The 115343-nt window shown below is 41.1% G+C and carries 113 protein-coding genes and 2 pseudogenes (2 of these 115 cut by a window edge); 56 read left to right on the forward strand and 59 right to left on the reverse strand.

Translation table 11 applies throughout. The features are described from left to right. The 6 genes from PP182_RS08285 to PP182_RS08310 form a co-directional block, all read left to right on the forward strand. Window positions 1–1167: the final stretch of an SNF2-related protein gene (locus tag PP182_RS08285; RefSeq protein WP_094998889.1), read on the forward strand. Its footprint begins 2061 nt before the window's first position; 1167 of the gene's 3228 nt are visible here — the last part of the coding sequence; its start codon lies beyond the left edge, outside the window; it ends in the stop codon at window positions 1165–1167. 210 nt (window positions 1168–1377) lie between these two features. After that, complete coding sequence (locus PP182_RS08290; protein WP_094998890.1) at window positions 1378–1584, forward strand: helix-turn-helix domain-containing protein; 207 nt, start codon at window positions 1378–1380, stop codon at window positions 1582–1584. A gap of 9 nt (window positions 1585–1593) precedes the next feature. Further along, window positions 1594–1926, forward strand: a complete 333-nt coding sequence (locus PP182_RS08295) for a HipA N-terminal domain-containing protein (protein WP_094998891.1) — start codon at window positions 1594–1596, stop codon at window positions 1924–1926. 8 nt (window positions 1927–1934) lie between these two features. Beyond that, window positions 1935–2909: a type II toxin-antitoxin system HipA family toxin gene (locus tag PP182_RS08300; protein ID WP_272650875.1), complete on the forward strand. Its 975-nt coding sequence runs from the start codon at window positions 1935–1937 to the stop codon at window positions 2907–2909. Window positions 2910–2989: 80 nt separating this feature from the next. After that, the gene (locus tag PP182_RS08305) at window positions 2990–3196 is read left to right on the forward strand and encodes a hypothetical protein (RefSeq protein ID WP_094998893.1); all 207 of its coding nucleotides are present in this window, start codon (window positions 2990–2992) and stop codon (window positions 3194–3196) included. A 1-nt stretch (window position 3197) separates the two neighbouring features. Beyond that, window positions 3198–3506, forward strand: a complete 309-nt coding sequence (locus PP182_RS08310) for a hypothetical protein (protein ID WP_188669480.1) — start codon at window positions 3198–3200, stop codon at window positions 3504–3506. 34 nt (window positions 3507–3540) lie between these two features. On the opposite strand, the gene PP182_RS08315 is transcribed toward PP182_RS08310, so the two are convergent. Genes PP182_RS08315 through PP182_RS08335 form a run of 5 tightly spaced genes read right to left on the reverse strand, consistent with a single transcriptional unit; the run spans window position 3541 to window position 6806 of the window. Continuing rightward, window positions 3541–4320 carry a PRTRC system ThiF family protein gene (locus PP182_RS08315; RefSeq protein WP_094998895.1) on the reverse strand — a complete coding sequence of 260 codons (780 nt, stop codon included), beginning with the start codon at window positions 4318–4320 and terminating at the stop codon, window positions 3541–3543. Then, window positions 4310–5017 carry a hypothetical protein gene (locus tag PP182_RS08320; protein ID WP_094998896.1) on the reverse strand — a complete coding sequence of 236 codons (708 nt, stop codon included), beginning with the start codon at window positions 5015–5017 and terminating at the stop codon, window positions 4310–4312. Before PP182_RS08320 ends, PP182_RS08315 begins: the two co-directional genes overlap by 11 nt. 2 nt (window positions 5018–5019) lie before the next feature. After that, the gene (locus PP182_RS08325; protein WP_094998897.1) at window positions 5020–6063 is read right to left on the reverse strand and encodes a hypothetical protein; all 1044 of its coding nucleotides are present in this window, start codon (window positions 6061–6063) and stop codon (window positions 5020–5022) included. 36 nt (window positions 6064–6099) lie between these two features. Then, window positions 6100–6318: a PRTRC system protein C gene (locus tag PP182_RS08330; RefSeq protein WP_094998898.1), complete on the reverse strand. Its 219-nt coding sequence runs from the start codon at window positions 6316–6318 to the stop codon at window positions 6100–6102. After that, window positions 6318–6806 carry a PRTRC system protein E gene (locus tag PP182_RS08335; RefSeq protein WP_094998899.1) on the reverse strand — a complete coding sequence of 163 codons (489 nt, stop codon included), beginning with the start codon at window positions 6804–6806 and terminating at the stop codon, window positions 6318–6320. Before PP182_RS08335 ends, PP182_RS08330 begins: the two co-directional genes overlap by 1 nt. A gap of 333 nt (window positions 6807–7139) precedes the next feature. Here PP182_RS08335 and PP182_RS08340 point away from each other — a divergent pair, with 333 nt between their 5' ends. From PP182_RS08340 to PP182_RS08355, 4 genes are read left to right on the forward strand one after another with little or no spacing between them, the layout of a single operon-like run. Then, window positions 7140–7853, forward strand: a complete 714-nt coding sequence (locus PP182_RS08340) for a hypothetical protein (RefSeq protein WP_158657212.1) — start codon at window positions 7140–7142, stop codon at window positions 7851–7853. A 39-nt stretch (window positions 7854–7892) separates the two neighbouring features. Next, complete coding sequence (locus PP182_RS08345; RefSeq protein WP_094998901.1) at window positions 7893–8585, forward strand: hypothetical protein; 693 nt, start codon at window positions 7893–7895, stop codon at window positions 8583–8585. A gap of 54 nt (window positions 8586–8639) precedes the next feature. Beyond that, a complete protein-coding gene (locus PP182_RS08350; protein WP_094998902.1) occupies window positions 8640–9497 on the forward strand; it encodes a hypothetical protein in 858 nt (285 codons plus the stop codon). Between the two features lie 6 nt (window positions 9498–9503). After that, window positions 9504–10142, forward strand: coding sequence for a hypothetical protein (locus PP182_RS08355; protein WP_094998903.1), 639 nt, complete (start codon window positions 9504–9506; stop codon window positions 10140–10142). Window positions 10143–10325: 183 nt separating this feature from the next. On the opposite strand, the gene PP182_RS08360 is transcribed toward PP182_RS08355, so the two are convergent. The 5 genes from PP182_RS08360 to PP182_RS08380 are packed head-to-tail and all read right to left on the reverse strand — an operon-like array spanning window position 10326 to window position 17783. Beyond that, window positions 10326–14477, reverse strand: a complete 4152-nt coding sequence (locus tag PP182_RS08360; RefSeq protein WP_272650876.1) for an SNF2-related protein — start codon at window positions 14475–14477, stop codon at window positions 10326–10328. A 36-nt stretch (window positions 14478–14513) separates the two neighbouring features. Beyond that, a complete protein-coding gene (locus tag PP182_RS08365; RefSeq protein ID WP_272650877.1) occupies window positions 14514–15197 on the reverse strand; it encodes an Eco57I restriction-modification methylase domain-containing protein in 684 nt (227 codons plus the stop codon). A 37-nt stretch (window positions 15198–15234) separates the two neighbouring features. Beyond that, on the reverse strand, window positions 15235–15684 hold the full coding sequence (locus PP182_RS08370) for a hypothetical protein (RefSeq protein ID WP_094998905.1): 450 nt from the start codon (window positions 15682–15684) through the stop codon (window positions 15235–15237). A gap of 1 nt (window position 15685) precedes the next feature. Next, complete coding sequence (locus tag PP182_RS08375; RefSeq protein ID WP_094998906.1) at window positions 15686–16957, reverse strand: hypothetical protein; 1272 nt, start codon at window positions 16955–16957, stop codon at window positions 15686–15688. After that, window positions 16947–17783: a M23 family metallopeptidase gene (locus tag PP182_RS08380; RefSeq protein WP_094998907.1), complete on the reverse strand. Its 837-nt coding sequence runs from the start codon at window positions 17781–17783 to the stop codon at window positions 16947–16949. Before PP182_RS08380 ends, PP182_RS08375 begins: the two co-directional genes overlap by 11 nt. A gap of 49 nt (window positions 17784–17832) precedes the next feature. Between PP182_RS08380 and PP182_RS08385 the strand changes: the two genes are divergently transcribed. The 8 genes from PP182_RS08385 to PP182_RS08420 all read left to right on the forward strand — a co-directional run bounded on the left by PP182_RS08385 (window position 17833) and on the right by PP182_RS08420 (window position 25975). Further along, window positions 17833–19059 carry a hypothetical protein gene (locus PP182_RS08385; protein WP_158657214.1) on the forward strand — a complete coding sequence of 409 codons (1227 nt, stop codon included), beginning with the start codon at window positions 17833–17835 and terminating at the stop codon, window positions 19057–19059. A gap of 126 nt (window positions 19060–19185) precedes the next feature. Beyond that, a complete protein-coding gene (locus PP182_RS08390; protein ID WP_094998909.1) occupies window positions 19186–20046 on the forward strand; it encodes a hypothetical protein in 861 nt (286 codons plus the stop codon). A 69-nt stretch (window positions 20047–20115) separates the two neighbouring features. After that, window positions 20116–21681, forward strand: coding sequence for a toprim domain-containing protein (locus PP182_RS08395; RefSeq protein WP_094998910.1), 1566 nt, complete (start codon window positions 20116–20118; stop codon window positions 21679–21681). Continuing rightward, complete coding sequence (locus tag PP182_RS08400) at window positions 21678–21935, forward strand: hypothetical protein (RefSeq protein ID WP_094998911.1); 258 nt, start codon at window positions 21678–21680, stop codon at window positions 21933–21935. Before PP182_RS08395 ends, PP182_RS08400 begins: the two co-directional genes overlap by 4 nt. Window positions 21936–21971: 36 nt before the next feature. Beyond that, window positions 21972–24515 carry a type IV secretory system conjugative DNA transfer family protein gene (locus PP182_RS08405; RefSeq protein WP_094998912.1) on the forward strand — a complete coding sequence of 848 codons (2544 nt, stop codon included), beginning with the start codon at window positions 21972–21974 and terminating at the stop codon, window positions 24513–24515. A gap of 9 nt (window positions 24516–24524) precedes the next feature. Further along, the gene (locus tag PP182_RS08410; protein ID WP_094998913.1) at window positions 24525–24923 is read left to right on the forward strand and encodes a hypothetical protein; all 399 of its coding nucleotides are present in this window, start codon (window positions 24525–24527) and stop codon (window positions 24921–24923) included. Window positions 24924–25058: 135 nt separating this feature from the next. After that, complete coding sequence (locus tag PP182_RS08415; protein WP_094998914.1) at window positions 25059–25568, forward strand: ORF6N domain-containing protein; 510 nt, start codon at window positions 25059–25061, stop codon at window positions 25566–25568. 35 nt (window positions 25569–25603) lie between these two features. Then, on the forward strand, window positions 25604–25975 hold the full coding sequence (locus tag PP182_RS08420; protein ID WP_094998915.1) for a hypothetical protein: 372 nt from the start codon (window positions 25604–25606) through the stop codon (window positions 25973–25975). 14 nt (window positions 25976–25989) lie between these two features. Here PP182_RS08420 and PP182_RS08425 read toward each other — a convergent pair whose 3' ends face one another. Then, the gene (locus PP182_RS08425) at window positions 25990–28284 is read right to left on the reverse strand and encodes a relaxase/mobilization nuclease domain-containing protein (protein ID WP_094998916.1); all 2295 of its coding nucleotides are present in this window, start codon (window positions 28282–28284) and stop codon (window positions 25990–25992) included. Beyond that, window positions 28281–28667, reverse strand: coding sequence for a hypothetical protein (locus tag PP182_RS08430; protein ID WP_094998917.1), 387 nt, complete (start codon window positions 28665–28667; stop codon window positions 28281–28283). Before PP182_RS08430 ends, PP182_RS08425 begins: the two co-directional genes overlap by 4 nt. Window positions 28668–29481: 814 nt before the next feature. On the opposite strand from PP182_RS08430, the gene PP182_RS08435 reads away from it, so the two are divergent. Genes PP182_RS08435 through PP182_RS08495 form a run of 13 tightly spaced genes read left to right on the forward strand, consistent with a single transcriptional unit; the run spans window position 29482 to window position 41911 of the window. Beyond that, the gene (locus PP182_RS08435; protein WP_094998918.1) at window positions 29482–30162 is read left to right on the forward strand and encodes a ParA family protein; all 681 of its coding nucleotides are present in this window, start codon (window positions 29482–29484) and stop codon (window positions 30160–30162) included. A 10-nt stretch (window positions 30163–30172) separates the two neighbouring features. Further along, window positions 30173–30637, forward strand: coding sequence for a hypothetical protein (locus PP182_RS08440; RefSeq protein WP_094998919.1), 465 nt, complete (start codon window positions 30173–30175; stop codon window positions 30635–30637). Between the two features lie 9 nt (window positions 30638–30646). Beyond that, a complete protein-coding gene (locus PP182_RS08445; RefSeq protein ID WP_094998920.1) occupies window positions 30647–30997 on the forward strand; it encodes a hypothetical protein in 351 nt (116 codons plus the stop codon). Continuing rightward, a complete protein-coding gene (locus PP182_RS08450) occupies window positions 30930–31289 on the forward strand; it encodes a hypothetical protein (protein ID WP_147378610.1) in 360 nt (119 codons plus the stop codon). The genes PP182_RS08445 and PP182_RS08450 overlap by 68 nt, the downstream gene beginning before the upstream one ends. A 12-nt stretch (window positions 31290–31301) precedes the next feature. Continuing rightward, window positions 31302–31625: a DUF4133 domain-containing protein gene (locus PP182_RS08455; protein WP_094998922.1), complete on the forward strand. Its 324-nt coding sequence runs from the start codon at window positions 31302–31304 to the stop codon at window positions 31623–31625. Next, complete coding sequence (locus PP182_RS08460; RefSeq protein ID WP_094998923.1) at window positions 31610–34159, forward strand: TraG family conjugative transposon ATPase; 2550 nt, start codon at window positions 31610–31612, stop codon at window positions 34157–34159. Before PP182_RS08455 ends, PP182_RS08460 begins: the two co-directional genes overlap by 16 nt. Beyond that, complete coding sequence (locus tag PP182_RS08465; RefSeq protein WP_147378611.1) at window positions 34156–34773, forward strand: hypothetical protein; 618 nt, start codon at window positions 34156–34158, stop codon at window positions 34771–34773. The genes PP182_RS08460 and PP182_RS08465 overlap by 4 nt, the downstream gene beginning before the upstream one ends. Window positions 34774–34783: 10 nt before the next feature. Then, window positions 34784–35695 (forward strand): hypothetical protein, encoded by a 912-nt coding sequence (locus PP182_RS08470; RefSeq protein WP_094998925.1) that lies wholly within the window; start codon window positions 34784–34786, stop codon window positions 35693–35695. A 46-nt stretch (window positions 35696–35741) separates the two neighbouring features. Continuing rightward, a complete protein-coding gene (locus tag PP182_RS08475; RefSeq protein WP_094998926.1) occupies window positions 35742–36362 on the forward strand; it encodes a hypothetical protein in 621 nt (206 codons plus the stop codon). Beyond that, window positions 36359–37354: a conjugative transposon protein TraM gene (traM, locus tag PP182_RS08480; RefSeq protein ID WP_094998927.1), complete on the forward strand. Its 996-nt coding sequence runs from the start codon at window positions 36359–36361 to the stop codon at window positions 37352–37354. The genes PP182_RS08475 and traM overlap by 4 nt, the downstream gene beginning before the upstream one ends. Window positions 37355–37357: 3 nt before the next feature. Further along, the gene (locus PP182_RS08485) at window positions 37358–38320 is read left to right on the forward strand and encodes a DUF4138 domain-containing protein (RefSeq protein ID WP_094998928.1); all 963 of its coding nucleotides are present in this window, start codon (window positions 37358–37360) and stop codon (window positions 38318–38320) included. Window position 38321: 1 nt separating this feature from the next. Next, window positions 38322–38861: a conjugal transfer protein TraO gene (locus PP182_RS08490; RefSeq protein WP_158657215.1), complete on the forward strand. Its 540-nt coding sequence runs from the start codon at window positions 38322–38324 to the stop codon at window positions 38859–38861. A gap of 11 nt (window positions 38862–38872) precedes the next feature. Next, complete coding sequence (locus PP182_RS08495) at window positions 38873–41911, forward strand: TraQ conjugal transfer family protein (protein ID WP_094998930.1); 3039 nt, start codon at window positions 38873–38875, stop codon at window positions 41909–41911. Between the two features lie 21 nt (window positions 41912–41932). Here PP182_RS08495 and PP182_RS08500 read toward each other — a convergent pair whose 3' ends face one another. The 11 genes and pseudogenes from PP182_RS08500 to PP182_RS08550 all read right to left on the reverse strand — a co-directional run. Continuing rightward, entirely contained in the window at window positions 41933–42418 is a 486-nt protein-coding gene (locus tag PP182_RS08500; RefSeq protein WP_094998931.1) for a lipocalin family protein, read from the reverse strand. 297 nt (window positions 42419–42715) lie between these two features. Continuing rightward, on the reverse strand, window positions 42716–44452 hold the full coding sequence (locus tag PP182_RS08505; protein WP_094998932.1) for an efflux RND transporter periplasmic adaptor subunit: 1737 nt from the start codon (window positions 44450–44452) through the stop codon (window positions 42716–42718). A 6-nt stretch (window positions 44453–44458) separates the two neighbouring features. Next, window positions 44459–44938, reverse strand: a complete 480-nt coding sequence (locus PP182_RS08510; RefSeq protein ID WP_094998933.1) for a DUF305 domain-containing protein — start codon at window positions 44936–44938, stop codon at window positions 44459–44461. A 19-nt stretch (window positions 44939–44957) separates the two neighbouring features. Next, window positions 44958–45665: a PepSY domain-containing protein gene (locus tag PP182_RS08515; RefSeq protein WP_272650878.1), complete on the reverse strand. Its 708-nt coding sequence runs from the start codon at window positions 45663–45665 to the stop codon at window positions 44958–44960. A 5-nt stretch (window positions 45666–45670) separates the two neighbouring features. Next, the gene (locus PP182_RS08520) at window positions 45671–48181 is read right to left on the reverse strand and encodes a heavy metal translocating P-type ATPase (RefSeq protein WP_094998935.1); all 2511 of its coding nucleotides are present in this window, start codon (window positions 48179–48181) and stop codon (window positions 45671–45673) included. Window positions 48182–48255: 74 nt separating this feature from the next. After that, window positions 48256–48711 (reverse strand): heme-binding domain-containing protein, encoded by a 456-nt coding sequence (locus PP182_RS08525; protein WP_094998936.1) that lies wholly within the window; start codon window positions 48709–48711, stop codon window positions 48256–48258. Continuing rightward, window positions 48712–49308 (reverse strand): DUF3347 domain-containing protein, encoded by a 597-nt coding sequence (locus tag PP182_RS08530; RefSeq protein ID WP_094998937.1) that lies wholly within the window; start codon window positions 49306–49308, stop codon window positions 48712–48714. It abuts the gene before it with no gap. 27 nt (window positions 49309–49335) lie between these two features. Further along, entirely contained in the window at window positions 49336–51783 is a 2448-nt protein-coding gene (locus PP182_RS08535) for a multicopper oxidase domain-containing protein (protein ID WP_094998938.1), read from the reverse strand. Window positions 51784–51857: 74 nt separating this feature from the next. Then, window positions 51858–52421, reverse strand: a complete 564-nt coding sequence (locus PP182_RS08540; RefSeq protein WP_094998939.1) for a helix-turn-helix domain-containing protein — start codon at window positions 52419–52421, stop codon at window positions 51858–51860. Between the two features lie 2 nt (window positions 52422–52423). Further along, the gene (locus tag PP182_RS08545; protein WP_094998940.1) at window positions 52424–53722 is read right to left on the reverse strand and encodes a TolC family protein; all 1299 of its coding nucleotides are present in this window, start codon (window positions 53720–53722) and stop codon (window positions 52424–52426) included. Further along, a pseudogene (locus PP182_RS08550) lies at window positions 53719–56478 on the reverse strand (efflux RND transporter permease subunit); the annotation flags it as partial. The pseudogene PP182_RS08550 and the gene PP182_RS08545, both read right to left, overlap by 4 nt. Window positions 56479–56598: 120 nt before the next feature. Here PP182_RS08550 and PP182_RS08555 point away from each other — a divergent pair. The 14 genes from PP182_RS08555 (at window position 56599) to PP182_RS08620 (ending at window position 71857) form a co-directional block, all read left to right on the forward strand. Next, window positions 56599–59493: a Tn3 family transposase gene (locus PP182_RS08555; RefSeq protein ID WP_094998668.1), complete on the forward strand. Its 2895-nt coding sequence runs from the start codon at window positions 56599–56601 to the stop codon at window positions 59491–59493. A gap of 208 nt (window positions 59494–59701) precedes the next feature. Beyond that, window positions 59702–60664 carry a hydrogenase gene (locus PP182_RS08560; RefSeq protein WP_067037452.1) on the forward strand — a complete coding sequence of 321 codons (963 nt, stop codon included), beginning with the start codon at window positions 59702–59704 and terminating at the stop codon, window positions 60662–60664. 21 nt (window positions 60665–60685) lie between these two features. Next, complete coding sequence (locus PP182_RS08565) at window positions 60686–62278, forward strand: nickel-dependent hydrogenase large subunit (protein WP_036382135.1); 1593 nt, start codon at window positions 60686–60688, stop codon at window positions 62276–62278. 79 nt (window positions 62279–62357) lie between these two features. After that, complete coding sequence (locus PP182_RS08570; protein WP_036382137.1) at window positions 62358–62825, forward strand: hydrogenase maturation protease; 468 nt, start codon at window positions 62358–62360, stop codon at window positions 62823–62825. Window positions 62826–62833: 8 nt separating this feature from the next. Then, window positions 62834–63154, forward strand: a complete 321-nt coding sequence (locus tag PP182_RS08575) for a hypothetical protein (protein WP_051947244.1) — start codon at window positions 62834–62836, stop codon at window positions 63152–63154. After that, window positions 63151–63408 carry a hypothetical protein gene (locus PP182_RS08580; RefSeq protein WP_036382140.1) on the forward strand — a complete coding sequence of 86 codons (258 nt, stop codon included), beginning with the start codon at window positions 63151–63153 and terminating at the stop codon, window positions 63406–63408. Before PP182_RS08575 ends, PP182_RS08580 begins: the two co-directional genes overlap by 4 nt. Further along, window positions 63383–64864, forward strand: coding sequence for a hypothetical protein (locus tag PP182_RS08585; RefSeq protein WP_072877979.1), 1482 nt, complete (start codon window positions 63383–63385; stop codon window positions 64862–64864). The genes PP182_RS08580 and PP182_RS08585 overlap by 26 nt, the downstream gene beginning before the upstream one ends. A 7-nt stretch (window positions 64865–64871) precedes the next feature. After that, complete coding sequence (locus PP182_RS08590) at window positions 64872–65219, forward strand: hydrogenase maturation nickel metallochaperone HypA/HybF (protein WP_036382147.1); 348 nt, start codon at window positions 64872–64874, stop codon at window positions 65217–65219. A gap of 31 nt (window positions 65220–65250) precedes the next feature. Beyond that, window positions 65251–65949 (forward strand): hydrogenase nickel incorporation protein HypB, encoded by a 699-nt coding sequence (hypB, locus tag PP182_RS08595; RefSeq protein ID WP_072878679.1) that lies wholly within the window; start codon window positions 65251–65253, stop codon window positions 65947–65949. A gap of 7 nt (window positions 65950–65956) precedes the next feature. Beyond that, window positions 65957–68218, forward strand: a complete 2262-nt coding sequence (hypF, locus tag PP182_RS08600) for a carbamoyltransferase HypF (protein WP_094998669.1) — start codon at window positions 65957–65959, stop codon at window positions 68216–68218. A gap of 3 nt (window positions 68219–68221) precedes the next feature. After that, complete coding sequence (locus PP182_RS08605; protein ID WP_036382153.1) at window positions 68222–68497, forward strand: HypC/HybG/HupF family hydrogenase formation chaperone; 276 nt, start codon at window positions 68222–68224, stop codon at window positions 68495–68497. Between the two features lie 97 nt (window positions 68498–68594). Then, on the forward strand, window positions 68595–69689 hold the full coding sequence (gene hypD / locus PP182_RS08610) for a hydrogenase formation protein HypD (protein ID WP_036382157.1): 1095 nt from the start codon (window positions 68595–68597) through the stop codon (window positions 69687–69689). A 10-nt stretch (window positions 69690–69699) separates the two neighbouring features. Beyond that, window positions 69700–70761, forward strand: a complete 1062-nt coding sequence (hypE, locus tag PP182_RS08615) for a hydrogenase expression/formation protein HypE (protein WP_229702477.1) — start codon at window positions 69700–69702, stop codon at window positions 70759–70761. 1 nt (window position 70762) lies between these two features. Next, window positions 70763–71857, forward strand: a complete 1095-nt coding sequence (locus tag PP182_RS08620; protein WP_036382160.1) for a hypothetical protein — start codon at window positions 70763–70765, stop codon at window positions 71855–71857. On the opposite strand, the gene PP182_RS08625 is transcribed toward PP182_RS08620, so the two are convergent. Then, window positions 71854–72561, reverse strand: a complete 708-nt coding sequence (locus PP182_RS08625; RefSeq protein ID WP_094998670.1) for an urease accessory protein UreH domain-containing protein — start codon at window positions 72559–72561, stop codon at window positions 71854–71856. The genes PP182_RS08620 and PP182_RS08625 overlap by 4 nt on opposite strands. Window positions 72562–72828: 267 nt before the next feature. On the opposite strand from PP182_RS08625, the gene PP182_RS08630 reads away from it, so the two are divergent. Beyond that, window positions 72829–73410 (forward strand): recombinase family protein, encoded by a 582-nt coding sequence (locus tag PP182_RS08630; protein ID WP_094998671.1) that lies wholly within the window; start codon window positions 72829–72831, stop codon window positions 73408–73410. A 14-nt stretch (window positions 73411–73424) separates the two neighbouring features. Then, window positions 73425–74216 (forward strand): AAA family ATPase, encoded by a 792-nt coding sequence (locus PP182_RS08635; protein WP_094998672.1) that lies wholly within the window; start codon window positions 73425–73427, stop codon window positions 74214–74216. Here the strand turns inward: PP182_RS08635 and PP182_RS08640 are convergent. The 32 genes and pseudogenes from PP182_RS08640 to PP182_RS08795 form a co-directional block, all read right to left on the reverse strand. Continuing rightward, the gene (locus tag PP182_RS08640) at window positions 74209–74472 is read right to left on the reverse strand and encodes a hypothetical protein (RefSeq protein WP_158657198.1); all 264 of its coding nucleotides are present in this window, start codon (window positions 74470–74472) and stop codon (window positions 74209–74211) included. The two genes, PP182_RS08635 and PP182_RS08640, sit on opposite strands and share 8 nt — an antisense overlap. Window positions 74473–74800: 328 nt before the next feature. Further along, window positions 74801–75802: pseudogene (locus PP182_RS08645) on the reverse strand (efflux RND transporter permease subunit); the annotation flags it as partial. A 119-nt stretch (window positions 75803–75921) separates the two neighbouring features. After that, on the reverse strand, window positions 75922–76341 hold the full coding sequence (locus tag PP182_RS08650) for an HYC_CC_PP family protein (RefSeq protein ID WP_094998942.1): 420 nt from the start codon (window positions 76339–76341) through the stop codon (window positions 75922–75924). A 77-nt stretch (window positions 76342–76418) separates the two neighbouring features. Then, on the reverse strand, window positions 76419–77531 hold the full coding sequence (locus PP182_RS08655; protein ID WP_094998943.1) for a DUF4238 domain-containing protein: 1113 nt from the start codon (window positions 77529–77531) through the stop codon (window positions 76419–76421). A gap of 30 nt (window positions 77532–77561) precedes the next feature. Beyond that, window positions 77562–79526, reverse strand: coding sequence for a heavy metal translocating P-type ATPase (locus PP182_RS08660; protein ID WP_094998944.1), 1965 nt, complete (start codon window positions 79524–79526; stop codon window positions 77562–77564). A 10-nt stretch (window positions 79527–79536) separates the two neighbouring features. Continuing rightward, complete coding sequence (locus tag PP182_RS21050; RefSeq protein WP_182859066.1) at window positions 79537–79764, reverse strand: cation transporter; 228 nt, start codon at window positions 79762–79764, stop codon at window positions 79537–79539. Between the two features lie 185 nt (window positions 79765–79949). Then, entirely contained in the window at window positions 79950–80792 is an 843-nt protein-coding gene (locus PP182_RS08670; RefSeq protein WP_094998945.1) for a universal stress protein, read from the reverse strand. 275 nt (window positions 80793–81067) lie between these two features. Then, window positions 81068–81244 (reverse strand): hypothetical protein, encoded by a 177-nt coding sequence (locus tag PP182_RS08675; RefSeq protein WP_162987829.1) that lies wholly within the window; start codon window positions 81242–81244, stop codon window positions 81068–81070. A 14-nt stretch (window positions 81245–81258) separates the two neighbouring features. Continuing rightward, entirely contained in the window at window positions 81259–81402 is a 144-nt protein-coding gene (locus PP182_RS08680) for a hypothetical protein (protein WP_165357338.1), read from the reverse strand. Between the two features lie 33 nt (window positions 81403–81435). Beyond that, on the reverse strand, window positions 81436–82434 hold the full coding sequence (locus PP182_RS08685; RefSeq protein ID WP_094998946.1) for a sodium:calcium antiporter: 999 nt from the start codon (window positions 82432–82434) through the stop codon (window positions 81436–81438). Then, a complete protein-coding gene (locus tag PP182_RS08690; protein WP_081894367.1) occupies window positions 82431–83342 on the reverse strand; it encodes a cation diffusion facilitator family transporter in 912 nt (303 codons plus the stop codon). The genes PP182_RS08685 and PP182_RS08690 overlap by 4 nt, the downstream gene beginning before the upstream one ends. A gap of 36 nt (window positions 83343–83378) precedes the next feature. Continuing rightward, window positions 83379–84179: a cation transporter gene (locus PP182_RS08695; protein WP_094998947.1), complete on the reverse strand. Its 801-nt coding sequence runs from the start codon at window positions 84177–84179 to the stop codon at window positions 83379–83381. 47 nt (window positions 84180–84226) lie between these two features. Next, entirely contained in the window at window positions 84227–84436 is a 210-nt protein-coding gene (locus PP182_RS08700; RefSeq protein WP_272650879.1) for a hypothetical protein, read from the reverse strand. 288 nt (window positions 84437–84724) lie between these two features. After that, a complete protein-coding gene (locus tag PP182_RS08705) occupies window positions 84725–85159 on the reverse strand; it encodes a Fur family transcriptional regulator (RefSeq protein ID WP_094998949.1) in 435 nt (144 codons plus the stop codon). A 37-nt stretch (window positions 85160–85196) separates the two neighbouring features. Next, window positions 85197–87185, reverse strand: a complete 1989-nt coding sequence (locus tag PP182_RS08710; protein ID WP_094998950.1) for a heavy metal translocating P-type ATPase — start codon at window positions 87183–87185, stop codon at window positions 85197–85199. A 79-nt stretch (window positions 87186–87264) separates the two neighbouring features. After that, complete coding sequence (locus PP182_RS08715) at window positions 87265–89199, reverse strand: heavy metal translocating P-type ATPase (RefSeq protein WP_094998951.1); 1935 nt, start codon at window positions 89197–89199, stop codon at window positions 87265–87267. Next, window positions 89196–89558, reverse strand: coding sequence for an STAS/SEC14 domain-containing protein (locus PP182_RS08720; RefSeq protein ID WP_094998952.1), 363 nt, complete (start codon window positions 89556–89558; stop codon window positions 89196–89198). Before PP182_RS08720 ends, PP182_RS08715 begins: the two co-directional genes overlap by 4 nt. A 101-nt stretch (window positions 89559–89659) precedes the next feature. Continuing rightward, entirely contained in the window at window positions 89660–90550 is an 891-nt protein-coding gene (locus tag PP182_RS08725; protein WP_094998953.1) for a bestrophin family protein, read from the reverse strand. A gap of 15 nt (window positions 90551–90565) precedes the next feature. Continuing rightward, window positions 90566–91108 (reverse strand): hypothetical protein, encoded by a 543-nt coding sequence (locus PP182_RS08730; protein WP_094998954.1) that lies wholly within the window; start codon window positions 91106–91108, stop codon window positions 90566–90568. Between the two features lie 6 nt (window positions 91109–91114). After that, window positions 91115–91393 carry a zinc-ribbon domain-containing protein gene (locus PP182_RS08735; RefSeq protein WP_094998955.1) on the reverse strand — a complete coding sequence of 93 codons (279 nt, stop codon included), beginning with the start codon at window positions 91391–91393 and terminating at the stop codon, window positions 91115–91117. Between the two features lie 50 nt (window positions 91394–91443). After that, complete coding sequence (locus tag PP182_RS08740; protein WP_094998956.1) at window positions 91444–91803, reverse strand: STAS/SEC14 domain-containing protein; 360 nt, start codon at window positions 91801–91803, stop codon at window positions 91444–91446. Between the two features lie 69 nt (window positions 91804–91872). Further along, on the reverse strand, window positions 91873–92643 hold the full coding sequence (locus PP182_RS08745) for an AlbA family DNA-binding domain-containing protein (RefSeq protein WP_094998957.1): 771 nt from the start codon (window positions 92641–92643) through the stop codon (window positions 91873–91875). A gap of 42 nt (window positions 92644–92685) precedes the next feature. Next, entirely contained in the window at window positions 92686–92904 is a 219-nt protein-coding gene (locus tag PP182_RS08750) for an SHOCT domain-containing protein (RefSeq protein ID WP_036383466.1), read from the reverse strand. A gap of 27 nt (window positions 92905–92931) precedes the next feature. Beyond that, window positions 92932–93303, reverse strand: a complete 372-nt coding sequence (locus PP182_RS08755) for an STAS/SEC14 domain-containing protein (protein WP_094998958.1) — start codon at window positions 93301–93303, stop codon at window positions 92932–92934. 34 nt (window positions 93304–93337) lie between these two features. Next, on the reverse strand, window positions 93338–93760 hold the full coding sequence (locus PP182_RS08760) for a Fur family transcriptional regulator (RefSeq protein WP_094998959.1): 423 nt from the start codon (window positions 93758–93760) through the stop codon (window positions 93338–93340). Window positions 93761–93770: 10 nt separating this feature from the next. Next, window positions 93771–94109: a P-II family nitrogen regulator gene (locus PP182_RS08765; protein ID WP_094998960.1), complete on the reverse strand. Its 339-nt coding sequence runs from the start codon at window positions 94107–94109 to the stop codon at window positions 93771–93773. Window positions 94110–94223: 114 nt separating this feature from the next. After that, a complete protein-coding gene (locus PP182_RS08770) occupies window positions 94224–95465 on the reverse strand; it encodes an efflux RND transporter periplasmic adaptor subunit (protein WP_094998961.1) in 1242 nt (413 codons plus the stop codon). An 18-nt stretch (window positions 95466–95483) separates the two neighbouring features. Next, the gene (locus tag PP182_RS08775; RefSeq protein ID WP_094998962.1) at window positions 95484–99884 is read right to left on the reverse strand and encodes a CusA/CzcA family heavy metal efflux RND transporter; all 4401 of its coding nucleotides are present in this window, start codon (window positions 99882–99884) and stop codon (window positions 95484–95486) included. A 118-nt stretch (window positions 99885–100002) separates the two neighbouring features. Beyond that, window positions 100003–100398: a hypothetical protein gene (locus tag PP182_RS08780; RefSeq protein ID WP_225604828.1), complete on the reverse strand. Its 396-nt coding sequence runs from the start codon at window positions 100396–100398 to the stop codon at window positions 100003–100005. A gap of 204 nt (window positions 100399–100602) precedes the next feature. Next, window positions 100603–100896: a hypothetical protein gene (locus PP182_RS08785; protein ID WP_094998963.1), complete on the reverse strand. Its 294-nt coding sequence runs from the start codon at window positions 100894–100896 to the stop codon at window positions 100603–100605. Window positions 100897–100898: 2 nt separating this feature from the next. Next, on the reverse strand, window positions 100899–101168 hold the full coding sequence (locus tag PP182_RS08790) for a helix-turn-helix domain-containing protein (protein ID WP_094998964.1): 270 nt from the start codon (window positions 101166–101168) through the stop codon (window positions 100899–100901). A gap of 135 nt (window positions 101169–101303) precedes the next feature. Continuing rightward, the gene (locus tag PP182_RS08795; RefSeq protein WP_094998965.1) at window positions 101304–102512 is read right to left on the reverse strand and encodes a site-specific integrase; all 1209 of its coding nucleotides are present in this window, start codon (window positions 102510–102512) and stop codon (window positions 101304–101306) included. A 269-nt stretch (window positions 102513–102781) separates the two neighbouring features. On the opposite strand from PP182_RS08795, the gene PP182_RS08800 reads away from it, so the two are divergent. Both PP182_RS08800 and PP182_RS08805 read left to right on the forward strand, forming a co-directional pair. After that, window positions 102782–104194, forward strand: coding sequence for a tyrosine-type recombinase/integrase (locus tag PP182_RS08800; RefSeq protein WP_272650880.1), 1413 nt, complete (start codon window positions 102782–102784; stop codon window positions 104192–104194). Next, on the forward strand, window positions 104191–104973 hold the full coding sequence (locus tag PP182_RS08805; RefSeq protein ID WP_272650881.1) for a hypothetical protein: 783 nt from the start codon (window positions 104191–104193) through the stop codon (window positions 104971–104973). Before PP182_RS08800 ends, PP182_RS08805 begins: the two co-directional genes overlap by 4 nt. Before the next feature lie 164 nt (window positions 104974–105137). Here the strand turns inward: PP182_RS08805 and PP182_RS21030 are convergent, their stop codons facing one another. Beyond that, complete coding sequence (locus PP182_RS21030) at window positions 105138–105314, reverse strand: DUF6747 family protein (RefSeq protein WP_330097984.1); 177 nt, start codon at window positions 105312–105314, stop codon at window positions 105138–105140. A gap of 838 nt (window positions 105315–106152) precedes the next feature. Next, window positions 106153–106533, reverse strand: coding sequence for a hypothetical protein (locus PP182_RS08810; RefSeq protein ID WP_272650882.1), 381 nt, complete (start codon window positions 106531–106533; stop codon window positions 106153–106155). Between the two features lie 92 nt (window positions 106534–106625). On the opposite strand from PP182_RS08810, the gene xerA reads away from it, so the two are divergent. The 6 genes from xerA to PP182_RS08840 all read left to right on the forward strand — a co-directional run bounded on the left by xerA (window position 106626) and on the right by PP182_RS08840 (window position 113354). Then, window positions 106626–107753, forward strand: a complete 1128-nt coding sequence (gene xerA / locus PP182_RS08815) for a site-specific tyrosine recombinase/integron integrase (protein WP_272650883.1) — start codon at window positions 106626–106628, stop codon at window positions 107751–107753. Window positions 107754–107814: 61 nt separating this feature from the next. After that, window positions 107815–108162, forward strand: a complete 348-nt coding sequence (locus PP182_RS08820) for a hypothetical protein (RefSeq protein ID WP_272650884.1) — start codon at window positions 107815–107817, stop codon at window positions 108160–108162. Window positions 108163–108314: 152 nt separating this feature from the next. Continuing rightward, on the forward strand, window positions 108315–109085 hold the full coding sequence (locus PP182_RS08825; RefSeq protein ID WP_272650885.1) for a DUF695 domain-containing protein: 771 nt from the start codon (window positions 108315–108317) through the stop codon (window positions 109083–109085). Window positions 109086–109321: 236 nt separating this feature from the next. Continuing rightward, a complete protein-coding gene (locus PP182_RS08830; RefSeq protein WP_272650886.1) occupies window positions 109322–110350 on the forward strand; it encodes a nucleoid-associated protein in 1029 nt (342 codons plus the stop codon). Further along, window positions 110350–111873 (forward strand): hypothetical protein, encoded by a 1524-nt coding sequence (locus tag PP182_RS08835; protein ID WP_272650887.1) that lies wholly within the window; start codon window positions 110350–110352, stop codon window positions 111871–111873. Before PP182_RS08830 ends, PP182_RS08835 begins: the two co-directional genes overlap by 1 nt. A gap of 686 nt (window positions 111874–112559) precedes the next feature. Then, window positions 112560–113354: a cation transporter gene (locus PP182_RS08840; RefSeq protein ID WP_034894726.1), complete on the forward strand. Its 795-nt coding sequence runs from the start codon at window positions 112560–112562 to the stop codon at window positions 113352–113354. A gap of 139 nt (window positions 113355–113493) precedes the next feature. Here the strand turns inward: PP182_RS08840 and PP182_RS08845 are convergent, their stop codons facing one another. Beyond that, window positions 113494–114462 carry an IS110 family transposase gene (locus PP182_RS08845; protein WP_272650888.1) on the reverse strand — a complete coding sequence of 323 codons (969 nt, stop codon included), beginning with the start codon at window positions 114460–114462 and terminating at the stop codon, window positions 113494–113496. Between the two features lie 414 nt (window positions 114463–114876). Here PP182_RS08845 and PP182_RS08850 point away from each other — a divergent pair, with 414 nt between their 5' ends. Then, window positions 114877–115343, forward strand: the beginning of a protein-coding gene (locus tag PP182_RS08850) for a DUF262 domain-containing protein (protein WP_272650889.1). It continues 1216 nt past the right edge of the window; 467 of the gene's 1683 nt are visible here — the first part of the coding sequence; the start codon lies at window positions 114877–114879; the stop codon falls past the right edge of the window.

Below are 115343 nucleotides of genomic sequence, written 5' to 3' on the forward strand. Positions count from 1 at the left end.
CCCGAAAAAATCCATTTGGTGAGCGGCAGTAGTGACGCAGCAAGACTGGAGGTTCAGGAAGTCTTTGGAATCGATTCGAAGGTTGAACGGGGACTCGCACTTTGTTCCGATGTGATGGCAGAGGGGGTTAACCTTCAAAGAGCAAAGGCCCTTTTACAGTTGGATTTTCCCAGTGTTATGCGTTTGGCCGAGCAACGTGTCGGAAGATTGCACCGTATGGACAGTCCCCATGACGACATAGAAGTATTTTGGTCAAAAGATTCCGAGTCATTTGCGTTAAAGGCCGATCGCCGTTTGGTACGTACCACGATTCTAACGGAAAAGCTTATAGGTGGCAATCTTGACTTGCCCGATGAACTTTTGGAGGGTGAAGAAGACCTGATTTCTGCAGCAGAATTCATACGTGAGTTCAACCCTTTTGAAAGGGAAGACTCGGATTGGCAAGGTCTTAATGATGCCTTTGATCCTCTTTATAGATTAAAAGAAGGTAATAATGCTATTATCAAAGAGGAAGTTTATGAAGAACTAAAACGTACAAAAGCGTCAATTCAATGTAGGGTAAGCTTTGTGAAATCAAAAGAAGATTGGGCATTTATATGCACTAAGGGGACTGAAAAAAAATCCCCTCTTTGGTTGTTTATAGAAGCCTCTGGTGTTGTACACAACGAATTTTCGGTTATTTGTCAATTACTTCGTGAAAACTTGGATAATGTAACCGATATTGACTGGAGTCCTAAAACATTGGATAATTTCATCTCTATTTTTAGGAGAAATGAGCGCAACGCCATTCCTAATAAAAAACGTCGGGCTTTAGAGGTAGCAGAATTCCTTTTGACGAAACAAATACGGTATGAAAAAGATGATACGATAATTCGGTTGATTAAAGAACTGCAAAAAGCGTTTAGAGCGGGTTACCGCATTGACGAAATGGCCATAGACTATTCTAGATTTGCCGAACTCTGGTTGGAACTTCTGATGCCGATGCTAAAAGAAAAGCAACTAAAAGCTACGAGGCGTGCCCTTATAACGTTGGAAAATCTGAAAACTCCATGGCTAAAACGATACTTTGAGCCTGAGCGATTAAAATCCATCTATGACCATATTCCCTTGACCGAAAAATTGGAAAAACGTATTGCGGCATGTATCGTTGGTATAAAAAATAAATGATTCCCGAATATAGGTTTTTGACTTCGCTGAAATATATCTCATCGGTGCGGTAAAGTATAGGTTCGTTTTCTCTCATTCTCACACTATATTGTGATTTACATGCCTGTCCCCCACTTTAGATATTATTTTTACCTCATTATCTCATTATAATGTGATTTTTGTTGTAAGTATTGAATTTTATAACTATTTTTATACCTAAATCACATTATAGTGTCAAAAAAGAAGATAGGCAAGAGCATTAAAGCACGTAGAAAAGCGCTACGGGTAACCCAACAACAATTGGCCCAACTCGCCGATGTAAGCGTTAATACACTCTATAAAATTGAGCGTGGCCAGGCAAACCCTACCCTTGAAACCTTGGATGGAATTGCGGATGTATTGGGAATGGAGGTATGCTTAAAAGTAAAGAAACTCTAGATTGATTATATGAGGCAGGCCAAAATATTATTTAAGGGAGAAGAAGCGGGCATACTTACCCAGTATGACGATGGAAGCTTTACGTACCGCTACCATGACCAATGGCTTGGCGATTCGGGAAAGCCGGCCATAAGCCTAACGTTGCCCAAAACCGAACAGGAGTACCGTTCGGAACATCTGTTCCCATTTTTTTTTAATATGCTTCCAGAGGGGACAAACAAACAGGTCGTGTGCAGACATATGAAGATAGACCAAGACGATTACTTTGGCCTGTTGCTGACAACGGCACGTTATGATACGATCGGTGCCATAACCGTAAAGAAAATTGAGCAACCGATATGAGTTTACCGATGATAAAATATTGTCCCGGCACTTTGGCAGAGGGGTATGAAACCTACAGCACGACCTGTTTGAGAAGGGTGTTTGATGGAAGAAAGGTAAACCATATATTGCCTTACGATTCCCCGGCCAGCAACGAAGCCACGGATGAACTCTTTGTTGAGAACCGAAAAAGGATTTCGATTTCAGGGGTACAGGAAAAATTTTCCGTCCTTTTGGAGAAAAATAAACTTCGGCTTATTAACGAAGGGGAGCAAGGGACATATATTTTAAAACCAATTCCCGGTGCAGGTAAAAATCCTGACCAGATGCCCGCCAATGAGCATTTGACGATGCAGATCGCACGTCAGGTATTCGATATCGAGACCGCCGAAAATGCGCTCATATTTTTTAAGGATGGAACACCGGCCTACATTACCAAGCGATTTGATGTAAAGAAAGGTGGTGGAAAACTTGCCAAAGAGGATTTTGCTTCCTTGGCGGGAAGGACTCCCCAGACCCATGGGGAGCACTATAAATATTCGGGTAGTTATCTTGAGTTGTTCGAACTTATGAAAAAATACCTGCCCGCCTATCAATTGGAGGCACCGAAACTTTTCCGACTGCTCGTCTTCAATTATCTTTTTTCCAATGGGGATGCCCATTTCAAAAATTTCTCGTTATTGGAAACAGAATTGGGAGATTTCAGGTTAAGTCCTGCCTATGACCTGCTCAATACACGAATGCATATAGAAGATTCCGATTTTGCGTTAGATGACGGCCTGTTACCTAAGAACTTGTCCAAAGGCAAGGTTATGCAACAATTTCTTTCGCTTGCCGAACACGCAAAAATTGGCCAAGGCCAATTGGATGGGGTCTTGGAGAAATTGCTGTCGAATTCTGAAGAGGTCGAAAAACTAATAGACGCTTCCTATCTAAGCGATACGTCCAAAAGAAATTATTTACAATCGTATCAAACAAGGCTTAAAAAACTAAATCGAAAGTAATAGGTATAAATTCCAACGAATACATCTCCTGCTTGAAAAAATATGCATATTGCAACTCTACCACAAATCACATCGACAATATGAAAAACCTGAACAACTTTACGTTCTCTGATGTCAAGGCCATATACGATTTTCTTGAATTGAGAAAAGACATTGTCTCCAAAAACCCCGAACATTTTGAAAAGGGAGAAGTTCACACAATCCTCGCCAAACAAAAAATTGTTTGGCAGCAACTCCATTCTAGAATGAACGAAATAGAAGAATTAAAATCCTATGAAAATGAATGAGATGTACACAATTTATGTCCACTTTCCATGTGCTGAAGATTATATGGATAAGGCCGTGCAACTTGAGATTCAGATGCCCTTTGTGCCTAGAATCGGAGATTGCCTCTTTATTGACCCTCAAGATTATAAACATTTAGAGAGAAAGGTAGAGCAAACCGAAGCCTTGAAAAAAAGATACAAGAGATGGATTTATGGCGGGCAGCGATGTTCTTTTGATGATGCCTCCATTGTTATCGCAGTTGTCTGGAATAACAACGATAGCACTATTCACATTGAATTGGGAGAAAACATAGGTGAGGAAAGGGATTAAATATCCAATGTACAATAGTTCCTTTTTTTAAGTGTCACACCAAAATCGGGTTAACCCTCCCCGATTCCAAATTCACGAATGCCCCATGTTTCTGAATTTGCTTATGGTACAACAACCGAAACAGACAATCGGCTGCATGGGCAACCAAAACATCATTGATAAACAACGATTGCTCGTTCAGCTTGTCGGAATAGGCACATCCCCTACCCTGCAAATTGGGCGTATCATGCGCATCCAAATCGGGGAAAAAGTCGATGATGTTTTTGAGTTTGTCCACCATTTCAAAATCCTCCCGTTCTGTTTTTCGTTCTTCCTCGAACAACGTTCCCAATACGAATTGCCCACTATCCCTACTGTTACCAATGTCCAACCAATAGAACATGCTTTGATATTCCGAACCTTTAAAGGGAAATCCAAGCGATTTTGATAACAGCGTTCTAAATCGGGCATTATCCACACAAGTGATGATGATGTTCGCCCGAATATCCTCGCCATTGGGAATTGCGTCCATAGGAATACCTTCCCATTGCAGACCAAAGGCAATATTTACCTTATTGACGGCATTGACCACTTTATATTCCCCAACATCACTGAGGGCATAGAGTTGTCTGCCTACATTGTTGTTTTCCACCACATCGGAATCATAAGCGATTATGTGCAACCCTGGGTGTCCGATCTGGCGCAAGGCAAAATCCATCCTTGCCAACCGTGCCAGCATCAATGACCCTGTTCCCCCCACCCCAATCAATGCAATGGTAATTGGATGGGTGGGGTTATAGAAATAATTAGGCGCAAAGTGTATTCTAGTCTTCATATAAATCCTTTAAAATCAATTTGTTTTCATTCAATAGCCCATCATCAAAGGACGTTTTCCCAAAATTCCGTTTCATTACATCGACGATATTTCCTTTCGCAATGTGGTTGTGATGGGTTGCCGTAAAGACGGAACGGAAAAATTGCTGTTCCACGAATCCCATGATATCCTCGTAATATTCAAAGCCGTCATAATCCATCGTGGTGTTGCCCATACAAACCTTTCCGTGCCGTCCTACGTTCAATAAGGGTGCGTGATACAATGGCATAGTGTCGGTCAATTTATCCTTTCGATGGAGGGCAAAGACTTTGAGGTTATTTCCTTCGAGTTTGAAAACCAGTTTTGGCAGGGGATAACTTCCCGAAGCGATACCCGTTCGTGTATCGAAATACAGGGTGTGCTGTTTTGGATGGACGTACCATACCAGTTGGAGATTTCCCTTGAAATCGAAATGGATAAGGTTCTTGGGCAACATTCCCTTAAAACGGAACTTTATTAAATCGCCCTCTAAACACCTAAAAAGGTTTCGGGCGGTATCTTTGGTCAACGGCATCCCTGCCGTAAGCTTTGCCCCTACGATGTTGTGATATGAAAAGTAGTGTCCCCTGTTGTAATAATCTTCCTCTTGGGAGTAGCCTATTATGGCGAATTTTGGAAGAAAGTGTTCATCGGGCTGTAAAATAGCAATCTGTTCCATGTTCAAAGTAGTCTTAAAAGTTCGTTGAGATCGGTGAGAAATTCTTCCAACCGATTGAGATTGTAGATCAAACCTTCTTCGAAAGGTTGAATGTTTCCTTTTTCGACCGTAGTAAGTTCATAAGCCGAAATTATGTCGTATTCGTTGGAACATTCGTTGAGCATTTCGATATAGGAACGGCTAAACTCGCTATCGGCATCATCAACAATCAGGAAAGATTCCCAATGCTCGAACATACTTTCATAGGCATCCCGTGTTCCGATACGGAACGGCGCCTGAAAATCAATGGTATCGGCTTTTGATAACAGTTCCTTGATTCGTTTGTGCAGGGACTTGCGAGGACGGTATTTTAGCAAAAGGGATTTCCAATCCTGTGGTTCGTATTCATTGAAAAGCTTTTGGTAGCGACCGAAGAACCTGACCGAATTGCAATTCCCAAAAACACTACCGTTTTTTCTGTGGTAGGCTTCTTCCTCGAAAAGATATTCCCAGAGCCAGTCCACCCTATCCTCGCCCGTATGAAAAAGGTTGATATAGGGTAGGCTTTTGATGAAGGACATCAGTATATCAAAAAGCATGGGGTTTTTCCATCGAAGGGGCATAACGGATTCCAACGGAATACAATAGACCGTGCTACGGTTTCCGATATGGCGTTTCAAGACCAAGCGCAAATCGGAATCTTCCCGTAAAACTTCGATATGGTCTATTTTAGCTCTTTCTTTTAAATGATTGGCGCATCGCAGTATCAGATCGTCCATTCCATCGGATGCCGAAAACCGCCAATCGTCAATCTTTCCCGAAAAGTTTCGGGTCGCATCCACCATTAAACTGGCAAGTGCCTTTGTATCGACCGATGATTCATCCTCTAGTATCGGTTTGGAAAGCAAGGGCAATACGCTTAGGTCAGAAATGGAAAAACCTTTGGTTGCAGGACTTTTGGTCGATGCGTTCCGTACCTGTAATGGGATTGTTGAACCGCCTTGAACAATTGGGCGTGGAACTCTTTGAGTTCTTTTGATAATATGGGTGTCGGTTTGTGGGTGCATCTTTCGTGGTTTAGAAATTCATCAATGTTCATATTTCTATCCCTTTGTTCCTGCCAAGGTCTTGAAGTGGATTTCATGATAGCCATTGACAATCCCCTTGTCCATAATATTGGCGTTGGTCAGTTCGGCATAGATTTGCGAATAGTGTTCCATCACTTGCTGATGGGTCAATTGGCTATCCAGATCATCCAACTCGATGGAGTTGTTGTTGCCGTTTTGGTAGATGTACTTACGTTCTATTGTTGCGATTTCCATTATTGAAAAAGTTTAGGGGATTCGTATGCTTTCATATCCTTGATGACCTTTTGAGCTTCCTTGTGGCTCGCGTCTATCTTCAAAATTTGGTTGGCAAGGTCAGTTGCCTTCTTATGGTCGCTCATGGGATTAAAGTCCTTCTCTTTCAGAAGTTGCTTTAACTCGGTCGCCTTTTTGGAAGTAGATTCTTTTTTCTTCTTGGCCTGTTGTGTCTTTTGTTCGGTTTCCGCCAAGGTTTTCTCGAAAGCCACGGTATTCCTGAAAAGTGCCTTGGTCTGCTCCAAAGGTTTTTGAAGGATTTGAAAAAATTTCTCGTCCACTTCCGTTACGTTTCCACGCAGGGTAAGTGGTTTTAGGGATTGAAGTGCCTTGTCCTTGGCACTCGATTTGGGCAGTAGAGATACGCTTACCACATCCTCATTAAAGGAAATACTGATGCCAAATTGTTCGATTCCCGTTTGCCGTAATGTTGAAAAAAAGTCTGTCATAGTAACGGTATTTATTGTTCTTAAAAAACTATTTTAATTAGAAGCGGGGCTTGGTATAAACCGCATGAATTTGCCCCGCTCCTTCCTTAACTCACCTTCAAGATACGCCCATACCAATGAGAATCCACGGAAAAACAGGCTAAAATCCACCCTTATCTTCTTTCTCCCTATCCACAAAAAAAGCGCCCGATAGGGCGCTATATTCCAATAAAGGATATGAAATAGTTAAACGCAATAGGGTTTATATCTTTAGCATAAGTAAGACTTTTACTAATAAAAAAATAAATGTATTTTGGGCTCGCCTAAATACATAACCAAAAAACATATATACAAATGAAAATAAACCAGATCCTTGCAATTGGATTCATGACGCTAGCATTTGCATGCGGAAAGAGTAAAAAAGAAGTTGAAAAAGAACAAGCCAAAATTGAACTGGAACAAAAAAGATTGGCGGAACAACAGGAATTAGAGAGAATCCATATGGAAAAAATTGAAGTTGGAAAATCCAAACTAAGAATAGACTTGACCAATGAACTAGAAAGGCTTAAAGAATTGCTAGACCAAGAGAATAAAAAAATGGAAGAGATTGGCAGATTTCAGTTAGGTCGTTCAAGCACAACAAAAGAAAAGCAACTCAATGACCAAAGCACTAAAATTAGAAAGCTGAATGATTATATATCAAACTTAGAAAACGAGATTTCTCTAATAAACTTAAGGGAAACCTTTGATTTTCAAAACACCCCGGAAGGAGTAATAAACTATTTGTTCGAGTCAGCGAAGAATCATGATTTCAGTAAATTGAGATATCTGTGTGACCCTTACGGTGAAAATGATGGAGATGTGCGCGGAATTTGTTTAGTGGAAATGCAACCAAAGGAAATGCAGAATAAATTTGCCGAAAGTTTTAAGAATGGAAGAATCATGGGAGAAGCAAAAATTGAGAACGAAACTGCAAAAATTGAAATCGCTTTTGGGCCTGGTTCCGACAAACTTGAAACAGTAGGGCTTGTCAAAAGACTTGATAACTGGTATCTCTCAGGGCTATAAATACTAATTATTTTCGGTTTACTATACCTCAATAAAAATATGCCTGTACGAACAGAAAAAATATTTGGCGATGTCACTCCAAAATCCGTTGAGGAGATACTCTTGAAGGAATTACCTAAAAATTCATGGCTGATTGATGAAAAAATCAAATTCGCTAAGCAACTCAATAACTATATCTCGATTATCGATGACCTAGAAAACGTAAAGGATCTTATTCAGGAACTTGTCGTTATCCGCGAGAAAGAGGTTAAAGCAAATAAAGAGGAAAGGAGACTGATAAAAAGAGCACTTTTTATAACCGCGATTATCAACTATGCTCGATGCTTTAATAGTACTAAAAAGGACGGAAGAAATTCTATTGACATCAAACTCATCAGAAAAGATTTTCCAAAATACAATGATATAGAAGTTGCCGATTTATTACGATTTCATAAGTATATTATGGGTTTAAGAAATACCTTCATTGCACACGCGGATAGGAATATTTATGAAACCGATAGGGCTCATATTGAATTTGAATATGATGGAAAAATCCTGAATTCCACCTTTAGTCATTACTCTATCAAAGTGTTTAGTTTCGATGAAGTCCAACTGAAGAACTTTTTTATTTTAACCAATTTACTCCTCATAAAGGTTGAAGAAAAAAAGCGTGCTTTGGTTGATAAGGTAAAAAACGAGGTCGGTAATCGAAAGTTATTGGAGATTGGTTTGAAACTATCGAAAAAAACCTGAATCTTCCTCTACGTCTAAAATCTGGATTCTCTTTTATTTTGAGTAAAGTAAATCATGAAAGGAATTTGTGCATTATATGGAAATGAGACAGATTTGATGGAAAGCCACATTTTTCCAAAATTTGTCATCAAGCATACCAAGAAAACGGGGTCAAAATTTTTGAGAAAATTGGTTGAACCCAATAAACGGGAACAAGATGGAATTAAACATCATTTGCTAAGTTTTAAAGCAGAGCAAGATTTTGCAGTTCGCGAAAAATGGTTCGCCGAGAAAATTTTTCATCCTTTCTTGGAAGGTACTACAGAACTAGAATACAACGAAAATCTCTACTATTTCTCAATTTCGTTTCTATGGCGAATACTATTGTCCGAATTCAGAACGACGGAAAATATAAAGAAACGATGGTATTTTGAACTACTTCAAGAGGTAGAAGAGGAATGGAAGTTTTATTTGCGGACAGACACTATTCCCGGAAAGTTTCACAACGTAAACCTATTTTTGACGGATAGGATAAAATCACATTCAACAGATTTAAAGGGAGTCGACTTTTACTTCACTAGAGCGTTAGACGGAACAATTGTAAGTGGCCCATCTAAAGAGTATGTAATAGTATATGGAAAGTTCAACCGCTTTGTCTTTTGGAGTGTCATCAAAAGCCCTGGATATCTGGATGAACTTTATGATGTTGAAATTCATCCAAAAGGGGGGAGTATTGAAATCCCCCAGAGGTTAGAATATGAACCGATAACAACTTTTATGACCAATCGAATTAAAAAAATAGCAGAGTTTCCACTTCCAAGCGAAGCTCAACAAGATAGAATTGTAGAAGAAATAATGAAAGATCCTGAAAGTTTCTGGAAATCTGATATTGGACGATCCATGTATAATGATAGGTTCAATCTAGAGAAATAATTTGTGATGATAGAAACCTACTTAAACCTAACTGTAAATCGAAAAACTGATATTGAACTTATTCAAGGATTATTAAGGGAACATGAAATTAAAGCACCCATTGTCATCGTAGAATTCGAGGATAGGTATGAGATTAATTTCACAAGTGAATATGAGCAATGGGAATTGGAATCAGAAATTCTTAAAGCTTTTCCTGAATATGAGTTTACCCAAAGTTTAGGAAAAGGCCGCAAAGAAATACGAATAGAATTTTCAAGACAACAATCAAGTTTATCTTCTGATAATTGGGGCCGACCCTTGGAAAATCCAATAAATGAAACAAAATACTTGGTTAAAAGGTCTCAGCATAAAATTATAAAATTCAGCCCTCAAGTAAAAGTACTTTTAGGTGACACTGATGAATTCTATTACATAAATATTATTGGCGGAGTGGACAAGGTAAACAATAGAACAGGTTATTTAGTGTTGGATGATTTTCGAGAATTTGATAAAGACAAAGAAACGGGTTTTTTAAAAAATGAACTCCACGAAACACCAATGGAGGCTTTTCGGGCCGGAGTGCGACAAATCAACTATTTGGCCGAATCGGATTATGAAGAATACTTGAAAGTCAAAAAACGGAATAAGAGAAAAAAGAAAAAGTAAACCTTACTGTCTACTAAAAGCGCCCGATAGGGCGCAAGCGTTAGGGATAGCAGCGTCATCGACCGCGGTGGCCCCCTTAGGGTTCGTTGCCTTGAAAAGCGACAGCGGAGCTCTTTCAAGGCGTACGAAACCTTGGGGTCCGCAAGGGCGATATAGCGGATAGCCCGGCCAACGCCCAAAAACCTATAAAGAGATGTTTGGCGTATGGGAGACTTTTTGGACGGATTTCGTTCGTGAAGTCGATTCTTCTTCTTTTTCCTCGGGTTCAACATCGTATTTATCTTCCAAGGAAAGATTGATTTCTTCCAACCGTTCTTCCATCTGTACCAACTGTTCCGACTTGTCGAATTCCAGTTCCAACACCTTTCTATTGGCCGCTACCGCCTTGCCGAAATCGTCTTTCAGTTCCGTCTGCGTTTTGAGGGTCTTCGGTATCTTGGCCAAGGCATTGTGCATATATTCAGCGATACTTAGGGGATTGGCCACGATTTTCTGGGAACCATGGACGTAGCTGGCATTCGGGGTCTTGACAAACAACCGATGTTCATCGTTATCGATGACCTTGAGCCTCAGTTCGGCATCCAAGAGGGAGACTATGATATGTTCCCCGACCGTTTTTCGTTTGGATTCTAAAAGATGCTGGAGTTTTTTTCCAATGACCAGCGTTTCTGTCGAACCATCTATTTTTAACGCTTTGAGTAAACTCAAAAAATAGATGCTTTTATCGGCGAGGGATTCCCATAAGGGTAGATCGTTTTGAAGATTGGCGATGTTTTTGTCCGTTTTCATTAGTTCGTTCTCATAGAAATGGATATTGTTCTGCGCCTCCAAACGGTTCTTTTTAAAAATGGAACGTTCGAGTTTCAGTTCGTCCAATTGCTTGCCCAACTCTTCCTTTTCCAGATACAAAGGGTCGTTCTTGGCAACGGCCAACAAGGTTTTGTAATCAATGGAGCCCTCGTCGTTGACCGGCCCCATATCCAATCTGTTGAACTGTATCGTGCCATTGGTCAATTGCTCGATAAAATTCTTTTTGATATTGACATTGTTGAGCATCAGGGCATCCGTACAGTTCTCGACAATGTAAAACGATACCACGACTTTGTTGTCAAAATGTTCCTTGGCACCAAGGTTTCCTTTCCGCACCCCTCTCCCGTTGCGTTGGTCGATATCCGTAGGCCGGTAGGGAATATCCACATGGTGTATCCGTACCAAACGTTGCTGGATATTGGTTCCGGTCCCCAACTTTTCCGTGGAGCCGATGATGACCCGATAGGAACCTTCGTTTACTCTTTTGAAGCATTCCAAGCGTTTTCTATCGGTCTTAAAGTCATGGATGAATACTATTTCTTCTTTGGGAACTCCATATTCTTCGACCAGAATACGCTTTAGCTCGTCATAGATATTGAAATGCTCCTTGGGAACCCCCAAATCAGAAAAAATGGCCTGTGCGCCCTTAAAAGAATTGGTTTCGACATACGTTTTATAGACTTCAGAGGCAATTGTCCGCAATTTGGCCTCCCCGGGGTCGTCCAATTCCTGGTTCAACAATCTCGGATCGATGGAGGCATTTCGCATATGATGGAGCGCGATCAGCGACAAGGCGCTTTTTTGTTCCTCGGTATATTCCTTTCCGCCGTATAACAAGCTACTATCCCCTCTTTGCAGGAACTCCTTTATCCTGTCAAAATACGCCAATTGGGCGGCAGTAGGTTTTAACGTATGGACATCGAGCTGCATTTTTGGCCTGTCGATTTGGTGGGTAGTGCCGTTGACGATAATCGAAATCTCGTTGTAGAGCGAGGACAACAATTTCATTTTCTTGAAGGAACGGAAACGCTCGCGAACCTTATAATCGCCCGAAACGGTAGGTTCAAATTCATAGGATTTGTTGGCGAACACCTGTGCCCATTGGTCAAAGGAGGTAATGTTCATCTCCTGCATGCGATGGGGAATAAGGTATTTGAACAGTACATAGACCTCGGTAATCGAATTGGAAATGGGCGTACCCGATAGAAAAGTGGTCTGAAAGTCCCTTTCTTTTGCCTTTTGAAGGGTTCGAATGGCGACCAGCAGGTTTTTGCTGCGCTGCGAACCCTTGTTGGTATTCAGCCCGGCAACCCTACTGTGCCGTGTGGTGTACATGAGGTTCTTGAACTTATGGGATTCGTCCACCATGATGTGCCCAAAGCCCATTTGGTCAAAATTGATGACCTCGCTCTGTTTCTGTTGCATCTGGAAATACACCTCGTCCAAAGTGGCCTTCAAATTCTCGCGCCTTTGCTGTAGGCCTTTGAGTACTCTTTTGCTGATGGAATACTTATCCTCTTGGATGACGTTCAGGTCGCGTTCCAGGTTCGCCAGTTCCTCGCTGATGATGTCGTGGATGACCTTCGGGGACTGCGGAATGAACTTAAAGGTATCATGGCTCATCAATACCACATCACAATCGGTACTTGCGATCTTGGCAAAAAAAGCATTGCGATTGGCGAGGCCGCTGACCACCTTGTCATGGGCGACCAATAATTTCATGTTCGGAAAGGCATTGAGCAGTTCGTTCCTCAACTGCACTATTGTGGAGCGCAGCCCGATAACCAAGGTTTTCTTCGAAAGGTTGAGTTCCTTTAGTTTATAGGAGGCCAAGGCCATGTCCAAGGTCTTCCCGAAACCCACCTCTTTATTGACCAACAACCCTTGGTTGATGATGATGCCCGCCACGGTATCTTTTTGGCTGGGATATGGGGTAAACTGTTGTAACCCCTCGAATTTGAGATAGCTGCCATCATATTTGGGATGTACCTTGGCGTCGTACATTCTGTAAAAGATTAATTCCAGTTCTTTCCTTAGATCGGGCTTCCCCATGATGTAGTTGTGAAAATCCTTATAAAGGATTTCAAATTTGATGCGGATTTCCTGCATCCTTGCCTTATCCGTTTTCTTGTTCCCCTTTGGCCCTTTCGATATATAGGGAATGGTTGAGTTCAGGGCACCTTCCAAAATATCCGTAAAATAATAGCTCCGGTTCTCGCTCCGTACATAGAACTTTCTGACTTCCTGATATTCGTAGGTCTCGATCTTGACCATATATTTGGATGTACTTTCGTTGTAGGCAATGTGCGCCAAGGTCTGGTAGGTGTCATAGAGAAAGGCCTGGGTAATCTCCAACGGAAACCATGGTTCGTGCAGTTTGATGTCAAGGTCTTCAAAAGGCGTAACGGGCGGCTTTACCCCTTCCAAGGCCAAAAGGGATCTGTCGATGTAATTCTTATCGATATAGGACTGGTATGGGCCAAAATCGTTCCTTCGGTAAAAATTGATTTTTTCGTAGATGGTTCCCGATAAAAAAAGGAATTTTGGAGCCAAAACGACACTGTTCCCTTCCGGGTTCAGAAACAATAATTGCCGTTCCAGGGCATCCTTGATGAGCGATTCCTTGGCTCCCCCGGTCATTCGGGCCAATACGTCCGCATCGATGCCGTTGTATTTGTTCAACGAAAAATAGATGGCATCCTCCAGTGATAGTTTTTCAGGGGTTTTGGCCATCCCGCTCCAAGGATTGACCAAAATATCGGCCTTTAAGAAAGTGCCGTTTTCAGGTCTTTCCAAGGCCAGGAGCATCGGTCCCTGAATATCCAAGGTTACAAAGGGATAGTTCGCCTTGTCGTGCAGTTTCCCGTACTGAAAGTCGAACAGGTCGTATTGATAGTTCAGGCTGTCCAAAGTCTTTTGCCCCATGCTCCTGTCGGTATCCAATAATTCGAGATAGGTGTCGCGCAAGGCCAATATCTTGGAAAGCCTATCGAATTCCTTGGGTTTGACGGTCAACACTTCCAACACTCCGTTTTCAAGGATTTTGGCGATTTTCTGTTCCCTGATGACCAGATTACCGGCCTTTAGTATGCCTTTATACCGCAATTGCGAAATGGGTGCCAAAGGTTCCTTGGGGGTAAATTCGATCGGCCTTTTTTCTATTGTCCGGGTTTTATCGGCAAGTCCAAGATCGCCCAACTTTTGGGTTATGGTATGTTGCAGCCCTTCCAATTGGATCGTGTTCTTTACCGTGTAATCGGTTTGGTCGTACATACCACCTTCCTCCATTTTGCCCAAGACCCGATTTCCATAATTCGAGAAATAGGAACTGAACTGAACGGTGTTTTCGCCCACCACCAGTTCCATGGTATCGGCAAACAGTTCATTGATCTTCTGCTGTTCGGCAGTTGTTTCTATCCCTTGATTGTTCTGAAACACCAAAATATCGGTAACCACGGCCGTATTTTCCTGGGCAAAGGCCGTATCGGGTAGGCGGACACCGCCCAAAAAATTATTGGTTTCCATCAAGTGCTTCCGAATGGTCGCATATTGGGCCTTGTCCTAAAAATTCTTGGTACATATCAAAACGGAAACCCCAGCAGGCTTTAGACAGGACAATCCCTTGTACACAAAATAGGAATGGATGTTCTTGGAAATCCGGGCCTGTAATGGATGGCCACTTAACGCGGTATCGAAAATCTTGCTCGCCCCAAAGGGAATGTTGCCGACCACAAGGTCATACTTCCTACCGGCATCGGTCTGTGCCATATTCTCAAAGGGAACCCCAAAAATCTGGACATTGGTGTTCGGTTTGAAATTGTGTTCCAAAATACGGGTGGTCAGAATTTCCTTTTCGAAAGCGGTGTATCGTGCCGCAGGAAACTGCTTCAATAATTCCCGGATGAAAAGGCCGTTTCCCGCGCTCGGTTCCAAAACGGTCTTTGGTTTAAAATCTTCCAATCCATTCAAGAACGAGCCGATGGACCGTATAATGGGAACAGGTGTAAAATAGGAATTGAGGGAACTTTTTTCCAAGCTTGCCAGAACGGTCGGGGCATATTCCTGCCCGAAATAACGTTCCAACCGTTCCAAAAAAACGGATCGATATTCCTCATTCTTGAGGATGTCGTAAATATTGCCAAAACCAAGGTTGTTAATAAACAGATGCGGATCCGATTCTGGCGCGTGGAGGGCGTCCAGGGTCCTCACCAAATGGTCGAGGTACCTTTTCTTTGAGTATTTCATGAGTGAGTGAGTTAAGGAATTTGATTGGATGCTTATGCTACATAGTCAGACCTTTATTTTTATCTGGATTAATTTGTTTACGGACTTCCCGCAAATCATATTCTGAAAGTGTAAAACCTAAATTTGTTAAAAGGGCATCGTTGAATTTGCGCTTGGCAAACTCGGACCAACCAAGTAATCCATTGTGCTCTATTTCATTTTCATGGTAATATTCTTGGGCAAGATTGATTTTACATTCTTCCACTATACACTTTCTTGAGTATCTGAGCCTTTCACAAATCCACTCGTAATTGAAATACAGTAGGTTTTGGTGCATATCCCGATTTGCCATATAGTTATCCGATACCAAATGGCCCGTTTCTTTTTCGTACATCCTCACACTTCCGTTGTCATCACATTCGCTGTCGCCGATAAAGTAAATGAACGATTTTGTTACCATGGCCATTTTAAAAACGTGTCCGTCGATTTTTTTGTACTTATTTTCCATTTTAGGAAGGTTTCATTTGCACAGTCTGCACAGCTAGATTATTTTTTAGTTTTACCAAGGCAATTGGGAAATTTTTGCTGTGCGAGTAATGCCGATCGATATGCCGCAGTACGGAACCGACAATGGGTCTAAAGTGCATTTCCTCTTGATTTTTCTCGCCTTCCGCAAAACGCCATTCCCCCGTACCGTAATGCTTTTTGAGGAACGCCGTTCTTTCATTGTTTTTTAACACAATGGCATCTTTTTCGACCACAAAATTCTTTTTGATAATGACCTCTTTCGAGAGGTACAATCTTTCTTGGGCCGAAATTTCCTTGGATTGCATGAGTTTTTTATAAGTTTCCCATTGCAATCGTGAATGTCCGTTAACTTCCTCATTGCGCCGAACATAAAGGATGCCTTTGTGGATACCAAGTTGTAGACCGTGCTTTAGATAGGCTATGAGTTCTATCTTGCTGTCCAGAAAGCGTTCCTTGAATTCCTGCATGCCGAAATAGAGGGATTCGGATTTTGGTGCCGTCTCCAGAAAGGACTGAAACACCAAGTAGCGCTCCGTAGCTTCCGTAAGGGTCATGATATTGTATTTTCCTTCTAATTCCGAAAGATGGAACTGTTTGCCTACATATTGTATGGGATCGGATACCACCTGCTCGCTTGGTAGTAAAATCGATTCCTTGAAATAGGGATTGCTTTGGAAGGTCAGTTGGACGGCATCATTATAAAATGCCGCAATACTTCTGCTATCCTTTCTTTCGTTTTGCAATCGGTCGGCCCCATAAAAGGAATGCTCAAATCGAAGCGAACTTTTTTCTACCGGATGTAAGGCCGAAACCGATTGACGCAAGCCTCGACCGTCGTAGGTTTTCCATAAAGGAATATTACCGTGGGTAGTGCTGGCCATAAAAAAGGTATGGGTATTGAACTGAAACCCGAATTTTATCGTGCACAAAAGCGAATCGCTTTCCAAAATCCTAAAATTCCCGATAGGAACGATTTTATGGTCGTGGTTGACCAGTAGTTCTTTTTCCTTGCCTTGGGCCAATAGCTTTTTAAGGTTTCCATCGATATAGCCCTTTTTGGCAAGGTTTAGCCGTTTGATATAATCGAGCTTTTTAAGGTCCTTGACTTCATCAGTGGTTATCGAGTCATATTCCAGCTTACCAAAAGCCCTAAAATCTATATCTTTCGACATTTGCCTGTAATTATTGACAGTATGGTACAAGCGCCTTGCAAAGCGTGCAGCCCTTTTCCAAATTGGGATTTTATTCTCCATGAGTATTGGGTTTAATATCCATGACTTCGGCATAGATGGTTTTCTTTAGGTTAAAGGATGGCCTTGGATCGATTTTGACTTCATTCTTCCAAACTTCGTAATGCAGATGAAATCCCGTGGAACTACCCGAACTACCAACCGTTGCTATAAGCTCATGTTGGTCAATAGTCTGTCCTTTGGCGACCAATACCTTTTCCAAATGTCCGTAGAGGGTCTTAAAACCGAACCGGTGCCTGATGATAATATGGATGCCATAACCATTTTCTGAATAAATGACCTCGGACACGGTTCCCGCGGCCGATGCATATATAGGCTTGCCAGATGGAGCGGCCAGATCGATACCAAAATGGGTTTTCGTTTTTTTGGAAATGGGATGGGTACGCATGCCATACCTACTTGACAATGAATAATTGCCCTTTTCCAAGGGAACACACGAGGGAAACTGGTGCAGGAGTTCCGGTCGGTATGTCAAATATGTTTCCAAAGCAGCTATATAGGAGTAATCCGGAATTTGATACAGGTACTTGGCAATCCGTTCTTCAATGGCCAATAACAAATGTTCCCGTTCCTTATCCACAATGGTACTATCAAAGCGGTCGGTTTTAAAATTGTCCTTTAGCCGTTCCCCGTAATTTTCCATGGCAACGGTTGTTTCCCGAAGTTTTGAATCCGAAAAACCGAAACCATTTCCGATGACATAGAAAAGACAAAGAAGTATCAGAAAAAGCAAGTGGGCCAGTTCCTTTCGACCCATACCGCTGACATAGCAATGTCCAACTATTCGCATTTTTTTCCCCAATAAATTTGCAGATTCAAAAAAATTCATATATTTGCTTTATCTACAAATTTATAATTTATTTGCAAATAAGCAAGAAATGATAAAAAATTGGCTAACAGAAGACCATCGCATCGACCTCCCGAAGCTTTTTAAGCATCTTGGCTTTCGAGCGGTACAACGGGAAAGAACACATTATCTATACAAAGGTAACGGCGCGCAATACGTTATCCTCAACACCGAAAAGGGCTATCTGTACTATAAAATAGAACGCCCGGATGAAAAACTATCGGCCTCGGATCTGATTACCGAACATGTATCGAAAACCGAGGGAATGGACAAAGAAATGCTCTGGGACAAAGTGGACACCTATTATAGAGAGGTGTTACGGACAGAAAGTTTATTGGTTAGCGACAATACAGAAAGCACCGTTGAAACAGTAACAAAAGATTTCAACCATTTTCTTGGTTATGCCTTACCCTTGGATAAAAACACCGATGGACTCTACAAAAATTTGGACGATATGGCACCTTTTGAGGGGCGCATCTTCAAAAATAAGGAAGACGAAGTCCTATTTCCACTGTTCAATATCCAGAACGAGATCTGTGGGTATTTTACGGATACCGAGCAAGAGGTGCTACCTTATAAGGAATCGGCCATCAAACATTCGTTGTGGTATTCCAATATTCCCAAAAAAATCGATGGACTGTTCCTTTTTAAAAATCCTAAAGAGGCGTTGGCGTTCCATAGAAAATTCCAGTTTAAAAACGTCGTATATCTCGCTTTGGGGACTATCAATGCCCAAACGACACGAATTCTTTTTCAAATCCAGCGTTTGACCAAGGTGGATAAGCTTTTTTTGAGCTTTACGGGCGATAAAAAACTGGAGGGGTATTTACGCGACCTGCATTTTATATCCTATGTGGAGGATTCGGATTTTAAACTGCATTTGACCGATAGGGATATGGTAATCGATTTCCCAATGGGAAACGAGAAATCCTTTTCCCGATTTTATGAGCATACGCGGCGGTTCAATACCGAACTGGCCCAGAGTTTTCTGAAATACAATAAGATCATCGACCAGAACCGATTGAACCGATATAGCATCATGGTATCCAAAGACGGGGAGCAGATCAAAGTGCGCCTGCCTTTGGAGACCAATGCCATAAAGTTATTGGTCTGGTCGTACTATAAAAATTATTTGGACAAGACCATCGAAATCCTCAAACCGACAGCCCACAATTGGTATTCGGAATGGGAATTGGCAGAAAGCCAAACCAAAAAAAGGAAGGAGGTGCAGTGGAAAGAGTATAGAATCGCACTATAAAATGGAAAAAGGACGCTCCCGCCCTCTTTCCTTCAAATTCCGTAACTCACAAATCACTCCTGATTTGCAGTTATGTACTCAAAAGTAACAAATTCAAATTTCGTAACAATTAAAAATCACTCAAAAATGGAAAAACAAGCAGAAAAACAAATCGAAAAAGTCTTCGTCAACGTAAGCCAGGTCTGGTTTAAGGGCGAAGCCATTTCCAAGGATCAGGACACCTATAAGGTCAAAACCGATGATGGCAGAACCTTTACAATGCCCAAGATGAACGAGGAAGGTGGAAAAAACGAGGACATACAGATCCGGGAAAACTTGGACCATCAATTTGCTAAGGAAGACGTAAAAAGGCGTTTGGAAGGAGCCTATATCAGTTTTCAAAAGTTGGACGATAATGTTCAGGAATCCCTTTTGGAAGGCAAGGAGCGTTTGATCAAGACCACCTATATCAGTGATGGACAGTTGAAAAGTTCTGTCAAAATGGTGCAAATGGTCTATAATCCCAATACTGGTTCCAAATTGGACGTACAGATCAGACGTAACGAACAGATCAAATTGGAAGATGCGAATGCCTACCAATATCAATTTACCAAGGAGGAATACAATGCCATGGTTAAAGAAGGTCAAACCATTCAATTTACCGGTACTTCCTTGAACGGGGACACCTTCCAAAAACTGGCCTACTATGAGCCAAGACTGAACGATATCCGTACAAAACCGGCAGTTTCCGCCAATATGTACGTACTCGGGCAACAATTGACCAAGGAGCAGGCCGACACCATGAACAAAGGGGAAGAAGTCAAAATCACTATCCGTAAGACCAAAAAAGGGCCTTTGACCTATATGGTCAGATGGAGTGCGAAAGGGCAACGTTTTCTCTACAGGGATTTGGAGAAAGCGAAACTCAAGGATATGGAGGTCAAAGCGGGGACAACCCTTGACAGCGAAAAAAAAAAGAAACAGCCTAGCAACGCCATGAGCCTGTAGTTCCCTTTTTTAATTAACTCAATGCAAAGGCCGATATGCTTGGCGTGTCGGCCATTTTAAACCCTTCCCATGAAAAGTCCGAACTATAGGGATGATCCCGAACATTATAAACGGTCGATCGCCAAGATTAATGAAGAGGTCAATTTTCCCATGTACCTGCACCAAAACGGTTATCAACTCATAACCAAAAGTGCCGGTTCCATGGAGTTTCAAAACGACGAAGACCGGATCGTACTGCAAACCAAAAGAAATCCCGTTACCTATTTCAACCGGAACGATTCCTTTGACAAAGGATTGTTCTTTAAATACCTGATGCAACGCAGCGAAAATTTTTATAAAGCCGTGCAGGCGGGGCTGGAAATCGCCGCTAGAGCCTATGGCCTGGAACATAACGCTTTGCGGGCCAATAAACCGAACACCTTTGTGAAATCCTTGGAAGAAAACTACAATATCGTGCCCTTGCGGAATTCCCAATATTTGAGGGTACAGCGAAGTATTTCCAGAAAAACGCTAAACACCGAAGCATTCAAAGGGCGAATTTTTAACGCCTATCACATTCGGGACAATGGCGGAAAAATCGCCAATATTGCCTTTCCGAAATACGATTTGGAAGGAAACGCAAAAAACTACATCCTCTACAACAGACCCTACCGAAGTAAAAAGGACAATGAAATCAAAAAGTTTCGATTGGTACTGAACCAGAAAGACCATTTTTTGTTTCATTCCAAGCCTATTGACCGACCTGCTCGCATACTATTCGGGGAAAGTGGTATCGACCTGCTGTCCTATCACGAGCTTTACGGAAAACCTGATAATTTTTACGTGTCCTTTGGGGGAAATGTGTACCAAGAAAAATTGCAGTTCTTCGTTCAACTGATCGAACCAATACTGCAAACCAAGAAAACAGAACTGATATCCATCACGGACAACGACCTCAAAGGCCATGAGTTCGACCTAAAGATCTTTACTGCGGTCATCAATCGGTACAATCCGAACATCTATATAGAAACCGCATTTCGGTCGGGCAAAGTGAGTATGGGCATTCATTATACCGAAAAAGTCAGGGGGCAATTGTCCCATCATACGACTATTCTAAACAAAAAATTGACTTCCGATATAGAAAAGGACTATTTGGTTTTTGACCTTGTACGCTGTGTCGGGTTCTCGGACAAAATCCTTTTGGAGTTCTCCCTGAACGAAGTAGTCAACACTCCACATATCGAACAAAAGCAAAACGTGTTCAAAACCCTGCTGAATATGGTTAATGCTCTGTATCTGCCTTTTCAGACCGACCTCCACAAATCGCAGGGAAAAGACTGGAACGATGACCTTTGCGCTTCCAAAAGCATAACATACCTAAAAATGGACGCAGTTGTTCCAAATGTTATCGCAGTTGGGGATAAAATCGAATTGCATACGACCAAAGGCCCTGAAGGTGGCACTAACCAAGGTTTAGTAAAATCCATAAAGAAAAATAGTGTGGTATGCGACTTTGGCTTGAACTATACCTATGCCATTCCATATTCTGCCATACACTCCCATTTTAAGAAAAGTGCTGCCCAGGTTATCGAACAAGGCAGCGAAAAATCAAAAATGAATTCAAAAAACAATACCTTACAAAACAATTTGTCATGAAGACCATGGAACCATTATCCGAAGAATTAAAGGACAACCAATACTACGTTTCCCTTTTGAACGCACTTATCGAGGAAAACGATATGGAACTAAAGCACCGTTTGCAAAAAGCGGATACCTATGCCCGGTTCATCAATGAGCAGGCAGGCCTTTTAATGGACGAGACCATCGATCATATCGAAAAAAATGAGGTCGCCTTCCCTATCGCCTCCTCTTTGGTGATCCAACAATGGAAGGAGCGGATGTTCCGATAATCCCGGAACGAACTTTCAAATTCCCAAGGTTTCGTCATGAACGACAAGAATCTCGCATTTTCGGCTATGTTATTATCCGTGGCTGTCTTTACCCTTATCGGGTTTATGGCCTATTATCCTATTTTGCAATACCAGCAATGGGATTCCAAACTCTCTGAAATCGGCTACCATTTTTTATTGCGTTTTGAGGCCTTACAACGACCCTTGCACAGCCGTGGGCTGTTGTTGATGTGCATCTTGGGCGCGGTCATGCTCTACAATCCCAGAAAAAGGGAAGGGAAGTCATTTCTTACAGGCCTCCTATATTTCGGCCTAGGTGTTCTGTTGCTATTGCTAACGGGCTATTTGGCACCGGCCAACTTGGGGCTGTTCTGGTGTTCCGCAGTTTTGTACATACTCGGGTTCATTTTCGCGGTCTCAGGCGCAGTACACCTTTTTCAGGTAATGGATTATGGTAACGAGGCCGAGGACGACCCGTTCAACGACAAGAACGAGACCTTTCGGCAGACCGAAAAACTTGTGGACACCCCATACTCCGTCAACATACCCTATGAATACCGTCATAAAGGAAAACTACGGAAGGGTTGGATCAATTTCGTAAACCTCTTTCGCGCGCTCTTGATTATCGGTACACCTGGTAGTGGCAAGTCCTTTGCCTTGATCGAGGAAATCATCGAGCAGTTTATAGAAAAGGGATTTACGCTGCTGATCTATGATTTTAAGTTCGATACCCTGAGCAAAATCGCCTATAACTATTGGATGCGAAAAAAGGAAAGACTAATGGCCGCAAAGTCAGACGAACTTATCGAACTGCCCGAATTCTATACCCTGAGCTTTGACGATATCGAAAAATCGCATCGCTGCAACCCCATCGACCCCTACTTGATGCGCAACCAGACCGATGCCGCAGACGCCGCGACCATCATCATGAAGAATCTGAACAAGGACTGGATCAAGCGCAGCGATTTCTTCTCTAAAAGTGCCATTAGTTTTGTTTCTGGGCTGATATGGTACTTGAAGAAAAAATCGGAGGAAACGGGCAAGAACATCTGCACCCTACCCCACGTGATTACCCTTTCCACGGTCAATATTGAATATTTATTGACCATTATGATGCGTGAGGTAGAGGTACGCAGCCTGATGATTCCCTTTAAGGATGCCATGGAACGACAGGCGGGCCAGCAATTGGCGGGACAGACCGCAAGTGCACAGATATCCCTATCGATGTTGGCCAACAAGGAAATCTACTATATCATGACCGGCAACGATTTTAGGTTGGACATCAATAACCCAAAGAAACCCAAGATCGTCTGTATCCAGAACAATCCTGATCGCTCGGAAATCTACGCTGCACCAATAGGTCTTTATATCAACAAAATATTACAGGTGGTCAACAAACCTGGCGGAAGGCCTTTGGGATTGATTTTGGACGAACTGCCCACCGTATTCATTATGGGATTACGAAAAATTATCGATACCGGAAGGTCGCATTATGTGGCCACCGTGCTTGGTATTCAGAGTATAACCCAATTGATTGCGGACTACGGCAGGGAACTGGCCGAGGTCATTTTCGATAACTGCTCCAATGTGTTCAGCGGTGCTGCCAAAGGGGAAACGGCTCGGCGTATCAGCGATATTTTCGGGCGTATCCATCAGGAAAAAAAGAGCAAGGCCGTTTCCAATAACGATACCACGGTCAATTTCAGCACGATACTTTCCGAATTACTGCCGAAAAGTAAGATCACAAGCATGTCCACAGGGCATTTCGGGGGCATCGTGGCGGATACCTTTGAACATCCAATCGAACAGAAATTATGTTTTGGGCTGCTCAGGCCCAACATGGCTTCAAAGAAGATTCAGGGAAAATATGAAATCCCGAACCATGCCGATTTTAGGAGCAAGAACCATAGCGAATTTGTCAAGGATCGTTTGAAATTAATGCAGACTCTTGATTTTCATGCAACCATCCAAAAAATTGATTGTAATCAATTGGACTATCTCGGTTTCTACAAGTACTATATCGACGCATTTGCCGAAAAGCACTATCCGAACAGCATAAAACGGGTGCAGTTCATCAAATTGGCACGCGAACTCAAATTGTACGACCATTTGCAGGCATTGGACGGGCATATTAATAAAAAGGAGGGAACCGAGGACACCTTGAAACTCTTCCTTGCAACATTGGTGGACAGGATGTTCGTCAATAAGGAAATCGAACGGATACTTGATGCCAATTTCCTAAAAGTCATTCAGGATATTGACGATCTGGTAACCGAGGAATATGAAATTTGCACGGGGAAAAAACCGGAATTTACTGTATTCGACAAAGCAAAAACGGGCGACCAGATCGGCGAATCCTTGGAAAAGGAAGAGGAGATCGCTCAAAATTTTATGAAACATTATAAAAAACGTCCCAGTAGGGAGTTGGCGGATGCGTTCAGGAAAGCACATGAAATCCCTACATTTGAAAGGGTCTCGGCGGTTAAAGAAACAGAAGTAGTCGATAACCCCAATATTGGGGATTTAGGCGATCTATATTCAAGTTATCCCGCGGAAATGGTAGATGAACAAACACAATAACATACTATTATGAAAGATATAAATGAAATTATGAAGGCCTCTTCAGAGGATTTTAGTTACATCGGGGAACGTTTGCGCCTTATACGCGATGAACTGATCGAAAAAGATTCCGGAAACAAACGGGATAGTGAATTTTCTCGAAAAAATCTGGCCGAGCGCTTCGGTATAGACTATTATACTCTTGTCAATGTGGAACGAGGGACGTTTTCCTATACCTCCATCAAGATGGTGCTGTACTATTACACCTTGGGCTACAATCCCGCTTGGATCCTTTCGCCCGATAACGAATTTATAATGAAGCACAATGTCGGCGAAAATGTGGTATACCAGACCGATGTTCAGGAAGAATATCGTGAATTGGAATCTGATATCGTTTCGGCTTTGATGAAGTTTAAAAAGAAGCTCTGAGCCCATAATGACCCATTTGAGCCCGTTACCTATAGACTAACAAGATTGTGCTTTATGAAACATTTGAAACATATAAAAAAACGGACAGCCATTTGAGGTATCACAATTTGTGATACCTCAGAACAGTATAAGAAAATGACACAGATATTACCTGAAAACATCGCCGAAACCATACAATATTTTAGAGGCCATAAAGTTATTCTGGATTTTCATCTTGCAAAACTTTACGAGGTGGAAAATAGGTCTCTGAAGCAACAGGTCAAACGAAATCTTGACCGATTTCCGAAAGATTTCATGTTCGAACTTGAGCCAAGCGAGATCGATGATTTGGTATCACGTAATGTGATACAAAATAAAAGGGTTTTAGGCGGAGCTGCTCCGATGGCCTTTACGGAACAAGGGGTCGCCATGATTTCAAGTGTGCTGCGAAGCCAAAAGGCATTGGATGTCAATATCGCAATTATGAGAACCTTTGTCCAATTAAGAAGATTACTCGAATCGAACAAGGAGTTGGAAAAACAAATATTGTCCATGGAAAGGAAATACGACCAACAATTCAAGGTGGTCTTCGATGCGATTAAAGACCTTATCGTGCAGGAGAGAAAACCCAGAAAGAGCATTGGTTATAAAGCGACCAATGTGTAAGGAACAGGTTATCCTAAAATTATAGTATAGTCAACATGGATTTAAAAAAGCTCATACAGTGTTTGGATGATTCAGAGGTCATCGAATTGCATGATCATCTGGTCGATGTTATTGAAATGTATCGGGACCGTGAACTTCTTAGGACGCAAAAGAAACCGATAAAGGAATGGTTGCAGGCCAAGCAAGGTGTTTCTTTAAGATTGCAAAATATCCTTTTGAAGAACACCCGATATACATCCAGAGTCCCTTTCGATTATTTGGAAGACATTACTTTGTATGATTTTAAAAGAGTCAGGGGAGTTGGTAAAACGCTCATGATGGAACTAAGCAATATACTCCGTAAGGATACAACCATTTCTAGAACTGGAAAAATTTGGGATGATCGTTCAGGTCGATTTCGAAACTAAAGTTCACAACCCAATTATCTAAAAAGACCTTTTTTATTTGTATAATCCGTAAGCTCGTCCCTAAAGCCGTTAAACACCTCTTCCTTGTATTTTCCGCTTAAAAGCGAACTGAACGAATAAACACTTTTGCGTAAAATAGTCGCCTGTTGGGTATTGATTTTTTGTTGGGACTCAGCGTGTATTTTTTCCCGCAACCCGTTCTTCTTATGATATTCCAGTGCTTCACGATGTAAATTCGGTCGTACACCCTCATAGACCATCATGTAGGCTGCCCTGCCGTAAACGCCTCTTTCGATAAGATACGAAACCCATAAATTTTTAAGATTCATTTGACCGTTTTCGTTTGATATGTTGACGGACTCCATTTGAGCAGTCAAGACAGCATCCAAATCCGTGCTGGATTTTAGATATGCCTGGGTTTTCGTAGAAAGCGGTATATTGGTTTCATTTTTTGAATAAAGTGAGCGTAGGTAAATTTTCCCTACTTTTTTCTCAAAATAAAACCCTTTGGCATTGAACAACCTAATATAATCGACGGGCGATTTTTCAAGAGGTAAGTTGAATTGTTCGGCCATTCTGAGATATGCCCTTAAACTGAGTGCTTCAAACTGTTTTTGGTATTCCGGGTTCATCGATTCATAAAGTTCGGGCAGCAATAAAGGAAGGAAGAAAGAAGTCGCGTTCAAATCCGATGGCTTACTTGATCCGGTTTCTGTGAGCGTTTCAAGAACTTTCACGTTTTGGTTGATACTACCCGTGGATATATAGGATGAGCCGACTTCTGGCATTTTGTAATCCTCAATAAGTAATTCAACGGAATGGGCTTTGGAATTACTAAAGAAAACTTTATCCCCGACATATTTGAGACCCAAACCCTGAAGTAGATTAAATGAGAGGCTTTTGGTAGCATCGAACACATTGGCTTCCAACACGTTTTTGAATAGTGAAACTCTGTCTTCCAAGGTTTTCATTTCCTTTCTTGATTCGGTTTTGTGGAGTTCCCTACGTGTACCCTCAAATTCGGTTTTCAGAACTTTCAATAGGTTTTTATTCTTATCCTGGCTCATATAATGGTTTAGGAAAGAATAGCGTTCAGAGCCTGCGATATGAGGCAACAAATCCCTCAGATTTTTAGTTATTACAAACTCGGATAACGACCTATTACTTTTGTTGGCTTGTAAATAGGCCTCGTAAAAAGCATTTTTTATGAGCTTTCGGGTTTCAAGTAAAAATTGCTTCCCGTTTTCGTCCAAACAGGTTGTACCGTTCACATCGTCCTCTAATTGTGGGTGATGGATAAAATCCATTTGGGAGCTAATCTCGGAGGCTAAGAAGACATAACCTGATTTGTCATAAATGATTAGCTCGTTCAATTGCCTATTCTTTCCGTACGATAATTCGCAGTCTATGTTTTGATATGACTTCAGGACATCCGGTAGATCTTCCTGACGAATGCTTTTAAAAAGTTTTAAGGTGGTCATCCATTGCTTTTCCAAGCGCTTTTTGTGCATCGCCAATAATTTCGATTTGGAATTCTTTTCAAAAATAGCCACAAGTTTCGGCCCGCTCAATTTCGGATGCACGGTCGACCCGTTTATAAATTGCGTCTTATATTTTTTTTGGTTATCGATTCCGTAGGCTACCCCTACCCTTCCACTCTCATGGGTCATGGTATTTACGATGATGTGGTAGGGTCTGGCCAACTGTTTTAGTTCGGCAAAACTGCGCACCTTGTGCTTTTGAAGGAGGCCGTTCATTACATCCTGTATATAGAACCTTGTGCCATTTGAATCATCGGGCTTGAACTGGAATTCCGGAAATCGGTATATCGGAAGTTCCCTGTGCTGTTTTTGTCGGGTTTGGGGCGATGGCGAAAGACCATAGCGTTTTTCAAGGTACGCTTGCGTTGCCATACTTCTCCGGTAACTATTGAACATAGAGATCAGGGAGGCAGATTCGGTAACTACCGTTGAAACAAGGTGTATATGTTGATGTTTTGTATCCTCATGAAGGACTACACAAAAGGGTTGGTTTCCCAAGCCCATCTCTGCCATATAATCCTTTCCCAGTTGGTAAAAAGTGGCATCGTCTAGCCGTTCGCCATGGGGAAGGTTGATCGTGATATGTACATACCTGTTTTCGGTAGCATGGCGTTGGCCTTGAAAATGCAGTACGTTCGCGAAAAATTCAGGCGACAGCCCAAATTCCGAACAGGTGTTCGGATAGCCTAAAATGATGCTTCCTTCCTTACCGAATACATAGTTCAACACGCCATGTACAGTTTCACGAAACAATATCTTGGCTATCATTTATGCAGTTTTTCATTCAATAGCTCCATGATTTTCATCAACAATTCGTTCGCTCTTTCTACTTCGCTTTCCAATTTGGCTGACGGACTTCTAAGGTTTTTAGCCCGTGCCACTGTCGTCAATTGGTTTATGTTAATACCTATTTTGTTGATTTGATAGATCAGGTTGGCCGAGAAATCAGGTAGCTTTTTTTCTTCTACCGCCTCTTTGTCCAATATCAGGCGTCTTAGAAATGGTGCAGCAATACCGCGCTTTTCAAAATCCAAATCATAGGATGCCAAAATTTTCTTGACCATTCCTAGCTCCTTATCATTGAAGCGCAACATGATATCATGTTTCCTCTTGTTTTTGCCTAACGGTTTTCTACCTGTTTTTTGTGCCATTTCGGAGCCGATTTTACTCGCTTTTGCGTTTTTTCACTTCGTAAGAAGTAGTAGTTTTAAGTTACTTAAAACATATCTTGCAAAATTCTATGAATTTTAATATAAGCTATTATTTTAGCTAAGTAATTGGTATTTCGACAAGTGTATCGAATCTTGGATAAAATACATCAATGCTAATTTTTAAGGAGTTGTTTGACATCTTCTAATTTTCTTTTCAAAGCGTAATCGGTCATTTAGTAGCACTTCCGCCGGCTGTTTTGGTATATATAAAATCCAAAAAAGTCTCAATCCGTAAATTGAGTGTCAAAAATAGTGATTGGCCAAAAAAGTGCATGGGACCTTTTCGTCCCATGGGCTTTTGCGTGGTTGCGAGGGTGCCAAGGGTGCCGATAGGCTTCCTTGGCTTCCGCAGGAACTTTGGGAGAGCATTGATTAATCGATTTTTACCGTTCCATGGCGATAGTATCTTTTGACGTTTATCCGAAGTAAGGTCTATTTTATCTCTTCAAACAAATAGGCTACCCGCACTTAAAAAGTAGTATGGAATAGTCACGGTTTCCGATCTCGTTTTCTTCCCTTTCAGATAGAAAAGAATTTCCGTAACACCATATCGATTCAGTCCCTGTACCCATTTAAACCCTTATGGTCTTATATGGCCTTATGTTGGAAAATAATTCATAAATGCTTGTATATTAACATTTTATATCTCTATATTCATCATTAATTATATAACTATTTAGGTGTATAAATCATTGATTAGTGCATTGATCAATACGTCATTTAAATAATTATCGAACGAACTAAATAATGAATTATGGAAACAAAGATTATTAGTGTCGTCGGCGAAAAAGGAGGTATCGGAAAAACGACCTTGAACATCATTTTGGCCTCCGACCTTTTTTATGCCAAGGGCAAAAAAGTGGTACTATTGGATTTGGACGATCCCCAATATTCCATTTACAATAAAAGACAGCGCGAATTGGAATCGTTGGATGAAGAAGAAAGGCAATCCATAGAACTTTATCCGATAGAACCTGTGACGGTTGCTACCCTACAGGATACCATTGTCAAGCACTACGGGAGGGTGGATTATATTATACTTGATCTTCCCGGAAGCTTGAACGTGGAAATGGTCAAAGGTCTTTTATATGTGGAGCATGTCTTTGTACCATTCGATCATGACGAACTGGAAATCGATAGCACTTCCCATTTTTATTTTACCCTGAAAAACAATTTCCTGGACAATGAGGAACGGATGTTAAAGAGTATCCACCTGTTCTTCAACAAATACAAGTTGGTCAAGAAAAGCAAATTTGCGGTGCTGCGCCAACAATTCCTTGAAGCGGACATACCGATGATGGAAAGTGTAGTCAAGGACAAAACCATTTACAAGGAACGGTACCGAAATACCCTCTATCCCATTCCCCAACATAAGGAACTGGGCGAGAAGGATATCAAACATTTTTTTAAGGAAGTTGCCCAATTAACGCGTTAAAAGTGGAATCATGAAAAAACAACGGAAAATTGATACGCTAGGACTTATTCAAAAAATGGCGGAGAAAAACAAGAAAACCGTGGATGTTCTGGAAGAGTTGAAAAACGAACGGGTGCCTAGCAAGTCTACGCTGGAGAACAAACAACATTCTGAGCGAAAATCCGTTAAGAAAAAGGACGAAACTACGGCTATTGGGAATTCGAAACCCCAAAAATGTGAAAATGCACCGGAAGGCAATGGATATGCTGTACAAAAGTTCGAACAGTTCCTAAAAGCGGAAAGCTTCAGGGACAGAAAGGAATCGTTCGTGCTCTCACTTAGTAGGGAGTGTATGGCCAAATATGAGAAATTGGCACAGGGAGCATCCTATAAATTAGAGATCAAAACCCATCGCAATGATTTGATGCGAAAGGTTTTGGAAGATTTTATACAGCAAAAGTTCAGGAAACTGCTAAACCTTATCGAACAGGAATAATAAAGAAAAATGAGTAGCTATTGGTACATATTGATTGGTTTGGCCCTTATCTATTATGGCTACGTTTCGTGGGTGCTGCTCAAAAAGAAAAGAACTTCAAAGAAAAAAGATTCAGATAAATTTGCTTATTTGCATATAAATAATAAATTTGTAAATAAATCAAATAATAAACAGACCGATTTAGGAGCTGTACTCGACCAGATAGACGAAGTGGAAGACACTTCAAAGCTTCTGGAAGCTTTTAAAGAGGGTTCATTAGATGATGATTCAAATTCCTTAACTCGCAAAAAGCATGAAAAACTCAAAGTTATCCGCAACAAGGATACGGCGGAAGAAGACCCGCCGGATTCCGAAACCTGAACTATTTCTCCTAGTTCTGATTCTAATCTGCATTCCTCTTTGCTCCTACGGGCAATTCGAACAACTCTTACAGGAGGCACAGGATTTTAAGAACGATTCCAAGACCTTATCCCGTGAAATCGTCGACATTATCAAGATCATTGCCGGTGTCGCCATTGCCATAACAGGGCTTGCCTATCTCTATATACGCGACCAGCAGACCGATCTTGCCAATAAGTTGGGTAAGGCCGTCATCGGTATCGCCATCTTTTTTGCCCTGATCGCCATCGGCGAGGAAATTGCCAACATCTAAATTTCCCGTCGCATGAAGAATCAATATATCCCTATCCAAAAGGGGCTGCAAAAGGATGTCCTATATAAAGGACTCAAGGCTAAATACATTATGTATTGTCTGTATTTGGTACTGACAGCCATCATGCTCGGTCTGGTAATTTCCACCTTTATTCCGATGATCTGGGCCTTGCTATTGATGGCCATCGTCATCGCAATCGTCTTCCTTGTACTGTTGTTCTATTCCCGAACCTATGGCGCTAACGGCTTTGTCAAAAAACTGGCGGATTCCCAAAAGCCCGATACAATCAAAGTTTCCAATCCGTTTGAAAATCTGTTGCTATGGAAAAACAGGTAGCACTTTGGGATGCGTTCCCCATCTACGGTTATGAAAGGCAATCCTTGATCGCGAAAGAAAAGGGGTGTGTGACTATCCCTTTGCAATTGGAACTTCCCGAAGTATTCACATTGGATGCCTCGGAATATGGACTCCTTCAAGAACTGTTCTTTAATATTATCGCCGTCCTGGGGCCGAACCGGCTGCTCCACAGACAGGATTTTTTCCTTCAGGAAAATTATCGTCCGATCAAGGAACGTTTGCAAGGCGATTTTTTGGAACGGGCCAACGAGCACCATTTTGAAGACCGTCCTTATCAGGTAGGAACCCATTACCTGTATATCAGTATCGTGCCCAAAAATTATATCAAGTACAGTTCTAAACGGGCGAACGGTTTCTTGGACAAGAACAGGGATTTCTATCTAAACCATACGGTCCCCAAAGAATTCATTGATACAAATGTATTGGCGGATTTCGAGAACCAGGTAGCGAGCGTCAACAACTTGATCAATTCGACCGGACTTATCAAATCCAACATATTGGAATACGACGAACTGTTTTCAGAAAACGGACTGTACGCCAAATATTTCGGACTGTCCGAAAAAAACCAAAATTTGAAGGATATTGACTTTTGTGGTAATCGCGTCAACATTGGGAACAAACAGGGCCAATTTTTCACGCTCGAAAACCTAGACCAGTTTACCAAGGACCATATCGGCACCCACGAACTGTACGGCAAATTCACGACCCGGCACAATCGCTTCCCCATCGGTAACCTTTTCTCTTTGGGCTTTAAGGTACCCCATGAACATATTATCAACCAATACATCTATATCCCGAATCAAGAAAAAGCCTTGGCCAGCCTTCGACGAAAAGCCAAGAGCTTTCAACGGTTCAGTTCGGGAAAGAAGGATGATAGTAACACCATTTTCGCCGATCAAATCTATGAGTACACCAAAGAGGTTCTTGAAAACCACAAGGAAACGGTCTTTTATCATTTGAACGTATTTGGTTTTGATGAAGGAAAAGACCATCAAAGACAGATGGAAAATTCCGTTGGCTCGGCCTTCAAAAAATTGAGAATAAACGCAAAACAGAATACCATAGATCGAAAGAACTTGTTTTTTGCAGGGGTTCCGGGAAACAGCATAGGAATCTCCTCGGATATGTACATGCCCATGCCAAGTGACATGGCCTCCTCCCTACTCTATTTTGAGGGTGGCTACAAGGATACTACGAATTCGGCTTATGGAATGCGATTGGTGGATCGGATTTCAGGGCGACCCTTGTCGGTAAGTGTCTACCGGGAACCCGAAAAAAAGGATTGGATATTTAACCGTGGTATGCTTGTCGCCTCCGGATCGGGAGGTGGTAAGTCCTACTATGTCAATCACTATATTGCTTCCGAACTACGGCAGGGCGGCGAGGCCGTTATCATGGAGGATGGCAACTCCTACGACAAACTGACGAAGGTATTCGGTGGGGTCGTTCTACAACATGACGATGCTCGCCCGTTTACCTTCAACCCCTTTTTACTGGACAAACATGATTTTATCCGATCTACCACCGAGAAACAGACCTTGGCGGAAAGTAAGTTGCTACATCTGGTATCCCTGCTAAAATTGATTACAGGGAGTACGGACAATGGCAATGATCTTGAGGTTACGAATACCGTTCTTGAACTTTTGGTTTCAGGCTACTATAGTGCCATGTGGGAGAACGATGATTCAAATTTTAAGTTCGATACCTTTTTCGAATTCTGTAAGAAGCAGGTCTCGGCTTTGATAAAAGCCAAGAAAATTCCGAAGGAAAAGTTCGATCCCAATGTTTTTCTCTTCCTATTGGAAAAATACCGTTCCGATGGCCCCAGAGGGAATTTGTTGAACAAAGAGGATAATAGAATCACAGGGCTTAGCGACCAAAAGGTGGTGTACTTCAAGTTGGGTAAACTTATAGACAACGAGCTGTTATTTCCCATTATCGCGCTGATGGTCATGGAAATTTTCAATAAGAAAATGCACGACCCCTCGAAACTGTCCATAAATAAAATCTTAGCGGTAGACGAGGCATGGAAGGCATTGGTCAGACCGGAACTGGCACATTATTTCAACAGCCAATCGAGAATGGCGCGAAAACTTGGTGGCCAACCCATTTTTATTTCACAGAAGGTGGATGACTTTACCTCCTCGGAGATTATCAAAAACGCCATTGTGGTCAATTCCCACATTAAGGTCTTTTTGGATATGCGGGATTTCGCTCAGTCTTTTGACCGAATCCAGTCCGTCATGGGTCTTGGAGAAAAACAGAAGCAACTCATCCTATCCATCAATAAAGACCTTCCGGAAGGCCGGAAGTTCCGTGAGGTAGCCTTTTGTTGGATGGACAGGGTAAAAGTATATGGCGTGGAAACCTCGGTGGAAGAAAAATGTATCTACGAGACCAATCCTACGGAAAGCTCAAGGATCAAAAAACTATACACTAACAATCATAATAATTGGGAGCTTACCGCAAAGGCCTACGCCTACGAAAATTCCCCTAAAAACAAAAACAAATGAAAAGAAGACTATTTATCCTAGTAACGATTGTTCCGTTTATTATGGCGGCGCAAATACCCGTAACGGACGCCGCTACCAATGCCAGCGTTGGTATGGTCAACAGCCAATTGATGAACATAAACATCCAATTAAAGGCTGTCAACAAGAACTTGGGGCGACTCATCAATCTGATGGAAAAGAACAACAACGAGACCTCAAAATCGAGAAAAATTCTGAAGGAAGAACTCGATGCCAAGAAGTCTTCGCCCGATTATGTTATGAAATCGACGGATGTCAACATGACCATGGATTTAAAGGATAAGATTCTTGAAGCTTACAGAAGTTCTAAAAATAGCATCCAAAAATGGAAACATCTAGAGCAGGATGAAATTCAGGAATTTGCAGGCTATACGGCCAATGCGATTCTAGAGGCCAAAAACCTGTTCAAACAATGTAATGGGATTATCAAAACCAAATCCATCATCCTTCCCGAAGAGCGCCTAAAAAAAGTCAGCGGCATCAACTCGAAACTCGAACAGCTTCTGGACGGCTTGATCGCCTACAATAACAAACTCTCGCAAATCAACGCTTTTCGGGAGGCCAAGTTGTCCTTGATCAATATGAACAAAGAATAAGAACAGGAATATGCAGGTCACGGAAAAAGGAATACGCGAAACGGTCAACGATATGTTCGACCAGTACATTGCCGATGCGTTCGAGGCGACCGATGCGATTGTTGATATTGGGCAGCAGTTCGCCTTTATCGGTATCGCATTGCTCGCGCTTAGGGTCTTTGTGAACCCCCAAACAAGAGCAGTTTTTTTGGAATACCTGAAATGGGTTCCCTTGGCCGTTTTATTGCTCAATTACAAAGTAGTAACAATGACCATTCTTGATTTTTATCAGGGCATCGGCAACTCCTTTAAGAGCAATGATATTTCTTGGGACATATTGCAAATGAAGGTCTTGGTCGCACAAGTGAAGTCCTCTTCCGATTATGCCTGGTCTTGGGTACTTTTAAGTGCAGATCCTGAAGCATTTCAGGCGTTTGTTCTCAGTTCCATAACCTCCGTGGTCGTCATGGTCGCATCGGTCATATCGGCGGTCGTATTCATTGGTATCAAAGCGATGTCAGTCATTTACCTCTTCGTTCTTATCATTTTCGGCCCTTTGAATATCGGGCTTTCGTTCATTCCCGTGTTCGGGGGAATGTGGAAGGCGTGGCTACAAAAGTTCATGAGCGTTTGTTTATGGATCCCCATGCTGTACCTCATTGACAATTTCATGTTGAACATTCTCGACAAGCTGATCGGTTCCATACTTCAGGGCGGAGAAGCCGATTTGGGGTTGGTACTCACGAGCGGGCTTTTGATTTTCATGAACGTTTTTATGTATTTCAAGGCACCGGTACTCTCCAATTTCATTGTTCAGGGAATGAACGTAAGTGCAGGTCACTTAAAGGAGCGTACAAAACACTATACCAAAAAAGCAGCACAAACTACGGTCGATGCCAAGACGGGAGGGGCTACAAAGGGAGTAAGAACATTGATACAGTAAACACCTTAACGATAAATATGGATTTTTAACGATTGCGCATAAACAGATGAACGATACTTATCACATTTTCAACGATTTAAACAAGATTCGTGCTAATAGCAACAGGGTTCTTTATATATCTTTAGCTCTTACGGTAGGTTGCACTTTGTTCAATATTTACTTTGGATATAAAACGAACGAAAGCGCAAAAAACCGTTTTTATTTGCTTGACAACGGACAAAAATTGGCCGCTGTGCGCATAAACGACCCCAAACGTGCGCTCGATATTTTGTGCGAAGGACATGTAAAAAACTTCCACGAACTGTTCTTTTCGTTAGAACCCGACCTACGATTTATTAAAAGGAATATAGAGGGCAAGGCACTCTATATGATAGACCATTCCGGTAAGCGGCTGTACAACCGCCTGTTGGATCAAAACTATTATGAGGATGTCGCCAAAAGCGACTATTCCATTGAAGTGGAGCAAGATTCGCTATATATCGACTACTCCGCTTACCCCTTTGCCTTTCGGTTTATGGGAAAACAAAAAATACGCAAGAATGAAAAGACGGAATATCGAAATCTAGTGACCAGCGGTTTTCTCTTGGAGACCAAATCAACACCTAATAATTTGAACGGGTTAAAGATTATCCGGTTCCATGTTCTAGAAAACAATGATTTACAATGAAACTTGACCGCGAAACATTCAATACATGGGTAAGACAGCACAAATTATTTGCGTTGTCGGCTCCGATTGTCGTGCTCCTGACGATATACTTTCTTGTGAACAGTCTAGGTTCTTTCGGAGAAGAAAACAGGCCATTGGCGGAGGACGACGGTTATAACAACAAGCTTCCCGGTCAAGAGAATGAACTTAAAGTCCAACGACCCAATGAGCTTTACAAAAAATCGCAAGAGGATTCTTTGGAACGATTACGCAATAATGGCACGTTAAAAAACATCGTGGAGACCAAACGGAAAAATGATTCTTTGGAACTGGTTCTGGAAGAACTGAACGCTTTTTCATTCGATGATAAACCATCGATGGAATCCGCAGAAATTATGCCTGCTTCAACACAAAAATCGACTGCCGATCCTAGAACTGAATTTAAGGAAAAGTTGGAGTATCGAAAACTGATGATGGAAGCACGTGACGAACGCCTTTCCCGAAGTCAGGATTATTCCGCACCCTACGTAGCGTCCTCAAATAAACCTTCCGCCAATTCAATTTCCCTCGATGCAGCCATCTATCGCGACCAGTTCATTCTTCCTGGTAATCGCGTAAAATTGATTTTAATGGAGGATACTTATTACAACGGTAAGCGATTTCCAAAGAACACTTTTGTTTATGCCACCTCAAACATACAAGGTTCACGGATAATATTGGAAGTAACCAATATCGACAATGTAAAGATGTCATTGACAGCTATGGATAAAGAAGATGGAATGATAGGACTTCACAATGAGCGGGCAGGAGCACTAATGCAGGAATTTAGGGCGAATATTGAACGGGAAGGTGTAAACGAACTATCCGAAGCGGCGGGGGAATCGATAGAATCGCCCTTGGCCCGTAATCTAGTAAGGTCTTTTGGCAATTTTTTCCAAAAGAAAAAATACAAAGAACGAGATAAGATTTTACTGGTCAACGGGGATCGTGTAATTCTAGTACCAAAAGCATAAAAAATGGCAAAACAGTTTTTTTTCATATTGGCTTTAACCATGATGTGCAAGGGTACGGCACAATACTGTACCGATACTTTGGAAGTTTCCAAAAAGTACAAGACCATTTTAATATTTCCCGAGAATATTTCGGAAAGTATTATCGGTAACGACTTTGGTTTTATAGCGGATTTGCCAAAGGCCGCTGGAAGTAAATTCCATGGGCGAATCTTAAAGTTATACTATGATGAGCTGGCACCTGAAAAAGAAAACTTCACAAACCATACGGTAATTACCGAATCAGGTAACGTTTATGACTTTATTTTGAAACTAAAGGAAAAACCAAAGAAGTTTACGTGGTACATCAAGCCCGAAAAGGCGATCACCAATATCAATGGTAATTCCAAGTCAATTAGTTTGGACGTTGCGGATCCAGGTTCAGAAACAAAAATAAAACGGATAGAAATTCCAGAAGAACAACTCACAATATCAACCAAAGATTCGGCAACAAATTCTATTGACAGGGCTACAAAAGAACTCTACGAGAAAGACCCCATGGAATATTACCGTCTGCGATGCTATTATATGCAGTTCGATAAGGCAAAGATTAGTCGTTATTTCTCAAGGCTGGACAATGTTTTCCTTTGGCTAAAGGGAGTGTATTACAATGAGGACGAACTCTATTTTCAGTACCGTATCGAGAACAAAGAGGGGCTTGACTTGGACATCAACTTCATTAAGCATCAACTGGCCACTAATTATAAAAATAGCAGTAGCAACCAAAAAATGCCTTTGGAACCGGTATTCGTTTACAAACGACCAAAAACGGTTTCGGGTAAAAGTGAAAACCACTTTGTAATCGTCTTTAAAAAGTTTGCTTTGGATGAAAAGAAAGAGGTGGTCGTTGAATTGGATGAAGAATCCGGAAATCGAAATCTTTCATTGAAGATAGGCCATGAAATTATCAACAACCCTATACACTTTTAAAATGAAAATCAATACGATAATTCTAGCACTTTTTATTTCAACTTTGGCCTACTCCCAAAGCGGCAACTATGCATCTTCCGTAGGGCTAAGTGGGGGTTACGCCGAAGATGGTTTCGGGATTATGGGGACGTATAATTACCATTTGAACCGAAACCGATATGCACAATTAAGTGTATTTGCAGCCATTGCGGAGGATAAAGGAAGTTTCGATATTCCCTACAACATATTTACAGTACAGCCAGGGTATTTCATTAAAGTTTGGGAGCAAAAGAACTTTAAAAAATATGCCATCAATGTTGGCGGCGGCGGTATTTTCGGCTATGAGGTCATCAATAACGGAAATAGTCTTTTGTCCAATGGTGCCATTCTGGATGCCAAAAGTCAATTTATATATGGGGTTTTCGTCGGAATTGAAGGAGAAATAACCCTCAGCAACGACTTTTCCCTTTTGATAAAAGCGAACGAATACTACCATATAAATAGCGATGTAGGTCAATTCTATCCCTATGCCGGATTGGGCCTTAGATATTTCCTGTTCTAAATACTTTGAAAATGAAAAATTTTATCCGACCGACCCGATTTTCGATTGCTGCCATCTTGGCAACTTTTGTCCTGATATTGGCATGTAGCAAAGACTTTGAGGGTGTTATCAAGGATGATTTTGACTTTAGTTTTACGGAAGAACATCCCGATGAAAACTTTGTGTTCGAAAATGCCCGGACTACCTTTTCTTTGGTACCGGATAAAGAAATTACCACGGTCGATTACTTTATGAAGTTCTCCTCTGATAAAGGCAGGGGATATTTCTTAACAATGGAAGGCGATACTATAAGGGAGCGGGACACTTTGCAGATAACCGACCGAAATTGGGCCTACAATTATGTGGCCATCGATACGGGTGCGCACAAAATCAGATTTTCGGCATGGGATACCAATACTAGAAAAAAGGAACTGGAACTTCTATATAATGCCAAGTACGCCAGCTTTAGCTTTCTGCTAAACAAGGGGGTCAACGCATTTATCATCAATTCTAAAAATCCGGTAAATGTCACATTACTCAGGGATAAGGAAACTGAAGATCCTGACAAAAAAGGGGATTTCGAGGTCGTTTACCAAATAGAAAACGGAACCGGGAAGCTTTATCTTGGTAACGAAGTCTTTGATGCAGGTAAACCATTTATCCTGCCCAAAGGCATTTCTGAATTGGAATATCTGCCCGAAAATTTGGGGGAACACAAACTTATCGTAACGGCCAAAGCTCCCGATGGCGCTACTTTGACGGAAGAATTGTTATTGAACGTTCTGAATTTGGACTTTATCCTCAATGCCACGGCATCATCGACCCAAGTGGAATTGGATACCAATTTGGCCATTGCCATCGATTTAAAAACACAAGATGAAGATTCGGAAGTGGAATATGAAATATCCCATTCCTTTTCTTCGACTAGTGAAGGTAGCGGAACGGTCAGGGACCACAATGGCGGGGTCATGGAACCGGGCCAATTTAGAACCATAGTTCCAAACTCTTACAATTATACGTTTACTAGCAAAGAATTGGGTAAGCGTAAGATATACTTTGATGTTAGGGATTCCAATGGACAGGTAAAACAGGATAGTGTTGAAATCGAGGTCGCAAATATTCCGTTTACGTTTTCGGGCAATTCGGAAAGTAATTCCGTCTTCGTGAATGAACGGACACAATTCAACTTCAATATCAAATCCAACGGGAATACCGAAAACATTGATTACAATATATCCTATGAGCTTTTGGAAGGCAATGGGAGAATTACAGGAATCAGCGGCAACACCTTACAAAATTCGACCGAGTATCCCGTGGAACTAGGGAATTTTTCCCTATTCTATTATCCCGAAAGTCTGGGTTCACATCAAGTTTCCTTTATCGTTACGGATAATTATGGTCAAGAAGTCGGCCCCGTATTGATTGATCTTGAAACCAAGCAAAATGATTTTACGGTCAATATCACGCCTTCAAAAACCTCTGAATTTGCGAATATTCCCGTGAACGTAATTATCGACATAGACGAAATACCCGAGGGAATCAATGATAGTTATGAGGCCTTTTATTCCTCGGGGAGAAACAGTTCGTTGCGCGTGAATGGAACTGAATATGGTCCAGGCGAGAAATTCCTTTTAGGCCCGAACAATAACAATGTCGTGTATACCGGAACGGAAGCCGGCCAGCATGACATTGTTTTGAGCGTGGAATCTTCTGCCAACGTAACCCATACCGCAAATACCGCTATCAACTATAATCAGGTCGATTTTCTATTTACTGGAGGAAGCCAAAAATCCGATATTTCGGTCGGGGAAATCACTTCCTTGAACTTCAATATTTCAGAAAGTATTGGTTCTTCGGACTATACCATGAGATATAGTATTAACGGGAATGCCATCATAACCAATGAAAATGGCACGCAGGTCAGTGCGGGTAATATTTATGATGTTCCTAAGGGAAATTTTAATTGGGAACTGTTGGGAACGGATGACGGAAATATCAACTTGACTTTCTACGTACAGAATGATACGGGTCTTGAAAAGACAGTTGACATTACTATTAATGTCGAACCAAAAAATTTCAACTTTACAGCAAATGCTTCTCAATCGCAGGCCAATACCGGGGATACTGTAGACATCAATTTCAATATATCGGAATTGGGTATTGGCGGCGATACGTATGTGATGTATTATTCTTCAGGAGGAAGCAACGGTACTTTTGAATATCAGGGAACCACCTATGCCGCCGGCGAGAGTTTCAGCGTTCCGATAGGTACATTCCAAGGAAAATATACTGGAATTTCCGAATCGAACCATAGTATAGAGTTTACCGTTCGGTCTTCGTCGGAAGTAGAAAAAAAGGCGGATGTCAACATACAGTTTGAAAAATACGAGGAATTCTTCGATTTCAATATCAGTCAATCCTCCGAGGATAAGTACGAAGGGCAGCCTTTTACTTTGACGGCAGTTACTAATGCCAGCACAGGTCATGATCCCAATATAACCTACGAAATGACTTTTACGTTTACGGGTGCCAGCGCGGGGTACATATACTATAAGAGCCGACTATATCGAGAAGGGGATATTCTGCCGTTGGACTACAGTTCGACCCCAATGCAATTTTTTCCGGAAACCGATGAAAACTTTACCATCAATTTTAGGGTCGAGAATTCCACGGGCATTTCCCAAACGTTGAGCGAATCGATAATAATGTTTAAAAAACCACAGGTAGCGGCCAAAGGCGAGAAACGAAATATAAGTTGTGGCGGTCTGAACGGTTGTGATTATCAAGTAAGGATATTTACCTGTTTTGATACGAATTGTAGCGAGGCCTACAACGGCGCAACATTGCAGCAGGTGGAAATAAGGATATATAACCGATTTGACCGAAGATGGGATACCAAACTTTTCAATTACAACGATGCACAAGGTACAGGTGTAGATCGCATATTTTTAATGGAAGAAGAACCTAGCGAAGGTAAACTTAGATATCTCGACCAAAGATATGAAGTGAGGGTTCAGGACAGCAATGGGGAATGGAGCGATGTTGAAATGGGCACCGTTCAAAGAGTTTAGAAACATTTTATAAATGATTTTCTATTTCTTTCGATAAGTAATGGTCATAATATAATCTTGACCATCGAAAGTGTCGTCCGATTTCACCTTTAACCTATTTTTTGTCAACTCGATTATTCTGAAAGGCTCCCTGCCTTCAAAACTGATAGTAGCATTATTGTTTGTGAGTGTCCAAAAATCCTCTTCAACAAAAGAAAATGGATTATTGTCATCACAGGCCAGATTATTTTCGGTAACGTTATATTCCGGTTTGCCGGAAGGGCCATCTTCAGTATAGGTGGTAATATTGTCCTTAACACATTGGGGCAGTTCTTGGGTATTGAACAAATCGATATTGGAGGTATTGTCCCCGTTCAAATCTACCGCTCTGTCTGTCATGATCGCTTCATATTCCCATTGCCCTAATAATGCCCGATTTCGGTTTGCTATAGAAACTTCGTCATCATCTTTGTTGCAGGATATTAATAACAGCGTAATTGCCAACGGTAGAAATAGTAATCGTTTCATTGATGTTTGATTAGCTTTTATAGATTATAAAGATAAAGAAATCAAAAAAAGCGGTTGGAAAGATAAATCCAAACTGACGATTTTTTTCCGTCCGTTTGGGTTTATGCGCGGTGCTGAGGATGTTTAAAAGCCGAAACCGGAAAGACGACCGAATGCGGGCCAGCACAGCGTGCCCGCTCGGGAGGATTGAAGGCTTAGGATTTTCAACTTCCGCAGGCACAGGGGCAGGCATTCTGAAAATGGCCTGTCGCATTAAAAAAAATAATTTTATAGTTATTTAGATGCTTTTTGAGGGATTTACTGTACCGTATCAATCACACTTCCGCAAGTAAGCATAGCATCCCCGTAATAAGGATTTCGTATTTCGGTATCTGCACTTATCCAAAATGCACCCTTGTTATTATTTGCCATTGGGCATTTTTGGATGAAGACTTTTGAGTCTATATTATCAATATTCATTACAATGGGAACCATATTCTGATTTAATATCACAAAGTGGCTACGTTGGTTCTCAATATCATCGTTCTCGGAAATGGCCCCCAACATCTTTTTGATTTTAGCAACGTGGGATTTTTCCATAGTCCCCAATTCCGATTCCCGAATAAGCTGGATTTCTTCCAGTGTTTCTCTTGCGAAAGCAGAAGTGTTTTTTGCGTCACTGTCAACAAAAGCGTCCTTCATTTTCAAATACGGTTTTAAGCTTTTTTGAAAAATATTTTGAGTGTTTTTGGAAAGTTCCATTTTCATATCTGACATAGGTTTCTCGTCATCGGCTGTATCTTGGCTCATCATCGATTTCTTGCCCTGTAGCTGTGCGGCCGCATCTACCGTGAACGTTCCATTGGTTACTATTTCGTCGCCATCCTGCAATCCGGAAACGACCGTAAACGTCTCGCCGATTCGATTGCCGAGCGTAACTTCCCGCATTTCAAAAACGGGTTCGTTGGGATTCGTCTTTACATAGACCAAAGACCTTTCGCCCGTCCACATTACGGCGCTTGCCGGAATGCTGAATTGTGATGTTGTTCCATTAGCTTTAGCTTCAATTTTTCCTGTAACAAACATTCCAGGCTTTAGCAACCCTTCACTGTTTTTTAGGTTTGCACGAACGATAACAGTACGGGTCTGGGTATTTAGAACGGGGTCAATAAACGAAATTGTCGCATCAAATTCCTTATTGGTATAAGCATTGGTAACGACCTTAATTTTTTGTCCTTTCTTGAATTCGGATATCTGATTTTCATAGGCATCGAATTCGGCCCATACCGAATTTAGATTACTAACTTTTACAATAGGCTGCCCCTGTTTTACGTAGTCGCCTTCGGCAGCCATCTTTTCGGAGACCGTACCTGATACCGTCGCATAAATCGGAAAGTTCTCTTTGACCTTTCCGGATTCCTCTATACTGTTGATTTGGGCTTCCGAGAGTTTCCAAAGTTTCAATTTGTTACGAACCGCCTTGTATAACGCCGGTTGTGATTCTTTAAGTGAAGCTGCGGTAATCAATTCCTGCTGTGCGGCAATTAGATTAGGTGCGTAGATGGTGGCAAGCAATTGTCCTCTTCTGACTTCCTGACCCTCATAATTTACGTTTAACCGTTCGATTCTGCCATCAAAATAACTGGCCTGGACCGCATTTTCTTCCTCGTTCATCTTGACTTTTCCCGAAAGGGAAATCATATTTTCGTCATCTGTCGTCTGATTGCCCACGATGGATGTCTGGATGCCCGCCAATGCCATCGCATTTTTGGTCATTTTGATCTCGTTCATTGCCAGGCCATCGGCACTTGATTCCGCTGGAATCAAATCCATCCCGCAAATTGGGCAATCGCCCGGTTCGGGCTGCATAATCTGTGGGTGCATCGAGCATGTCCACATCTGGACTTCCCCATCTGCTGAATGGTCTTGACTGTCGGACATATTTGAAGCATCCTTATTGGATTTTGAATCTTCCGACGACCCGCCAAAAATGAGCCATCCACCGAGCAGTCCGACCAGGATTGCAATAGCGATGTAAATGATATTCTTATTCATAACTAATTATTTTTCGTTCTGTAATCGCTCAATCATTTTTTTCATTTCGGTAATTTCCTTACGCTGTGCCTTAATAATTTCTTCTGCCAGTTTTTTAACCTCTGGGTCTTGAATATCGGCGCGTTCACTGGTCAATATAGCGATGGAATGGTGTGGTATCATCGCTTTCATCCATAACACATCACCTACTGTTGATTTTTGGTCGCGTACAAGAAATAATGCCCCCAGAAACAAGACCAAACTACCTAAAAGTATGGCAATATTCTTTTTCCTATCGGTGTACATCTTACGCATAAAGAACCACATTATCACTGCCATTGCAGCAATACCCAGACAGACCATATAGAAGCGTGTTAAGCTGAACCATACGTGGTCCCATTCATAGGTGTTGAGATACATCGTGATATACATAGCCACGAATGAGCAAGCCAGCATAATAAAAAAGGTTCTGTATTTTCCTTTGTTTGAGTGATTTGAATGTTCCATTGTTTTTGAATTTTTGGTGTTATTTGTTTCTCTTTTTTATTTTTCTGATTGTGGGTGAACTGATGTACCATAACAATAATCCGCTCAATACGGTTATCAATCCCAGTAGGGAAAAGGCACGTAGTACGATTGTGTTAAAATCATCTCGACCTTCATAATCCATCGTATGGGTCATCCATAGAAAGTCGAACCAACGCCAATCCCGATGACGTAGCGTTTGGAACGCACCATCTTTTTCTGAAACATAGGCCTTTATATTTTCGGGTGTTTCATAACTTATAACATACGCTGGAAGCGGTCTACCGCGATATTCGCTATGGTTATCCACTTGTTCGATGAGCTCGATTCCTTTCACTTCAAGTTCAGGCAACATATTCCGTTCAGCGATTTTAAGCGCTTCGGTTTCTGAAATTGCTTTTTTTTCGGCACCTGTTCGGGCATCAAAAAGTTGTTTACCATTTATCCAGTAGAAAGGTTCACCATCGATTTCCCGAAGTTCTACGGATACAATGGCTTCTTCAAGATTCACCTCGGAAGGACTTATCAAATACTTAAAGGCGGATGCCACAATCGGGTCCTGTCGAAACTGGTCGCCGTGTATTTCGTCAATATCGGTCCAACTGAAATACATACCGCTTATCGTCCACATCAAAAACTGGATGCCCAAGAAGATGCCCAGATAGCGGTGTGCCTTTCTAATTTTTATCGCTGTTTTTCTTTTTACCATATAATTTAGTCGATGTTTGAACCTTTGAGCCTTAGCGAATTGGCAATGACCGAAACCGAACTGAAACTCATCGCCAAGGCCGCTATCATCGGGGATAGCAGAATCCCAAAAAATGGATATAGAAATCCCGCAGCAATGGGTATTCCCAAGGTGTTGTAAATCATTGCAAAGAATAGGTTTTGCTTAATGTTCCGCATTACCACATCACTAAGATTCCGTGCCTTTACAATACCGTGCAGGTCGCCCTTGACCAAGGTTATCGCCGCACTTTCTATAGCCACATCGGTGCCAGTTCCCATAGCGATACCCACATCGCTTTTGGCCAAGGCAGGGGCATCGTTAATTCCATCACCAGCCATTGCGACCACTTTTCCGTTTTTCTGAAGTTTTTCCACTTCTTGCAGTTTGTTTTCAGGTAGCATTCCTGCCTGAAAGTCGGCAAGATTGAGTTCGCTCGCCACAGCCTGTGCCGTATCGTGGTTGTCGCCCGTAAGCATTATCACGTTAATTCCCTTTTCCTGTAATTCCTTGATGGCCTTGGCACTGGTTTCCTTGATTTTATCACCGATTACAACATAGCCCACGGTTTTACCGTCTATAGCGAGATAGGAAACCGTTTTACCCTGTTTTTGATAGGTTTGTGCTTCATTCTCCATCGCATCGGAAAGGTTTGCATTCGCTTGTTCCATCATTTTGGCATTGCCAAGAGCAACATCTTTACCGTTGACCTTGCCATCAACACCTTTTCCGGTAACGGCATTGAACCCTTCAGCTTTTAGGAATTCCGCGTTTTGTTCTTTTCCATATTTTACGGTGGCTTCCGCCAAAGGATGTTCACTTTGACTGTTGAGCGAAACGATATATTGAAGTACTTCGCTTTCGCTAAAACCCTTATCAAATGAACCCACTTTTTCTACCGTAGGTTTTCCCTCGGTAATCGTTCCCGTTTTGTCCACAATGAGGGTATCTACCTTATCCATCTTTTCCAAGGCTTCAGCATTTTTAATGAGTACCCCATTTTGAGCACCCTTACCGACACCGACCATCACGGACATTGGCGTTGCCAAGCCCAAAGCGCAGGGACAGGCAATAATCAATACGGCAATGGCATTGACCAGTGCATAGACATAGGAGGGTTGAGGGCCCCATATCGCCCATATCCCAAAAGTTATGACTGCAATGATGACAACTATCGGCACAAAGTAGCCAGAAACCGTATCTGCCAATTTCTGGATAGGGGCGCGACTGCGACTTGCATCGTTGACCATCTGGATAATCTGGGACAGCAAGGTGTCAGAACCCACCTTTTCCGCTTTCATCAGAAAAGACTGATTGCCGTTTATCGTTCCACTGCTTACTTTGTCATCGACGGATTTGTTCACAGGAATAGGCTCGCCCGTTATCATCGATTCATCTATGGATGTTTCGCCCTCGGTGATAGCACCGTCAACGGGAATCTTATCGCCCGGTTTGACACGAAGTATATCACCTAATTCAATGTCATCGATAGCAACTTCCTGTTCCTCACCATCAACAACCTTGACCGCTTTGTTGGGTGCCAGTTTCAAAAGTTCCTTGACTGCGGAATTGGTCTTGCTGTGCGCTCGGGCTTCCAAGAGTTGACCCAGCAACACTAAGGTCAAAATGACCGTGGCCGCCTCAAAATAAACATGTACCGTGCCCGCTTCGGTCTTGAACTGGTCCGGAAAAAAGTCTGGTACGAGCATCCCAAATACGCTGAACAACCAAGCCACGCCCGCACCTATACCGATTAGTGTGAACATATTGAGGTTCCACGTTTTAATACTTCGGTAGGCACGTTCAAAGAACATCCACGTCGCATAAAATACTACCGGGATTGAAAGTCCGAATTGAATCCAGTTCCAATATTTCAATTCCAAAAAGTCGTACAATGGATTGTTGCTCAGCATTTCCGACATTGCTATCAGGAAGATTGGCAGTGTAAAGACGACAGCTATCCAAAACTTTTTGAGCAGTTTTCGATACGTTTTTTCTTCTGCGGAAAGGTTGGGTCTCATAGGAACCAGATCCATACCACAGATAGGACAGCTTCCCGGTTCGTCCTTTACGATTTCGGGATGCATTGGGCAGGTCCATTGTTCGGAACTGGTAGTGTTCAAGTTTTTCTCTTCCACCAAATCCATTCCGCAGACAAGGCAGTCGCCCGGTTTGTCATAGGTTTTATCGCCCTCACAATGCATTGGGCAATAGAAGGTTCCTGTTCCTTGGCCTTTTGATTTTTCTTTTTTCGCAGAAACAGAATCATTCTCGTGATGATGCTCGCCCGGTTTGTGGATGCTGTACGAACCGCCTTCTTGCTTTAGTGCTTCCTGGAATGTTTCGATAGGAATATGCGATTCCATTTCAATGACCGCTTCGGCTTTTTCCAAATCGACAGATACATTCGTTACCCCTTCCACATTGGAAAGTGCTTTCTCGACGTGGTTTCTGCAGCTGTTGCAGGTCATTCCGTGTATGTGATAGGTATGTTTCATTGCATTTAATATTTGTGCCTGACACGAGAAGAGTTACTAACCAAACTTCATGTTGCCCTTCCCCCACCAGGACTTTATTCCAAGCTATCTTTAAGTGTATTTACATAGTCAATGATTGCTTCCTTATTTACTTCCGAAAGAAGGGCATCCCTATGAACTAGCGTATAACTATCCAAAGGCATTTCCCCATCCTCAAGCTGGCTTATGATCGACCGCAACTTGCTGGTTTTTCTTCTTTCTGAAAGGTTATCCCATTCGTTAAAATTCAATTCTGCTTTACCTTCTTTAATATGGTCCTCTAAATACCAAGCTGCTGGTTGTACCTTACTGTACCAAGGATAATCGGTATTATTGCTATGGCAATCATAGCAGGAAACCCGTAACGATTTTTCGATCGTTGCGGGTACATTGTTCACGAGCATAAAATCGGTTTGCGGCACCATTTCATTCTGGTTATAGTCCACAGGAAAAAATTGGATGACCACAAAGACAATCAAAGCTACCCACGCTATGATTTTTACTATTTTCACTTAGTTTATTTCACGTTGTACCTTACCACAGGTAAGCATTTTATCACCGAAATAGGGATTTCTGATTTCGTCGTTCATACTAAGCCAAGCACCGCCTTTATTGTTATCGTACATAGGGCAGTACTGCTCATAAATGGTCATTGAAGTTCCCGTTATCGCCACCATATCGGTCATATCCTTGCTAAGCGTTTTAAAATGCTCGCGTTGATGTTTGATATCGCTCTCGCCGATGTGCTCGGCGTGTTCGGTGGCATCCTCGATGATGTCCTTTAGTTCGTTCTGCTGGCTGTCCGAATAGCTCGATGCATCAAATGATTTGAGCGATTGCGCCAAGGTGTTACCCAGTTCCTTTGCTTTGGAATTGTCATCGTTAACCAAAGCATCTTTTAGGTTGAAATAACCCTTTAAAATGGCCTCGGCCTTAGCATCTTGACTGTTGTCCATAGCCATATCTGTTTTGTCATCCATCGTTTCCTGATGCATTTCATTGCTCATTGGCTTGGCGGGTTCGTTCTTATTTCCGTCCTTGCAGGAAACTGTTACCATCACTATGGCAGCAAGTGCCATTGTACCTATTGTTCTCTTTACTGTTTTCATTTTGTGTTTGTTTTAAATTGTTACTTGTTAAAATCGGGCTAAAAGGCCGCCACCCCAGCCATATCGGTTATTGTAATTTGCTTGTATTGAAAAATTTCGGGATAGGATATAAGAGGCTCCCACCAACCACTGGGTTTCGCTTTGATAAGATGAATCCCCAATATCGTTCACCCAACCAAAGTCGGCCCGGTATTCGTATTCACCTTCCAGAAAAATTCTCGGAAAAATCAAGAATTCCCGGTCCAGACGAATTCTTGGCCTTAGTTGGTGGTCCATACTCACATCTACATTGAAGCGGTACGGAGTAAAGTATTTTAAACCCACCAAACCTACCGTATTAAAGGTGTTATAAGAATCGGGTGTGGAGGTTTCGGTATTTACCCCTACATAGAGGCGCACCCAATCATTAAGGTATCTGTTATAGTTTACTTCGGCTTCAAAGTTTTTGTCATAGTCAAATTCAGCCCGTAGTCCGAACTCGTTGCGGATATTGCTTGACATTAAAAAGAGTTCATTGAAGTTTGAGCCCAAGCGCGCCATCCCCCACGAATAATAATGGTCTGTTTCGTCAATCAGTTTTTTAACAGGAAAATCCTGCATCCTTTCATCCCTTGGGGTATCATAACTGAAAATGCGTGCCATACCACCCATCATGTGGTACAGGATGTGGCAGTGAAAGAACCAATCGCCATACTCCTCGTTGTAAAACTCGATGACCACTTTCTGCATCGGTGGCACATTGACGGTATGCTTTAATGGGGAACGTTCGCCATTTTCGTTGATTACCCTAAAATAATGCCCGTGTAGGTGCATCGGGTGGTGCATCATTGTAAGGTTGTTGAGCGTAATGCGGGTTACTTTACCTCCTTTGATTTTAATTTTATCCGTTTCTGAAAGCGGCACACCGTTCAAACTCCATACATACCGTTGCATATTCCCGGTCAGGTTCAATAGAATATCGTTCACGGGCAAATCAGCATTGTAGGTCGTATTTTCGGTTGCCTTTAAGAAATCATAGTTGAAGTAGGTTTTTCGGGTATCATAATCAAAAGATGAAGTGTCTTTCTTCATCATAGACATATTGTGACCCATATGACCCTTCATTTTATTGGATGCGTTCTTTTGGTTCATAGGCATTGAATCCTTTCCTGCCGGTCCGGCAGGCGGGTTCATTCCCTCCATACCGTCCATCTTTTTGTCCATCTCCATTTGCATATGATTTTCATTCATATCCATAGGTTTTTGGTCATCCATTTTCATTTTATCCATTTGGCCATTATTCACTGACATCTTATCGTGCATTCCCATATTCATCTTGCCGTCTTTCATATCCATCTTCATTCCGTACTTTTGCATCAGATATTCCGGAGTGTTCTTCTTTTTGTTACCGGCCATTGCAGGTGCGCCCATTTTCATATCCATTTTGGCCATCTGTTTCATCATTGCCACCTTATCGGGCCTGTCAATTCTTTTTGCCGGATACAGGGTTCCTTGGCCCAAGCGCAACGAAGTGCTTCCAGAGCCATCCTGTGCCGTGGCCGTCACCTCCAAGGTACCCTCGGGAACGGTAACGATAACATCATAGGTCTCGGCAATACCAAAAAGGAAACGAGTTTTGGAAACCGGTTCCACATCGATACCATCACCGGAGACCACCATAGGGTTGCCGCCACCGAAATCCATCCAATAATAGGTGGAAGCGGAGGCATTAATAAAACGAAGCCGCACTTTTTCGCCCGCCTCGAATTCTGGATATTCCGCCAAAATTTTCCCATTGGTCAGAAATGCCGGATAATAGATATCGGCTATATCCGCACCTTCCATACGGTCTCTCCAAAACTTGAGTTGAGCACCAAATGCACCCTCTTTGATGACCCTCCCCAAAGGAACCGCCGTACCTTTTTTTACTTGATACCACTCATTCCCGCGCTTAAGGTTTCGCAGTACGTTCATTGGTTTTTCGTTGGTCCAGTCAGAGAGTACCACGACCAAATCCTTATCATATTCCAATGTTTTTTCCTTGGGCTGAATCATAATGGAGCCATAAACACCCTTTTGTTCTTGGAGCATCGTATGCGAATGGTACCAGTAGGTACCCGATTGGTTAATGGGTATTCTATATTGAAAAGTGGTTCCAGGTTCTATTGGGGGTGTGGTCAAATAGGGAACCCCATCATAAAAATTGGGGAGTATCAATCCGTGCCAGTGTACCGATGTTTCAACATCCATTTTATTGGTTACGTTGATGATGGCCAAGTCGCCTTCGGTAAATTCCAAGACTGGGCCGGGAATACTACCATTGATGGTCATCCCGTTTGCCGTTACTCCTCCAAGCGTTATTTTATTATTTTCCAAAACAAGACTGTATTCCTTAACAGGTCGCCCCTCTTCCTTTCTATCCTGTCCGTTAGTTCCCACTTGGGCGAATACCGTAGAAGAAAACAGGAGTAATGTGATAATTCTTAGTAATTTCATAGTTTTCTCATTGTTATTGTTCAACAAAAATATTACTGGTATTCAGTATGTTGTATCATAATTCTGGTTCATATCTATACAATTTTGTCCAAAGGATTTCTAAAATTTTTCTGGCCATCCTTGTAGTCGCTAAGGCTCATTCCAGTCTCGCTTTTAAATTGTTTGCTTAAATGATTGACGTTGCTGTAATCGAGCATCTGGCTTATTTCCGTAAAATTGTATTCGGGTGTCTGGATAAGTTCCTTGACCTTTTCTATCTTCAGTTTGATAAAATATTTTTCAATAGTGATGCCCTCTGTAATGGAAAACACCTTGCTGATTTTCGAATAGTCCCTTTGTAATTTATCCGCAAGAAAATCTGATAGCTTACCGTTAATCTCAAGTGGCATCATATTCAGTAACTTTATCAATTCAATTTTTACTTTCTCCGTCAATTTATCCTCGGTCGAAGTGATGAGTGCAAAACCGTTTTCTTTCAATAAATTTTCGAGTTTATCTACATCATGGTCTTCAATATCCAATCGCAAACGGCCTAATTCTACCTGGAGCAAGTCAATGTTATGTGCATTCAATTCATCCTTCAACACCTTGATGCATCGTTCACAAACCATATTTTTTATATAGAAATCCTTGACCATAATCAATTGATTAAATAGTTGATAATTGCCGATTGCACATAATACAATTGCACTGATTCGATTTGGTTCACTTGAAATTTTAACTGCAGTTCCTGAATGTCCAGCACATCGTTAAAATCGATGGTGCCTGTTTCATAGTTCTTTATCAGGATTTCCTCGGCATCCTTTGCCTGATTAAGATTCTTTTGCTGTGTATTGAATTTTATTCGTGCTTGATTGCGTTGCGATGTTGCTTTCGCGAAAGCGGTTTCCAACGTATTCAATCGGTCGTTTTTCTGGGATTCGATTTCCAGTTGTTTCAGTTCGTTCTGTTTGGAAATCGAGGAATAACGGTTGTTGAAAATGGGTATGGACAGCGATACCATTGGCATCACGATATCTTTACCATTATCACTGAAGGTCATATCTGGCCGCTCGGAAACAGGTACATAGTCTAATCCAAAACCGATGTTCGGTGCGCTTTCCTTTTGGTTGAGCAATTCCGATTGCTCGATGGATTCGTAAAGCCTGTCGTATTTGAGCAGTTCGGGATTGAGTGCCAAGCCTTCTTCGCTATACATCGGGTCTTCCGTCGGAATGGTGATTTCTGGGACGACTGCCACGGCAATACTTTCTTTGCGATTCAAGAGATTGTTGAAGCTCGCCTGTTCCGCCAAATAGTCTTCCTGCAAAACTTCTTTTTGCTGTTGCAGTTCGTTCTGTCGAATCTGTAATCGCAACACATCCACCGCAGAGGCTTTCCCAACTTCAACCGAGGTCAGTGCCAGCCGTTGGTAGGTTTGTAGCAGTTGGACATTCTCATCGAGCACATCCTGCTTTGCCCTGATGGAATACAGTTGGTAATAGGATTGGGCGACCGAGAGTGCCAGTTTTCTTTTGGCAATGGCAATTTCCACAAACTCGGTTTCCGCCATCGAACCCGCATAGTTTTCCCGAGCGGTTATAGTGCCGAACCACGGCAACATCTGCGAAATAGAGAACCTTGCCCGTTGCGCACCCGTTCTTGTTTCGGGTTCGCTTACAAAATAGCCCGCACTTACTGTAGTATTGGGTAGTGTATTGACCTCATTGACCTTTTTCTCGGCAATATTGTACCGCAGCTCGTAGGCTTGAATCTCAGGATTGTTTCTTTCGGCTTCTTGAATGTAGGATTGTAATTGTTGCGCCTGCCCGCCGATTGAAATCAGTCCAATGCTCAATATTAGCAATGCGTTCAGGAGGGCTTTCGCACTTCGTGTTCGCTCAGCATAAACTTCAGCGGAAACAAGCAACAATCCAATTATGATTTTTATATTTTTCATTTGCTCGTGCGTTTAAGTTTATATTCTTCCCGCCAGCTATAAAGGACTGGCAACAGGAAATACGAGGTTACATCAATGAGCATCCCGCCCACAATGGGGATGGCCATCGGAATCATAATATCACTTCCCTTTCCTGTGGATGTCAGCACTGGCAATAATGCCAAAACTGTGGTTACGGTTGTCATCAAACAGGGACGGATACGCTTTCCTGCCGCTTCGCGGGTAGCCTGACGGATACCCGTTTTGTCGTTGGGTTTTTCCCTAACAAAACTCTGGTCGAGATAGGTCGCCATCACCACACCGTCATCCGTAGCGATGCCAAAAAGCGCGATGAACCCTACCCAGACCGCGACGCTCAGGTTAATGGTCTTGATGTTGAACAGCTCGCGAAGGTTTTCACCGAACAAACTGAAATTCAGAAACCAATCCTGTCCGTATAGCCAAATCATCACAAAGCCACCTGCGAAGGCTATGGCGATACCGGTAAACACCATCAATGAGGTGGATACGGACTTAAACTGAAAGTACAGAATGAGGAATATGATTATCAGGCACAGGGGTACCACGACGGACAAGGTTTTCTCGGCACGTAACTGGTTTTCGTAAGTTCCGGTAAACTTGTAACTGATGCCCTTGGGAACGGTCAGTTCACCGTTGTCTATTTTGTCCTGAATCATTGCCTGGGCGTTTTCCACCACATCCACTTCGGCAAAGCCGTCGCGTTTATCGAACAGGACATAACCTACCAAAAACGTATCCTCGCTTTTGATAACCTGTGGGCCTTGCTCATATCGAATATCAACCAATTCGCCTAATGGAACAGGACTGCCTTTTTCTACGGGAACGTAGATGTTCTTTAAGTCGGTCGGGTTATCACGTAGCTCACGGGGATAGCGTACCCGAACCGCATACCGCTCTCGGCCTTCCACCGTCTGGGTCAGGGGCATTCCGCCAACGGCCACTTGCAGGATTTCCTGCACGTCCATAATCGAAACACCGTAACGTGCCAGTTGTTCCCTTTTAATATCGACCAATAGATAGGGCTTGCCCACGATACGGTCTGCAAATACGGCCTGTTCCTTGACCCCTTCGGCCTGTTTCAAAATTTCTTCGAGCTTAAGTCCGAACGCCTCGATCTCACGTAAGTCCTGCCCCTTGACCTTGATGCCCATCGGCGCACGCATTCCCGTCTGTAGCATCACCAAACGGGTTTCAATGGGCTGTAGTTTGGGTGCGGATGTGACGCCGGGTAATTTTGTTACCCTAACAATTTCGTTCCAGATATCATCCGGGCTTTGGATTTCAGGTCGCCAGTTGCGGTAGTACTCGCCATCGTCATCGGGAATCAATTCGTTTCTTGTGACGGTAGTTTGCAATTGAGATGCTTCATAATTGGCATCGTTTTCTACTTCATTGTTCGGATTGATATGTAACTTTTCGTTTTTCAACACAAACAGTCCGTCATCATTTACCCGATAGCGTTGCCGTTCCCCTGAAGCGTTGCGCATATACTCGGACTTGTACTGAATCACGTTTTCGTACATCGAGAGCGGTGCAGGATCGAGTGCAGATTCTGTTCTTCCTGCCTTTCCGACCACAGTCTCGATTTCAGGGATGGTGGCCACGGCCATATCCAATTGCTGCAAGACCCGTTTGTTTTCTTCAACCCCAGCGTGTGGAAGCGACGTAGGCATCAGCAGGAACGAACCCTCGTTGAGAGCTGGCATAAATTCCTTGCCCGTGTTGCGCATAATGAAGAAACCGAGAACAAGCAGCGTAGTAGGAATCACAAGAAACAACAACCTGTTTTGCAATGCCCATTTCAAGATACGGTCGTAGTATTTCCTGAGCAACGAAAAGATGCCCAGAACCCCAAAACAGCTTACAGCCACAAAAATTAGGTTCATTGTCAGGCTACGGTCAAACCCGAGGGGTCGCCAGTATTCCGCCAATAGAAACACTACGGCAATGGTAGCGATAGCCGTATTTATAAGATTTTTTTGCTTCCGCGAAAGCGTAACACGCATTGATAGAAAGGCTACTGCACCAAAAGCGACAAGTACCAATCCTATCCAATATCCGAAGACTACGGAAGTGAATCCCAATAGAATCAAAATTCCATTGATGGCATATTTGAGCCGCTCCCGCATTTTCCTTTCCCTAAAAAAAGTTGCCGCAAAAGGTGGTATAAGAAACAGTGCAATAACCAATGCCGCAGCGAGTGCCATTGTTTTGGTAAAAGCAAGGGGTCGGAACAATTTTCCCTCGGCACCTACCATTGTAAACACCGGAAGGAAACTGATTATCGTAGTCATTACCGCTGTAACGATAGCGCCCGAAACTTCGGCGGTGGCATTATAGACGATTTCGTTAGTGGTATAGGCTTTGCCGTTTTCATTTACTCGTAAGCCTTCATCTTCCAGATGGCGGATCATATTCTCGGCAAGGATGACACCCACATCGACCATGGTACCGATGGCAATGGCGATTCCAGAGAGGGCGACGATGTTCGCGTCTACATTAAAAAGTTTCATCGTGATAAATACCATTAATACCGCCACAGGTAGCAGTCCAGAAATCAGGATAGAGGCTCGAAGATTGAAAACCATAATGATAATGACCAAAATAGTAATCAGGATTTCCAAGGTCAGGGCCTCGTTGAGCGTACCCAAAGTTTCCTGAATGAGTTCGGTACGGTCGTAAAAGGGGACTATGGTTACTTGTGAGGTTTTACCGTCTGCCAGTTCCTTTGAGGGGTAGTGACCTCATAGCTGCATAAAGCGACAACTTAGCCCACAAGCCCTGTAAACACTGATATCGAATTTATCTCAAATATAGCGTATTAAGATAAATATGCTAATTTGTGGCAAAAACACATGGAACAAAACCAGTATCAGGATTGGTACCTGACCTACGATGAGTCAATATTGTTGAAGAATAAAAGCTTTCCCCATAAACTGGCTTTTGCAGTCCAATTGAAACAATATTTATCCACAGGTTCATTTCCTAAAAGTAAATCAAGTTTGGTAAGTGGTCTGGTTTCCCATTTAAGTGAACAGTTGGAGACCAATGAATCTATTTTAAATGAGTATGATTGGTCGCAAAGAACCGCAGAACGTCATCGTAAAGAAATATTAAAATTCTTGGGCGTTGAAAAAACAAATGAAGAACACCGCGAAGATCTTATCGATTTTTTGATTGACGACATCCTTCCCTTTGGAAGTACAAAAACAGAAATCGAAGATGTTTGCCTTAAATGGTTCTTTGAACATAAACTTTCAGCTCCTACGGAAAAAGTACTTTCCCGTATAATTTCCACTGCACTCTCGAAATTTGAAAACAGATTTTTCGATCAGGTTGCATCATTGTTGGGAAGGGGTACAACGGAATTATTCGACCGTTGCCTGAGAAGCGATCCAGGCGAAAAGGGTTCGTTTACTTGGCTTCGTTCAGATCCTGGACGTGTTGGCCTTCTAACCGTTCTTGATGAGCTGGACAAATTGGCATTTATAGAGGATTGCGCAATTCCTATTCAAGAAATCGGTGGGATACATCCCAAGATTAGGGAAAGATTGTACAAAAGAATAGCTTCGGAATCCGCTTGGGAGATAAGGCGACACCCACCATATATTAGGGATACCCTGATGGGTGTCTTTCTTTTTTCCAGAAGGCAAAAAATCATAGATGACCTTGTGGATCTTTTCATTCTCATTGTGGGAAAACTATCAAAGAAGGCAAAAAAGAAAGTAGAGACCGCACTGGTAAAGGAATTGAAACGCGTTTATGGTAAGACGACAATATTGGCCCGAATCGCCGAGGCATCATTGAAGGACCCTAAAGGAACCATCAATAGGGTAATATTTCCCATTGCAAATAAATCGAAGCTTTCCGATATCGTCAAGGAGTATAAATATTCCGGTAAGGGTTTCAAAAATGAAATCCATGGATTGGTGCGTTCCAGTTATTCCTCACATTATCGGAGAATGGTCCCGAAAATATTGGGCAGTCTTACCTTCAGGTCGAACAACGATCTGCACGTACCTATTTTGGACGCGATAGATTGGCTGTTGGAGAACCCTATGCCAAACTCAAAATTCTCAATGGACGATGACTCGATTCCCACTTCGGACATCATCAAGCCCAGCTTTGTAAAACTTGTCAAAGGGATGGGCAAAGGCGATATGGATCGGATAGACTATGAAATAGCAGTACTTGAAGCTTTGAGAAAGAGGCTCCGTTGCAAGGAAATATGGGTTGAAGGAGCCGATAGGTACCGTAATCCCGATGAGGATGTACCTAAAGACTTCAATATGAACAGGAAATTTTATTACGACCGGTTGGGCGTAGAGAACGACCCCGTGGAATTTACCAAGGGATTAAAGGAAGAAATGGAAATCGCACTGAGAACGTTAAATGAAAACTTGCCGTCCAACAAGTATGTAAGATTACGGCAAAGCGGCATCAAGAACATTGTTCTCTCCCCCATGGACCCGCTCGTGGACCCACCGAACATAAATGCGCTCAAGGGAGATGTACAATCCAGATGGCCAATGACATCACTTTTGGAAATCCTTCGCGAAGCGGACAGTTGGTCCGGGTTCACAAAATTGTTCAAGAGTATCCGGACATCTGAACGTTTGACACCGGAACAGCTCAGAAAAAGACTATTGTTGGTTCTTTATGGGCTTGGAACCAATATGGGACTTAAAAGAATAGCGTCAGGTAATAATGTAAGCTACAAGGAGCTCCGTCATGTAAAGAATGTATATGTACACAAAGATTCCCTGCGCAGTGCCATTAGGGAAGTGGCCAATGGGGTATTCTCCGTAAAGGACACCAAACTCTGGGGCGAGGCAACGACCTCATGTGCCTCCGATTCCAAAAAGTTCGGGTCCTGGGACCAGAACCTGATGGCGGAATGGCACATCCGGTATGGAGGAAGGGGCGTTATGATCTATTGGCACGTGGACACGCGATCCACCTGCATCTATTCCCAACTAAAGAAATGTTCCTCATCAGAAGTGGCCAATATGATAGAAGGTGTACTCAAGCATTGTACCGATATGAAGGTGGAAAAACAGTTTGTGGACACCCACGGTCAGAGTGAGGTCGCGTTTGCTTTTTGCAAGCTCTTGGGGTTTGAACTAATGCCAAGGTTGAAGAATATTGCCTCCCAGAAACTTTACCTACCCGATATTTCCCTAAAGAAAGAACTTAAAAACCTTTTACCGATACTCAATAGAGGTATCAAATGGGAAATCATCGAGAGGCAATATGATGAAATGGTAAAATATACCGCTGCTTTGGAACAGGGTACCGCCGACCCTGAATCAATTTTAAAGAGGTTCACCAGGGGTAACGAGAGCCATCCGACATACAGGGCCCTGCAGGAACTAGGAAAGGCGGTGAAAACGATATTCCTTTGCAGGTACCTTGCCGATGGGGACATCAGACGTGAAATACACGGGGGGCTGAACGTGATAGAGAATTGGAACTCTGCCAACGGTTTCATTTTTTTTGGAAAAAGTGGTGAAGTTTCCTCGAACCGATTGGAAGAACAGGAACTATCCGTACTTGCACTTCATCTGCTCCAGAACTGTTTAGTCTATGTGAACACACTTATGATCCAACGTGTGGTTTCCGAGAACGGATGGATGGACAGGTTTTCAAAAGAAGATTACCGAGCATTGAGCCCGTTGATACATGCACATGTGAACCCTTACGGGAAGTTTGAGCTTGATATGGACAAAAACCTCGGTCTGGCCGTGTAGGGTAATCATCCTCTGTACCAAAAATGGTTCCTTTCATGAAACTCAATTAGTTCATCTGAAATTAAATTAGCTTACAGACTTTTTATTTTAAGAGGTTGTCATGAATAATTAAGATATATTCCAAATAACGCAAAATACTCTAAAAATTTTGTTAAATAAGAATCATATTCTTATTTTCATTACTTTTAAAATAAATATCAAATGACTTATGGCAAATGTACTATGGTTACAAGGAGGTGCATGTAGTGGCAACACAATGTCCTTTTTGAACGCCGAAGAACCAACGGTGGTAGAACTTATTACCGATTTCGGGCTAAACATTTTATGGCACCCAACAACCGGTTTACAGATTGGGGACCAAGTTCAAGACCTATTAAAGGATATCCTCGCAGGAAAAGTGCAGATGGATATTCTTGTTTTTGAAGGCTCGATAATTCAAGGCCCGGATAACACAGGAACCATGAACTTATTCGCTGACCGTCCGATGAAGGACTGGATTAAGGAACTCTCAGAAGTTGCGGGCTATGTCGTCGCTATTGGCGATTGCGCAACATGGGGAGGCATACCTGCAGTTCCGCCAAACCCTAGTGAATCTACTGGAATGCAATTCCATAAAAAGAACAAGGGTGGGTTCTTGGGCCCTGACTATGTTTCAAAAGGTGGTTTGCCAGTAATAAATATACCAGGTTGCCCTGCGCACCCAGATTGGATTACTCAAATTCTTGTCGCGATTTCTGTGGGAAGGATAGGCGATGTGCTTATTGATGATTACCACAGGCCAAAAACGTTTTTTACCGACTTTGTTCAGACAGGTTGTACCAACGTAGTCAACTTTGCACAAAAAGTCGATGGTGGATTTGGCCAAAGGGGTAACGGATGCCTCTTTTACGAGGTTGGATGTAGAGGCCCAATGACAAGAGCGAGTTGTAACAATATATTGTGGAACAGACAATCTAGTAAAACCCGAGCTAATCATCCTTGTTTGGGCTGTACCGAACCTGGCTTTCCACATCACGACCTTATGAAAGGTAGTGTTTTTAAGACCATGAAGTACATGGGTACATTTCCTAAAGAAGTCCCAGAGGGTAGGAACAAATTGGCTTACTATTTAGAGGCCGGTTTCCAGAAAGTATTACCTACAAACCATAGGGTTAAGGAAGGTTCAAAATAATAGCAACGAAAAAGAATAAAAATGTCAGTAACAGAATTAAATATATCTCCCGTTGGTCGTGTTGAGGGCGATTTGGATGTGAAGGTCTATATTGACAACGGCAAAGTCACACGCGCCCATACGCAAGCAGCGATGTTCAGGGGTTTTGAGAAAATCATGGCAGGCAAGGATCCACAATCGGGACTCATTGTTACTCCTAGAATTTGTGGTATTTGTGGAGGGTCGCACCTATATTGTGCATCCTCGGCATTAGATACTGCTTGGGGAACAAAGCTAACCCCAAATGCTCTTTTGTTGAGAGCGATTGGTCAGGCTTCGGAAACCCTTCAAAGTATCCCAAGATGGTATTATGCGATTTTCGCCACGGATTTAGCTAATAAAAAGTATGCCGATAAACCTTTATATAAGGAAGTGGTAAAACGCTGGTCCGCCTATGTCGGAGAAACCTTTCAAAAGGGATTGACGGCAAGTGGACTGCCAGTTCAGATTTATGCCTTGTTCGGTGGTCAATGGCCCCACTCAAGTTACATGGTGCCGGGTGGGGTGATGTGCGCTCCTACCTTAAAGGATATTACCAGAGCTCATGCTATACTCGCACAATTTAAAAACGATTGGTTAGAACCGATTTGGTTAGGTTGCTCTATCGAGCGTTATATGGAAATCAAATCTTGGGACGACATGTTGGCGTGGGTCGAAGAAAATGAATCTCAAAAGAATAGTGATCTGGGATTGTTGATTCGTGCGGGTATCGAATTTGGTTTGGATAAATTCGGTCAAGGTGTTGGTAAATTCTTAGCAACAGGAACATACTTGCATAAAGACAGATATAATAATCCAACTATTGAAGGTAGAAATGACGCCTTAATTAGCTCAAGTGGATTCTTTGATGGTGAAAATTATCATGAGTTTGACCACATGAAAGTGAGCGAGCACGTTAAGCATTCGTGGTATAAAGACCAAGAAGATGGGCTTCACCCTTGGGATGAACCGCTTCCGACACCTATGAAATCGCAGACATTGCATGATAGTGACTTTGATAATCAATATAGCTGGGCAAAAGCTCCGCGTTATGACGGACATGCTGCTGAAGCTGGTCCGTTGGCTAGGGTGATTATGAACGCTAACCCAAATAATAAGGAACATCAAATTAGAGATCCTTTATTTGGTGATATCATGAAAAAGCTAGGGCCTAGCGTATTCACTAGAGTTCTTGCTAGAGTTCATGAAGCTCCTAGAATCTATAAATTCATTGAACAATGGTTATCTGAAATTGATTTAGATGGTGAGTTCTACACCAAACCTGTTGAGAAAGACGGCAAAGGTTTTGGTGCTACGGAAGCAGCAAGAGGAGCCTTAGCACATTGGATTGAAATTAAAGATGGTGTTATCAAAAACTATCAAGTTATGGCCCCAACAACTTGGAATGTTGGTCCGCAAGATGGTAATGATAATCCAGGACCTATTGAGACCGCTCTTTTGGGCACAACGATCGAAGACCCATTAGATCCAGTAGAAGTAGGTATTGTAGCGCGCTCTTTCGATTCATGTTTGGTATGTACGGTACATGCCCATGATGCGCAAAGTGGCGTTGAGCTATCAAGATTCAAATTATAACTTCTGACATGTAGTTTTTTTGAGACTTTCCTGAGGGTGACCTCGGGAAAGTTTTTTACTTTAATAGAAAGAAAAATAGATGAAAACGGCAATAATGGGATTTGGAAATCCGGTGCGCAGCGATGATGCAGTAGGCATTTATGTAATAGAACAGTTGCGGGAAAAACTTCCCGATTCTGACGACATAAGCATTATCGATATGGGTACAGCTGCCTTTGAAGTACTTTTTGGTTTAAAAGGCCATGATAAGATTATTTTGGCAGATGCAGTTCTGAATAGCAATGAACCTGTGGGTACTTTGTTTAAAGTCCCAGCGGAAGAAGTAATGAAAGCACCTCAAGATGACCCGATGGTTTTTCTCCATGGAATGAAATGGGACCAGGCTTTATCGTACACGAAAAAAATATTACAAGATGAGTATCCAGAAGATATTCAAGTGTATTTAGTGGCGATTGAAAATACCAAGCTAGAAGTTGATTTGAGTGACGTGGTGAAGGAAGCAGGTGATAAAGTCGTACAACATATTTTGGAAGAATTAAATTTATAGATATCTACGTGAGTGCTAAAATCACCCTGAAGACTTCACATATTTATTTGGACAATGAATTGATTCAACCCATCTTCGGAGACATTCATTACGCGTATGTCACCTATGTGGAAGAGCAGAGTAAGGTTTTAATCACTCCTGTTTCGAGTCAATGGTTCGTTAAAATGTACAAACCGACTCAGTTTCTATTGAAATCACGTAATTTAAAAGGTGATAAAACCCTAGCTATTCGAGAGATATTGATAGACAATGATTTAGATATGACTGACAGGGATTTGGATTATGAAATCATTGAAAAAACGAATTTGATAAAGGTGAGTATCTCATGACAAAACCAAAAAACGACTGGCTAATAGATGCCGAGGTGCAGTACAAGGTTACCCCTGTAAAAGGACGTTGGGAGGTTTCGCTCATATTTATAAATACCCAAGACCCTAACGAGGTTTTGGTTCAAGTTATCGGTGATTACCGTTCGGAACGACTCGCTGAAATCTATGGTAGAAATATACAGCAAACAGCTGCAAAAGACCCACGAGGTACACAAAAAGTAGACAAAGATGCTTACGATATTAACAACAACTGATGCCATCCTAAAGGTTCAGAAGGCGATTGCATCGGTAGATAGATTGGATGAGTTGGTTGGCATAACCGAGGACGCTGAAACTATAGATGACCTGAAAACCTTGGTGGTAGCATCGGATGAAATTACAGTTCCTTTAGATTGGTATGATTTGGAACCGCCTTATATATTTCCTGCGACTCCATTTAACAGGCAAAATCTACTGGCCTTGGTTTTCTATAAGCTTGGAAATCATCAAAAGGCCTTTGAGTTTGTTTCTGAAGAACATCCGCTATACCACCACCTTTTGATTGCAACACATTTGCAATTCGGTTATGAGATTTCGCCTGACATGGTAGATTTTTGTTACAATACATCGCCGCACAACAGTGCAGTTCTAAGTTATTATGGTGTCGTAGAAAACCCCAAAAACAATGAGGGACTTAAAAAAGAGTTTTCTGAAGCACTTTCCAAAGCTGAAAATGATGAAGTCAAGGTATTTACGGCTAAACACTACCTAAATTTACTTCTCGATTCTGGTGAATTGCAGGAGGCAAAACAACTGGCGCAAGAACAATTCGAAATTGCCATTTCAGAAGATGCCAAAAATGCAATGAATACCCATTTAGCGGGAATTTTAATGGCACAATTACAAGTGCCTTATGATAGTCAAATGTTAGAAGAAGTTCATGAACTGCAGTTAAAGGCCATTGCTCAATTCGAAGCAAAAGACCTGAAAATACAGGCAGGAATGTTGTTGGTCGATGCAACAGAAATTGCCAATTTTAAGGGAGACTTTGTTGCATCCAAAGAACTTATTAATAGAGCGATTCAATATTTTAAAGAAGAAGATATTCCGGAGTTCTTGGGAGAGGCCGGATTCAAAAAAGCGATTCTATTATATACTTGGTCAAAGAATGGAAGTCCTCAATATTATAAAGCAGCCATTAATGCTTTTCAGGATGTATTGAAAGTGTTCAAGCGAGATACACATCCTCAGAAATTTGCAGATGTACATCACAATCTGGCGTTAATTTATTCTGAAATTCCGGTAGGTGCTGACGAGAAACCAATGTGGACGGCCTTTTGTGCATCATCCTTCAAAGAAGTTCTGGCTTTTTATACAAAAGATAAGTATCCGTATGAAAATGCAATGGCAAGTCATAATTATGCGACAGCGTTAATGCATTTTCCTCCAGCAAAAATTCATGACAATCTTGAAAAAGCAGCTGGTCTGTTTGAGGAAGCGCTTGAGGTGAGAACGGCAGAAGCATATCCCTTTGAACGTGCTTTGACCTTGATGAATCAATTGGAATTGGGATGGCTTACACATAACGAAACTAGTGAGGAGGAGTTGAAAAAATATGAAGAAATGAAGGAAAAAGCCGAGGAAGTGAAAACTTTGGTGACAGATGCTGGTATACTAGAACAAGCTGAGAAGCATCTCCAAGAATTGGAAAAAGTAAAAAGTTTAATTTAGGAGGGTTATGCACGAAACATCTATCGTAAATAGCATTATTGCGACTTTGGAACAAGAGTTTGAAGCTGAGAAACTCCAGAAGATGAAAGCAATTCACCTGAAAGTGGGAATCCTTTCGAACATAGAACCGCGTTTGCTACACAACGCATATGATGTTTATCATTTAAGGGATGGCAGATTTCAGAACGTTGCTTTGAAAATAGAATCGACACAATTGAAAATTCAATGTGAAGTTTGCGATCATGTTACCAATGTGGAGAATTACAGGTTTCTATGCGAAAATTGCGAACGACCAAGTAAAAATGTAATCGAAGGGGAGGAAATGTTGATTCACAAAATAGAATTTGATGACTAGACCATTAGGTCTTTATAAACACAAAAAAACGATGAGCGTAGATAAATCAACAAAGGCGGCACGAGGAACTGTGCAATGCGAGAACACTAATATCAATTTGCTCAAAGCAAATGATTTTGTAGCGGATATTATTAAAAAGGAAATGGCTAAAACCAATACTCTTTTAATCAACATAACCTCATCAGCAGGTAGTGGTAAGACCACCTTAATGCAGAAAACCGCAGAAAAACTAAAGGATAAAATAACAATGGCCGTGATGGTCGGAGATTTAGAAACGGAACGTGATGCAGAGCGTATTCGGGAGACCGGCATACATGCCCTGCAGATAGTAACGGGAGGTATTTGCCATCTGGAAGCTCAAATGGTGCATCAGGTTTTAGACCAATTCGACTTGGAGAATATTGATTTATTGTTCATAGAAAATGTGGGCAATTTGGTTTGTCCGGCTTCTTTCGATTTGGGTGAAGACTATCGCGTTACCTTAATGGCAACAACAGAAGGTGATGACAAGCCCAAAAAGTATCCTAAAATGTTTTTGACCAGCGATATGATGGTCGTTTCAAAAGCCGATTTATTGCCTTACGTGCCTTTCTCAGTAGAAGCCGTAATCAAGGATGCGCGAGAGGTAAACCATGAAATAGAAGTGTTACAAGTTTCGTCTACGAACGGAGAGGGAATAGATGCTTGGTGTGATTGGTTACTGGAGAAAATTGAACGGAAGAAAGGATAATGGCTAAATGCAAAAAACCTTTGAAATTACTATTTCTGGTCAAGTACAAGGGGTGGGTTTCCGTCCTTTTGTGTATAGTTTATCTAAACAATTTCAATTGAGGGGTTCGGTTTGCAATAATCAAGACGGAGTACTAATTCACATCAATGCCTCCGAAGAAAAAGCAACTAATTTTCTGGTTCAACTACTAGAAAATGCTCCATCAATTTCTATCATTCAATCACATAAGATTTCCGAAATTCCGTTTCAAGAATTCGATGGCTTCAAGATAATTCCTTCAGAAGCAAAGCATCAAACCAACATTCCGTTAACCCCAGATTTTTCTATTTGCGAATCATGCAAAGCTGAAATTAGGGATAAAAGCAATCGGCGATATGGGTATGCTTTTACCACATGCACCAACTGCGGCCCAAGATTTGCGGCGACCACAAAATTTCCTTTTGAGAGGTCAAATACAACGGTTTCTGCCTTTAAAATGTGTGCTACTTGTCAATCGGAATATATCAATCCTGATGACAGGCGATTTCATTCGCAAACGAATGGCTGCCCCGATTGTGGGATTCAATTAAAACTGCAAGATTATGACGGGAGGCAATTTGATGGAGACCATAAGGAGCTAGTTAAGAAAACATCCGACTTCATCCGAAAAGGAAGCATCCTGGCACTTAAAAACACAAATGGTTATCTGCTATGTTGCGATGCCAATAATAAGTCGGCGATAGAACGTTTACGTGAAAAAAAGCAACGCCCTGCGAAACCTTTTGCCTTGCTCTATCCATCCTTGGAAAGAATCAAAAAAGACTTTAACCTAAGTGCTACAGAAGAAAATGCACTTACTTCATCTGTAGCTCCCATAGTTATTTTGAACCCGAAGAAGTCTATTCCTGACTTGGAACAAGATGGTATCGCTCCAGGATTGAATCAATTCGGTGTTATGTTACCATCATCAGCTTTGCTCACGGTTTTGATGGATGAACTTGGTACTCCGATCATCGCCACGAGTGGAAATGTTCATGGCTCCCCGATTATCTCGAAAGAATCAGAAGCAATTCAAAAACTATCTGGAGTGGCTGATTATTTCCTGCATCACGATTTAGAAGTTACTTTTCCTCAGGATGATTCTGTATTTCGGTTTACTGATGAACATCAAATTACACTTCGACGTTCTCGTGGATTAGCTCCCAACTTTCTGAATATGACACCTTCGGGAAACGAAAAGATACTGGCCATGGGTGCCCATTTAAAGAGCACGTTTACGTTTGTGCCTAATTCGCATACCTATATGAGTCCTTATCTTGGAAATCTGGATAGCTATGATGTTTCCGAAAGATTTCAGAATAGTATTGGACAATTTGAAAAGTTGTTTCAAACACAACCGGAAGTAATTTTGATAGATGCCCATCCACAATATCAAAGTAGCATTTTGGGAAGGGAGTTGGCTGAAAAATGGAATGCGGAATATATCTCCATACAACATCACAAAGCCCATTTTGCAAGTGTTTTAGGCGAACACGATTTATTTGATTCCAAAGAAAAAATACTAGGTCTAGTTTGGGATGGAACTGGGTTTGGAGAAGACAATATGATATGGGGAGGCGAGTCCTTTACGTATCAAAATCACGAAATGGAACGGCTGATTCACTTTGAATATTATGATTGGTTGGCTGCTGATAAAATGGCGAAAGAACCAAGATTGTCCTTTCTCAGTATACTTCCCAATGCAGAAAAGGAAATTGCCAGGAAGAAGTTTTCCGAAACGGAATGGAAAGTCTATTTAAAAATGTTGGAGAACAACCCATTGAAAACATCATCGGTAGGACGCTTGTTTGACGCGGTTGCATCCTTGTTGGGTATAATAGATGTGACTAGCTATGAAGGTGAGGCTGCAATGCTATTAGAAAATCAAGCAAGAATGTATGTTGGAAATGATGAAGTTGATTTTTTAGCAGGGGTAGTATTTGAAAACATTCCAACAAAAACAATTATTCAAAATATTCATCAAGCTATGGTAGATGGTTTCTCAATTCCAAGAATTGCGAATAGTTTTATTCATACGCTAGCGCGCGTGATTTTTAATATAGCAAAGCAGCATAATTTTAGTTGTATTGCTTGTAGTGGCGGGGTTTTTCAAAATGCTGTACTCATCGAAAAGCTTATAAAACTAGCTGAAAATTCGGGAATAAAGTTAAAATTTAATCGTATATTGTCTAGTAACGATGAGAATATTTCGTTCGGTCAGTTATCTTATTATCAGCATATTAAAAAGTAAATTATGTGTTTAGCGATTCCAGGTAAAATCAAGAGTATTGAAATGCAGTATGATGGCAAGGTGCGCATGGCTAAAGTGTTATTTGGCGGTATAACCAAAGAGGCCAGTTTAGAAATGCTGCCTGATGCCGATATTGACGATTATGTATTGGTACACGTTGGTGTTGCCATCAGCAAAGTAGATGAAGAAGAAGCGCAAAAAACGTTTAAGTATCTGGAAGAGATTGGGGAACTGGGAGACCTTACCGATGTAGATGAATATTTGCCAAAAACTAATTAAAACCGTTTGCCGTGAAATGATCCATTACAAACATTACATTCAATTTGCAAATTGAGCGAATTACATCTGACCAATTAATAAAAATAAAAATCTACAGATGAAATACATGTCTGAATACCGCGACCCTGAACTCGCAAAAAAATATTTGGAAGAAATAAAGAACACCGTTTCTAGACCTTGGTCGATTATGGAAGTTTGTGGTGGGCAAACACATAGCCTTGTGAAAAATGGTATCATTGAAATGTTACCGGATTCGGTTACTATGATTCATGGACCCGGGTGCCCCGTTTGTGTGACTCCTTTGAATTTAATCGATAAAGCGGTGTATCTCGCCTCAGACAAAGGAGTGATTCTTTGCTCCTTTGGAGATATGCTGAGAGTGCCTGGTTCTCAAAAAAGTTTGCTTGAAGCAAAAGCAGAAGGAGCCGATGTACGGATTTTATATTCTCCCTTAGAGGCTGTAAAAATTGCCGAAGACAATCCGGATAAAGAAGTTGTTTTCTTTGCCGTTGGCTTTGAAACAACGGCTCCGGCAAATGCCTTGTCGGTAGTGCACGCGCATCGTAGAGGCGTAAAAAACTATTCTATTTTGGCATCGCATGTCTTGGTGCCACCAGCAATAAAAGCGGTAATCGATGATGAGGAAAGTAAAATAGATGGCTTTTTGGCTGCTGGTCATGTATGTACCATAATGGGCAATACGGAGTATCATCCAATATCGGCCAAATATAAAGTGCCGATCGTGGTTACGGGTTTTGAACCTTTAGATGTGCTGCAAGGTATTTTGATGGTTATCCGTCAATTAGAGCAAAGTAAGTCTGAAGTTGAAAATCAATACGCTAGAATCGTTCGGGAGGAAGGTAATCGTGATGCTCAAAAAGTCATTGATGAAGTTTTTGAAGTTAGACATCAGATGTGGCGGGGTATTGGGGAAATTCCTGATAGCGGCTATGCCGTTCGTGAGAAATATGCAGCGTTTGATGCTACAAAAAAATTTAGTGTCACGATTGAAGAGGCACCTGAAAACCCAGACTGTATTTCAGGTCAGGTTATGAAGGGAATCAAAAAGCCTTTTGAGTGCTCTCAATTTGGTAAAGCGTGTAAACCTACAAATCCACTTGGTGCGCCCATGGTCAGTAGTGAAGGGGCTTGTGCTGCCTATTATCACTTTTCCGGACTAGTTGAAGCTTAATCGAAACCAAATGCCGGAGAACAACAAAATACGCGTGCAGCTGCAATGCCCCATGCCTAAACTTGACTTTGATGTCATCACTTTAGGGCATGGAAGTGGCGGAGTACTAACCAACAGACTTTTAGATAGTGGTGTTTTTGATCTGCTGAAAAACGATATCCTCGACGAACGCCATGATGGTGCATTTTTAGAGTTGCATGGCAAAACGGCTTTTTCTACAGATAGCTTTTTAGTGTCTCCCATATTTTTCCCCGGGGGAAATATTGGAGAGTTGGCCGTAAACGGAACGGTCAATGATCTGGCAATGTGCGGGGCTACGCCCAAATATCTCTCGTTAAGTTTTATCATTGAGGAAGGACTTCCAGTAAAAGAATTTTGGGATATTCTGGTAGCCATCAAATTCGCTTGTGAAAAAGCAGGCGTGCAAATCGTTACTGGCGATACTAAAGTGGTTGAAAAGGGTAAGGGCGACAAAATTTTCGTGAACACTTCAGGTGTCGGACCTATTCATCCCAAAGCAAATATCCGCGTAAAAAATATATCCGTAGGAGACAAAATAATTATTAGTGGAAATGTTGCATCTCACGGAATGGCTATCATGTCGGTTCGTGAAGGTTTAGAATTCGGCTCTGAAATCAAGAGTGATACCACCAATCTAAATCATACCATACTACGATTGATTGAGCTGTTTGGAGAAAGTATTCATTTATTGACTGACCCGACACGGGGTGGTGTTGCAACAGTATTGAAAGAAATTGCACAATCTTCTGAAATAGGTATCGACTTGTTTCAAAGAGATTTTCCTATGGATGAACAGGTGGCAAGTGCCTGCGAATTATTAGGCTTGGACCCTTTATACGTAGCAAACGAAGGACTCTTTATTGCTTTCGTATCTGAGTCTGTAGCAGATGCCGTTTTGACTGCTTTGCAAGAAGATGAGAATGGTCAAAATGCTCGTATTATAGGAAGCGTCGTTGCGGAACATCCCAAACAAGTCATTATGGAAAGTGCAATAGGAGGTAAGAGGGTTATAAGTATGCTTCCCGGAGAACAATTGCCTAGAATTTGTTAATATGAATTTTGAAACGCTAGGCAAACATGTTACCGATTCTTATGTTTTTAAAGGTTCCGAGGAAATGCCATTCTTGGCTCCAAGAGGAGTTTTTACTATGGAGAATAAACTCTTTGTTTCCGATACGGGGCGTAATCGCATTTTTATCTGGAATGAAATTCCCAAGACAGAATATCAAGAACCCGATATTGTTTTGGGTCAGGTCGATGCCACAGAAACGGGTCGTAATGCGGGTGGAATTGCAACTGCAAGTACATTACATTATCCATCGGGAATATGGAGCAATGGCACTATCGTTATCGTTGCAGATGCTTGGAACCATCGCGTGCTTATTTGGCATTCGTTACCCACTCAAAATGGGCAGCCAGCGGATGTAGTGTTGGGGCAGCCCGATTTTGAATCAAATCAACCCAACGTTTCGGGTATTGGAAACGACCCTTCTGCACAAACCTTAAACTGGCCGTACGGAGTTTTCTCAGATGGAGAAAGCCTTTGGATAGCAGATACAGGGAATCGGAGGATATTGTTCTATGACGGGATTCCAATGACCAATTTTGCTCCGGCGGATGAAGTCATAGGAAAACCGGATTTCACGAACAGGGATTATGAAAATCATGAACCCATTTGGCCCTATTCCGTTAAGGTAAATGCCAAAAGACAAATGGTCGTAGCCGACACTCAATTCTACCGTTCATTAGTTTGGAATGATGCTGACAAAGCATTTTCAAAACCAGCGGATAGTATTATTGGACAAGCCGATTTTGATGCTTGTGGACAAAATCAGTTTGGCTTGTTTCCCTCTTCAAAATCGTTAAACTGGATATATGATGCTTGTTTCTATAAAGACGGGATACTAGTAAATGATACTGGGAATAGTAGAGTATTATGGTTTGATAAAATCCCAACGAAAAACAATCCCGAAGCAACAGCGGTCATTGGGAAACGAGATTTTAAAACAGGAAGCGAAAATAAAGAAACCTTGATGGGAACTTCAAGCTCCTTGTATTGGCCTTTTTCAATAACTACAAAAGAAAATAAACTAATCATTGCCGATACTGGAAATCATCGGGTAGTGATAACGGATTTAAAGCTCTAAAGACTAAGATACAGCCAGTAAACACCTATAGCAATTGCGAAAACTCCTCCCGATAAGCGCACCATTTTAAAAAGAGATTTACTGTTTTGTTTTTTGGAGTACCTCGCTAATTGTCCAAGTAAGAATGTATAAATCGTCATAACCAATAGTGTTCCTAATCCGAAGCCAATGATGTATTGAATACTATCAAATTTATTTTCAAATCCCAATACCGGAAGGAGTAAAACAAAATGTGCTATTCCTGCGAGTCCATGTAAAACCCCAATCCCAAAAGAAGTCCATTGATTTTGCTTAACCTTTTTGCTATGAGCGTGACCATGGTTTAGCATGTTTTTGTCATGCTCATGTTCGTGTATATGAATATAGGGCTCTTCCGCATTGTGCACATGCGGATGTTTGTGGTTTTTTCTTTTGCCGAAAATACTGTATAATGCCCAGAGTCCCACGACAATTAAAACGGCGCCAACTAGCTGTTCACTATGTTCCGATATTTTCTCTATTGGAATGTATTGCCGAAATAGGAGAAAAAGCAACCCTATCAAAAGCATTCCGGTCAGATGTCCAAAACCCCAGAACAAACCTATTTTCCAGACTTTTCGTCTCGTTTCAATCGCCAAAGGGGTAACCGCAGCCAAATGGTCTGGTCCTGAAACCACATGTAATATTGAAGCTGCAATACCGGCAAGTAAAGGAAAGCTCATCATTCGATTTACAAAAGAACAATGTAGTGAAATTTCTTGTCAAAATTGTTTCTGATACGCTTTTCAATTCGCTCTACGTTGTTACAAAATATACATTTCATTATTTAGCTCTTTAAAGTGAAAATCCTAGGCCGTTATAAATCATAATTATGGTCCTATTAATCGGCCGTTTTTCGGTACAACCGAAATGCCCTAAAAAAATATCTTATCCTAGTTCCATTTATCGTTCTTTTTAGTAGTTTCGTTATATAACCTTTTACGGAACTAAAAATGGTAGTAGGATATGCCAGGGTATCGACACCCGAGCAAAAGCTTGAAGCACAGATCGATCTGTTAAAAAATGCTGGTTGTGAGAAAATTTATAAGGATATAGCAAGCGGTACCCGGGACGACAGAAAAGGATTGAACGAAATGCTGAGATATATGCGAAAGGGGGACACTATCCTTACCTATAAAAACGACAGGGTTTTCCGTTCGCTGAAAAATATGGTTGAACTTATTGATAGGTTCAATGAGGCAGGGGTACATTTCAAAAGCTTGAGCGAACCGGAATTCGACACCACATCGGCCAACGGTAAATTTTTATTACAGATTTTTGCGGCAGTTGCGGAATTCGAACGCAACCTTATCAGTGAACGCACAAAGGTGGGGCTTGATAATGCAAGAAAGCGGAACAAGTTGTTGGGCAGGCCCAAAGGGTCGAAGATTGAAACAATCGAAAAGTACCATTATGCCAAGCATCTGTACGGGAATCAAGGAGTATCGATTGATTTGGCCTGCAAACGGGCAAAAATCGGTAAGACCTCTTTTTATAGAGTAGAAAAAGAACTTTCGTCAAAATCAAGTAGTTAATCTCAGACAAGGCTATGTCTTACCTCACATCACTTAGCATAACTACAGAAAGAACCCATCCGTTTCCCTATGATGTCAGTGCAATAAAGTTTGCAAAGGACGTTGATGTATCCGCACCTGTTACCTTTATTATAGGTGATAACGGTACCGGAAAGTCCACATTGCTCGAAACATTGGCACTTCGTTTACAATTACCACATATGGATGGATTTGGGTATGGTAAAAATTGTTTCAAGGCAGCCCGTTCGTTGACGCCATATCTGCATTTAGATTGGAAAATTGAAAAACCCAGAGGATTTTTCTTCAGGGCAGAGGACTTTGGTGACCTCTTGAACAGTATCGACAGAGAGGATGCCAGGCTCCATGAATCCTTCAAGGATATTTATGGAGAAGTTCCAGACCATATCATCCAAGAAATGAAGGACAACCAAAACTATCAGATTTATCGAATGCGATTGAACTATGGTCAGGATCTACAAGGTTTTTCTCATGGGGAGGCCTACCTGAAGATAATGGACGATACTATAAATGGAAACGGGATATTTCTATTGGATGAACCGGAGGCCGCTTTGTCACCATCCAAACAGTTGTCCTTGCTTTATTTTATCCAAGAACATCTTAAATCCCATATGTCCCAATTCATTATAGCTACACATTCACCTATGCTTATGGCATATCCCGGAGCCAATATATATGAGGTGACCGACAAAGGAATGAACAAAGTATCTTTGGAGGAGACAGAACATTACACTATTACAAGGTCGTTCCTGCAAAGTCCAGAAAGCTATTTGAGGTTTTTCAAGTAGAAAGTCCGGTATTATAATATGCGGTGCCGTCAAAAAATGGATACCACCATTTATCCCTTGTATTGGTTTCTCCTATGTTTTTTCCAGTTCCTGGTACGTTTTGAATACTTCGAGTTGGTCGTTTCAATCCCGTGGGGAAAACAGTAACAACAGCCACCCATCTTAAGATAGTTGTCAATCCTTGATAAACGAACATTGGATATTTTCTTTGGAAAATCAATATGTCCTTCAGGGGTAAGTCCAAAAGCCCTTTCAAATCGTTTCGTATATTTCACGATTTCAATGTTTTAAGTGAATACTTAAAACATTGAGCCTTTTAGGAATTTGGAAAGAAACATAATCGGTTGATTTCCGTAAAGATAGTCCATAAAACAGTTTGGGCACAAGTTATATTCAAAAGCTATGAAATGGTAGTGTAATCCCGAAACAAACGAATGTTCTTAAGCATTTGCAGAATAGTAGTTTGGTTAATCCAATTGGACTTTTGGCCAACTTTTGAGATGTAACCATTGTATAAGAAGTGCCAGTGTTTTCAGTACCTGTGAGCTAAGTTGTCGTTTTATGCAGCTATGAGGTCACTAGGCCTTTGAGGGAAGTCCCGCACTTAATTCGTTGATCTGTTCCTTTACATTATTGATGACTTCCAAAGGGTTGGCACCGTAGCGAGCGACAACCACACCGCCTACAACTTCGGCACCTTCTTTGTCTAATATCCCACGTCTGGTAGCCGGACCTAAATGGACATTGCCCACATCCTTAATTCTGATGGAGGTGAAATTTTCGGAATCGACTACGGCATTTTCGATATCTGAAATGGATTTTACATAACCCAGACCGCGTACCAGGTATTCGGCCTTGTTCATTTCCAAGGTCTGTGCACCAATATCCTGATTGCTTTCCTTGACCGCCTTTACGATATCGGCCAGACCGATATTATACTGCCGCATCTTTTCGGGGTAAACATCTACCTGATATTCCTGAACATAACCGCCTATGGATGCCACTTCCGATACGCCGCTTGCAGAAGAGAGTGCATATTTTACGTAATAGTCCTGTATGCTGCGAAGTTCCTGCAAATCCCATCCGCCCGTTACATTTCCATCTTTATCACGACCTTCGAGGGTGTACCAGAAAATCTGACCCAATCCCGTAGCATCCGGACCCAAGGCGGGATTCACACCATCGGGCAATAGACCACTTGGAAGAGAATTTAGCTTTTCAAGGATGCGGCTACGCGACCAGTAGAATTCGATATCCTCTTCAAAAATGATATAGATGCTCGAAAACCCGAACATCGAGGAACTGCGGATGGTCTTAACACCCGGAATCCCTAACAGGGATGTGGTAAGCGGATAGGTAATCTGATCCTCGATGTCCTGTGGGGAACGCCCTTGCCATTTGGTAAAAACAATCTGTTGGTTTTCGCCGATATCGGGTATGGCATCCACGGCTACAGGGTCGCTGGGCAATAATCCTGTTTCCCAACTAAATGGTGCGTTGACGATGCCCCAGCCCACAAATAGGGCGAGCATCAAAACTGCAACTAGCTTGTTTTCGATAAGAAATTTTATGCTTTTATTCAGCATATTGGATGATAATTAGACAGTTATACAAAGGGATTGTCTTGCGGCATTCTGAAAATAGAACACAACAAAACGAGCCCAAAACGGAAGTACCGAAGGGCAAATAATTTACTGTCTAAAAATCAAATTAAATATGTCTCGTACAGGGTCTGCACGTCCCGTTCAATAAAGGGGGGTGAGTAATCCTTGAAGGGAACGATGTTTTCATCAAGTCCTTCAAAGAGATTGATATAGGTGTAGAAAAATGTGGCAACGAAAGTCTGTTGCTCGAATGTCAGTTTGTTGAATGAAGTTTTTAGATCGTCTTGTCCTTCCTTGACAATCTGTTGGTCGGTACAACAAGATTTTTCGGTCATCGAAGGATTTTCACAGCTTTTGGCCGGCTGTGCTTTTTCCATCCCACAACCTTCGGCTTTTGTAAAAAGACTAAAATCGACCAGAGAGTCCCCACAATAGTGCATATCCACCGTAAACGACATTGTAGTGAACAACACCACAAATGCCATCAAAACGGATAATATTTTATGGAAAACCTTTTTCATCGATGTAAAATTACAAAATTTTAACAGTTCTTATTGTGATTAACAGAACTTTAATTTCAGGGTTTCTGCATTCTGCGCTATTTCCATTTACCCAAAACAATGAGCAATCGTTTTAATTGTAGCAGTTGATTTTCATTTTTAAAATGTTCGTGAGCCAACATTGTTTTTAGTTGAGCAGTCGCTTTTTCTGAAGGAAATCCTGAAGTCTCGCAAAGTTTGTGAAACTTTTGCATTTCTTCAAGCTTAAACTTTGCTTTTTCAACAAATCGTTCGGCATTGTCATCCTCTTCATAGCTTGATTGAATCTCGAAATGTCTTTCAATCGTTCCCGGCTTGCCAATTATTAATTTTTCCGCATTACTCTGGATAATTGCGTTCGTAGTAAAAACGTAATCCCTATCATGAACCATTCTATTAATTCTTGTCTGACCATCGGCTATATTATTGGGAAAGATTTCCAGATAATATTTTGTGTCCAAAGGCAAGGTTATTACCGAATCGGGATTGAACAGACCTTCGAATCGTGTTGAATTCATGCCACGTATCGAAAGGGGATTATCGCAAGTAATCAATGGCGCATTGGCATCATTTATTTGATGTACATTTATGGTGCAATCATATTTGAAGTCCACAAATTCTTTCCATCTTTCCAGATGATTGACTATGAATTTTAGTCTATTGCGCTCTTTGAATTCGTGTCTAACTTTATCAATGTCTTTTTTATTGAATTCGTATTTTTCCTCTTCAAATGAGAACTTTACATCGCCATTAGCATCAGCATAGAGCAACATCCTATCTAAAATCTGGTCAGTGAACGCATTCTGATGATTAAGAACTTTCGGGGTGCGGAAGTAGAGCGATAGGCAAACGTATAATACCTGTCTTTTTTGTTCAGGTGTCAGAACTATTGTCTTTTCATCTACCAGCAGAGCATATATCTTTGGAAATTCTGAATCTACGTGTTCAGCGTAATGAAGTTCCAAAGCATATTTCTTATCGACCTCTGCATTGGGAATAGTATAGAGGTTTTTTTTGAAGCAGATGCTTTTCGTGCTGATGTATTCTAAAAGAAATTCGTCTTCTAGTTTGTAGGCATCCACGAAATAGTTTCCGTTTTTACCCTCAACACCAAAATTTTTAAGGTAGGAGCGAGGGATATAATGCTGTTTTATTGGTTCATTTTTAGGCATAATGGAATATAGTATTTCTTTTATAATATATCATTCCCACTTCTTTTTCTGCAACCGCACCGCATTAAAAATAGCCAGCAATGCAACCCCAACATCTGCAAAAACAGCTTCCCACATTGTTGCTAAACCACCTGCGCCGAGAATAAGAACGATAACTTTCACTCCAAATGCCAAACCAATATTCTGCCAAACAATCTTACGCGTTGAGCGTCCAATTTTAATCGCTCTTGCTATTTTGCTTGGTTGGTCGGTCTGGATGATAACATCTGCTGTTTCTATTGCCACGTCGCTGCCCAAGCCTCCCATTGCGATACCTACATCACTTGCCGCAAGCACCGGTGCATCATTGATGCCGTCGCCAATAAATGCAACTTTGGTATTGGGTTGCTTTTTCAACGTTTCCACTTCGTTAAGCTTATCTTCTGGTAGCAAACCCCCTTTTGCCCAATCGATTTTCAATTCTTTTGCGGTCTTTTGAGTTATGGAATCCTTATCGCCGGAGAGCATAATAATCTTGGAAATACCCGATTCCCTAATTTGCTTTATGGCCTGATGCGCATCTTCCTTCAGTTCATCGGCAATGGTCACGTAGCCTGCAAATTTTCCGTCATTGGCGACCATGACGATAGACTCAACAATACTATCGGTTTCAGAGGGAACGTCTATTCCGTTTGCGGTCATCAGAGCCTTGTTGCCGACCAACACGGTCTTTCCGTTGACCGTACCTTTTAAACCTTTTCCGGCTACTTCTGAAACTTCGGTCGCTTCAAAATCCGCACCGTCTGCCTTGTATTCCAAAATTGCTTTGGCAATCGGATGGGTAGATTGTTCTTCCATGGCCATTAGGTACTGCATAAATTCAGCTTCGGTAAAAGCCGAGCTGTTTACCACTTCCTTAATCTTAAATACCCCCTTGGTTACCGTTCCTGTTTTGTCCATTACAACGGTATTTACCTTGGTCATTGCATCGAGAAAAGATGCTCCTTTGAACAGAATCCCGTTTCGAGATGCCGCACCCAAACCACCGAAATAACCCAATGGAATCGAAATGACCAATGCACAGGGACACGAAATCACGAGAAATATCAATGCTCTATACAGCCAATCCCTAAACACATAATCATCAACAAAAAAGTAGGGCAAGAATGTTAGACCGATAGCTAGGAAAACAACGATAGGTGTATAAATCCGTGCAAACTTTCGGATAAACAATTCTGTCTTTGATTTTCGTGCCGTTGCATTTTGTACCATATCGAGAATACGCGCAATGGAACTGTCCTTGAATTCCTTGGTCGTTTCCACTTCGATAACACCATCGAGGTTGATGCTACCTGCAAAGACCTTTTCATTCTTTGCAATGGTATCGGGTTTGCTTTCTCCGGTCAACGCCGCAGTATTAAACGAGCCTTTTTCCGAAAGTAGGATGCCATCAAGCGGTACTTTCTCGCCGACACGTACCTGAATTTTCTCGCCAATGAAAACAGTTTCCGGATTAACTGAAACAAAGTCACCATCACGATGTACCAGTGCTTCATTGGGGCGTACGTCGAGCAAAGCCTTGATGTTTCCCTTGGCACGGTTGACGGCGGCATTCTGGAACAGTTCGCCTACGGCATAGAACAACATCACGGCCACACCTTCGGGATATTCACCTATGGCAAAAGCCCCCAAAGTGGCAATAGACATCAAGAAAAATTCCGTGAAGAAGTCGCCGTTTTTTATACTTTTCCAGCCTTCAATAATAACGGGAAACCCAACAGGAATATAGGCTACAACATACCAAAGAATACGAATCCAACCCGTGAAAGATGGGAAGGCATCGAAAAAATCGATGGCAATACCCACAATCAGCATTACAAAGCTAAAAATAGCAGGTAGGTAGGTTCTAAATTTTGATGCCTTTTCCGGACTACTGTGGTTATGGCCATCATCGTGGCTGTGTTCGCCAGAATGTTTCCGGGTATCGATATCCCTAAGATTTTGTTTTTTCTTCATCGTGATTTTATTATTCCAGACCTTGATAGGGTTTATATTCTTTGTCCCCAAATTCTTTTTCGATTTGCAGGGTGGTATGCGTTATTTCAAATTTATCGTGCAATTGTTCCCGGATGTCGTATATAAATTGGTCCTCGTGTCCATCGGGAACGACCAGATGGGTAGAAAGTGCCGTTTCCGTGGTACTCATTGCCCAGATATGTAAATCGTGTACTTCTTCGACCCCTTCGATATCCATTAGGAACTTTTCCACTTCATCTTCTGCAATCGAATCGCATTCAAAATAGCCAACATTGCAACACCAACATCTGCGAACACTGCTTCCCACATGGTAGCCAATCCACCTGCACCCAGAATGAGCACGATAATTTCGCATAGTAAGCTATACCTAATATTTACTAGAGTATCACATAGGTAGAAAAGCTACTTAACTATCAGCAATGGGGCCTTGGAGGCATACAGCATTTTTTTTCTTAGCCCCTTTTTGAAAAGTGCCTCAAAAAATCCGTGTTCCCTGTAAAGCAAAACCAATAGGTCTATTGGGGTTTCAGTCAAAAATTCATCGATACCCTCTTCGGGTTTGTCTTCCTGGATAACTGTAAAGAACCATTGCTTAGGTACAAGAAGTTTGCCAAATCTTTCACGAATAAATGCTTTCTCCAGCACCCTTTCCTGTTTGTCCGCTATATGTACAAAGTGCAACTGTGCACTATAGTTTTCCAATAATCTGGACAATATTTCAAAATCTATTTTATAATCCGTACTATCCGTATCCACTGCGACCCCGATACGCCTATACGCAGTATAGCTGGCATCTTCAGGTACGGCCAGTACAGGACAAGGTGCCTTTTGTGTCACCTTTTCGGTAACGGTTCCAATAAAAATTTCATCAAATCCCGAAGCCGTACCCTTGGTACCCATAACGACAAGACTGGTATTCATTTCCTTAGCCAGGCTAGAAATCACATCGACCGTTGCCCCGAAACCGACCATTGCTTGAAATTCCAACTTGTCCAGTTCAGGAAAGCCTCTTAGAAACTTATCCAATTTTTCTTTATTGATTTTTTCTTGTGATGCTGTGGTATCTGTTACATTGTGTGCCATAGTTGCCATCCCGATGGGCGTACCGGATGGATATGCCACTGAATAGGCGTGGACAAAAACCAGTTTTGATTTCAATTTTTGTGCTAGCCCAATTGCGTAGCTCACCGCATTTTTTGAAACCTGTGTAAAATCTACAGGTATTAAAATTCCGTCATCTTTCATATCATTTTGTTTTTATTGATTTGACTCCATTAATCTTTCTTTTTAGGTTTAATTATTCAATTGAAAAGTAGGTAAAAACCATATAGAATTGCATCTAGAAAGGCAATTGTCAGCACCGCAAGGAACATTGCCACAAAAACCAACAGGCAATACCCTTTCTCCTTTCTGGTTCTTACTTTCCTGTTTATTGAATTCCCCTTTTTTTCCTCTAGTCTCCGCTTTCTCCTTTCCCGTGACATATTATACTGTGCTTTACTAAAATCAACGCACCAATGCTATCCCCTAAGGTCATAAAACCATTCTTCTGCACGTTTGATTCCCTCCGTAATGGCCTTCTCACGAGAATACCCATTCTCCTTTACCAATTCTTGTGCAATTTTGAGGGCCTTCTTCCGAACTGACGGCTGTAGGCCATCAAGTTTTGTTTTGAAATCTTCAAATGTCCAGTCCATATTGTATACTTTTTTTAGAGCTTTCGCCCTTCCATCTCTGCTTTTACAATGCCGCGTTCAAGGGCTTCCTCCTTGGAGCATTGGTTTGTCGTATAGTATTCTTCAGCATACTTTACGGCCAATTTGTGGATGTTTTCATCCAGCATATTGAGCCTCATCGAGCAATCTTTAAAAAGTTCGTCTTTCATCTATCAAAAAAGTTTCAACACGTAAAAAACCATGACCAATAAATAAACTATATATGCCGCATCAAATACAAAAATCTGCCAACGAGAGAAACCGTGCAGTTCCTTGCTTTGGTGCACAAATAGTGTGTAAAGCAGCGGCATAAGCCCGACAAAGGCCATGTTGACCCAGAACAGTTCAAAGTCCTCAATGGGGGTGGTTACCAAAGCCAGCGGAAAAAATGCCACCGTCATCGTTACGGCATTGTCTGCAATAACACTGGTGGTGCCCGCTGTCACCTCGCCCCCTTTTACCACGCTCCAGGTCTTGAATATTTCCGGTGCCGTGGTCATTATGCCCGTGATGAAAAGGCCTCCCACGATTTCAGAAATATTTAGGGCAGAAACAATATTTTCGGTCGCCTTCACTATGAAAAAAGCGCCAACTGCTATCGCAAAGGCCCCGGCAATCGATAACCAGACCTGTTTTTTGTTCCATTCTACTTTTTTGCCCTTTTCCTTGCCTTTTATGATTGCGTGGGTCAAGAACGCAGCATAGGCCGCCAGCATAATCCACCCGTCCACATGTTGCAGGCCACGCCAGGGCTTTGGCAGAGTTAAAATGGCCACAAGGGCGATAATGCCCAGATAAGGAAGGGACAGTACGGAAACCGAACGTTTGTTCAACGCCAGAATGTTTTTATCAAGATGTTCTTGATGTTCCTTGTTGTTCTTGAATTGTTTCCTGGAAGCAAAATAAGCTATGGTCACCATCAAGGGAATGGAAATAATATTGGAACCCAATAAGTTGCCCAGGCCAATATCGGAAACGTCCCGTGCCGCACTGGTTATATTGATGGCAACTTCAGGACTGGCCGTTACAAGGGCAAGAAAAGCGGCTCCAGCGGATGCGGTAAGCCCCCATTGCTTGCGGAGCAACTTTAAAGGAGTCAACAATCGATCCGCACCCCAGTGTGCTGCCCAGGCCGCTAGGCCCAAAACGAGTACCCATGGCCATATGTTCATAATTCTGTCATTTTAACATTTCTCTCTTTGCTAGGTTCGATATGGATGTGCACGTCAAGTATCTCGGAATATGACCTGAACAATCTCTCCTTTACTTTGTGTGCAATATCATGGCCCTCGGTCACAGTTAATTCCCCATCGATCCAAATATGCATATCGATATGAAAGGCCGTTCCCATCTTTCGGGAATGGCAGCGCTCTACCCTTACCACTTCAGGAACGGCTTCGGCCAGTCGGATAACCTCATTTCGAAATTCAGGCTCAACAGCTTCGTCCAGCAACTCCCTTACCGATGACCTAGCTATTTTATAGGCATTGAACAGAATAATGCCCGCTGCAATGAGTGCCGCGAAATCATCCGCTATCTCAAACCCTTCGCCACCGATCAATGCTATGGAAATCCCTATAAAAGCGGCTATCGACGTAATGGCATCACTCCTATGGTGAAATGCATCGGCCTTGACGGCCGAACTATTGATTTCATCACCTGTTTTCATGACATAGCGATACAACGCCTCTTTCGTGAGGACAACAAATACCAGTATGAAGAGTGTGAAGGGTGCAGGAGTTTTGTGGGGTACCAGAATATGGTCGATGCTGTCCCTTATAATTATACCACCTGCAATGGTTAGGGCTATGGCAATACCCACCGCCACCAGGGCCTCTATCTTACCGTGTCCGTAGGGATGGTTTTCATCCGGTGGCCTTGACGACCATCTCAACCCGGCCCATAATAGTGCGGATGTCAACACATCCGCTCCGGATTCGATCGCATCGGCAATAAGGGCATAAGAATGCCCGAACACCCCGCCCAAACCTTTAATCAATGCCAATAATGCACTGATCAAAATACCTACGAGGGTAGTTTTGAGTCCTATTCGGGATATGGCATTTGGATTCCTTTCCAAAATCTTTCTTTTGCTATTTCTTTTCTTCCCAATACGTTATTTGGACAATTTTAAAATTCTAATGGCTCCTCGCATCACAAAGGCAAATACAATACCGCCTATGACCAAATCGGGCCATTTACTGTCTAAAAAATAAACCAGCACCCCTGCCAGTATTACCCCGCCGTTCACAATAATGTCGTTTGAGGTAAAGATGGCACTTGCCTGCATATGCGCTTCCTTGCTTTTGGCCTTGTTTATCAACCATAGGGAAACGAGGTTGCCGATAAGGGCGAAAATGGAAACGATAATCATCCATTGGAACAAAGGGGTTTCGCTACTACTCAAAAACCTTCTCACGACTTCCGAAAATCCCAGAAGGGCCAACGCCATCTGAAAATAGCCACTGAATTTCGCCACTTTCTTTTTTCTGGAAATAGCGCCGCCTACGGCAAAAAGGCTCAATGCGTACACAATGGAATCGGCCAGCATATCCAGTGAATCGGCAATTAGACCCATCGAGGAAGAAATCCAACCCGTGGTCATTTCGATAACGAAAAACCCAAAATTGATGTACAAGACCCACCAGAGTATCTTCTTTTGTTTGGTCTCGTCCTCGGAAATAGGTGTTTCCGCCTTCTCCGTTCCCAAGAGTTTTTCTCCCAGCTTCAATTCGCCCAGTGCCTTGTTTACTTCTTGGGCATTCCCCTGATGGTACACTTCCAACCTTCTATTCGGAATGTCAAAGTCCAAATATTTGATTTGAGGGTTTGACTCCAGTTTCATCCTTATCATCTGTTCTTCGGAAGGGCAATCCATTTGACTTACCTTAAAAGTGCTTTTATTTATATCGGACATTTAAATAATCTGTATTAAATTCTACGGTTGGTGTTTTAAATCTTTACTTATTTGTGGGATTCCATATATTTTTCCAAAATCGATTTTAAGCTTTCCAAATAATCGACGAACGAATTATAAGTCGGTTTTGCTTCATCATCTACGGAAATCGTTATGGGATTCTCATCCAAATACCGATAGAGTTCGGGATATTCTTGTTCTATCCTTACTGTCAATTCGTTGATTTCTTGGGTTAGCTTCTGAATTTTCTTCATCATCTTATATTTTATATGGTATTACTTGCCCCAATATTTATATATGCAATGCCCTATCTTCGGTAGCGGCCAGAAAGGCTTCCTTAAAGGTTTCTGAAAATGCGGGATGCCCATGCGGCATCCGTGCGATATCCTCTGCCGCTGCCCTGAATTCCATTATCGCCAAAACACAAACCAATAATTGTTATATCATATTTTTCTATAGTTGTATTTTTTTTGGTTAAATAAGGTGGAAGAACCTTGAACTTGACTCTTAGGCGCAAGGGTTCAAAGTTCTGGAACTCCCACCTGTTATTTTTCCTTACATTTCACGCATATCCCTTTTAATACCAAGTTGACATCGTTTATTTTATAATCACTTGGTAAATTTTCTTCCGGTATTTTATTTGGCAAACAGATTGTTTTCTTACATTCGGTACAATGAAAATGCAGATGTAAATCCGTACCGTATTTACTTTTTGTATTTTCATCAGAAATCGCAAATTTTGCTACGCCCGTACCATCATTAATCTGATGAATTAGTCCTTTATCCTCAAAAATCTTAAGGTTGCGATAAAAGGTCGTTCTGTTTGCTGTTTTATTGGTTTCGCTCTTTTCGGCAAAGACCTTTTTTAAATCGGAAAAGGACACGGCACTTTGCTTCCTCCTCAGATACCTGTATATCTTGGACCTCATTTGAGTAGGGCGAATACCGTGATTTGACAATATTTTTTCCGTTTTGGTCATTTTAAGCTTGATTCAAAAGCAATCTCCTTTATTACATTTATTTCCTATAGGCGAGCAAGCTCAATGCATTGACCACCACTACCAACGTAGAGCCTTCGTGAACCGCCACGGCTATGCCGATACTTGCCCAGCTCATTATGGTCGCAGGGATTAAAAAGGCTACAACCCCCAAACTTACCCATAAGTTTTGCCTGATAATAGCTTTTGCTTTTCTGCTCAAACCAATGGCAAAGGGTAGGGTTTCCAGTTTATCGGCCATCAGCGCTATATCTGCTGTCTCTAAAGCCACGTCGCTTCCCGCTGCACCCATTGCAATACCAACGGTACTGTTTGCCATAGCAGGTGCATCATTAACACCATCGCCCACCATTGCCAGTTTATTTTCCTGTTCCGCAAGTTTTTTGATGGCCTCCACTTTTTCTTCGGGAAGCAGGCTTCCGCGTGCTTCGGTCAACCCGATTTCCTCGGCTACAGCGTCGGCCACTTTCTGGTTGTCGCCCGTAAGCATTATCATTTTCTTGATGCCTATTTCCTTTAGTTGGGCCAGGGTTTCCTTGGCTTTTTCCCGTGGGGTGTCCATCAGCCCGAGCATCCCTATAAATTCATCGCCCCTTTTTATTAGCATCGTGGTCTTTCCTTCCCCTTCAAGTGCTCTTACCTTTTCTGATACATCGCTGGGAACACCTTTATCAATATCCTCAAAAAGCTCAAGATTGCCTATGTAAATGGAATTCCCTTGATAGTTTGCCTTTATGCCCTTGCCCTGTACGGCCTCCAAATCATCGGCATCCGGAATCTTGGTGTCCTTCCCAAGCCGCTCCATCCCATCCCTTACAACTGCCTTTGCCAGGGGATGGTCGCTCAGTTCCTCAACCGCAATAGCAATTTCCAACAGTTCATTTTTATCTATGTTGCCAAAACTTTCGACATCGGTAAGTTTTGGTTTTCCTTCGGTAAGTGTTCCCGTTTTGTCAAAAGCGAGAGCGGTAAGTACCCCTAAGTCTTCCAAGGGGCGACCGCCTTTTATCAAAACCCCGCCTCGTGCTGCTCTTGCCACACCACTCAATACAGCAGATGGCGTAGATATAGCCAAGGCACAAGGACTGGCTGCCACAAGTACCGCCAGGGAACGGTACAGGCTTTCATTCCACGTTTCATCAATGACCAGGAAAGCAAAATTCAATAGTATGACCAATAAGATTACCGATGGCACGTAGTACCGCTCAAACTTGTCGGTCAATAATTGTGTGGGCGATTTTTGGTCCTGGGCCTCTTGAACCATAGTGACCAAGCGGTTGAGGGTAGAATCTTTTGCCTCTTTAATCACCTTTATTTCGAGGGTGTTGTTGCCATTGATGGTTCCTGAAAAAACACGGTTCTCGTCGGGAATATCGCTTTTTGCTGTATATTCCTTATCGGGATTTTCTATTGGTGTTTTGTCCACCGGAACGCTTTCCCCGGTAATGGGTGACTGGTCTATACTACTATTGCCCTTTACAATAACACCATCAGCAGATATTTTACTGTTGGGGCGTACCACGATAGTATCACCTATCTGTAACTCTTCTATACCGACTTCAACGGTATCGTCATCCTTCTTTAATAGTGCGGTTTTAGGCGCAAGGTCTGTTAACGCTGCAATGGACTTTTTTGCCTTGCCCATTGCGTAGTTTTCCAGTGCGTGACCCAGACTGAAAAGGAAGAGCAACAAGGCACCTTCTGCCCATTCGCCCAAATAGGCGGCTCCTGCAGCTGCGACCAGCATCAGGAAATCGATTTCAAATTCGCCTTTGGACACTTTGGTAATGGCCTCCTTTAGGGTAAAATAACCTCCAAAAAAATAGGCTGCAATATAGAGCCCAAAAGGGATGTTAGCTGAAACCCCTGTATATTTTTCCAACAGGAAACCTGTAATTAGTGTGACCCCACTTAAAATTGCAAAATAGAGCTCCGTGTTTTTGCCGAAGATGCCGCCGTGGTCGTGATTGTGGCCATCGCCTTTGCTGTGTTTTTCCTTGTCTTTCATATTATTAATGGTTTTGTTATTGTTAATTAAGATTTAATCCAGTTTTGGGCTTGTAATTTGTTAAAGGTTAACATTTTTGCTATTTCCAATTCATTTTTTGCAAACGTATTGCATTGAGAATGGCAACGAACGAAACACCTACATCGGCAAACACAGCCTCCCACATCGTAGCCAAACCGATGGCACCCAAAATGAGAAAAATCCCTTTTACCCCAAAAGCAAGACCAATATTTTGCCATACGATACGGCGTGTTGAGCGTCCAATTTGGATTCCTCGGGCCATCCTGCTCGGCTGGTCGGTCTGGATGATAACGTCTGCGGTCTCTATGGCCACATCGCTGCCCAAACCACCCATTGCAATACCCACATCACTGGCTGCAAGCACGGGTGCATCGTTGATGCCGTCGCCCATAAATGCTACCGTGGATTCAGGTTGTTCCTTGAGCTTTTCGACCTCGTTGAGCTTATCTTCGGGTAGCAAGCCGCCTTTGGCCCAATCAATATTCAGTTCCTTGGCAACTTGTTGGGTTATGGAATCCTTGTCTCCTGAGAGCATTATGATTTTAGCTATTCCGGCCTCCCGAATCTGTTGAATGGTGTGATGTGCGTCTTCCTTAAGTTCATCGGCAATGGTCACATAGCCTGCGAATTTTCCATCGATGGCGACCATCACTATAGATTCGACTATCACATCGGTTTCAGGGGGAATATCAACACTATTGGAAGTCATCAATGCTTTGTTGCCGACCAAGACCTGCTTATGGTTGACCGTGCCTTTTAATCCCTTACCGGCAACTTCAGAAACTTCGGATGCCTTAAAATCAGTACCGTCCGCCTTGTATTCCAGAATTGCCTTTGCAATGGGGTGAGTAGATTGTTCTTCCATCGCCATCAGGTATTTCATAAATTCCACTTCCGCAAAAGCGGATGTATTTATCACTTCCTTAATCTTAAAGACCCCTTTGGTAACGGTTCCGGTTTTGTCCATCACCACAGTATTCACTTTGGTCATTGCATCGAGAAAGGATGCACCTTTGAACAGGATTCCGTTGCGCGATGCCGCACCCAGACCGCCGAAATAGCCCAGTGGAATGGAAATGACCAAGGCACAAGGGCAGGAAATCACCAAGAAAATTAAAGCTCGGTATAGCCAATCCCTAAACACATATTCATCGACAAAAAAGTATGGTAACAAAGTGAGCGCGATAGCAAGGAAAACCACGATAGGCGTATAAATCCGTGCAAACTTCCTGATAAATAATTCGGTCTTCGATTTCCGGGCCGTGGCATTCTGTACCATCTCCAGAATACGGGCGATGGAACTGTCCTTGAATTTCTTGGTGGTTTCTACTTCGATGACACCGTCGAGATTGATGCTTCCCGCAAAGACTTTTTCGTTCTGTGTTATGGTGTCGGGTTTGCTTTCGCCAGTAATGGCAGCTGTATTGAGCGATGCTTTGTTTGATAACAGTTTGCCATCCAACGGGATTTTTTCGCCCACCCGTACCTGTATCTTCTCGCCAATATTGACCGTTTCGGGATTGACGGAAACGAAGTCCCCATTACGATAGACCAATGCCTCGTCCGGTCGTGCATCCAGAAGCGCCCTAATGTTTCCTTTGGCACGGTTTACGGCAGCATTTTGGAACAGTTCGCCCACGGCATAGAACAACATCACGGCAACACCCTCTGGATATTCGCCTATGGCAAATGCTCCCAAGGTTGCGATGGACATCAGGAAAAATTCTGTAAAGAAATCGCCATTTTTAATACTTTCCCATCCCTCCTTGATGACGGGAAAGCCAACAGGGATGTAAGCCACCGTGTACCACACAATCCTGACCCATCCCTTAAAGAAAGGAAAGGCATCGAAATAGTCAATGGCAATACCAACTATGAGCATCACAAAGCTGAAAATTGCCGGTAAATAGGTTTTGAGCTTTTTTTCGCTTGCTGAAATTACAGTGGACTGTTTCCCTTTTAGCTCCCGTAGCTGTAGTTTTTTCTTTTTCATCCTTTTGTTGAGACCCAGGTCATTGCCTGCTCTTTATTTTTAATATCAAAAAATTTAACTTCAGACTTTATGAAAAAATCAGTTGCCTTCGCGGCCCATTCCTGCCATTTTTTGTTGCCCACAAAAGCCATCTTGCCATAATCTCCCAAGTGTGCCGAATCAATCTTTAGGTCTTCCCAAAAGCCTTTAAGGGTATAGCCTTCAAAATCTTCCATTTCAAAATAGAAATCCACTTTATGGCCTTTTTCAATGATGTTGTGGATGAGCGGATGTATCTTTTCCATATCCTTTTCCGTAAGTTTTCCGCTGATTTTAGCGGCAACAAGGTTCTCTTGCTTTAAATTTAAGATCTGTAACATATTCATAAATTTTAAATTGTTCTATTGAAGCTTCGCCGTCAAGCTCAGCAAAGCAGCCCTCCAATCCGGCTATTAGCGTTAATTCAGGTTACACCTTATTATTATAAAACGTAATATGTTTCAGGTTTCTTTTTCTCGGGGATGTCATCATCACCTGTCATCTCCTTTAGATTAATTTCTATAGTTTGGGCCAAATCGGTCATTGGTGTGTCCATTGGGTTGTTTTCAAACGGATCCTGCATTAAAATTGATGTTTTCTCAATGGCTATAAAGATGATAGGGATAGCGACGGTAAGCCCAATTTCCACAGAGAGGTAATTATCAGACAGGCCGAATGGAAGCATTGTGGCAAATACATAAATGATGAGGTGGATCAACAGGCTATGTGCCTTGGGGAATACCGTGTTTTTAATCCTTTCGCATTTGCCCATTGAATCGCATAACCTAGCGATTGTACTATCTATCTGTACTTGCTGATAGTCGTTCACTTGGTTTTCCTTTTTTGCAATTGCCAATGCTTCTGAATGCTTTAATAGTATAGCATTGGGAACATTTTGGTCATTAATGTCCTGAATTTTTAAATAGCCAGCTACCTTAGGGGAAAAGTCCACTTTCCTTAAGGACTCACCCAGTGCATAGCACCACACAATTTGTCGTAAAACTATTTCTTTAATCCTAAATTCATACTGACTATCCTGCCGGTCATAAAAGGTTATGCCCTGTCGTACCAAAGTACGAGAGTCGTTGACAATGGCGCCCCAAATAATACGGGCTTCCCACCAGCGTTCATAGGCTTGATTGGTCCTGAAACCTAACAGTAGTGCCACAGCAGTCCCGAAAACCCCTGTAACGGCTATAGGTATCGAAATTTTACTTAGAAAACCGAATTGGTCTAAAATACCCATAGTTATGGCATAAAACACAATAAATAAAATGTCATATTTAATATATTTAAGAAAGGACCAGATGGATATCCGTTTATTTAAGAGCATTTTTTATTTGTTAAATTACTGGTTGTCCAATTTTAAAACCATTTGTGCAAACTGCACTTCTATGGTATCATCTATACCTTTTATGATGGAATCCAAGCCTGTATCAGCCACCAAAACCTGTCCTCTGGCACTTATCAAACACGACATACTTACGCCTTGTTCAATATGTGTAATGGTTGCTTTAAATTGTGATTTAAAGGCTTTTCCTTGATAAGTAACATCTATCAGCCAATTAAAGTCGATAGGGTCGTGCCGTTTTGACAAAAAATCAACAGAAGGCACCGTACCGGTAAACCGAAGCATTAAGGGGTCTTCCTCCCCTGCCAGCATAGCTTTGATTTCAGGGTTGTTGGTCGATAGCGTTTTAAGGTCGAGTACCCCACTGACCACTTTGGAATCATAGTCGAGATATAAGGCCAGTTTGTGGCTTTCTGCCTTAAAGGGTACACTATCGACCCTTGCCATCATCTCAACGTGGCCTTCTTCGGTCCTGTAAATTTTTTGGGCGTTCGCATTGAGAATACCAAAAAATAGAATTATCAATATATAGTACTTCATCGGTTGTTATTTATTGATGCGTTCAGTACCGCAATTAGGACAAAATTTTGCTTCGACTGGCACACTCTCGTTACAATTGCTGCAGTTGGACTTGCCTAAAGGTGAACCGCACTTTTTACAAAAGGCTGCATTTTCATCATTTTTCTCACCACAGGCTGTGCAACGAATCATAACCTTTGCATCTGAACTATCTTCCCTATAGCCATAACCGCGTTTATTGTGATGCCCACGGGAATGATGGCCTCCGTTTTGAAAGCCTCGAAATAAATGTTTTAAAAATCCCATATCAATATATCTTTTAGTTTATTCTTTTATTAACCAGCCAATACCTGTCATCAGTCACTTTCAATCCATATTTTGGCTTCCTGTTTTTGGTCTGAACCAAAATATTTGATTTCGGCATTGCAAAATGGTTTCATAAATTGGGTGGCCCACTTTCGCCACTTTTTTTCGCCGACCAATGCTATTTTTTCATACTCCTTTTCGTGGTCAACATCTTTAGAGAAATCTTTCCATAGCCCATCTATATGCCAGCCTTGAAAATCGTTCATCTCAAAATACCACCGAACCTTTAATCCTTTTTCAAGAATACTATGGATAAGCGGATGTATTTTTTCAAAGTCGTACTGGTTGAGTTTACCGCTAGCCTTTGTGGTAACCACATTTTCGCTCTTTATGTCTGTAATCTGTAACATCTTTTAAAATTAATATTATTATTAGTGCATTGTAAGTGCAAATATCCATTGGCTTTACACTTACTTTTTTTAATTATAAAGTGCCTTCTCTTTTCCTAAGTACAAGATGGCTTCGGGCAAATCGAGTTCGTGCGTGGCATTGCCTGTGCGTATATAAAACCGTGACCTCCCGTCCTGACTTAGATAGACCGGTATTTTGGCCGGGGCTATTTCTATGTAGCACACGTCATTTTCTCCATATCTGTAAAAAGATACATTTACTGCCATACACAAATGGGCACCCACTTTCAGAGATACCAACTGCATCAGGTATTGCTCAAAACCATCTGTGTCAGGTTTTTTCAAGGTGTCAAAATCCTGGTTTAGACCGAGGATGTTGCCGTTATCGTCTACTCCTATAAGCAAATTACCACCGTTGGTGTTCATAAAACCCGCTATGGTCTTGATAATTACAAATTCCAACTGTTTATTCACTTTGGATTGACGTAAATCCCATCGCAGACTTGATTTGAACTCCACCAAATCATTCTCGCCTTTTTTAATGAGTTCCAGCAGGGTTTGCCCATCCATCCGTTTCCTGTTCAGTTGAAAAATCTTTTTTCTGAAAAAGACCATCAAGGCAAGGCTGCTTCCCAATATTCCGAACAACAGGTTTTTAAGGACTTGGTCAACATCGGTAAAACCCCATACGGTTTCAAAAGCCTCGCCAAGATAGCTTGGCCAGTGACCGGAATCGCCCGACCGGTCAAAGAGAAAAAGGGATAGGCCCAAGGGTTGCAGTATAAAGACCCCAAAGGCAAAGCCTGCCAAAAGCCATATCCCTATTTTTCTTCTTTGCATAGATAACGGTGTTATGGTCGTTCGGTCAAAAGCAAAACACTGTTATTTTTTGTCCTTTAACAGGAACGTCTTGCGTTTCTCAAACTCCTCTTCGTCGATTTCGCCGCGGGCGTACCGCTCCCTCAGGGCTTCCATTGCCCTGTCCTTTCTGTTTTTCTGTCCCGGTGTGGGGTAGGGAATCAGGAATATCCAGAAGATGAGGATTATCCATAACCCCCACCATATCCAGTGCATTCCCCCAAAATACCAATCGTCCATCATAATTTTCTAGATTTAAAGATTCATGTTTCAGTTACTATTGCTATTGCTTGTTTGTTCGAGCCAGTTGTTGGCCATGTTTCCATCTTCAGGTCCGAAATATTTTATGTGGGCTTCACTAAACGGCAATAGCGATTCGGTAAACCGTTCTTGCCATGTTTTTTCGCCCACCAAGGCTATTTTCTTAAGCCGTGCTTCTTCGGGAAAGGAAATATCCAACCTCTCACCGCTGCTTTTCTTCACTCCTTTTTTGCGAGGCTCCATTTCCATATACCAAGCGGCCAGTTCATTGCTTTTCAAATGTTCATTCAGGGCCTTGACTAAGGTCGCCCCATCATCGGCATCCAGCTCTTGATCTGCGATGGTATATAAGATTTGGTCTTTTTTATAGATTGCTATCATCGTCGTATTCTTTTGATATTATTGTCCTTAAAGGTTACTCCAAATTGCCATTGCATTTATTGCATACTCCCGTTACGACCAGATTGATATCCTCTGCCATATATCCTTGGGGCAGGTTTACCTGCGGGATTTTACGGTCGGTCAAACAAACGGTCTCGTTGCACCTAGTGCAATGAAAATGCAGGTGCAGGTCGTTGCCCACCTCACATTCACAGTCTTCCTCACAGAGCGCATATTTCATAATGCCCGTACCATCCTCTATCTGATGTACGATGCCTTTTTCCTCAAATGTTTTCATCGTCCGGAAAAGGGTGCTCCTTTCGGATATCTCGAAAAAATTCTCTAGCTCTCCCAAACTGATGGCTACCTCGCTTTGCAGTAACTTTTTATAGGTCAACAGTCGCATCGGTGTGGGCCGTATTCCCTTGCTTTCCAGTTTTTTGACAATTTTTTCCATTTTAAAAGGATTACAGATCGTAGCGTTTAAGGGATTTTCCTGTTTTGATCTGGAAGGCATCCTCTATATCCGATAAATAGATGATACCGTCCCCTGGGTCGGGCGTTTTACCGTTTTCCGTAATAATATCGATTGCCGCTTGTGCTTCCTCATTTTGGCATACCAACTCCACTTTTACCACCGGGCTATCGGTAATATTAAAATCAAGGGAGGGTCTTGCTCCTTTTGCCTTGAACGCCCCGGTGCCCTCTGCTTGTGAGAGCGTCATACTTTTAAAACCGTTATCGCTAAGGGCTTCGATGACCCTTTGTATCCTGTTCGGTTTTACAAATGCTTTTATTTCTTTCATTTTTAAAATTTTTAAATTTTTAATCGATTTTGAACCGAGCCTGTTTTCTAATTTTTAACTAACCAATTAAGACGATAAACAAACCCGGAATCAAAACCTTTGATTTTTAGAGAATTAATGTCCGTGCTCCAATTCGCCTTTAACCATTTCCGAAGAAAGGGTATAGGCTCCATTTGTTACTATTTTGATATTTTCGGGTGTTCCTGCAGGCAGGTTAACTTCTACAAAGCCCAGATCGTTGACCCCCGTACTCACGGGGATGCGTTTATATTTCATTTTATTTTCAACAGGTTCTTCATCCTCATCCACGATGAAGATATAAGACTGTTCACCTTCCTGGACAATGGCTTCCTCGGGAACAGCAAAGCCTGATTTTTCTCCTTGCACGATTCTTCCCTCCACATACATTCCGGGCAAAAGGTCTTTGTCCTTATTTTCAATATCTGCCAATACCTCTATGGCCTTGGGATCGCTCTCAAACGTCTGGCCTATGGAACGCACGGTGGCCTTTAACAATTCATTAGGTTTTGAGGCTGTTGAAAAATATATCTGTTGCCCTTCCTTGACCTGCTTGATGTCCTTTTCATATACTTTGAAATTGACATAGATTTTTGAATTATCGCTTATCGAGAACATTTTGGATTGTGGGGCCACATAATCGCCCAGGCTTACCATTACTTCGCCCACATAGCCACTAATGGGCGTAATAATGGGGATGGCAGAATAGATCTCCCCTTCGGCCACTTTGGAAGGGTCCAGTCCCAACAAGCGTAGTTTGGACTTTAGGCCGTTTACACTGGAAGTGGTGGAACGAAATTTGGATTGCGCCATTTGGAATTCCTTGCCAGAGGAAACCCCTTTGTCATAGAGGGTCTTTTTGCGCTCAAAATCCTGCTTTAAAAATACCAGTTCGTCATTCTTTTCCTGGTATTCCTGTTGCATGGCGATGATATCCGGGTGTTCTATATAGGCCAACACCTGTCCCTTGCGCACAATGTTGCCCGGTACTACCTTGATCGAGCTAACATTTCCACCAATAAAGGGACTAATGTTTGCCCTGTCCTGTGGGAAGAGTTCGAGTGTTCCTGTTACCTTAATGTTGTTCCCTAAATTACGTTCCTCCAGAGGTTTCGTTTCCAGACCGATGGTTTCGGCCTGTTGTTTTGAGATTGCTACAACACCTTCTTCCCCTTCTTCCCCTTCGTGGCCTTCTTCGCCATGCGCATCTTCTCCAGGTGCTTCGGTTTTTGATACGCCTTCAGTTTCGTTATGCCCAAGCTCGGATTTTGGGGCATCGTTACAGCTCAGAAACATAAGTGTCAATAATACGGTACTAACTAATAGTATATTCTTCATTTTTCTTTCTTTTTAAGATTATAGATTGCCCAATTGATATTGTATCTCAATGGCCTGTTGGTTATATTGGTTGATGAAATCCAAATGGTTTATTTTGATGTTGATGGCACTGTTGAGGATGGTGATATAGCTAATGTAGTCTATCTCACCTTCCTTGTTTGCCAGTTCGGCAGTGGTCAACTGTTCCTCTGCCAGTGGCAGTGCCGCTTCTTCATAGTACCTCAACGACTTCAACGTTTTGTCCTGGGCTTTGTACAGTTGGGAGACCAGGCTCTCGGTGGTCGCCTTTTGTGTCAAATACTGGTTTTCGGCCACCATGGCATCTGCCTTGGCCGCCCTTACCCTATTTTTTTGCGGAAGGAACCACAAAGGGATGCTGATGCCCGCCTGATAGGCATTGAACCCCGTAACATCATTATACTTGAGATTGTCATAGCTCAGGCTGAACTTTGGCAGGAACTGGGATTTTTCGACCTTTACGTTCGCTTTGCCCACTGCTGCGTTCTGAAGGTCGAACTGCAGCAACGGGTTATTGCTTATATCCAAAGTGTCTACAACCGATATTGGGTTTATGATCCCATAAGGCCCATCCATCGTATCAATGGAACCATCGATTCCCAGATATTGCTTCAATGCCCTTTTGGCGATCTCGATATCATCATAGGACTGTTGCTTTAATACCTGTATTTGTTGGTACTCCGAGGTAGCCGAAATATAGGCGAGTTTTCCGGTCTCACCGCTATCGTACCTCAATTTGGCCGCACTTTCAAAATCGGCATAGATGCTGTCCAGCCTTTCGGCGAGCTTCAGGCGGGCCTTATTGTAGGCAATCTCGTAATAGGCCTGCATCACATCCCGTAACAGCTGCTGCTCACTAAGGTCATAGAATTTCTCGCCCAGCTTGGTGCGTTCCTTATAGAACCTGGATTTTGAAAACCCGGAGAGCAGGTCAATGTTGCCCTGTTGTACCCCGAAGGTACGCAGATTTCCCTGATTCAGGCCTTGGTCTTCCCTGCCGGCATATAGAAACGTGCTGCCCAGGTCAAAACTGGTGCCCTTCAAGGCCTGTTCCCTGTCTATGAACGCTTGTCCTTCCTTAAGGGTGGGGTAATTTTCCCTTGCCATTGCTATAGCTTCATCTAAAGTCAAGGTTTGAGCGATGGGATTGTTTTGGGCCGATAGGTTACCAGATGATAAAAATCCTCCAACCAACAATAAAACTGGAATGATGGCTTGACTTTTTTTGATATAACCCGTATTGTCACCATTATTTCTACGCTCCTTACGGGATTCCAACCAACTATAAAGTACCGGGACTACCACCAATGTTAAAAAGGTTGCCGTAATCAAGCCACCAATAACGACGGTTGCCAATGGTCGCTGCACTTCTGCACCACCGGAAGTAGAAATCGCCATTGGGATAAAGCCCATAATGGCCGCCGTTGCCGTAAGCAATATAGGGCGCAAGCGCTCGTGGGTTGCCTCGTAGATCCTGTCTTTTAAATTTGTCATACCACTTTCTTTTAAATCATTGAATTTGTTGATCAGTACCAATCCGTTCAATACCGCTACCCCAAAGAGCACGATAAACCCAACACCTGCGGAAATACTGAATGGCATTCCCCGTATCCAAAGGGCAAACACGCCACCAATGGCTGCCAGGGGTACTGCCATATAAATCATTACCGACTGTGAGAACGAGCTCAAGGCAAAGTAGAGCAATATGAAAATTAGGAACAGTGCAATAGGCACTACGATCATTAATCGGTCGGTCGCCCTTTGAAGGTTCTCAAAAGAACCGCCATAGGTTATATAATAGCCCGGGGGCAGTTTCAACTGGGCATCGAGCTTTTGCTGAACCTCCTCGACCATGGACTTGACATCCCTGCCCCGAACGTTTACCCCCACATAGATTCGCCGGTAGGTATTGTCCCTGGAAATTTGCATGGGCCCGGGTTTATAGCTGATGTCCGCCAATTCCTTTAGGGGCACTTGGTTACCACTGGGCAGGTCTATGTACAGGTTTTTAAGGTTGTTGATATCCTTTCGATAGGCCTCGGCCAGACGGATGACCACTTCAAAGCGCTTTTCGCCCTCGAATATGACACTTGCCGATTCCCCTGCGAAGGCGGCACTCACATAATCGTTGAGCTTGTCAATGGTAACCCCGTATTGCGCCATCTTTGCCCGGTTATAGACAACGGTCATCTGTGGCAGGCCACTGGTCGCTTCCGCCCGTACATCACCAGCGCCATCTACGGTTTGTATGATTGCCGCCATTTCTTGCGCCTTTTCGGCCAGAACATCCAGGTCCTCACCATAGATCTTGATGGCAACATCTTCCCGGACACCCGTCAACAGTTCATTGAAACGGAGCTCTACGGGTTGGGTAAACACAAAGTTCACACCGGGGATAACCGAAATCTTTTCCTTTATTTTTTCTATGAGTTCTTCCTTGCTCTCCGCACTGGTCCATTTGCTCTTATCCTTTTCAAGGATGATGTAACTATCGGCAATGTCCATGGGCATGGGGTCGGTAGGGATTTCTGCCACCCCGATCCTCGAGATCATGGTCTTCACTTCGGGAAATTCATTTACCAGATTTTGTAGTTTTTTTGAAGCTTCAATGGATTCGGTAAGGCTACTGCCAGGTTTTATCAGGGCCTGCATGGCAATATCGCCTTCATCCAGCTTTGGGATAAACTCCCCGCCCATAGTGCTAAAAATAAATCCTGCGATTGCCAGTAAAGCAACTGCCCCTAAAACAATACCTGCCTTAAAACGCAATGCAAACGAAAGCAATGGCTTATACGCTTTGTTCAACCCTGCCATGATTTTATCACTGAACCTATCGATACTATTTTCAAATTTGGCGAACCAATGGTCCGGGTTTTTTGCAGGTTTCAGGAACAAGGCCGAAACCATAGGTACGTAGGTAAGGCAGAGGATAATCGCCCCAAGTACGGCAAAACCAAAGGTAAATGCCATGGGACGGAACATCTTTCCTTCAACTCCAGTAAGGAAAAGGATCGGTGTAAATACGATAAGGATGATAAGCTGACCGAAAAAGGCAGAGTTCATCATCGTACTTCCAGATTCGTATGCCATTTCATCCATTTCGGCCTGACCTATCGCTGCTTTTGATTTTTTCATCCGTTGATGGATATGCAATACCATACCTTCCACAATGATTACCGCACCATCCACGATGATCCCAAAATCGATGGCACCAAGGGACATTAAATTTGCCCATACGCCGAACTGTTTCATCAGGATAAATGCGAACAGTAATGATAACGGGATTACCGAAGCGGTAATCAATCCGCCACGTAAACTCCCCAAGAGCAGTACAAGCACAAAGATCACAATCAATGAACCTTCAATCAAGTTCTTCTCTACCGTACTTGTGGTCCTGGCTATAAGTTCGGCACGGCTTAAGAACGGTTCAATATAAACGCCCTCGGGAAGCGATTTCTGTATCTCGTCAATTCGTTTTTCTACATTATTGATCACATTACTTGGACTTTCTCCCTTTAACATCAAAATCTGACCTCCCACGGATTCGTGGCCATCTTGGGTAAACGCACCATAACGCACCTGGTTGCCATAGCCCACTTTTTCGGCGATATCCCGTACCAATACGGGAGTTCCGTTTTGGGTGGTAACCACTGTATTTTTCAAATCTTCAAGGCTACGGGCCAACCCCTCGCCACGGATAAAGTTGGCCTGATGGTTTTTTTCAATATAGGCACCGCCCGTGTTGGCGTTGTTTACTTTCAGGGCTTCAAAAACCTGATTCATTGTAATGCCAAAACTTTTTAGTTTATCAGGATTTATGGCAACTTCATATTGTTTCACATAGCCCCCAAAAGCATTGACCTCTACCACTCCAGGGACTAATGCCATTTGGCGTTTGACGATCCAATCCTGAATGGTACGAAGCTCCATGGCATCGTATTTATCTTCGTAACCTTCTTTTACCTTTAGAGTGTATTGGAATATTTCGCCCAGACCCGTAGTAATGGGTGCCATAAAAGGCGTACCAAAACCTTCGGGAATTTCCCCGGCGACTTCGGTCAATTTTTCTTGCACCAATTGCCGGGGAAGATAGGTGCCTGCTTCGTCCTTAAAAACAATGGTAACCACGGACAGCCCAAAACGAGATACCGAACGCAGCTCGATAACGTCAGGAAGGTTGGCCATTGCCAATTCTACAGGATAGGTAACAAATTGTTCAATATCCTCAGTACCTAAATTTGGGGCTACTGTAATAACCTGTACTTGGTTGTTGGTAATATCGGGGACAGAACCCAGATTTATAGTGGCCATAGACCAAATGCCCGTACCTACCAGTGCCACTATGAAGAGCCCAATAATAAACTTGTTATTAATGGAAAATGAAATGATTTTGTTAATCATAGTAAAAGTATTAATTCAGTTTAAACATCGCAATGCAATGAGATACAATGCGTTTATAATGTGATGCTTATTTTGAAAAGCATCACGTAAGGATATAGCTATCCTTAAAAAAACTGAATTATACTTTAGGTGGTTGGAAAAGCGATTCCAAATATCTGGAAGTGAAGTTTACTTTATATAAGTTAAACTGTTCTTTCCCTTCAAACTTTAATAGATTAATTAAAGCCGAATTGTTGTTCGCAATAATTAATACTAAAGGGTGGCAACATTGCTGATGGGAATGGATTGGTGTTTTCTGCTTACCAGAGTCATTATGGTGCCTTTCAGCTTTTGCTACGTTACCAAAGTAATCTTCAACTACATATTCAAGGAAAGAGTCACCATAAACTTTATGGTCTTGGTAATGGATTAGGATGCTTGAAATTTCTTTAATGGGTCCACAAAAGTCCATATCAATACTAATTCCCTGAAAAAAGAATAATAGCGACATTGATATGGAAAAAAGTGTTTTCATAAATTTCAACAAAGGTAAGAATTAATCGATGCACAGGTTGTGCAAAAACTTGAAAGGCTGAAGAATTGGTAGTCTACGCTTTTGCGTCAAAACTTAAGAAATAACCTTTTTACCAATTCCAACTACCCTTGGGATACATCATGTTTCAATTCAGGATATTTCAATTCAGGATATCAGGATATAGGGTATTTAGCAATGGTCTTCTCAATTGGAAAAGTCTAATCCCTTTCCCATATCCTTATTATTCTTGTTTGATTGAACAATGGCTATATTTTGTGGTTTTACATTTGATTCCTGATGTCGGACATTTCCTTTATGTAGATTTTTATTTAGTTCGTTAGAGTATTGCATCATTCCTGCTTGCATAGCATTCATGTGATCGTCGGTTGACGCAACGTTTTTGAACATCGGAGTTGTTAGATTTAACTCTTTCGCCAATTCATAGCCAAGATTAAATGCTTTTTTATACTCCTCATCAATTTTAATATTTTCTTCCATGGCTAAAAAGTTTCACGAACGTGCGCCTCAATATATTCATTAATAGAATCCCTATCATATAGAATTACTTTCTTTTGAGGTTGGGAAAATCTGATTTTACCTTCGTCCCTAAGCTTTTGCAAAGTAGTGGTAGACTTTATTTTTAGATGGAACATTGCCTCTTCCCCATCGATCCATTTGTCAGGTTTATCTTTTCTTTTGGATTCTACATGTTCGATTACCTTATCAAATAAGGCATAGAAAGCTTCTTCTTGTAGGCAAACTACTTGCATTGTATTAATTCTTTGCCAAAATGGATTACCCCATTTTTTGGGTCTATTATCCCCGTAATTTAAAGATTTTCCGAAATCTGTTCCCCGTAAAGAAGTCCATCGGTCGATTTATTGGTTGTATGGAACTTTAGCGATTTAGAAATTGATGACTTTTTCCAAAGCGTCATCAGTTTCTTTGTGCATAAAATTCGATTGATAATTAACCGTAGTTGTAATCGAAGAATGGCGATACAATTTTTGGAGCATTTGAATAGGTATTTTATCACCGGAAATATTTCCAAAACTATGCCGCGCAATATGCATAGATATCTTCTTCTCAATACCAAGCTTTTCGCCGACAATTTCCAATCGACGGTTTAGATTACGGGTAATGGTCTTAACTCTGGTTGCCACCCTTTTCTCATCTTTCAAATCGGTACCTTTTAAAAAAGGAAAAACTAAATCATCCTTTCCTGTCTTCTGAGCAGCAAAATATGCTAGTATTTCTTTGGCCTTATCTGGAACGACCAATGAGACAAGTTTTCTGTTCTTCCCCATACGATAATATAAACGACCATCTTTAAAATCTTTCCATTTTAGCTTTATGAGATCGGCGACACGAACACCTGCAAAGTAAAAACTAGTTAGCCAAGCGTAGACGGCATGAAGTTGTGCTTTTGTTAAATTATTAGCCGTTTCAAGCAATAGAACCTCTTCCCTATTCAATCCAATCTTTTCGCTTTCGGGAAATTTGATCTGTATTTTACCTTTACCAAATGGATAATTGCCATCATCTACATGATATTCCTTTCTGGCAAAATTATAGATGGTTCGAATAAGCATTAGGTAATTTATCGCAGTCCTTTCAGCAACCTTTCTATCATACAAGAGATATGCTTTGAAATCCTTTAACAGAGTAACGTCCAGATCCGTAAAAAAAAGTTTTTTACGCCCTAAAAATGTTTTGAAAATGTCTAGTCTTTTTTCTTGATTGTAGTGCTGATTGAATTTCTTTCGTTTTAAGAGATTGGACAAAAACAGCTTACTAGCTTCAAAAAAATCCATTTTGGTTTTTCCAATAATCTTTTTCTTTATTTTTTTTGCGGATTGGGAATTGTTTTGATTTTCATTGTCAATTAATCTGTCGTTTGCTTCTGCTATCTTCTTTGCGACTAAACTATTTAGACGTTTTGAATTGGGATGAGATTTTTTAACGCGTTTAAATTTATCATCCCAAAATTTGCTTTCAATATACTGTCCAGTGAATAAATATGACGACCTTCTATCTTTGGTAATTCGAATAGCGATTGGAAAAAGGCCAGCGCTATTTGGTTTTTTCATTAAAAATGATTGTATAGTAGCCATAAACCCCAATTTTATTACCTAAAGATACAAATTTTAGGTAAAACATAGGTAAAACATTTGGTGGTTTTTCTTGAATTTTTATGGCTTTATTGAGCAAATAGAAATAGTCAAATAACTCATAAACAATTGATTATCAATTCATATTAGACCAAATGGGTTCAAATGTCTCAGGATTCATAACCCGGAGGCCGAGGGTTCAAGTCCCTCTCTCGCTACAAGGCTCAAAGTCAACAAAATCAACGGTTTGTGTGTTCACAAACCGTTTTTTTATGTCCATGATTTCCCTACTTTTACAAAACGAATACGAAAAAGCATACGTTTTTCGCATGAAAGTGAATTTTTCAGAGCCAAAAATCTATACAGGAGGAGTGGATGTATCCAAGTGGTCCACCCTGTCCAGAAAGGAACAAAATGATGCGTTGGATAAACCTTGGTATGTTTACTATTCCTTCAGAAATCCCGAAACTGGGAAAATGATACGTCAAGGCCAGATCAAGGGCGGAGCAAACAAGTTCAAGACCAAAAAAGAACGTTATCAATTCCTTGCCATTCTTCGGAACAACTTGCACCAGCTGCTTGCCATGGGATTCAATCCCTACTCGGATAATTCTGAGCTCATCCATAAAATAGAGGGAGAACCCAATCATAAGAAAGAACATTCCGAAACAAAAAAGAGAAAACCCAAGTCCGAAAGGGCCAAATCAATCATTTCTAAAAATTCTAAACCAAAGATTCAAAAACCAGTGGATAATGGAATGGAAATCCATAAAGCAATGGAATTTGGTCTTCAAATAAAAAAGAATACGCTTTCGGCAAATTCCTATCCAAAATTCAAGAACCATATTACAAGATTTCAAAAATGGCTGCGCTCGGAACGGCCAGATTTAAAGGGAATCCGAGAGATTGACAAGAAAATCATCGTAGCGTACCTAAATTCGATGCTCAGCACCAGTTCATCTAGAAACAGAAACAACGGAAGAACTTGTCTTAGTTCACTTTTTACGACCTTGGAAAACAATGAAATCATCGAAGAAAATTTCATCAAAAAAATTAACGTCTTAAAGACCAAGCCCAAACGAAATAAGACCTATACTCCTGAACAATTGGAAAGATTGGAGAAGTATATGAAGGAGAACGACCCCTTATTATTGTTATATGTATATTTCGTATCCTATAATATGCTAAGGCCTGTAGAAGTATGTAGGCTACGTGTGAGTGATATTGATAAGGCGGACAAAAAATTATACATTCGAGCGAAGAATAAACCAGTGAAAATCAAGATTATCCCCGATATTTTGCTGAGTAAGCTTCCTGATCTCTCAGTAATGCAACCAGACCATTTTCTATTTACACCTTATGGCTTTGGAGAACCCTGGAATTTAAAAGAAGTGGATAGACGGAATTACTTTTCGAGAAGGTTTAAAAAAATAAAGGATATTTTTAAACTTGGAGATGAATATGGACTTTATAGCTATAGGCATACTAATATAGGAATGATGTATCGGGAAATGTCTAAAAGTATGTCCCCTATGGAAGTCAAGAGCAAATTGATGTTGATTACCGGTCACACTACACTCATCGCCCTTGAAAAATATTTACGGGATATCGATGCGGAGCTTCCCATGGACTACTCTGGTTACCTAGACCCAGACTATTATAAAAACCTAACGGATAAGTCTTGATGAATTATTTTGGACGCCTAGAAAAAATAGATTTACCCTCAAAGAATGAGGAGGAAAGGCTGAAACTCTTTTCTAAAAGAAGACTCTTTAAAAAAAGCAATGTCATATCCCTAACTCTAAACACTAAGACCGATTTATTAAAGGACAATTCCAAAACCGTTTATGAGCCGAAAAAAGCTTTGGTCGTTGACTTCTACAATTACCTTTTAGAGATTTACAGAGAGGATATAGAGGAAGAATGCATTCTATACCTCAGCCCTTACAACGAAATCACCTTTGGTTTAGAAAATCAAGAGAAAATAAAAGTTGCCAGGTATTATTACCGGCACATTGCCACAGAAATAATTGAAAAGGGAATAAAAATGGTACGGTATGAAGTAGAGAAAAAGGGTACCGATAGGGTTGCCCGTGCTACCCTGTTAGAACAATGTGAAATAAAACAAAACACCCTGAAAAACAGGGTGATAAGTGAAAACAGGGTTGGCCTTGACCATTATTTAATGGGTAGGGGTAGCTATTTCACCCCGGTCCTACCCTACCAGATACCCATCCTAAGTGAAATAATACAATTTGAAGGTGCGCTTCAATCGATTTTGGCACTGAACCATGATTTTTCCTTTGAAGAAGACACTTTTTTTGACAAAAATGCTACACCAGAAAGCCCAGGCCTAGACACTATTACCAAAACTCTAATGAAAAAGGTTAAAAGAAAAAGAATGCCTACGGACGAAGAGGCCAAGGAATACCTGATTGACACTTTATTTAGAAGCAAAGATTAAATCTTAGTTTTAAGCTAATAAAAAGCGCTTTGGCCCTTAAAAAATATGTAAATTATTATCCTATAAGCCAAAGGTCATAATTATGACTAATACAATTATGGCACAAATAAAAAAGAATAACGTTGCAAAAAGTATGTTATTCTTGATACTCCTTTTGTTCATTATTAGATATTAGAAAACACGAATCCTGTACTTAACCTGTATAAAAACGCATAAAGGACAATAACAAACATTACCATAGTAAAAATGGTAAAAGCTTTGAAATAGTGCTTAACAATATAATTCTGAATACTCTTAAATGCTTCACTATAGATTTCCTTAAAAAGTAAAATTGTTTTCATAGGATTTGAGTTTATATTTTGTACATATTTCAGAAGATTGTCAGAACCAAGAGTGCTTTCTCTACGAATTGCTAAAATGAGTTGATGAAGTGTGATGTGCTTTCGGAATATCCAATAAATCGGTCGTTAATCGACAAACGGTCATTTACAATTTTATGCTTAAAATCAAATTTATTGGATAAACTGTTCAGGTTTTAGTGAACCCAATTCAGTTTTAAGTCGACATTGTATCCAATATAGCCGCCCCCTAAAGCATACCAATGGATTCATCAACTATTTGCCGTATTCTTAAAATCATTGAAATGACATGACGTTCTTAGAAGAACTCATCCATAGGGTACCTTTTTAAGTAACATCTTACGGCTTGCGGATGACCTGGAGGCCATGATAGATTTTAACGTAGATTTGAAAAGTGTTAATTGTACGGACGAAAAAGACATACATCCTATTTTTGAGCATTGATAAAAAACGAACAATGAACCGTTTTTGACATTTAGATAAAGGGTAACCCTCTTCTAAACCTAAATTAAATTATTTCCGGTTTTTATTTACAGAAATACAATGCTACCCGGTTAGCACCCAACCCAATCCAATCCAAAATATCAATTAAGGGTTATGCTTGCACCCTGATTTAGCAATAAAGGGTTGGCTACTACCCCATTGATTACCATCAGTTTTAGGCTATTTAGGCATTTTGGGTTAGCTTTTTAAGTAAATACCCGCGACATAACCCTCCTAAACCCCCTTCAATACCCTCTCAAAACCCTCTCAAAACCCGGGTACCTACCCGAGTAGCATTTGTAACTTTTTATTTTTAATTTTTTTAGAATTTTACCCTCTATTTGTCCATATAATCTTGCCAAGTAACCAACACGTATTTTTCCTTCCCGTTCTCCGTTTTTTTTAAAAATCCATATTCGTACACGAATAGGTACACCTCCCCTTTTTGATTTTTCCAATAGTGAGTAAAAAAGTTGGGGTCGAATCCCACTTCCAGTAACACACTGCTTCTGATCGTTACCTTCCCTCCTTTGTTATATTCCTTTAAGATTTTACGGTTCAGTTTCAGCTGATTGTCCACTTTATTATAGAAACGTTCCGGTCGTTCCTTTTCCTTTTGGTATTGGTAAGCACTCTTGCAATGCAGGTTGCAATATTTCTTATCCGTCCTGCCCGTAAGTTGCTTTTTACAGTACAGACATTCATGCTGTAATCTCATATCCATAAACTTAAGTGAATCCTTATGCGAACATTATTCGCTTAAGGTACGGCTAAATCATTTTCTTTAATCATCTTGTAAAAAAAAAAATCATGTTCAAAGGGAGAAGTATTACACTGAGGCATTTATTGATCGATGAAATAAAACATATAGGACTCCAGTTCAAATCGGATAAGGTTGTTCTGGCACTTGTTGAGAAATTACCGGGCATAAGCTGGAACGAGGAATATGGGATGTACCATATCCCGAACAACAAAACCAATCTTGGAATTCTATTCAGTACATTTCGTGGAGAGGTCTGGATAAACGGAAACTATTTTTTTGAAAATAGTACTGGGCTCAATCAAGAAAAACCCAAGAACATTTCATGGTATAGGACCAGGAATCTGAAAAAAGGGCTCAAAAGATGCCCGGACGAATATCTGGACAAATTGGAACTAAGAAAATATTCTGAAAATACCGTAAAGACTTATGTGCACCATTTTGAGGTCTTTATCAACCATTATCATAATATAAGGCCAGATGCAATCAACGAAAAGGAAATAAGGGACTATCTACAGGAGCTTTCTAGGCAAGGACGTTCAACTTCCTATCTAAACCAAGCGGTGAACAGTATCAAGTTCTATTTCGAGGTAGTTATGGGAATGCCCAACCGGTTCTATGAGATCGAGCGGCCTATCCAACGAAAACAATTGCCCAAAGTGCTCTCGAAAAGTGAAATTCTATGCCTGATAGAGAACACCAATAATCTAAAGCACCGTTGTATCGTTTCCCTTCTATATTCTGCCGGTCTTCGTAGAAGTGAGCTCTTGAACCTGAAATTGAAGGATATCGATAGTAAGAGGATGCTTATCACTATAAAGGCCGCTAAGGGAAATAAGGATAGAATGACGGTACTAAGCCCCACCCTCTTGGAGAACCTACGCAACTATTACAAGGAATACAGGCCAAATAATTATCTTTTCGAAGGACCGAGACAGAGACCTTACACAGCGTCAAGCGTGCTAAAACTGATCTCAATGGCCGCTAAAAGAGCGGGTATCTATAAAAAAGTAACGCCCCATATGCTTAGACATAGCTTTGCTACCCACCTTCTGGAAGATGGCACCGATATAAGGCACATTCAACTATTATTAGGTCATAGCTCGACCAAAACAACGGAAATTTATACCCATGTGGCGGAAACCTCCTTCAATGGCATAAAAGATCTCTTATCTTAGTTCCACATATAAAAGATATATAGATCATATGATCTATATCCTTACGTTAGCCCTAATTTTAATGAAACTAATAGATTTACATACTCTTTTAGACGAACACTCCAGACTATTAGATTTGGCAACCATAGCTGAAGAAAATTGCAAGCGGCTTTTAGAAGAAGAAACTAGGGACAGTCAGAACGAGTGGAATGAATTTGGGATAAATAACTTGATATTTCGACTGATTGAGCAAGTATTTGTATTTAACCACATTCTATGGCAAACACTGCACATCAGAACAAAAATTGGAATCTACATTAAAGACCCCGATAAGATTCATTTCATGGACTTGGAACAAGTAGGTTATTATCAGCTCGACACCATAGAAGACGGCGTGGCCATTGATGATTGGCTTGTCTATGAAAAGTAAGTGGTACTTAAAAAAAACTAGGGCTAACAAGGCATAAACGTCAGCCTTCGGCCGACGGCCTCGCCCGTCGTTTATACTAGACGTTAGGCATAATTTAAAAAATGAGAATACTATTTAAAATATTACTGATATTTATATTTACTTCTACAATAATGAACGCACAAAATTCAGAAGAACGCTGGGACACTTATATGGCGACATATGAAGATGGAAAATCAGGTTCAACAACTTTGAGAATGGACTTAATCGATTATACGCCAATCGAAAGTTATGATAATGTTTTAGTTACTGGATTGACATATGAAACTTCAAAAGAAAACGGTTTCCCTGAAAATGAAACTTTTAGTCTTTTACATAAAGTAGCAGATGAATTAATCGAAATTGTAGAAGGGGAAACAGAATTTATCTTAGTCGGTTCGTTTATGTATAACAATGAAAGGCTGGAGTATTTCTACATTAAGGAGCCCAAAAATATTATTTCAGAAATTGAAAAATTCTACAAAAACAATTATCCCAATTATAAATTCTATCTGAATGTTAAAGAAGATAAAGAATGGACTTATTATCGAGATTTTTTATATCCAAATGAAGAAACTAAAAATTATATGGCCGACCAATCTGTTTTACGGAATTTGGAAGAGGCAGGAGACAAACTAACTAAGGCAAGGCGTGTTGACCATTGGCTATATTTTTCTAATGAATTAGAAATGAATAAATGTCAGGAAGAATTAACTAAATCCAAATTCCAAGTTCAAAATGCTGGAATTAATAATGAAACTACTCTACCTTATGAATTACAGGTCTGGAGAATAGATAATGTTGATATTAATTCTATTTATCCAATTACCTCTAATTTGAGAATTGTAGCACAGAAGTATGGTGGAGAATATGACGGATGGGAAACGTCAGTAGAACGGGAATAAAACTATGCCTAACAAAGCCTAAACGTAATGCGGACTTCAGGGCTAAAACGAATGGTCTGTGTATATTTATAATGTCGCTAAATCTTGGGGATTTAGCTTTAGACAAGAAAAAAATAAATCTAAACCAAAAGCTTTAGCTTGGTGCGCAGACGGAAACGAAAGGCTTCCTTACTACCGCACTACGCTTAGCCCAACCGTTGGCAACAACCTAAAAACATCATCGTAAAATTTATATTATGGTAATAAACGAACTACAAATCTCTAAAGTTGATATAGAATCAGATGATGTAGAAAATATTGATTCTTCGGTCTATGGAGATGAATTAATCAGCTATCTAACTGAGTTGTTTGAAATTGTAATATCTGGTAGCAGTGGTCGACGTTTCGAATTTGACCGTAAAACAACCGAAGTTAGAGCTCAGATAACTAGATTAAATAACTCTGAGGATTTCATTGACATTACAAATATAATTGCCAATAGATTATTGAAAAGTGAATCTGAGGCACAGGTGCAAATGGATAAACTAGATGTTACTATTCTCAAAGGAATTGTAGTACAAGCGGTTATCGATGATGATTCTGTTGAAAAATTTATTATTTGCAAAGCTGACCACAATGATTTTTTGGACGATGTAAACTATGAACTCAAAAGAGGCTTACCAGTAAAGAAAAAAGCATTCAAGGCTTTTGTATGCGAAATGAATAATCAAGATGAAGTTGAGGAGGTTTTAGTATATGATACAAACCCAAAAGATACTAAATATTGGTGGAGTGATTTTTTAGAACTTTCAAAAGTTTTTACTGATGAATACAATACTGAAAAGGCATTCAACGCAATTGACAAAGGTGTTTTCAATAGAATTAAGAAAAAACATCCACAAGATTACACATATTTAAGAAATAGTACCGTAAAATATTTTCGTTCAAGCGATAGCTTCGAAATGAATGATTTTTTAGATAATGGGATTGGAAATTATGAACCTTACGATGCAGAATTAGATATCGAAAATCTAAAAAGTAAAATAAGGGATTTGCCATCTAAAAAACGGGCACCATTTGATAATCAGTTTACAATTGTAAAAGAAAAAGTGAAAGCTAGATTTAAGAATACAGTTAAATTAACAGAACAAATTAATCTTGAAATAAAACAAGATGTTCCAGAAAACGCAATCTTAGCTCACGAAGATCCTGATGGTAGTAAATATGTAAAAATCAGGTCTGATGAGGGCTATAAATATTTTAAAAAAAATAACATTCAAAATTAATGCGTTTCATCGAAACATTTTTATCTAATATCTTCTCTGAGGTCAAAATTCTTAGGGAAAAAGAAGATGACAGTACTTTTGAGGTTGATTATTCAGCAAAATCTCTCATTACAGATAATTTGGATGATTTTGATAACTCTTCTAATTTTTCCATTAACAATGATACATTTAATTGCACAGTCACAATTGGCAACTCAGAACCAATAACACTTAATTCTCAAGATTTCAATATTGCAAACTTCCTTGAAGAACTGAACGAAGAATTCATTCATCAAGAAGATGAAAAAATAAATATTAAGATATTAATCCAAAAACAGCTTGTAAATTCAACTCGTAATATTTATGACTTTAAACTATTCACTAAAACCATAAATGCATTAAATGCTAGCCAATTTTTTTCAGTTTTCACTAGAGCTTTTTCAAATGGTTCAGTGCTAACTTTCAATACTATTGGATTAGAAAAGCCAATTAATACAACATCTATTTTTTTTGTACCTATCAATAACACCGAGTTTAACGAACCAACGTTATCTAGAAAGTCTGTTATTTCCAAATTAAATACAGTTTGTCATTATGATAATGTTGACAGTCATTTCTTATCACCTGCTGATTTCAGTTTTGAAGATAAAATATCTGTTGATAATGTTTTATTAGAAATATTTGATTTTTACTCTAACGTTTTATCAATAATTTACCTATTCGACATTACATCATTAAATGGTGATATTTTAGACTATAAAATTAACGGCTACAAATCTTTTAAAGGTTCAATAGACTTATCTAATATTAAGCTTAGTTATATTCAACAGTATTTTCCAATCTTCAAATGGGTATATGATAGTGGAAATCTTAATGATAAGATTGGCTTATCTAGAAATATTATTACTCTACATCTAAATAAAAGTGAAGAATTCAAGCTAGACAAAAATGTTTATCAATCTATCCAATCTAGTTATAAAGTTTACGAGAAAGATAATATTAAACAATATGTAGAAGTAAGAAACAAAATCTCAGACCAATTACTGGACTTTAATAATAAAGCAACCAAAATAGTAGAATCCTTTGCAAGTGGATTTCAAAAAAGCTCATTGGCATTAATTAGTTTCTATATTTCTACAATAGTCATTAGAGTTCTAAGCAAAGGAGATTTTATAAATGTATTCACTTTAGATGCTATAATATTATCTACCGCATTTATAATTGGTTCAGTGATTTATTATTTTGTATCACGTTGGGAAATAAAAGTTCAACGAGCAAGATTTGTAAAGAGCTATGAAAATCTTAAAGATCGTTATTTAGATTTATTAGACCAGAACGATATTAATAGAATCTTAAACAACGATTCTGATTACATTGATAATCTGTCCTTTATTGATAAAAAAAAGAGAATTTACAGCATCCTTTGGTTTTCAATTTTGACTTTATTGTTCTGTGCTTCGATGATATTGTATTTGTTATATAACGTTTCAGATATAACAGATACGGAGTTATATAAAAAAATCTCTGAATGGATAAACAATTGAAAAAAGGCAGTTGCCAACAATGTATATAAAAAATAGCGCGAGCAGTTGCAAACACAAAGGTTCGGGCACTTTTTCGAGGTCGCCAAATTTTTAAATTTGGCTATTTGAGAAAAGAAAGATAAATAGAAAAATTTAAAAATTCGGCTCGAGTACAACCGAAAGGATAGCGCACTTTTTCAGCGCTACTTTTCATATACTCGACCGTTGTACTCAAGTTGACAAAAGTGATTGAAAAACTTAAAACTTTAAATTTTATAATTGTTATAGGAATAATAGCTTGTTATTTTCTGGGTTTTTTTAACCCATTAATTTTTGGAGTTTATTTTATTCTGAATGGACTTTTTTCTTTAATTCTATTCGCAGGAAATAAAAAACCTTTATGGATTGGAATAACAAGTGGATTTGAATACGGAATGAAAAAATTGTTGAAGAGCCACTACAATAGGTATTTGAATCTAACTAGTGGAATTATTTGTCTAGTTTTTGGATTTTTAATGATCCGTCATTATTACGGTTAAAAACCTGAGTACAACAACACCTATAATTAATTGCGGGCGGATTTTCCCTTCGGAAAATCCACACATATTTAGTATGTTTAGTCTACGGGCCGAAATCCTGTCGGATTTCACACCGCAACTAATCATAGCCAGAACGTTGTAAGTAATGCCGAAAAACCCAGAAACCGAATGAAAAAGACAATATTTGAAATTACCAAAATGGACTGTCCTTCAGAGGAAAATCTAATCCGAATGAAATTAGATGGAATTTCAAGCATTGCGAATTTGGACTTTGATATTCCGAATCGAAAATTGACCGTTTTTCACAGCGGAGAAATTGACCAAATCGAAAAGTCAGTTATCGAACTAAATTTAGGTGGAAAGAAAATCTCGACTAAACAAACCGACCAAACGGAATTTAAAGAAAACAAAAACCAAAAAAAGCTACTTTGGTCTGTACTCGTTATAAATTTTGCGTTTTTTATAATCGAAATGACAACAGGAATTATCTCAAAATCTATGGGACTTGTTGCCGATAGTTTAGATATGCTTGCGGACAGTTTTGTTTACGGAATTAGTTTGTTTGCGGTTGGCGGAACAGTAATAAAGAAAAAACGGATTGCCAAACTTGCTGGATATTTTCAAATAATACTTGCGATTATTGGATTTGTAGAAGTTTTAAGAAGATTTTTCGGAGACGAGAAACTTCCCGATTTTTCGACAATGATTATCGTTTCGATTTTCGCACTTATCGCAAACGGAATTTGTCTTTATATTTTGCAAAAGTCAAAAAGTAAAGAAGAAGCACATATGAAAGCGAGTATGATTTTCACCTCGAATGACGTGATTATAAATTTAGGAGTAATAATTGCAGGAATTTTAGTGCATTATTTGAGTTCTAATAAACCTGATTTGATTATTGGAACAATCGTTTTTATATTGGTAATTCAAGGAGCGTTTAGGATTTTGAAATTAAGTAAGTGAATGAAAAAAGCACTACTTACAACAAAGAACTGAGGTAAATAACAAACAAATTCTTCCTTAATTTGAGACAATATTATTCTAGGCCCTTAGATTCTAAAATCAGATTCTTCGGGCTTTTTCTATTCAATTTAACTTCTATTTATCTAGGCAATATGGAAACGTAAGTTTCATCAAATGGCCTACCTGATTTCGCAATGGCAAAGGACTGTTTGAGCAATTTGTTGGCCACCGCTATCAATGCCAGTTTTTTGCTTTTCCCTTTTTTTACGATCCGCTCATAAACTTCCTTGCAGGCCTTGTTATGCTTACAAGCATTGAAGGAACATAGAAATAATAGATTCCGAAGCTTTCTATTGCCGACCTTGCTTATACGTGCACGACCTCTTACACTACTGCCGGATTCCCTAATGGTCGGCGTTATGCCAACATAGCTACAAAGCTGTGAGGCCGTTTCGAACTTGCTAAAACCATCGGTTACCACTATTAGAAATAATGCGGTCTTTTGTCCTATTCCCGGTATGGATGTCAACAAGGTCAATTGCTCTTGTTGGTCCTCTTTTACCAATGATAGAATCTTTGATTCGATAGCCGTCACCTCCTTATTCAGCTGCTTCTTGTTACGTACCAGGGAACGATAAACAAACTTTGAGGGTATACCCAAAACAGCTTCTCCATGGATTTTGTTCTTGGTTGCCGTACGTTGTTTTAAATATGTATCCAATAACCGGAACAACTGTAAACACTCACTTTGAACATCCGTCAAGGCATTGTAAATAGGAACCTCATTAATTAAAGCATAGTCACATATAGCCTTGGCATCGCTCTTGTCGGTCTTTACCTTGGCCAGTTTCATTTGAATAAAACGCTTTATCGACAATGGGTTTACAACGGATACGATTACCCCGTTTTTGTAAAGGAACTGTGCAAGTCTGTAATGATAGTAACCGGTAGCTTCCATAACGACCAATGAACCTTGAGGTAATTCCTTAAGATATTTCTTGAATCCCGTTTCATCGTTCCTGTACCGGTCGTGGCCCTTGTTACTGCCATGTACGTCAAAGACATCCTTACTGATGTCGACTCCAAAAGTTTCTTTATATTTATTCATAGGAAATGGTTTATGAAAGAACTAGCTACTGGTATCACAACAACTTGAAAACGAGATCAAGGTCTCACAGAACTGAACGTGATTTGAGTAGTAAAAGAGAGAGGATTATCAATGTTGTCGAAGTCTAAAGCTTCACCGTGTATAGTAACCTTAATTCTCTCTTTTGTTCTTTCTAGTTATATCAACAATTTACTGAGAATCAAACTTAAGCCGTATATAGCTCATAGCTGGGCAGTTGCTTAATCGAAGTTTAGGCATATTTGCGAAGTCCGCCAAATTTTTTAATTTGACTTATTGAGAAAAAAAGGTAATAAGAAAATTAAAAAATCCGGCTAGTGCTTAACCGAAAAAAATATTGATAATTTGCACGCTACGAGCCATATACAAGACCGTTAGCCACAATAGAAAAACGAAATGAGTCAATTAGATAAAATCAACATATCTCTAAAAGGAATAGGACAATATCTTAAGCTGAAAGGTTTGATGGTTCCTAAATATCAACGTGACTACGCATGGGAAGTTAAGCATGTCAATGACTTGTTAGTTGATATATCCAACGCACTTCAAAATGAGGAGAAGGAGTATTTCATTGGATCAATTGTTGTCAAAAATAACGAAAATAAAAGATCTGAAGTGGTAGACGGACAACAACGACTAGCTACTATAACGATAATTATCAATAGCATTAAGAAAATATTTGAAAAGGAAGGAAACGAAAAAAAGGCTAACCAAATATCTAATGATTTCTTAATGACTCATGAGCTAAGGACTGAAGAAGATGTGCCACGGCTTATCTTAAATGATAATGACCATGACTTCTTCTTTAATCATGTTCTAAATGATTTACCAAACACAAGTACTAAAAAAGGAACCAGATTAAG

It is taken from the genome of Maribacter sp. PR1, assembly GCF_028464145.1.
Classification (GTDB): Bacteria; Bacteroidota; Bacteroidia; order Flavobacteriales; family Flavobacteriaceae; genus Maribacter.

Coding starts and splice junctions, on each gene's coding strand:
- PP182_RS08470 (WP_094998925.1), top strand. CDS start 34,784: ATGCAGGTCACGGAAAAAGGAATACGCGAAACGGTCAACGATATGTTC.
- PP182_RS21030 (WP_330097984.1), bottom strand. CDS start 105,314: ATGAAAACAATTTTACTTTTTAAGGAAATCTATAGTGAAGCATTTAAG.
- PP182_RS08725 (WP_094998953.1), bottom strand. CDS start 90,550: ATGCTCTTAAATAAACGGATATCCATCTGGTCCTTTCTTAAATATATT.
- PP182_RS21050 (WP_182859066.1), bottom strand. CDS start 79,764: ATGGATATCGAAGGGGTCGAAGAAGTACACGATTTACATATCTGGGCA.
- hypD (WP_036382157.1), top strand. CDS start 68,595: ATGAAATACATGTCTGAATACCGCGACCCTGAACTCGCAAAAAAATAT.
- PP182_RS08535 (WP_094998938.1), bottom strand. CDS start 51,783: ATGAAATTACTAAGAATTATCACATTACTCCTGTTTTCTTCTACGGTA.
- PP182_RS08545 (WP_094998940.1), bottom strand. CDS start 53,722: ATGAAAAATATAAAAATCATAATTGGATTGTTGCTTGTTTCCGCTGAA.
- PP182_RS08820 (WP_272650884.1), top strand. CDS start 107,815: ATGAAACTAATAGATTTACATACTCTTTTAGACGAACACTCCAGACTA.
- PP182_RS08775 (WP_094998962.1), bottom strand. CDS start 99,884: ATGATTAACAAAATCATTTCATTTTCCATTAATAACAAGTTTATTATT.
- PP182_RS08325 (WP_094998897.1), bottom strand. CDS start 6,063: ATGCACCCACAAACCGACACCCATATTATCAAAAGAACTCAAAGAGTT.
- PP182_RS08370 (WP_094998905.1), bottom strand. CDS start 15,684: ATGGAAAATAAGTACAAAAAAATCGACGGACACGTTTTTAAAATGGCC.
- PP182_RS08485 (WP_094998928.1), top strand. CDS start 37,358: ATGGCAAAACAGTTTTTTTTCATATTGGCTTTAACCATGATGTGCAAG.
- PP182_RS08455 (WP_094998922.1), top strand. CDS start 31,302: ATGAAGAATCAATATATCCCTATCCAAAAGGGGCTGCAAAAGGATGTC.
- PP182_RS08365 (WP_272650877.1), bottom strand. CDS start 15,197: ATGAAATACTCAAAGAAAAGGTACCTCGACCATTTGGTGAGGACCCTG.
- PP182_RS08685 (WP_094998946.1), bottom strand. CDS start 82,434: ATGAACATATGGCCATGGGTACTCGTTTTGGGCCTAGCGGCCTGGGCA.
- PP182_RS08450 (WP_147378610.1), top strand. CDS start 30,930: ATGAAAAACTCAAAGTTATCCGCAACAAGGATACGGCGGAAGAAGACC.
- PP182_RS08570 (WP_036382137.1), top strand. CDS start 62,358: ATGAAAACGGCAATAATGGGATTTGGAAATCCGGTGCGCAGCGATGAT.
- PP182_RS08445 (WP_094998920.1), top strand. CDS start 30,647: ATGAGTAGCTATTGGTACATATTGATTGGTTTGGCCCTTATCTATTAT.
- PP182_RS08790 (WP_094998964.1), bottom strand. CDS start 101,168: ATGCAAGTAGTTTGCCTACAAGAAGAAGCTTTCTATGCCTTATTTGAT.
- PP182_RS08730 (WP_094998954.1), bottom strand. CDS start 91,108: ATGAAGTACTATATATTGATAATTCTATTTTTTGGTATTCTCAATGCG.
- PP182_RS08350 (WP_094998902.1), top strand. CDS start 8,640: ATGAAAGGAATTTGTGCATTATATGGAAATGAGACAGATTTGATGGAA.
- xerA (WP_272650883.1), top strand. CDS start 106,626: ATGTTCAAAGGGAGAAGTATTACACTGAGGCATTTATTGATCGATGAA.
- PP182_RS08580 (WP_036382140.1), top strand. CDS start 63,151: ATGACAAAACCAAAAAACGACTGGCTAATAGATGCCGAGGTGCAGTAC.
- PP182_RS08760 (WP_094998959.1), bottom strand. CDS start 93,760: ATGGAAAAAATTGTCAAAAAACTGGAAAGCAAGGGAATACGGCCCACA.
- PP182_RS08745 (WP_094998957.1), bottom strand. CDS start 92,643: ATGCAAAGAAGAAAAATAGGGATATGGCTTTTGGCAGGCTTTGCCTTT.
- PP182_RS08400 (WP_094998911.1), top strand. CDS start 21,678: ATGAAGACCATGGAACCATTATCCGAAGAATTAAAGGACAACCAATAC.
- PP182_RS08660 (WP_094998944.1), bottom strand. CDS start 79,526: ATGAAGAAAAAACAAAATCTTAGGGATATCGATACCCGGAAACATTCT.
- PP182_RS08530 (WP_094998937.1), bottom strand. CDS start 49,308: ATGAAAACAGTAAAGAGAACAATAGGTACAATGGCACTTGCTGCCATA.
- PP182_RS08780 (WP_225604828.1), bottom strand. CDS start 100,398: ATGAAAACACTTTTTTCCATATCAATGTCGCTATTATTCTTTTTTCAG.
- PP182_RS08695 (WP_094998947.1), bottom strand. CDS start 84,179: ATGTCCGATATAAATAAAAGCACTTTTAAGGTAAGTCAAATGGATTGC.
- PP182_RS08435 (WP_094998918.1), top strand. CDS start 29,482: ATGGAAACAAAGATTATTAGTGTCGTCGGCGAAAAAGGAGGTATCGGA.
- PP182_RS08830 (WP_272650886.1), top strand. CDS start 109,322: ATGGTAATAAACGAACTACAAATCTCTAAAGTTGATATAGAATCAGAT.
- PP182_RS08750 (WP_036383466.1), bottom strand. CDS start 92,904: ATGATGGACGATTGGTATTTTGGGGGAATGCACTGGATATGGTGGGGG.
- PP182_RS08385 (WP_158657214.1), top strand. CDS start 17,833: ATGATAAAAAATTGGCTAACAGAAGACCATCGCATCGACCTCCCGAAG.
- PP182_RS08395 (WP_094998910.1), top strand. CDS start 20,116: ATGAAAAGTCCGAACTATAGGGATGATCCCGAACATTATAAACGGTCG.
- PP182_RS08800 (WP_272650880.1), top strand. CDS start 102,782: ATGTCCATGATTTCCCTACTTTTACAAAACGAATACGAAAAAGCATAC.
- PP182_RS08765 (WP_094998960.1), bottom strand. CDS start 94,109: ATGAAAGAAATAAAAGCATTTGTAAAACCGAACAGGATACAAAGGGTC.
- PP182_RS08540 (WP_094998939.1), bottom strand. CDS start 52,421: ATGGTCAAGGATTTCTATATAAAAAATATGGTTTGTGAACGATGCATC.
- PP182_RS08585 (WP_072877979.1), top strand. CDS start 63,383: ATGCTTACGATATTAACAACAACTGATGCCATCCTAAAGGTTCAGAAG.
- PP182_RS08735 (WP_094998955.1), bottom strand. CDS start 91,393: ATGGGATTTTTAAAACATTTATTTCGAGGCTTTCAAAACGGAGGCCAT.
- PP182_RS08715 (WP_094998951.1), bottom strand. CDS start 89,199: ATGAAAAAGAAAAAACTACAGCTACGGGAGCTAAAAGGGAAACAGTCC.
- PP182_RS08510 (WP_094998933.1), bottom strand. CDS start 44,938: ATGGAACATTCAAATCACTCAAACAAAGGAAAATACAGAACCTTTTTT.
- PP182_RS08705 (WP_094998949.1), bottom strand. CDS start 85,159: ATGACCAAAACGGAAAAAATATTGTCAAATCACGGTATTCGCCCTACT.
- PP182_RS08655 (WP_094998943.1), bottom strand. CDS start 77,531: ATGCCTAAAAATGAACCAATAAAACAGCATTATATCCCTCGCTCCTAC.
- PP182_RS08405 (WP_094998912.1), top strand. CDS start 21,972: ATGAACGACAAGAATCTCGCATTTTCGGCTATGTTATTATCCGTGGCT.
- PP182_RS08390 (WP_094998909.1), top strand. CDS start 19,186: ATGGAAAAACAAGCAGAAAAACAAATCGAAAAAGTCTTCGTCAACGTA.
- PP182_RS08375 (WP_094998906.1), bottom strand. CDS start 16,957: ATGGAGAATAAAATCCCAATTTGGAAAAGGGCTGCACGCTTTGCAAGG.
- PP182_RS08475 (WP_094998926.1), top strand. CDS start 35,742: ATGAACGATACTTATCACATTTTCAACGATTTAAACAAGATTCGTGCT.
- PP182_RS08620 (WP_036382160.1), top strand. CDS start 70,763: ATGAATTTTGAAACGCTAGGCAAACATGTTACCGATTCTTATGTTTTT.
- PP182_RS08630 (WP_094998671.1), top strand. CDS start 72,829: ATGGTAGTAGGATATGCCAGGGTATCGACACCCGAGCAAAAGCTTGAA.
- PP182_RS08650 (WP_094998942.1), bottom strand. CDS start 76,341: ATGAAAAAGGTTTTCCATAAAATATTATCCGTTTTGATGGCATTTGTG.
- PP182_RS08410 (WP_094998913.1), top strand. CDS start 24,525: ATGAAAGATATAAATGAAATTATGAAGGCCTCTTCAGAGGATTTTAGT.
- hypF (WP_094998669.1), top strand. CDS start 65,957: ATGCAAAAAACCTTTGAAATTACTATTTCTGGTCAAGTACAAGGGGTG.
- PP182_RS08310 (WP_188669480.1), top strand. CDS start 3,198: ATGTACACAATTTATGTCCACTTTCCATGTGCTGAAGATTATATGGAT.
- PP182_RS08590 (WP_036382147.1), top strand. CDS start 64,872: ATGCACGAAACATCTATCGTAAATAGCATTATTGCGACTTTGGAACAA.
- PP182_RS08305 (WP_094998893.1), top strand. CDS start 2,990: ATGAAAAACCTGAACAACTTTACGTTCTCTGATGTCAAGGCCATATAC.
- PP182_RS08320 (WP_094998896.1), bottom strand. CDS start 5,017: ATGGAACAGATTGCTATTTTACAGCCCGATGAACACTTTCTTCCAAAA.
- PP182_RS08490 (WP_158657215.1), top strand. CDS start 38,322: ATGAAAATCAATACGATAATTCTAGCACTTTTTATTTCAACTTTGGCC.
- PP182_RS08505 (WP_094998932.1), bottom strand. CDS start 44,452: ATGAATAAGAATATCATTTACATCGCTATTGCAATCCTGGTCGGACTG.
- PP182_RS08300 (WP_272650875.1), top strand. CDS start 1,935: ATGATAAAATATTGTCCCGGCACTTTGGCAGAGGGGTATGAAACCTAC.
- PP182_RS08785 (WP_094998963.1), bottom strand. CDS start 100,896: ATGGAAGAAAATATTAAAATTGATGAGGAGTATAAAAAAGCATTTAAT.
- PP182_RS08555 (WP_094998668.1), top strand. CDS start 56,599: ATGGAACAAAACCAGTATCAGGATTGGTACCTGACCTACGATGAGTCA.
- PP182_RS08825 (WP_272650885.1), top strand. CDS start 108,315: ATGAACGCACAAAATTCAGAAGAACGCTGGGACACTTATATGGCGACA.
- PP182_RS08680 (WP_165357338.1), bottom strand. CDS start 81,402: ATGAGGCTCAATATGCTGGATGAAAACATCCACAAATTGGCCGTAAAG.
- PP182_RS08515 (WP_272650878.1), bottom strand. CDS start 45,665: ATGGTAAAAAGAAAAACAGCGATAAAAATTAGAAAGGCACACCGCTAT.
- PP182_RS08700 (WP_272650879.1), bottom strand. CDS start 84,436: ATGATGAAGAAAATTCAGAAGCTAACCCAAGAAATCAACGAATTGACA.
- PP182_RS08710 (WP_094998950.1), bottom strand. CDS start 87,185: ATGAAAGACAAGGAAAAACACAGCAAAGGCGATGGCCACAATCACGAC.
- PP182_RS08635 (WP_094998672.1), top strand. CDS start 73,425: ATGTCTTACCTCACATCACTTAGCATAACTACAGAAAGAACCCATCCG.
- PP182_RS08500 (WP_094998931.1), bottom strand. CDS start 42,418: ATGAAACGATTACTATTTCTACCGTTGGCAATTACGCTGTTATTAATA.
- PP182_RS08625 (WP_094998670.1), bottom strand. CDS start 72,561: ATGATGAGCTTTCCTTTACTTGCCGGTATTGCAGCTTCAATATTACAT.
- PP182_RS08755 (WP_094998958.1), bottom strand. CDS start 93,303: ATGATAGCAATCTATAAAAAAGACCAAATCTTATATACCATCGCAGAT.
- PP182_RS08840 (WP_034894726.1), top strand. CDS start 112,560: ATGAAAAAGACAATATTTGAAATTACCAAAATGGACTGTCCTTCAGAG.
- PP182_RS08380 (WP_094998907.1), bottom strand. CDS start 17,783: ATGAATTTTTTTGAATCTGCAAATTTATTGGGGAAAAAAATGCGAATA.
- PP182_RS08465 (WP_147378611.1), top strand. CDS start 34,156: ATGAAAAGAAGACTATTTATCCTAGTAACGATTGTTCCGTTTATTATG.
- PP182_RS08430 (WP_094998917.1), bottom strand. CDS start 28,667: ATGGCACAAAAAACAGGTAGAAAACCGTTAGGCAAAAACAAGAGGAAA.
- PP182_RS08670 (WP_094998945.1), bottom strand. CDS start 80,792: ATGAAAGATGACGGAATTTTAATACCTGTAGATTTTACACAGGTTTCA.
- PP182_RS08720 (WP_094998952.1), bottom strand. CDS start 89,558: ATGTTACAGATCTTAAATTTAAAGCAAGAGAACCTTGTTGCCGCTAAA.
- PP182_RS08740 (WP_094998956.1), bottom strand. CDS start 91,803: ATGTTACAGATTACAGACATAAAGAGCGAAAATGTGGTTACCACAAAG.
- hypB (WP_072878679.1), top strand. CDS start 65,251: ATGAGCGTAGATAAATCAACAAAGGCGGCACGAGGAACTGTGCAATGC.
- PP182_RS08360 (WP_272650876.1), bottom strand. CDS start 14,477: ATGGAAACCAATAATTTTTTGGGCGGTGTCCGCCTACCCGATACGGCC.
- PP182_RS08420 (WP_094998915.1), top strand. CDS start 25,604: ATGGATTTAAAAAAGCTCATACAGTGTTTGGATGATTCAGAGGTCATC.
- hypE (WP_229702477.1), top strand. CDS start 69,700: ATGCCGGAGAACAACAAAATACGCGTGCAGCTGCAATGCCCCATGCCT.
- PP182_RS08520 (WP_094998935.1), bottom strand. CDS start 48,181: ATGAAACATACCTATCACATACACGGAATGACCTGCAACAGCTGCAGA.
- PP182_RS08345 (WP_094998901.1), top strand. CDS start 7,893: ATGCCTGTACGAACAGAAAAAATATTTGGCGATGTCACTCCAAAATCC.
- PP182_RS08425 (WP_094998916.1), bottom strand. CDS start 28,284: ATGATAGCCAAGATATTGTTTCGTGAAACTGTACATGGCGTGTTGAAC.
- traM (WP_094998927.1), top strand. CDS start 36,359: ATGAAACTTGACCGCGAAACATTCAATACATGGGTAAGACAGCACAAA.
- PP182_RS08335 (WP_094998899.1), bottom strand. CDS start 6,806: ATGACAGACTTTTTTTCAACATTACGGCAAACGGGAATCGAACAATTT.
- PP182_RS08675 (WP_162987829.1), bottom strand. CDS start 81,244: ATGGACTGGACATTTGAAGATTTCAAAACAAAACTTGATGGCCTACAG.
- PP182_RS08440 (WP_094998919.1), top strand. CDS start 30,173: ATGAAAAAACAACGGAAAATTGATACGCTAGGACTTATTCAAAAAATG.
- PP182_RS08795 (WP_094998965.1), bottom strand. CDS start 102,512: ATGGCTACTATACAATCATTTTTAATGAAAAAACCAAATAGCGCTGGC.
- PP182_RS08770 (WP_094998961.1), bottom strand. CDS start 95,465: ATGAAGAATATACTATTAGTTAGTACCGTATTATTGACACTTATGTTT.
- PP182_RS08605 (WP_036382153.1), top strand. CDS start 68,222: ATGTGTTTAGCGATTCCAGGTAAAATCAAGAGTATTGAAATGCAGTAT.
- PP182_RS08315 (WP_094998895.1), bottom strand. CDS start 4,320: ATGAAGACTAGAATACACTTTGCGCCTAATTATTTCTATAACCCCACC.
- PP182_RS08495 (WP_094998930.1), top strand. CDS start 38,873: ATGAAAAATTTTATCCGACCGACCCGATTTTCGATTGCTGCCATCTTG.
- PP182_RS08415 (WP_094998914.1), top strand. CDS start 25,059: ATGACACAGATATTACCTGAAAACATCGCCGAAACCATACAATATTTT.
- PP182_RS08340 (WP_158657212.1), top strand. CDS start 7,140: ATGAAAATAAACCAGATCCTTGCAATTGGATTCATGACGCTAGCATTT.
- PP182_RS08460 (WP_094998923.1), top strand. CDS start 31,610: ATGGAAAAACAGGTAGCACTTTGGGATGCGTTCCCCATCTACGGTTAT.
- PP182_RS08295 (WP_094998891.1), top strand. CDS start 1,594: ATGAGGCAGGCCAAAATATTATTTAAGGGAGAAGAAGCGGGCATACTT.
- PP182_RS08565 (WP_036382135.1), top strand. CDS start 60,686: ATGTCAGTAACAGAATTAAATATATCTCCCGTTGGTCGTGTTGAGGGC.
- PP182_RS08560 (WP_067037452.1), top strand. CDS start 59,702: ATGGCAAATGTACTATGGTTACAAGGAGGTGCATGTAGTGGCAACACA.
- PP182_RS08355 (WP_094998903.1), top strand. CDS start 9,504: ATGATAGAAACCTACTTAAACCTAACTGTAAATCGAAAAACTGATATT.
- PP182_RS08845 (WP_272650888.1), bottom strand. CDS start 114,462: ATGAATAAATATAAAGAAACTTTTGGAGTCGACATCAGTAAGGATGTC.
- PP182_RS08835 (WP_272650887.1), top strand. CDS start 110,350: ATGCGTTTCATCGAAACATTTTTATCTAATATCTTCTCTGAGGTCAAA.
- PP182_RS08810 (WP_272650882.1), bottom strand. CDS start 106,533: ATGAGATTACAGCATGAATGTCTGTACTGTAAAAAGCAACTTACGGGC.
- PP182_RS08330 (WP_094998898.1), bottom strand. CDS start 6,318: ATGGAAATCGCAACAATAGAACGTAAGTACATCTACCAAAACGGCAAC.